Origin of the sequence: Propionibacterium australiense, from assembly GCF_003666605.1 — a bacterium.
In the GTDB taxonomy this organism is placed as follows: Bacteria; Actinomycetota; Actinomycetes; order Propionibacteriales; family Propionibacteriaceae; genus Propionibacterium; species Propionibacterium australiense.
Map to the genome: position 1 here is coordinate 1 of NZ_RCIV01000011.1, position 93,571 is coordinate 93,571.

General features: G+C 70.3%; 80 protein-coding genes, 4 tRNA genes, 3 pseudogenes and 1 riboswitch. Of the genes and pseudogenes, 44 read left to right on the forward strand and 43 right to left on the reverse strand.

The features are described from left to right. Window positions 1-417 precede the first annotated feature (417 nt). From D9T14_RS08770 to D9T14_RS08785, 4 genes are all read right to left on the reverse strand, one after another. Window positions 418-1,197 (reverse strand): ABC transporter ATP-binding protein, encoded by a 780-nt coding sequence (locus D9T14_RS08770; protein ID WP_119161496.1) that lies wholly within the window; start codon window positions 1,195-1,197, stop codon window positions 418-420. After that, on the reverse strand, window positions 1,194-2,234 hold the full coding sequence (locus tag D9T14_RS08775) for a FecCD family ABC transporter permease (RefSeq protein ID WP_119161495.1): 1,041 nt from the start codon (window positions 2,232-2,234) through the stop codon (window positions 1,194-1,196). The genes D9T14_RS08770 and D9T14_RS08775 overlap by 4 nt, the downstream gene beginning before the upstream one ends. Next, the gene (locus D9T14_RS08780) at window positions 2,231-3,265 is read right to left on the reverse strand and encodes an ABC transporter substrate-binding protein (protein ID WP_119161494.1); all 1,035 of its coding nucleotides are present in this window, start codon (window positions 3,263-3,265) and stop codon (window positions 2,231-2,233) included. Before D9T14_RS08780 ends, D9T14_RS08775 begins: the two co-directional genes overlap by 4 nt. Before the next feature lie 110 nt (window positions 3,266-3,375). After that, window positions 3,376-3,663, reverse strand: coding sequence for a hypothetical protein (locus D9T14_RS08785; protein ID WP_119161493.1), 288 nt, complete (start codon window positions 3,661-3,663; stop codon window positions 3,376-3,378). Between the two features lie 56 nt (window positions 3,664-3,719). Further along, a riboswitch (cobalamin riboswitch) is annotated at window positions 3,720-3,895 on the reverse strand. A 633-nt stretch (window positions 3,896-4,528) separates the two neighbouring features. Between D9T14_RS08785 and D9T14_RS08795 the strand changes: the two genes are divergently transcribed. Beyond that, complete coding sequence (locus D9T14_RS08795; RefSeq protein ID WP_126464156.1) at window positions 4,529-5,821, forward strand: coiled-coil domain-containing protein; 1,293 nt, start codon at window positions 4,529-4,531, stop codon at window positions 5,819-5,821. A 159-nt stretch (window positions 5,822-5,980) separates the two neighbouring features. After that, window positions 5,981-6,838 carry a serine hydrolase gene (locus D9T14_RS08800; protein ID WP_119161490.1) on the forward strand — a complete coding sequence of 286 codons (858 nt, stop codon included), beginning with the start codon at window positions 5,981-5,983 and terminating at the stop codon, window positions 6,836-6,838. 46 nt (window positions 6,839-6,884) lie between these two features. Here D9T14_RS08800 and D9T14_RS08805 read toward each other — a convergent pair whose 3' ends face one another. Then, window positions 6,885-7,580 carry a hypothetical protein gene (locus tag D9T14_RS08805; RefSeq protein ID WP_119161489.1) on the reverse strand — a complete coding sequence of 232 codons (696 nt, stop codon included), beginning with the start codon at window positions 7,578-7,580 and terminating at the stop codon, window positions 6,885-6,887. A 385-nt stretch (window positions 7,581-7,965) separates the two neighbouring features. Here D9T14_RS08805 and mmuM point away from each other — a divergent pair, with 385 nt between their 5' ends. Together mmuM and D9T14_RS08815 are read left to right on the forward strand one after the other, a co-directional pair. After that, complete coding sequence (mmuM, locus tag D9T14_RS08810) at window positions 7,966-8,892, forward strand: homocysteine S-methyltransferase (RefSeq protein WP_119161488.1); 927 nt, start codon at window positions 7,966-7,968, stop codon at window positions 8,890-8,892. Between the two features lie 147 nt (window positions 8,893-9,039). Then, window positions 9,040-10,254 carry a mannosyltransferase family protein gene (locus tag D9T14_RS08815; protein ID WP_170175636.1) on the forward strand — a complete coding sequence of 405 codons (1,215 nt, stop codon included), beginning with the start codon at window positions 9,040-9,042 and terminating at the stop codon, window positions 10,252-10,254. A gap of 70 nt (window positions 10,255-10,324) precedes the next feature. Here the strand turns inward: D9T14_RS08815 and D9T14_RS08820 are convergent, their stop codons facing one another. Beyond that, entirely contained in the window at window positions 10,325-10,552 is a 228-nt protein-coding gene (locus D9T14_RS08820) for a hypothetical protein (RefSeq protein ID WP_126464155.1), read from the reverse strand. A 201-nt stretch (window positions 10,553-10,753) separates the two neighbouring features. Between D9T14_RS08820 and D9T14_RS08825 the strand changes: the two genes are divergently transcribed. The 11 genes from D9T14_RS08825 to D9T14_RS08870 all read left to right on the forward strand — a co-directional run bounded on the left by D9T14_RS08825 (window position 10,754) and on the right by D9T14_RS08870 (window position 26,047). Beyond that, window positions 10,754-12,562 (forward strand): glycoside hydrolase family 2 TIM barrel-domain containing protein, encoded by a 1,809-nt coding sequence (locus D9T14_RS08825; RefSeq protein ID WP_119161485.1) that lies wholly within the window; start codon window positions 10,754-10,756, stop codon window positions 12,560-12,562. A gap of 247 nt (window positions 12,563-12,809) precedes the next feature. Beyond that, entirely contained in the window at window positions 12,810-14,564 is a 1,755-nt protein-coding gene (locus D9T14_RS08830) for an Ig-like domain-containing protein (RefSeq protein ID WP_119161484.1), read from the forward strand. Window positions 14,565-14,668: 104 nt separating this feature from the next. Continuing rightward, a complete protein-coding gene (locus tag D9T14_RS13340; RefSeq protein ID WP_126464154.1) occupies window positions 14,669-14,848 on the forward strand; it encodes a hypothetical protein in 180 nt (59 codons plus the stop codon). A gap of 335 nt (window positions 14,849-15,183) precedes the next feature. Next, the gene (locus D9T14_RS08835) at window positions 15,184-16,680 is read left to right on the forward strand and encodes a hypothetical protein (RefSeq protein ID WP_121592112.1); all 1,497 of its coding nucleotides are present in this window, start codon (window positions 15,184-15,186) and stop codon (window positions 16,678-16,680) included. A 286-nt stretch (window positions 16,681-16,966) separates the two neighbouring features. Next, the gene (locus tag D9T14_RS08840; RefSeq protein ID WP_119161482.1) at window positions 16,967-17,683 is read left to right on the forward strand and encodes an FHA domain-containing protein; all 717 of its coding nucleotides are present in this window, start codon (window positions 16,967-16,969) and stop codon (window positions 17,681-17,683) included. Between the two features lies 1 nt (window position 17,684). Next, entirely contained in the window at window positions 17,685-18,158 is a 474-nt protein-coding gene (locus tag D9T14_RS08845; RefSeq protein WP_232012434.1) for an FHA domain-containing protein FhaB/FipA, read from the forward strand. 3 nt (window positions 18,159-18,161) lie between these two features. Beyond that, on the forward strand, window positions 18,162-19,637 hold the full coding sequence (locus D9T14_RS08850) for a PP2C family protein-serine/threonine phosphatase (RefSeq protein WP_232012432.1): 1,476 nt from the start codon (window positions 18,162-18,164) through the stop codon (window positions 19,635-19,637). Next, complete coding sequence (locus tag D9T14_RS08855) at window positions 19,634-21,031, forward strand: FtsW/RodA/SpoVE family cell cycle protein (RefSeq protein WP_119161481.1); 1,398 nt, start codon at window positions 19,634-19,636, stop codon at window positions 21,029-21,031. The genes D9T14_RS08850 and D9T14_RS08855 overlap by 4 nt, the downstream gene beginning before the upstream one ends. Next, entirely contained in the window at window positions 21,028-22,452 is a 1,425-nt protein-coding gene (locus D9T14_RS08860; RefSeq protein ID WP_119161480.1) for a peptidoglycan D,D-transpeptidase FtsI family protein, read from the forward strand. The genes D9T14_RS08855 and D9T14_RS08860 overlap by 4 nt, the downstream gene beginning before the upstream one ends. A gap of 82 nt (window positions 22,453-22,534) precedes the next feature. Continuing rightward, window positions 22,535-24,337 carry a Stk1 family PASTA domain-containing Ser/Thr kinase gene (gene pknB, locus D9T14_RS08865; RefSeq protein WP_119161479.1) on the forward strand — a complete coding sequence of 601 codons (1,803 nt, stop codon included), beginning with the start codon at window positions 22,535-22,537 and terminating at the stop codon, window positions 24,335-24,337. A gap of 42 nt (window positions 24,338-24,379) precedes the next feature. After that, on the forward strand, window positions 24,380-26,047 hold the full coding sequence (locus tag D9T14_RS08870; RefSeq protein WP_170175635.1) for a serine/threonine-protein kinase: 1,668 nt from the start codon (window positions 24,380-24,382) through the stop codon (window positions 26,045-26,047). A 66-nt stretch (window positions 26,048-26,113) separates the two neighbouring features. Here D9T14_RS08870 and D9T14_RS08875 read toward each other — a convergent pair whose 3' ends face one another. From D9T14_RS08875 to D9T14_RS08895, 5 genes are all read right to left on the reverse strand, one after another. Then, window positions 26,114-27,280 carry a galactokinase gene (locus tag D9T14_RS08875; RefSeq protein WP_197720628.1) on the reverse strand — a complete coding sequence of 389 codons (1,167 nt, stop codon included), beginning with the start codon at window positions 27,278-27,280 and terminating at the stop codon, window positions 26,114-26,116. Next, window positions 27,277-28,848, reverse strand: a complete 1,572-nt coding sequence (locus D9T14_RS08880) for a helicase HerA-like domain-containing protein (protein ID WP_119161477.1) — start codon at window positions 28,846-28,848, stop codon at window positions 27,277-27,279. Before D9T14_RS08880 ends, D9T14_RS08875 begins: the two co-directional genes overlap by 4 nt. 71 nt (window positions 28,849-28,919) lie before the next feature. After that, window positions 28,920-29,507: a NifU family protein gene (locus D9T14_RS08885; RefSeq protein ID WP_374955784.1), complete on the reverse strand. Its 588-nt coding sequence runs from the start codon at window positions 29,505-29,507 to the stop codon at window positions 28,920-28,922. 11 nt (window positions 29,508-29,518) lie between these two features. Continuing rightward, entirely contained in the window at window positions 29,519-31,405 is a 1,887-nt protein-coding gene (gene feoB / locus D9T14_RS08890) for a ferrous iron transporter B (RefSeq protein WP_182482057.1), read from the reverse strand. Window positions 31,406-31,525: 120 nt separating this feature from the next. Beyond that, window positions 31,526-31,753, reverse strand: a complete 228-nt coding sequence (locus D9T14_RS08895) for a FeoA family protein (RefSeq protein ID WP_119161534.1) — start codon at window positions 31,751-31,753, stop codon at window positions 31,526-31,528. Between the two features lie 679 nt (window positions 31,754-32,432). On the opposite strand from D9T14_RS08895, the pseudogene D9T14_RS08900 reads away from it, so the two are divergent. Continuing rightward, window positions 32,433-32,777 (forward strand): annotated as a pseudogene (locus D9T14_RS08900) (class I SAM-dependent methyltransferase); the annotation flags it as partial. Between the two features lie 369 nt (window positions 32,778-33,146). Then, the gene (locus D9T14_RS08905) at window positions 33,147-33,656 is read left to right on the forward strand and encodes a LytR C-terminal domain-containing protein (protein ID WP_119161473.1); all 510 of its coding nucleotides are present in this window, start codon (window positions 33,147-33,149) and stop codon (window positions 33,654-33,656) included. Between the two features lie 25 nt (window positions 33,657-33,681). On the opposite strand, the gene D9T14_RS08910 is transcribed toward D9T14_RS08905, so the two are convergent. From D9T14_RS08910 to D9T14_RS08930, 5 genes are all read right to left on the reverse strand, one after another. Further along, window positions 33,682-35,196: a potassium/proton antiporter gene (locus D9T14_RS08910; RefSeq protein WP_119161472.1), complete on the reverse strand. Its 1,515-nt coding sequence runs from the start codon at window positions 35,194-35,196 to the stop codon at window positions 33,682-33,684. Window positions 35,197-35,218: 22 nt separating this feature from the next. Beyond that, window positions 35,219-36,313 carry a hypothetical protein gene (locus D9T14_RS08915; protein ID WP_119161471.1) on the reverse strand — a complete coding sequence of 365 codons (1,095 nt, stop codon included), beginning with the start codon at window positions 36,311-36,313 and terminating at the stop codon, window positions 35,219-35,221. A gap of 579 nt (window positions 36,314-36,892) precedes the next feature. Continuing rightward, window positions 36,893-36,980: transfer RNA gene (locus tag D9T14_RS08920), tRNA-Ser, on the reverse strand. A gap of 73 nt (window positions 36,981-37,053) precedes the next feature. Next, window positions 37,054-37,485, reverse strand: a complete 432-nt coding sequence (locus D9T14_RS08925; RefSeq protein ID WP_182482056.1) for a nucleoside deaminase — start codon at window positions 37,483-37,485, stop codon at window positions 37,054-37,056. A 43-nt stretch (window positions 37,486-37,528) separates the two neighbouring features. Continuing rightward, window positions 37,529-38,182 (reverse strand): tRNA adenosine deaminase-associated protein, encoded by a 654-nt coding sequence (locus D9T14_RS08930; protein ID WP_119161469.1) that lies wholly within the window; start codon window positions 38,180-38,182, stop codon window positions 37,529-37,531. Window positions 38,183-38,288: 106 nt separating this feature from the next. On the opposite strand from D9T14_RS08930, the gene upp reads away from it, so the two are divergent. The 5 genes from upp (at window position 38,289) to D9T14_RS08955 (ending at window position 44,647) form a co-directional block, all read left to right on the forward strand. Then, window positions 38,289-38,927: a uracil phosphoribosyltransferase gene (gene upp, locus D9T14_RS08935; RefSeq protein ID WP_119161468.1), complete on the forward strand. Its 639-nt coding sequence runs from the start codon at window positions 38,289-38,291 to the stop codon at window positions 38,925-38,927. A 90-nt stretch (window positions 38,928-39,017) separates the two neighbouring features. Continuing rightward, the gene (locus D9T14_RS08940; RefSeq protein ID WP_232012515.1) at window positions 39,018-40,355 is read left to right on the forward strand and encodes a sensor histidine kinase; all 1,338 of its coding nucleotides are present in this window, start codon (window positions 39,018-39,020) and stop codon (window positions 40,353-40,355) included. Window positions 40,356-40,368: 13 nt separating this feature from the next. Continuing rightward, window positions 40,369-41,052 carry a response regulator gene (locus tag D9T14_RS08945; protein WP_119161466.1) on the forward strand — a complete coding sequence of 228 codons (684 nt, stop codon included), beginning with the start codon at window positions 40,369-40,371 and terminating at the stop codon, window positions 41,050-41,052. 349 nt (window positions 41,053-41,401) lie between these two features. Then, complete coding sequence (locus D9T14_RS08950; RefSeq protein WP_119161465.1) at window positions 41,402-42,181, forward strand: ABC transporter ATP-binding protein; 780 nt, start codon at window positions 41,402-41,404, stop codon at window positions 42,179-42,181. A 6-nt stretch (window positions 42,182-42,187) separates the two neighbouring features. Continuing rightward, window positions 42,188-44,647, forward strand: a complete 2,460-nt coding sequence (locus tag D9T14_RS08955) for an ABC transporter permease (RefSeq protein WP_119161464.1) — start codon at window positions 42,188-42,190, stop codon at window positions 44,645-44,647. A gap of 225 nt (window positions 44,648-44,872) precedes the next feature. Here D9T14_RS08955 and D9T14_RS08960 read toward each other — a convergent pair whose 3' ends face one another. Then, the gene (locus D9T14_RS08960) at window positions 44,873-45,925 is read right to left on the reverse strand and encodes a lactonase family protein (RefSeq protein ID WP_119161463.1); all 1,053 of its coding nucleotides are present in this window, start codon (window positions 45,923-45,925) and stop codon (window positions 44,873-44,875) included. Between the two features lie 168 nt (window positions 45,926-46,093). Between D9T14_RS08960 and add the strand changes: the two genes are divergently transcribed. Next, window positions 46,094-47,107 (forward strand): adenosine deaminase, encoded by a 1,014-nt coding sequence (gene add / locus D9T14_RS08965; RefSeq protein ID WP_119161462.1) that lies wholly within the window; start codon window positions 46,094-46,096, stop codon window positions 47,105-47,107. Between the two features lie 29 nt (window positions 47,108-47,136). Next, a complete protein-coding gene (locus D9T14_RS08970) occupies window positions 47,137-47,976 on the forward strand; it encodes a shikimate dehydrogenase family protein (RefSeq protein WP_220668344.1) in 840 nt (279 codons plus the stop codon). Between the two features lie 99 nt (window positions 47,977-48,075). On the opposite strand, the gene D9T14_RS08975 is transcribed toward D9T14_RS08970, so the two are convergent. Together D9T14_RS08975 and D9T14_RS08980 are read right to left on the reverse strand one after the other, a co-directional pair. Next, window positions 48,076-48,843 carry a glycerophosphodiester phosphodiesterase gene (locus D9T14_RS08975; protein ID WP_119161460.1) on the reverse strand — a complete coding sequence of 256 codons (768 nt, stop codon included), beginning with the start codon at window positions 48,841-48,843 and terminating at the stop codon, window positions 48,076-48,078. After that, window positions 48,840-49,523 carry an SDR family oxidoreductase gene (locus D9T14_RS08980; protein WP_119161459.1) on the reverse strand — a complete coding sequence of 228 codons (684 nt, stop codon included), beginning with the start codon at window positions 49,521-49,523 and terminating at the stop codon, window positions 48,840-48,842. The genes D9T14_RS08975 and D9T14_RS08980 overlap by 4 nt, the downstream gene beginning before the upstream one ends. 445 nt (window positions 49,524-49,968) lie before the next feature. Between D9T14_RS08980 and D9T14_RS08985 the strand changes: the two genes are divergently transcribed. After that, window positions 49,969-51,477: an amino acid permease gene (locus D9T14_RS08985; RefSeq protein ID WP_119161458.1), complete on the forward strand. Its 1,509-nt coding sequence runs from the start codon at window positions 49,969-49,971 to the stop codon at window positions 51,475-51,477. A 151-nt stretch (window positions 51,478-51,628) separates the two neighbouring features. On the opposite strand, the gene D9T14_RS08990 is transcribed toward D9T14_RS08985, so the two are convergent. Beyond that, a tRNA-Arg gene (locus tag D9T14_RS08990) sits at window positions 51,629-51,701 on the reverse strand. 214 nt (window positions 51,702-51,915) lie between these two features. Here D9T14_RS08990 and D9T14_RS08995 point away from each other — a divergent pair. Next, entirely contained in the window at window positions 51,916-52,308 is a 393-nt protein-coding gene (locus D9T14_RS08995) for a hypothetical protein (RefSeq protein ID WP_119161457.1), read from the forward strand. Window positions 52,309-52,416: 108 nt separating this feature from the next. On the opposite strand, the gene D9T14_RS09000 is transcribed toward D9T14_RS08995, so the two are convergent. After that, a tRNA-Ser gene (locus D9T14_RS09000) sits at window positions 52,417-52,509 on the reverse strand. 273 nt (window positions 52,510-52,782) lie between these two features. Between D9T14_RS09000 and D9T14_RS09005 the strand changes: the two genes are divergently transcribed. Next, on the forward strand, window positions 52,783-54,558 hold the full coding sequence (locus D9T14_RS09005) for an LCP family protein (RefSeq protein ID WP_170175634.1): 1,776 nt from the start codon (window positions 52,783-52,785) through the stop codon (window positions 54,556-54,558). A gap of 33 nt (window positions 54,559-54,591) precedes the next feature. On the opposite strand, the gene D9T14_RS09010 is transcribed toward D9T14_RS09005, so the two are convergent. After that, a tRNA-Ser gene (locus tag D9T14_RS09010) sits at window positions 54,592-54,677 on the reverse strand. A gap of 67 nt (window positions 54,678-54,744) precedes the next feature. Here D9T14_RS09010 and D9T14_RS09015 point away from each other — a divergent pair. The 3 genes from D9T14_RS09015 to D9T14_RS09025 all read left to right on the forward strand — a co-directional run bounded on the left by D9T14_RS09015 (window position 54,745) and on the right by D9T14_RS09025 (window position 58,174). Beyond that, window positions 54,745-55,725, forward strand: coding sequence for an NAD(P)H-quinone oxidoreductase (locus tag D9T14_RS09015; protein WP_119161455.1), 981 nt, complete (start codon window positions 54,745-54,747; stop codon window positions 55,723-55,725). Window positions 55,726-55,913: 188 nt separating this feature from the next. Then, a complete protein-coding gene (gene argG / locus D9T14_RS09020) occupies window positions 55,914-57,347 on the forward strand; it encodes an argininosuccinate synthase (RefSeq protein ID WP_220451973.1) in 1,434 nt (477 codons plus the stop codon). An 89-nt stretch (window positions 57,348-57,436) separates the two neighbouring features. After that, window positions 57,437-58,174, forward strand: a complete 738-nt coding sequence (locus tag D9T14_RS09025; RefSeq protein ID WP_119161454.1) for an NAD-dependent protein deacylase — start codon at window positions 57,437-57,439, stop codon at window positions 58,172-58,174. A gap of 25 nt (window positions 58,175-58,199) precedes the next feature. Here the strand turns inward: D9T14_RS09025 and tpx are convergent, their stop codons facing one another. Further along, window positions 58,200-58,700, reverse strand: a complete 501-nt coding sequence (tpx, locus tag D9T14_RS09030) for a thiol peroxidase (RefSeq protein WP_119161453.1) — start codon at window positions 58,698-58,700, stop codon at window positions 58,200-58,202. A gap of 840 nt (window positions 58,701-59,540) precedes the next feature. Between tpx and D9T14_RS09035 the strand changes: the two genes are divergently transcribed. After that, complete coding sequence (locus D9T14_RS09035; RefSeq protein ID WP_197720627.1) at window positions 59,541-60,254, forward strand: CPBP family glutamic-type intramembrane protease; 714 nt, start codon at window positions 59,541-59,543, stop codon at window positions 60,252-60,254. A 411-nt stretch (window positions 60,255-60,665) separates the two neighbouring features. Further along, entirely contained in the window at window positions 60,666-62,777 is a 2,112-nt protein-coding gene (locus D9T14_RS09040; RefSeq protein ID WP_119161452.1) for a glucose PTS transporter subunit IIA, read from the forward strand. Window positions 62,778-62,850: 73 nt separating this feature from the next. Here D9T14_RS09040 and D9T14_RS09045 read toward each other — a convergent pair whose 3' ends face one another. Together D9T14_RS09045 and serS are read right to left on the reverse strand one after the other, a co-directional pair. Further along, entirely contained in the window at window positions 62,851-63,528 is a 678-nt protein-coding gene (locus tag D9T14_RS09045) for a GOLPH3/VPS74 family protein (RefSeq protein WP_119161451.1), read from the reverse strand. A 121-nt stretch (window positions 63,529-63,649) separates the two neighbouring features. After that, on the reverse strand, window positions 63,650-64,921 hold the full coding sequence (gene serS, locus D9T14_RS09050; protein ID WP_119161450.1) for a serine--tRNA ligase: 1,272 nt from the start codon (window positions 64,919-64,921) through the stop codon (window positions 63,650-63,652). Window positions 64,922-65,047: 126 nt separating this feature from the next. On the opposite strand from serS, the gene D9T14_RS09055 reads away from it, so the two are divergent. Continuing rightward, entirely contained in the window at window positions 65,048-66,649 is a 1,602-nt protein-coding gene (locus D9T14_RS09055; RefSeq protein WP_119161449.1) for a bifunctional phosphatase PAP2/diacylglycerol kinase family protein, read from the forward strand. Here D9T14_RS09055 and pheA read toward each other — a convergent pair. Together pheA and aat are read right to left on the reverse strand one after the other, a co-directional pair. Continuing rightward, on the reverse strand, window positions 66,565-67,515 hold the full coding sequence (gene pheA / locus D9T14_RS09060; protein WP_119161448.1) for a prephenate dehydratase: 951 nt from the start codon (window positions 67,513-67,515) through the stop codon (window positions 66,565-66,567). The genes D9T14_RS09055 and pheA overlap by 85 nt on opposite strands. Before the next feature lie 53 nt (window positions 67,516-67,568). Further along, window positions 67,569-68,294 (reverse strand): leucyl/phenylalanyl-tRNA--protein transferase, encoded by a 726-nt coding sequence (gene aat, locus D9T14_RS09065; RefSeq protein ID WP_232012430.1) that lies wholly within the window; start codon window positions 68,292-68,294, stop codon window positions 67,569-67,571. Window positions 68,295-68,399: 105 nt separating this feature from the next. Here aat and D9T14_RS09070 point away from each other — a divergent pair, with 105 nt between their 5' ends. Further along, window positions 68,400-68,855 carry a hypothetical protein gene (locus tag D9T14_RS09070; protein WP_126464153.1) on the forward strand — a complete coding sequence of 152 codons (456 nt, stop codon included), beginning with the start codon at window positions 68,400-68,402 and terminating at the stop codon, window positions 68,853-68,855. Between the two features lie 154 nt (window positions 68,856-69,009). Here the strand turns inward: D9T14_RS09070 and D9T14_RS14375 are convergent, their stop codons facing one another. Beyond that, window positions 69,010-69,660: a LysM peptidoglycan-binding domain-containing protein gene (locus D9T14_RS14375; protein WP_119161446.1), complete on the reverse strand. Its 651-nt coding sequence runs from the start codon at window positions 69,658-69,660 to the stop codon at window positions 69,010-69,012. Window positions 69,661-69,831: 171 nt separating this feature from the next. Then, the gene (locus tag D9T14_RS09080; RefSeq protein WP_119161445.1) at window positions 69,832-71,124 is read right to left on the reverse strand and encodes a citrate synthase; all 1,293 of its coding nucleotides are present in this window, start codon (window positions 71,122-71,124) and stop codon (window positions 69,832-69,834) included. A gap of 218 nt (window positions 71,125-71,342) precedes the next feature. Between D9T14_RS09080 and D9T14_RS09085 the strand changes: the two genes are divergently transcribed. Continuing rightward, on the forward strand, window positions 71,343-72,050 hold the full coding sequence (locus tag D9T14_RS09085) for an EcsC family protein (protein WP_119161444.1): 708 nt from the start codon (window positions 71,343-71,345) through the stop codon (window positions 72,048-72,050). 9 nt (window positions 72,051-72,059) lie between these two features. Here D9T14_RS09085 and alr read toward each other — a convergent pair whose 3' ends face one another. The 3 genes from alr to argF all read right to left on the reverse strand — a co-directional run bounded on the left by alr (window position 72,060) and on the right by argF (window position 75,021). Continuing rightward, entirely contained in the window at window positions 72,060-73,190 is a 1,131-nt protein-coding gene (alr, locus tag D9T14_RS09090; protein WP_119161530.1) for an alanine racemase, read from the reverse strand. 116 nt (window positions 73,191-73,306) lie between these two features. Further along, complete coding sequence (locus D9T14_RS09095) at window positions 73,307-73,921, reverse strand: mismatch-specific DNA-glycosylase (RefSeq protein ID WP_119161443.1); 615 nt, start codon at window positions 73,919-73,921, stop codon at window positions 73,307-73,309. Window positions 73,922-73,992: 71 nt separating this feature from the next. Further along, window positions 73,993-75,021, reverse strand: a complete 1,029-nt coding sequence (gene argF, locus D9T14_RS09100; RefSeq protein ID WP_119161442.1) for an ornithine carbamoyltransferase — start codon at window positions 75,019-75,021, stop codon at window positions 73,993-73,995. A 268-nt stretch (window positions 75,022-75,289) separates the two neighbouring features. Here argF and D9T14_RS14250 point away from each other — a divergent pair. The 5 genes and pseudogenes from D9T14_RS14250 to D9T14_RS09125 all read left to right on the forward strand — a co-directional run. Next, window positions 75,290-75,559: pseudogene (locus D9T14_RS14250) on the forward strand (WhiB family transcriptional regulator); the annotation flags it as partial. A 224-nt stretch (window positions 75,560-75,783) separates the two neighbouring features. Continuing rightward, window positions 75,784-76,242 (forward strand): low molecular weight protein-tyrosine-phosphatase, encoded by a 459-nt coding sequence (locus tag D9T14_RS09110; RefSeq protein WP_119161440.1) that lies wholly within the window; start codon window positions 75,784-75,786, stop codon window positions 76,240-76,242. A 128-nt stretch (window positions 76,243-76,370) separates the two neighbouring features. Further along, window positions 76,371-77,174, forward strand: coding sequence for a type 1 glutamine amidotransferase family protein (locus tag D9T14_RS09115; RefSeq protein WP_147434119.1), 804 nt, complete (start codon window positions 76,371-76,373; stop codon window positions 77,172-77,174). A 5-nt stretch (window positions 77,175-77,179) separates the two neighbouring features. Continuing rightward, on the forward strand, window positions 77,180-77,866 hold the full coding sequence (locus tag D9T14_RS09120; protein ID WP_269471262.1) for a response regulator transcription factor: 687 nt from the start codon (window positions 77,180-77,182) through the stop codon (window positions 77,864-77,866). Beyond that, window positions 77,863-79,293, forward strand: a complete 1,431-nt coding sequence (locus D9T14_RS09125) for a sensor histidine kinase (protein WP_310648471.1) — start codon at window positions 77,863-77,865, stop codon at window positions 79,291-79,293. The genes D9T14_RS09120 and D9T14_RS09125 overlap by 4 nt, the downstream gene beginning before the upstream one ends. Before the next feature lie 4 nt (window positions 79,294-79,297). Here the strand turns inward: D9T14_RS09125 and D9T14_RS09130 are convergent, their stop codons facing one another. The 4 genes from D9T14_RS09130 to D9T14_RS13670 form a co-directional block, all read right to left on the reverse strand. After that, complete coding sequence (locus tag D9T14_RS09130; protein WP_119161436.1) at window positions 79,298-80,512, reverse strand: MFS transporter; 1,215 nt, start codon at window positions 80,510-80,512, stop codon at window positions 79,298-79,300. A gap of 97 nt (window positions 80,513-80,609) precedes the next feature. After that, window positions 80,610-81,290, reverse strand: a complete 681-nt coding sequence (locus D9T14_RS09135; RefSeq protein ID WP_119161435.1) for a TIGR00266 family protein — start codon at window positions 81,288-81,290, stop codon at window positions 80,610-80,612. A gap of 257 nt (window positions 81,291-81,547) precedes the next feature. Continuing rightward, window positions 81,548-82,579, reverse strand: a complete 1,032-nt coding sequence (locus tag D9T14_RS09140; protein ID WP_126464152.1) for a DNA-3-methyladenine glycosylase family protein — start codon at window positions 82,577-82,579, stop codon at window positions 81,548-81,550. An 86-nt stretch (window positions 82,580-82,665) separates the two neighbouring features. After that, entirely contained in the window at window positions 82,666-82,836 is a 171-nt protein-coding gene (locus D9T14_RS13670; protein WP_170175633.1) for a hypothetical protein, read from the reverse strand. 165 nt (window positions 82,837-83,001) lie between these two features. Here D9T14_RS13670 and D9T14_RS09145 point away from each other — a divergent pair, with 165 nt between their 5' ends. After that, entirely contained in the window at window positions 83,002-83,607 is a 606-nt protein-coding gene (locus D9T14_RS09145; RefSeq protein WP_119161433.1) for an HAD family hydrolase, read from the forward strand. 173 nt (window positions 83,608-83,780) lie between these two features. Continuing rightward, window positions 83,781-84,899 (forward strand): glycerate kinase, encoded by a 1,119-nt coding sequence (locus tag D9T14_RS09150; protein ID WP_119161432.1) that lies wholly within the window; start codon window positions 83,781-83,783, stop codon window positions 84,897-84,899. Window positions 84,900-84,905: 6 nt separating this feature from the next. On the opposite strand, the gene D9T14_RS09155 is transcribed toward D9T14_RS09150, so the two are convergent. From D9T14_RS09155 to rpsF, 6 genes and pseudogenes are all read right to left on the reverse strand, one after another. Beyond that, the gene (locus D9T14_RS09155; protein ID WP_119161431.1) at window positions 84,906-85,733 is read right to left on the reverse strand and encodes an SDR family NAD(P)-dependent oxidoreductase; all 828 of its coding nucleotides are present in this window, start codon (window positions 85,731-85,733) and stop codon (window positions 84,906-84,908) included. Between the two features lie 187 nt (window positions 85,734-85,920). After that, a pseudogene (locus tag D9T14_RS14255) lies at window positions 85,921-86,755 on the reverse strand (methyltransferase domain-containing protein). 370 nt (window positions 86,756-87,125) lie between these two features. Next, entirely contained in the window at window positions 87,126-87,572 is a 447-nt protein-coding gene (gene rplI / locus D9T14_RS09165; protein ID WP_119161430.1) for a 50S ribosomal protein L9, read from the reverse strand. Between the two features lie 17 nt (window positions 87,573-87,589). After that, window positions 87,590-87,829, reverse strand: a complete 240-nt coding sequence (gene rpsR, locus D9T14_RS09170; RefSeq protein WP_119161429.1) for a 30S ribosomal protein S18 — start codon at window positions 87,827-87,829, stop codon at window positions 87,590-87,592. A 131-nt stretch (window positions 87,830-87,960) separates the two neighbouring features. Continuing rightward, entirely contained in the window at window positions 87,961-88,515 is a 555-nt protein-coding gene (locus D9T14_RS09175; RefSeq protein ID WP_119161428.1) for a single-stranded DNA-binding protein, read from the reverse strand. A 175-nt stretch (window positions 88,516-88,690) separates the two neighbouring features. Further along, window positions 88,691-88,978, reverse strand: a complete 288-nt coding sequence (rpsF, locus tag D9T14_RS09180; RefSeq protein WP_119161427.1) for a 30S ribosomal protein S6 — start codon at window positions 88,976-88,978, stop codon at window positions 88,691-88,693. A gap of 495 nt (window positions 88,979-89,473) precedes the next feature. Between rpsF and D9T14_RS09185 the strand changes: the two genes are divergently transcribed. Then, the gene (locus tag D9T14_RS09185) at window positions 89,474-91,198 is read left to right on the forward strand and encodes a glycerol-3-phosphate dehydrogenase/oxidase (protein ID WP_119161426.1); all 1,725 of its coding nucleotides are present in this window, start codon (window positions 89,474-89,476) and stop codon (window positions 91,196-91,198) included. Window positions 91,199-91,358: 160 nt separating this feature from the next. Here D9T14_RS09185 and D9T14_RS09190 read toward each other — a convergent pair whose 3' ends face one another. After that, a complete protein-coding gene (locus tag D9T14_RS09190) occupies window positions 91,359-91,745 on the reverse strand; it encodes a rhodanese-like domain-containing protein (RefSeq protein ID WP_119161425.1) in 387 nt (128 codons plus the stop codon). Between the two features lie 108 nt (window positions 91,746-91,853). On the opposite strand from D9T14_RS09190, the gene D9T14_RS09195 reads away from it, so the two are divergent. Continuing rightward, the gene (locus D9T14_RS09195) at window positions 91,854-93,059 is read left to right on the forward strand and encodes an MFS transporter (RefSeq protein WP_232012428.1); all 1,206 of its coding nucleotides are present in this window, start codon (window positions 91,854-91,856) and stop codon (window positions 93,057-93,059) included. Window positions 93,060-93,571 lie beyond the last annotated feature (512 nt).

Below are 93,571 nucleotides of genomic sequence, written 5' to 3' on the forward strand. Positions count from 1 at the left end.
CTGGCACATCACCTGGACCGCCAACGGGCACACCGGCACCGACACCACCACCCGCCCCGCCGGCACCCACCACATCACCGTCATCGAACTGTCCTCAATCCTCACCAACCCCAACCAATGAGCCAGCAGGTGTGGCGTCCTCTGACCCGGGAAGAAAACCAGTAACACGGACAGTCCCTGCCCAACCACAGCCATGCGACCGCCGGGCTGTCGGTGCCGGCGTGCAGGCAATCGCCCGCCCGTCTCAAGTCATCGGGCGGTGGGGCGCCATGTGAAGACGGCCTCGATCCGAGGTGCCCCGTTCGTCAAAGACCAGAACACGGATGTCTGTGTGCCAGGCACCCCGACACGGAACCTGATCCCCTCCTTCGTCTGAAGAGCCGAGGCCCGAACCTGCCAGTCACCACGGCTACACCACTATGAGGGACCCAACACGGCGCGCAGGTACTGGAACAGGGGCGGGCCGTCCGGGTCGGGGTGCAGCACGCGGACCTCGACCCGGTAGACCTCGCGCACCACCTCGGCGGTGAGCACCTGCGCGGGCGGCCCGTAGTGCACTGCCCGCCCGCCCTTGAGGACGAGCACCTCGTCGCAGTAGGTGGCTGCCAGGTTCAGGTCGTGCAGGGCGACGACGACGGTCAGCCCGGTCGCCCTCACCCGGTCGAGCACGTCGAGCTGGTGGGCGATGTCGAGGTGGTTCGTCGGCTCGTCCAGCAGCATGATGCGGCCCTCCTGCGCGAAGGCCCGGGCGAGCTGCACGCGCTGCTGCTCGCCGCCGGACAGGGTCTGCCAGTGGCGCTGCATCAGGTGCTCGACGCCGGTGAGGCGCGCGGCCCGGGCGGCGACCTCGCGGTCGTGCCTGCTGACCCCGGCCCAGCGGCTGCGGTGCGGGATGCGACCCAGGTCGATGGCGTCGGCGACGAGCACGTCCTGGTCGGTGCTGGCCTGCTGCTGCACGGCCACCAGGGTGCGGGCCATCTCGCGGCGCCCCCACTGCGCGTAGGGCCGCCCGTCCAGGCTCAGCTCGCCGCGGTCGGGCGTGACGAGCCTGGCCAGGGCGTTCATGAGTGTCGACTTGCCGGCGCCGTTGGGGCCCAGCAGACCCAGCACGTGCCCGGGGATGGCGGTCACGTCGATGCCGTCGATGATGACGGTGCCGCCCGCCGACCAGGTGACGTCCTTCGCCTCGAGTCTCATCGTGATCCCCTCCTTCGGGCCAGCAGCGCCGCGAACACGGGCACGCCGACCATGGCGGTGATGACGCCGACCGGCACCTCCAGCGGGGCGAACGCCGACCGGGCGATCGTGTCGGCCCACAGCAGGAAGATCGCGCCGAGCACCGCCGAGACCGGCAGCACGCCGCGGTGCCTGGTGCCGACGAGCATGCGGGCCATGTGCGGTAGCACCAGGCCGACGAAGCCGATGGCGCCGCTGGACGCCACGACGATGGCGGTGAGCAGCGCGGCGAGCACGAGCAGGATCACCCGGGTGCGCACCACCGCCACGCCCAGCGAGGCCGCCTGTCGCTCGCCGAAGGTGAAGGCGTCGAGCGAGCCGGCCAAGCCCAGGGCCAGCACCATGATGACGGCGAAGGCCGCGACGGTCTGCGCCACGTCGGCCCAGGATGCGCTGGCCAGGGAGCCCATGAGCCAGTACAGGACGCCGCGGGTGGTGTTCGCGTCGGCGCCGACCATGATGATGAACGAGGTGAGAGCCGAGAATCCCTGGGTGACGGCCACGCCGGCCAGCACGATCTTGTCCGTCGTGCCGCCGGCGAGCCGGGCCAGGGCGAGCATGATCGCGAAGGCGACGAGGGCGCCGACGAAGGCGCCGCCCGACAGTCCCAGAGTCGTCCCCACGCCCATGACGAGGACGACGACGGCGCCCACCGAGGCCCCCGAGGAGACGCCGAGCAGATAGGGCTCGGCCAGCGGGTTGCGCAGCAGCGACTGCATGATGACGCCGCAGATGCTCAGCGCGGCGCCGCAGGCGGCGGCCAGCAGCACGCGGGGCAGCCGCAGCTGCCAGACCATCGCCTCCTCCAGCGTCGTCAGCCCCGGGTCGCCGGCCAGGTGCAGCTCGTGGGCCAGCACCGACCACACCTGTCCCACGGTGAGGTCGGCCGGGCCGAAGGTGATGGCCGTCACCACCGAGACGGCGAGCAGGACGACACCGACGGCGGTGACGAGCCCGGCGTTGAGCCGGCCGGCGCGAGCTGAGCCCCGCGCGGTCATCGCAGCCCGTACTGCTTCATGCCGGCGCTCAGCTTCTCGGCGAGATCGACGTTGCGGATCGACGGGTTCATGTCACCGCCGGCGACGATGATGAACCGCTCGTTGCGGACCGCGTCCATCTGGGCCGTGACCGGGTTGGACTTGAGGTACTCGATCTTGGCGTCGGCGGTCTCGGCGGTCTGCGACTTGCGGGTCAGGTCGCCGATGACGAGGACGTCGGGGTTCTTGGCGGCCAAGTCCTCCCAGCTCACCTGCGGCCACTCCTTGGTGTCGTCGGCGTAGACGTTCGTCACCTTCAGGTCGTTGGCGATCATCTGCGAGGCGCCGGTGCCGCCGGCGACGTAGGGGGACTCGGAGTTGGCGAACCAGAAGGCCGCGGTGACCTCGTCGCCGTCGGCGGCGCCGGAGTCGGCGATGGCCGTGTCGAGACGGGCCTGCAGCGTGTCGACCAGTTCGTCGCCCTTGTCCGGCACGCCGTGGATGGCGGCCAGGTCACGGATCTCCTGGTAGACGTCCGCCATCTCCAGCAGCTTGGACTTCTCCGAGTCACCGCTGCCCGAGTCGCCCTTCTCGCACTGGTTGGGGGCGAGGTAGGCGGGCACGCCGAGGTCGGCGTAGCTCTGGTAGGAGCCGGAGCCGGTGTCGTCGAGGGTGTTGGGGAACGAGGCCGAGACGAAGTCGGGGCTGACGGACAGCACCGTCTCCAGCGAGGCGTTGTTGTCGGCCAGGCGCTCGATCCTCTCGTTGTCCTCGGCCAGGTTCTCCAGCACCGGATCGGTCCAGGTGGCGGTGCCGACCATCCGGTCCGCGACGCCGAGCGAGAGCTGGATCTCGGTGGACGACTGGTTGAGCGAGACGGTGCGCTCGGGCGCCTTGTCGAAGTGCAACTCCCGGCCGCAGTTGGTGATCGTCAGCGGGAAGCCCGGCGACGCGGAACCGGACGCCTCCGAGGATCCGGACTCGCCGGCCGAGCAGCCGGCAGCCAGCAGCGAGACGGCGGCCAGGACGATGAGCGGGGTGCGGGTACGCATGGTGTTCCTCCTTGTGGCCCGGCCCTTCGGGTGGAGAGGCGCCGTCGCCGGTGGCGGCGCCGCGGCCGAGCGTCGCAGGGCCGGCTGGAACGCTCGGCGCAGGACGCGGCTCAGGCGGACTCGGCGAGAAGGCCGGCCAGGGCCTCGGTGAGGTCGACGGTGCGCATCGACGGGTCGAGCGAAGAGCCGGGCACGATGACGTAGCGCTTGTTGCGGACCGCGTCCATCTGTGCGGTGACCGGGCTGGACTCGAGATGGGCGGTCTTGTCGTCAGAGCCGTGGGCGGCCGACGAGACGTCGCCGGCGCCCTCCGGGCCAGACGTGCAGCCCGCGAGGGTGAGCCCGGGACGGTCGGCGACGACGCCGGCACGGGTGGTACTGGAAATGGTCCGCACCATGGCGGTGCTCCTTCAGGGTCGGGGTGAGTACGCGACACCCATTGCCTGCGCCCCGTCTTCGGGACGCGCCACCGATCGGTCTTCGGACTCGGGATCGCCCGCCGTGGTCGTCCTTCCCGGGCGCCCTGCCCAGTGGATCACCGACCCGGCGTCACCCATACCGCTGCGCGTCAGTTCCGGCCTTGCACCGGATTCCCTGCTCCTGCGAGCACTCGATGACGCCAGCACCATACCCCAGATGTGTCTCCAGACGCTCGTCAACGCCGCCGCCATCGCGGCCCGATGCGATGTGAGTCGCCCCACCGTGTCAGAGTGGACGAGGGACGCGTCCTTCCCCGCGCCCTGCGCCTTCATCACCAGCCCGGCCTGGGAGTGGCACGAGGTGCGCTCCTGGATCCAGAACCGGACGCGCGGGAAGGTCGACCTGACCCAAGAACCAGACGCGTTGTCTCTTCATGACATTCGGCGGATTCTCGACCATCCGTGCCGGGGACGAACGCATGATGCTCGCAGGTTGAGCACTGTCCCGGTGGGCGCTGCTCGACGCCGGCGCCCCGTGCTCGGCCACCCCACGGCTGCACGGTGAGGGCCGAGCGCGCGCCCTGAGCGGACCGGCGGGTCATCCCGCCACGCCGACGAGGGGTTTCCGCTCCGCCGCCTCACCGGTTATCGTGAGCTGAAGGCGCTCATCATGCCGTCATTCGCGTACCCATCGATCGGGATGGAAGGCGTGATCGCCGCGACCACGAGGGCGAGCCGGGCCGCAGCCTGCGCCGCCATGAACAACAGAAAGCAGAGAACCGTGAATCGGGACCTTCCCCTCCACTCGAGAACGGCTTCTCGCACGAGGCGACACCGGCGCCGCGTGCGAGCCGCACTGTCCGCCGCGGTGGCGTCCGTCATGTTCCTGGCCCAGGGCGCCGTCGAGGCCCGGGCCGATGACCTCGACGACCAGTTCGCCGCGCTCCAGGACAAGATCGCCAGTTCCTCCGGCACCGTCTCCGACAGCTACGCCACGCTCGACGCGGCGATGAGTGCCCTCACCGCCTCCCGAGACGAGCTCTCAGCCGCCCAGCAGACCGCCGAGAAGGCGCAGAAGGCGGCGGATGAGGCACAGCGCGACGCCGACGCCGCCGCCGAGGCGCTGTCCACCGCCCAGGACAACCGCAAGGCCGCGCAGGCGCAGGTCGACGAGGCCCAGACGCAGGTCGACGGCGCCAAGCAGGAGCTCGGCATGGTCGCCAGCCAGGCCGCCCAGCAGAACACCGGCCTGACGGGCATCGCGCTGCTGGTCGGCGACGGCTCGACGAGCCAGATCAGCAACCGCGTCCAGTGGGCCAACCAGTCCTTCTCGGCCACCCAGGCCAAGGTGGCCGCCTACCAGAGCGCCCTCGACGAGCTCTCCGCCAAACGTGATGCGCTCGTGGAGGCCGAGAACGACGCCCAGGCCGCCCGCGACAAGGCCGTCGACCGGCTCGCCGCGGCGCAGGAGGCCTCGCAGGCGGCAGCCGACGCGGCCGCCGCCGTCCAGGAGAAGCTCGACGCCAACCAGGCGGCCCTGGCCGCGGCCCAGGACATCGTCAACGAGGCCGTGGCCAGCGATGACGCGCTGAAGAGGCAGGCCAATGATCTGGCCTCCCAGATCCAGGCCCGTGATGCGGCGGCCGCCGCGGCCGCCGCCGAGACCGCGGCCGCCGCCAACCGCGCGAACGCCGCAGCAGGGGCCAGCTGGCTGACGACGAACATCGCCCCCGGGCAGCTCACGCCGTACAGCGTCGACCAGGCCGTCGCGACGGCCCAGGCCATGGAGGGTGACATGCGCTACGGCAACATGTGTCTGGCCCTGGTCGCCGCCTTCTACGGCTACTCCAGCTCCGGCGTGAACTCGGCCACGGATGCCGCGGCCACGATCATGGCCGCCGGGCAGATGCAGTACGACACCTCGAACATCCCGGTGGGTGCCCTCGTCTGGTACGACGGAGCCCCCGCGGGCAACCCGTTCGGTCATGTGGCCATGTACGCGGGCAACGGCATGATCTACTCCAACGGCGCCGCGAACGGCGGCGTCGGGGTGATCTCGCTCGACACCCCGTCGGCGGGCTGGGGAGAACCGCTCATCGGCTGGTCCAGCGTCTGGCTGCCCAACGCGACGGGCTGACCCGAGCCGAGACACCAGACGATCAATGTTCGTGATGGCCGCCCCAGCCACTGCCCGGGGCGGCCATCACGCGTCTCGGCGCGGCGTCCGACCCGGCTCCTGCAGGACACGACCGGTGACGACGAGCCGGGCTGCGGGGGCTGCCCTAGACTGCCGGCCATGGGTGCCCAGGACCGCGTACGACGAGCAGCAGGCCGTCTGCCCGCAGCCGCGCTCGCCCTCGCCTGCCTGTGCGGGTGCGCCGCCGCACCCGGGACGGAGAAACCTGCCCCGGCGACCAGCGGCACGCCCCTGGCCCAGGGCTGCGGCGCCGCCGAGCTCGGCGCCCCGGACGGGGACCCCGGCGCGATCCGGGCGGCCGTCGGGGCCGCGGAGGCCGAGGGCGCAGCGGTGCGGATGAGCTGGTACGTCCCCGACGCCGGGGTCCTCACCGCCGGTTCGCTGGAGGACCTGCCGGCCTGGAGCACCTCGAAGATCCCGCTCGCCCTGGCCGTCATCGCCTCCGGCCAGGGCGAAACCTACTCGGAGACCATCGCCCTGGCGCTCGAGGAGTCCGACAACACCGCCGCCGACACCCTGTGGAACGCCCTGGGCGAGACCGACACCGAACGCGCCGGCGCCGTGACCGGGGTGCTGCGCGAGGCTGGCGATGCCACGACGACCGTCCCGGACGAACAGCTCGTCGCCGGGTTCTCGGTCTTCGGCCAGACGCAGTGGGCGACGGGCGACCAGGTCGCCTTCCTCGCCCAGCTGCCCTGCCTCGACGGCTCGGACGAGGTGATCGCCGACATGGGCCAGGTCGACCCCGCCCAGTCCTGGGGCATCGGGGCCCGGCCCGGCGCCGCCTACAAGGGCGGCTGGGGGCCCTCACCGGACGGCGGCTATCTGGCACGCGAGTTCGGCTGGTATCCGAACGCCGCCGGCCAGCGGGTCCTGGTCGCCATGGCCGTCCAGGACCCGGACGGCTTCGAGGCCGCCACGGCCACGCTCGGTCGGCTGTCCACCGCCCTTGGCTGAGTGGTATCCCCTGGCGGGCCGGCCACACCGCGTCAGGGACCGGGCGTCAGCCCCGGATGTAGACCACCGCGTCATTGCCGCCGGAACAGGTCGTGTAGCCGCTGATCGAGGCGCACGTCATCGTGTAGTCCTGTCCCGTCACCGGGCTGTGGGCCTGGATCGTCTCGGTCTGGCCCTTGGGGCTGCGTTCCCAGGCGCTGGCGACGTTGAGGGCGAACTGGCAGCTGGTCTGCTCGTTGCCGGCCGCCACTGGCGGGGAGCACTCGGTGGCCCCGACCGGCCAGGCGAGCGCCTCGCTGCTCGTCGCGCTGGGCGCGGTCGTCGGGTACGAGGAGACCGAGGTGGCCGGGTTCGGCCCGCCGCCCGGGTTGCTGTTCGCCTCGCGGGCGAGGACACCGAAGCCGGCGAACATGCCGATGACCATGACCGCCACCAGGAGCAGCCAGAGGATCTCGGGGATCCAGAAGGCCAGCCAGTAGGGCATGGTCGACCTGTTGAGCCGCTTGGCGCGGCTGGTGCTGATGAGGCACGGGATGAGGCCGAACAGGCCGAAGAACACGGTGATGATCGCCGTGGCCGCCGGATGCAGGGGCTCCTCGGCCGCCGGCTGCTGCGGATAGCCGTCCCGGGCGGGCCGGGCGAGGTTCTGCGGGGCCCCGCAGCGCGGGCACTGCGCCGTGCCGGGGGCCAGATGGAGCCCGCAGTGGAAGCAGTGGAATCCCTGACCAGTGGAGTTGCTCATCGTTGACCACCTCGCGTGTGCGACCCCCGTCCCCCACGCGGGCCCGCATCCAGGCTACCGGGCCGTCCGCCCGGCAGGGGCACGTGCCGGGCCCCGGACAGGGGCCGTGCGATGTTCCGGCGACGGACGCCGCCGCTCAGGCCCCGTCCCCGGGCAGGCGGAAGGCGCTGGCTCCGTCGCCGCGACCTTGGCGCTGCGCGAGCCGTCCCCGGGAGCAGGCTGAAGGCACAGGACGAGGGCAGTACCAGCGGCAGGGCCCAGGTCCGGCCCCCGGGGGCAGGCGGCTCGCCCACATGCAGGAGGCCGACGCGACGGCCGGCGTCCACCCCGTTTCCGGTGCGGGCGCCTCGGCCCTTCCCGCGGCGGCACGAGGCAGGCTTGGTCCATGAGTTCCTTCACCGATCTGCTCGCCGCCGGCCCGGCCGTCCTGGACGGGGCGATGGCCACCGAGCTGGAGGCCCGTGGCGTACCGATGCACGAGAGCCTGTGGTCGGCTGCGGCGATCGACTCGGCGCCCGAGCAGATCAGCGCGGTGCACGCCTCCTATCTGGACGCGGGGGCGCGGATCGTCGAGACGGACACCTACCAGGCCTCGACACTCGGCCTGACCGACGCGGGGGCCCAGCCGGCGCAGGCGCGTGGGCTCGTCCGCGACGCCGCCGAGCTCGCCCTGCTCGCCGTCGCGGACTGGCAGGAGGAGAACCCGGGGCGGCGGGCTCTGGTGGCGGGCAGCGTCGGGCCGTTCGGCGCCTATCTGTGCGACGGCTCGGAGTACACGGGAGCCTACGAGCTGACCGACACCGAGTACCGCGTCTTCCACGCCGAGCGTCTTCACGCGCTGGACGAGGCCGGGGTCGACGTCCTCGCGGTCGAGACGATGCCGAAGCTGAGCGAGGCACGTGCCGTCGCCGGACTCATCGCCACCGAGACCAGCCGACCGGCCTGGGTCAGTTTCCAGGTGCGCCGCGGCGCGGGCTCGCTCGTCCTGGCCGACGGCACCCCCCTGGCGGAGGCCGCCCGCTGGGCGCAGTCGACGGCCGTTGTCGAGGCGGTCGGGGTGAACTGTGTCGCCCCGGACCTGGTCGCCCCGGCGCTGAAGGAGCTCGCCGCGCACACGGACAAGCCGCTGGTCTGCTACCCGAACGCGGGTGAGACCTGGGACGCCATCGGCCGACGATGGTTGCCGACCGGTGTCGGTGTCGACTGGGCCCGGCTCGTGCCGCAGTGGCTGGCGCTGGGAGCCGGACTGGTCGGCGGCTGCTGCCGTACGGGTCCCGAGGACATCGCCCGCATCATGGCCGCGATGGGCTGACCCGGTATGGTCGGATGCCTGTCGGGGACGCGGTCCCGGCGACGCAGCACTCGCCGATGGCGCCGGGCCGAGCAGGGCAGGAGCCGACCGGGCCTTATCCTTGTGGGGCCCGAGCCGGGCCGATCCGACCGAAGGACTGGACGTGCCATGACCACTGCCCTCACGCCCAACGCCGACGAGAGCGAGCACGCCACGGGAGCGCTCCGCTGGCGGGACGATCTCCGGGTCGCCGCGATCTGGTGGGCGCTCAGCCGTGTCTTCTTCGCGGGCCTGGCGCTCGTCCTGGACGCCGCCGGGCGCGTCGTGCACCCCACGGCGGGCGTCTGGCCGGTGAACGTCTTCGTGCGGTTCGACGCCGGTCACCTGCTGCGCGTCACCGCGTACGGCTACTTCACCCCCGACAACGGCGTCAACGCCTACGACGAGGCCTTCTTCCCCGGTTACCCGTTCGCCTCGAGAACCATCGCGCGACTCATCGGGCTGGGCCGGCTCGACATGGACACGGCCGTGGCGGGCGCAATGGCCGTCACCTGGCTGGCGGCTCTCGGGGCCGGCGTCCTCGTCGTCCGCATCGCCCGCGAGCACCTGCGGATCAGCCCGCACGCCGCGGCGGCCGCCTATCTGCTCGGTCCGTACGCGGTCTTCCTCATGGCCCCCTACACGGAGGCGCTCTTCGGGCTGTGCACGCTGGCGGCCTGGTACCTGGGCGAGCACCGGCGCTGGTGGGCGGCGATCGCGGCGGCGACGCTCGCCTGCTCGGCGCGAGTGAACGGTCTGTTCGTCGTCGTGATGCTGGCAGTCATGATGATCACCCAGTCGGGCCGCTCCGCCGGGCGGCAGCCGCTCTGGCGACCGGCCCGTGACTGGTGGCGGCTGCTCGCCCTGGGCATCCCCGTGTGCGCGCCGCTCGCCTACTTCGTCTATCTGTGGGCCCGCACCGGCGACGTCCTGTACTGGATGACCGCCCAGGAGAAGGGCTGGGGTCGCGGCTCGGCGTGGCTGGGCCGCGTCCTCGTCGACAGCGCCCGGCACATCACCGACGCGCAGACCCCCGCCGCCTCCTGGCAGCAGGGGCTCGAGTTCGTCTTCCTCATCGTCTTCTGCGACGCCTGCTGGTGGTGCCTGCGGCGGGGCCGCGCCGAATGGGCGGCCCTCGTCTGGCTCACCCTCTACAGCCTGAGCAGGGGGCCGGTGCTGCTGTCGCTGCCCCGCAACTGCCTCGACTGCTTCCCCGTCGTCCTGGCGATGGGTGCCGCGCTGTCGGCGGCCAGCAGCTGGCGGCGCTGGCTGCTCGCGGCGGCCGGTGTCGCCGTCGCGGTCATCAATACGACGACGATCCTCGCCGACCAGTGGACGGGCTAGGGTCTCACCGGCAGGAGCGGCGCACGTACGCGCCGCCGGGCGTCACGGCAGCCGGCCAACAGCCCGGGAATCACTGCTCGTCGTCGCGGCCGCCCTCGGCGGCCGGCTCGACGGCTTGGGCCTGAACGCTGGCCGGCTGGATCACCAGCGGCCTGCGGACGCCGGCCGCGTGGGCCTCGGCGGGACTGATGACGGCGATGCCTCCGAGGGCGATCGCGGCCGCTGTGCCCAGGGCCGTGAGGGAACGACGGACGCTGGGACGGCGGCGGCTGGGGGTGCTCTCATCGGTACTGTTCATGACCCCCACGCTGACCGGCCGCCCCATGCGATTCCTGTGAGGAATCTGTTCAGTTCTTGTGCCAAGACCGTTTCTCGCGAAGGCGCCGGCGAGAACCAGGGACACCCCTACTACTAGGGGCTTAAGCTGGGTTCAACGGATGGGCACTGGAAGGCGCCACAATGCCCGCAATGGTCCGTCGTCTACCGGAAGGACCCGCCGATGCACGAGGGAATCGACGAGCTCGCCGCCCGGTGGGGCGCGAGCCGGCAGGACGGCTCGTACCCGCGCCCCACCCTCGTACGCAGGCACTGGGCCTGCCTGGACGGGCCCGCCGGGTTCGCCGTCGACGACGAGGGAGCCGGACTGCGCGAGCGCTGGTGGGACTCGCCCGACCGTTTCGACCGGACGATCGTCCTGCCATTCCCACCGGAGTCGCGGGCCTCCGGCCTCGCGGACGCCGGACCGCATCCGGTCGTCTGGTACCGCATCGAGCTGACGCAGGCGCACCTGGCTGCCGCCGGGCACAGGCCCGGACGGCGGCTGCTGCTGCACCTCGACGGCGTCGACTACCACTCGATCGTCTGGGTGGACGGCACCGAGGCCGGTGCCCACGAGGGCGGGCAGAGCCCCGTCACCCTCGACATCACCGACGAGCTGACCGCCGACGGCCCGCACGCCATCGTGGTGCGAGCCTGGGACGACCCGTACGACCGCAGCCAGCCGCGCGGCAAGCAGACCTGGCAGGACGAGCCGGCCGGCATCTGGTACCAGCGCTCGACCGGCATCTGGCGGACGGTGTGGATCGAGTCGGTGCCGCCGGTGCACGTGCGGCGGGTCATCTGGCGGACTCCGGCGGCCGAGGAGGCGGTGACGGCCGTCGTCGAGCTGAATCGGCGCCCCCGACGGCCGGTGCTGCTGCGCATCGGCCTGGCCCATCGCGGCCTGCCCCTCGGCTCGGCCGCGGCACTCACCCGCGAGCAGACCACCGCCGTACGGATCGAGACGCCCGGCAGCGGCGAGCTGCGCTGGGCCCCCGGGCATCCCGAACTCATCGACGCCGCCGTCACCGCCGATGACGACGCGGTCGCCTCGTACACCGGCCTGCGCGAGATCGGCACGACGCATCGCGCGATCACCCTCGACGACGAACCGGTCTTCCTGCGCCAGGTACTCGAGCAGTGCTACTGGCCCGAATCCCTCTACTCCGCTCCGAGCGCCCGCGCCCTGCGCGAGGAGGCCGAGCTCATCCGGCGCCTCGGTTTCAACGGCATGCGCATCCACCAGCAGAGCGCGGACCAGCGTCTGCTCTACTGGGCGGACCGGCTGGGCCTGCTCGTCTTCGGTGAGATCGGCGCGGCCCACGAGTTCTGTTCCGAGGCGATCCGTCGGCTGCACCGCGAGTGGACGCAGGTGGTCCGGGCGAGCCAGGGGCATCCGTCGATCATCTGCTGGGTGCCGATCAACGAATCCTGGGGTTTCGCCGACATCCCCCGCGAGCCCGAACAGGCCCGCACGGCAGCCGCCATGGCGCGCCTGACGCGCAGCATCGACCCCTCGCGCCCGGCCCTGTCGAACGACGGCTGGCACCATGTCGACTCGGACCTGCTCACCGTTCACGACTACGACGCAAATGTTCCCCGCGTGCGCCTGCGCTACCGCAACCGGCAGGTGGAGCGCTGGCTGGCGCCGGGCGTGCTCGGCCCGGCGCGCAACTTCATCGTCGTCGGCTCGGACCAGCCGACCGACGTCCCGGTCCTGCTGGACGAGTTCGGCGGCATCCGTTTCTGTCCGGGCAGCCGCAGCCGGGGCTGGGGCTACTCGACCGTGCGCACCCGGAAACAGTTCGTGCGCCGCATCGGCGAACTCGTAGGGGCGGTCACGCTGGGCAGCGGCCTGGGCGGCTACTGCTGGACTCAACTGACCGACACGGGGCAGGAGACCAACGGCCTGTGCGACGAGAACAGAAGACCCAAGGCCGCCGTGCAGGAACTCGCCGCCGTGTTCGGCCAGCAACCGCAGTCCCCGTGAAGCCGCCGCGCTCCCTCGGGCCCCGGGCGAGGGATCGGCGGCCGGCATCCGGTCCTCTGCCAGCGCCCGGGCGAGTCGCTCGCGGGACGGCCTCTCGGCGCCATGTCGATTCGCCGGGAAACGGGACGCCACGAGCAGTTTTAACGTAGATTGGCCTTGCAGCACCCCCACGCAACACCCCAAGAGCCCCTCTCTTCCACGCATGTTGCGACTGCTCCAGCACACCCGCCCCTTGCAGGAGAACAGCATGAAGAAACTCAGAACGACGGGTCTTGCCCTGTTAACCCTGGCTCTGGCGCTGCCCACGGCATCGGGTATCGCACTCGCAGAGCCCACGACCGAGGACGATCCTGCTGCCCCGGTCACTGTCGCCGCCGATGACGGCACCGCGACCGAGACCGCCGAGACTGATGGAGATGCGGCCGACGCCGCCCCGTACGTCGGCTCGGCTGATGTGAGTTCCACCGCCTGCAGCAGCGTCGTCGGCGCCGACCGCCTCGCCAGCACGATCACCACCTTCAGCAACACGCAGATCGACGCCCTGACGGCCGGTTCCTCGTACCGGATGAACATCACCGGCTCCCTGGCCAACGGGCACTGTGCCGGTGACACGATCACCGTGGCGATCAGCCATCCGCTCAAAGCCAATGCGAACGCCAGCTACCCGATCTACGCGACTGACGGCACTCTCGCCGGTCAGCTGGTGGTCAACGGGGATGGCACACAGGCCACGCTGACCCTCAATGAGTGGGTCAGCACCCGCAACAACGTTGAACTCGACGCCTACCTCGCGGTCTCGGTGGCGACCACCGCGACCGAGCAGGACACCGCCACCTGGACCGTCGACAACACCACCTACACCAAGCCGATCACCCCCGGCACGGAGCCCTGCACCGACTGCGACACGATGCCCAGCCGAGCCGCCAAGTGGGGCAACTACACCCAGAATGACGGCGACGCCGACGACACGATCCGCATCGTCGTGCAGATCCCCACGTCCACGGCCCCGAAGACGACCTTCACCATCACCGACACCCTCGGCGCCGAGGGCCAGCGGTTCTCCTGTGTCGAGGACGACCTCAACTGGCGCTATTACACGTCGCTGCGCCCGGACGGCAACCTCGGCGACGGGGACTCGACCTACGACACGCTCGCCAAGACCGACACGAGCCAGATCGCGGTTCAGCAGGTCTCCTGCGATGACACCACCTTCACCGCCACCGTCACGATCGCCGAGGCCGGCGTCGCCTCCCGCCTGTACATCCCCGTGCTCGTCACCGACGAGCGCCGCACGGAGTTCCCCGACACCGTGACCGTCACCAGCGACCAGGGCTACAGCGGCGGAACCACGACGACCGTCTACAACGACAAGGGCGGCGGCACCCTCAGCGGCAACGACATGGCCCCCGGGATCGAGATCGTCAAGACCGACGCCGACGGCAACGACGCCGACACCGAGGCCGAAGCCGTCGACCTGACCGAGACCGACGGCTCCACGCAGCTGGTCCTCACGATCACGAACGCCGGCAGCGAGCGGCTGCGGGACGTCACCGTCACCGACGAGATCGCCAGGGGCGCGGGCAGCGTCTCGAACCTGGACTGCGACTTCTCCAAGGCCGATCCCGAGGCGCCGACCAGCGGCACCGCCTGGGAGGGGCCATTCCTCATCGGCGCCAGTTTCACCTGCACCGCGGACCTGTCCGGGGTGACCGGTGAGACCCACGAGGACGTCGCCTCCGTCGACGCCACCGGCTGGTTCACCGGCAAGGCCGTGCACGGCGACAACCCGTACCACGCCACTTCGACCCCACCGGCCGAGCCGAGCACCCCGGCCACACCGGACAGCAGCACGCCCAGCTCCAGCGCGCCGGCACCCAGCCAGAGCTCGCCCACCAAGAAGATGGGACTGCCGCGCACCGGCGTTGACGGTGCCAGTGGCCTGGCCGCCGTACTGGTCCTGGCCGGCCTGGGAACCGCCGTCGCCCGCCGTTCCCGCCGATGACCGGATGGCGACCGACGACTGAACCCTGACGGGTCCGGCCACACCGCATGGGGAGGGTCCCGGAGCAGACGCTCCGGGACCCTCCCCATGTCCGTCGCACGACGATGCGAGCGCACCATGAGGAACTCGTCATCAGTCCGCAGGGCACCGGCTCCGCGACACCGCGCAGCACCAGGCCCAGCGGCCCGCCCCGCACCGGCTTCGGTGCGGTGACCGGTCTGGCCGGTGCCGGAGCGCTGACCGCGGGCGCAGTGGCGATCGCTCGTCACCGTCGCCGTCACTGAGCGACTGAGACGCAGCGAGCCGAGCTGCGCCGAACCACCGCCAGGGGGTGGAGCGGCGCTCCGCCCCCTGGCGCATCCGCCCATCGGGAACGCCGCTCAGGGGCTGGTACGGGACCCCACCGAAAAACTGGGATCGGATTGCGCGAAGAGCACCTTCCCCGGGGCGGATCCGATAAGTTGACCACGTCCATCCCGGCGGACGGGCACCCCGCGTTCAGCGCAGTCACCCTCGGAATGGGACCATCACGCCCCTGCGGGCCGGCCTTCTCACGGAAGCCCTGCGTGGCGGCTCGTGCACGTCCGTCACCCGCATGCCACTGGCACAGGAGTCCGACGTGAAACCACCACGCATCCTGGGCAGGGTGGGCATCGCCATCGCGGCGATCGTCATCGCCCTGCCCTCCGCAGCGGGCACCGCCCAGGCCGATCCAGCCGTCCCCGAACCGACGCCGTGCGCACCTTCCGCCCTCGACGCCAGCGCCCTGAGCCTCGACATGACCACCGGTACCGGTTCGATCGTCACCAGTTATCAGGGCGGCCAGAGTTATCTCGCGCAGCTCACCGGCCAGGTCAGTCCGGCCTGCGACGGCGACTACATCGACGTCACGGTGCCCGCCAGCTTCAAGGTCACCAGCGGCCGCAGCTACCCGATCCACGCCTCCGACGGCCGTACCGAGGTGGCCACGATGTCCGTGACCACGACCGATGGCATCGCGACCGCCCGCATCACCTTCAACCAGACCAGTGCCGACATGGCGGCCACCAGCGAACTCACCCTGAGAGCCTTCCTGCAGGCCAGCCTGGACACCTCCACGGCCCCGGGCCAGGTCGTCGAGGCGGTCTGGGACGTCAACGGCGTCAGAACCCCGATCAGTGTCAACGTCACCCAGTGCGCCACCTGCGCCTCACTGCCGGCATCGCTGGCCATGTGGCAGTATCCCGATGCCGGCAACCAGTCCGGCGCGGAGAGCCTGCGCGTCCACGCCGTCTCGCAGCACCCGACGGTGGGGGAAGCGGCTGCGAGGACCAGCACGACCTCGACCTTCACCATCACGAACACCCTCGAGGCCGGCTCCGGCCAGGAGCACGACTGCACCACCCCGCTGCGCTGGTCGTGGTACACCACCAAGGATCAGCACGGCAATCCGACGGACCTGACGAGCGGCAACGCCGGCGACGACACCAGTGAGATCATCGACCTCACCGAGACCTCCTGCTCGGCCACCGCCCGCAGCTACACCGCCACCGTGACCACCCCAGACGGTCCCGACGGCGGCTACTCGCCCGTGGCGACGCGCGTGCGTTTCCCGATCACCGTCGACAGTCTCACCGGCACCTACACCAGCAGCCTCACCGGCAGCCAGGACGACACGCTCCTGCCCTCCCGGCAGGCATCGACCAGGGGTTCGGGCAGCGGCGGCACGCTCATCGGTGACGCCGTCACGGTCAGCGTGCAGGACTCCGGCGGCAACGACGCCGACACCGCGCAGGACGCCGCCGACCTGACACGGACGAACGGCGGCACGCAACTCACCGTCACCGTCCGGAACACCGGCGACGAGCAGCTGCAGAACGTGCGGATCAGCGGTTCGGTCGACGAGGGCGGGGCCACCGTGTCCGAGCTGGACTGCTCCTTCCCCGACGGCAGCACCGGCGCCGTGTGGTCCGGCCCGTTCAAGCCGGGCGCGGAGTTCACCTGCACCGCCGAGCTGAGCGGCGTGACGGCCGAGTCGGCCCATGCCAGCACGACCACGGTGCGGGCCGTGGGCGTCCTCAGCGGCCACGAGGTGAACGCCGAGGACAGCTACCACGCGAAGGTGACCAGGACCTAGGCGGCCGCGTCGAGCGGACCTCCTCCCGCGGCTGCCGGGGCACTGCCGCCGAGGATGCTCCGCAGGGCCGCTCCCGCGAAGGGGCCGGGCCCGGGCAGTTCTGCTCCGGGCCCGGCCCCTTCGCATCCTCGGCTACGGTTGATCCACCGCATCCGACGCCGCCGTGCCACGGGGACAAGTCTCAACCAGCGCTGGAAAGCAGGATGGCGGAAGTGGGCCATGCACAGGGCTCCGCACTAGGATTCATGCGAGGGTGAGTCGCACCAGCGTCTTGTTTGGAGGACACGTGGGTCTGTTCGACAGAGTCGAGAAGAAGCTTGAGGGCGCCGTCAACGGCGTCTTCGCCCGCGCGTTCAAGGGCGACGTGCAGCCCGTCGAAATCGCCTCCCGGCTTCAGCGAGAGCTCGACGCGGAGGCGCGCCTGCTGACGCGGGACAAGCGTCTGGTCCCCAACGATTTCCAGGTGCACCTGTCCAAGCACGACTACGAACGGCTGGCCCCCTACTCGCGCACGCTGAACGCGGAGATCGTTCCGGATCTGCGCGAGCACGCCGCCGAGCGGCACTACGTCTTCGACGGCCCGGTGAACATCGAGTACCTGCTCGACGAATCACTCAACACGGGCCATTTCGAGATCACCAGCGCGGCCGTCGCAACCGTCGCCGAGAAGAACGGCGCGGCGTCCTCCACGATGATCCGGCACGCGCCACTCGTTCTCGAGGTCAACGGCGTACGCCATCCGCTCATGCCACCGGGCTTCACCATAGGCCGCGGCACGGAGGCGGATCTTCGCATCAACGATCCGGGGGTCTCGCGCACTCATGCACGCGTCCTCATCTCCGAGAACGAGTACGGGGAACTCGACATCGCGATCGAGGACCTGGGCTCCACCAACGGCATCGTCGTCAACGGCCAGCGCGTCCAACGCTGTCGCCTCGACGACGGCTCCCGCATCGAGATCGGTTCGACCCGCATGCTCGTCCACTCTCCCGCAGGATCGTGACGTGAGCACCATCCTCGCCGCCACCTTGAAGGTGGTCTTCCTGGCCCTCATGTGGTTGTTCATCCTGTTCGTGGCGAACACGATCAGGACGGACCTGTTCGGCCGTACCGCAACCGCATCCGAACTCAACGACGCCCCCGGCCCGAACTGGGCCAAGCCCGCCAAGAAACGCAGACGCCGCAAGGACCTGACCCGCCTGGCCGTCATAGCGGGCCGTCGCACCGGCACCGAGGTACCGCTCGACGGCGAGATCACCATCGGCCGCTCGGCGGACTGCGTCCTCGACATCGACGACGACTATGCCAGTGGTCACCACGCTCAGCTGTGGCAGGACTCCGCCGGCCGCTGGGTCGTCACCGACCTGCAGTCCACCAATGGCACCTACGTCAACGGCGCGAAGATCGCCGAACCCACCCTCGTAGGGCCCAATGATGTGATCCGCATCGGGCGCTCTCAACTGAAACTGGAACGCTGACCCGTGACTGACTCCCAGACCAGCAAGACACTCGACGAGGACATGGTGCGCACCAACACGAGCGCACCGGCCGTCGACGCGCCGGCCGACACCGCCGGCCGGCGCTTCAGCCTCGACGTGAGCGCTCACTCCGAGATCGGTCTGGTCCGCAAGAACAACCAGGACTCCGCCTACGCCTCACCGACGATGATCATCGTCGCCGACGGCATGGGCGGCGCCGCCGCCGGGGACCTGGCGAGCGCGGCAACCATCCAGGAACTGGCCCGCGCCGACACCCCCCACGAGGGCGAGCAGATGCTCGAGGTGATGGCCGGCATCCTCACCAAGGCGAACGACCAGCTGGCCGATCTCATCACCGCGGACCCCGAGCTCGACGGCATGGGCACCACCGTGTGCGGCGCGATGTTCAGCGGCACCCAGCTGGGTCTGGCCCACATCGGCGACTCCCGGGGCTATCTGCTGCATAACGGGACCCTCTCGCGACTGACCCACGACCACTCGTGGGTCCAGTCGCTGCTCGACGACGGCAAGATCACCGCCGAGGAGGCGGCCTCGCACCCGCACCGCTCCCTGCTCCTCAAGGTGCTCAACGGCCAGCCCGTTCACGAACCGGATCTGCAGCTGGTCGACGTCCACGTCGGGGACCGGCTGCTGTTCTGCTCCGACGGCCTGTGCGGCCTCGTCGACGACCGCCACATCCGCCGCCTGCTGCGCGAACGCACCCCGGCGGGCGCCGTCGAGGCGCTGACACAGGCCGCCCATGAGGCCGGCGGCTACGACAACATCACCATCATCGTCGCCGACGTCGTGCCCCAGTCCGACGAGCTCGACGCCAGGCCCGGCACCATGATCGGCGCCGCCGCCACCGTCGAGGTGCCCAAGGTCGAGCCACCGGCCGGCTCGGGCGAGACCACCACGGTCCTGGGGGTGTCCGGCACCAGGACCGCCAGTCCCGATCCCGACGGGCCCGAACTCATCGATCCCGACGCCCGCGAGGACGTGCGCTACTCGCCGATGATCGGCAAACGCCGGCGCCACTGGTCGGTCATCATCTCGGTGATCGTCGCCCTCGTCGTCCTCGTCGGCGGCCTGTTCGGCGCGTGGCGTTACGCCATGAACCAGTACTACATCGCGCCCTCGGGCGAGCAGGTGGCCATCTACAAGGGCATCCCGGACACGATCGCCGGCCACAGCTTCGGTGAGCTCGTCGAGCAGCGCGACACCCGGGTGTCCGATCTGCCCGTCTACTACCGTCAGCGGGTGAACGACGCCGAGATCAAGGCCGACACCCTGGAACAGGCCCGCGAGCAGGTCGACTACTTGGACGAGCTCGCGCAGGCCTGCATCGCTAAACGCGCCGAGTCCAGGCCGGACGGGTCCGACGATCCGCAGAGCACCGCTCCCTCGCCGACACCGAGCGCCTCGCCCAGCGGCTCGGTCCCGCCCAGCGCGTCGGTCGACCCGGAGGACTGCGGATGAGCAGCACCGACACCGGCCAGACGGTCGTCTACCGCAAACGCCGCAACATCGAGCTGGCGCTCATCATCGTCGCCGCACTTCTCGGGGTCGGCGGCTTCGCGCTGACCACCATCAACATCAGCGGTGCCCTGCCGGCCAATCTGCCCTGGGTCGCCGGTGGCTGGCTGGTCCTGTGTCTCGTCGCACATCTCGCGGTCCGCATCAAGGCCCCCTGGGCGGACCCGGTGATCCTGCCGTGCGTCCTGGCGCTCAACGGTCTCGGCCTGGCGATGATCTACCGCCTCGACCAGGACGAGCCGGTCTCCACCCTCGTCAACGGCCAGCTGATGTGGACGGCGGTGGGCATCACCCTGTTCGTCGTGGTGCTCTTCGGGGTGCGTGACTACCGCGATCTGCAGCGTTACCCGTACGTGCTCTTCCTCGTCGGCCTGCTGCTCCTGCTGCTGCCGCTGGTGCCGGGGCTGGCGTCGGCTGCCAACGAGGCCAACGGCTCGCGCATCTGGATCTCGGTGGCCGGGTTCAGCTTCCAGCCGGCCGAGATAGCCAAGATCATCCTCACGCTGGCCTTCGCGTCCTATCTGGCGGAGCACCGCGACGTGCTGCAGCTGGCGGGCCGCAGCTGGGGTCGTTTCCGCATGCCGCGGGGGCGTGACCTGCTGCCCATCATGGTGATGTGGCTCGCGGCCGTCGCGGTCATCGTCTTCGAGAACGACCTGGGCACGGCACTGCTGTTCTTCGGCCTGTTCGTCATGATGCTGTACGTGGCCACCAGCCAGGCGCGCTGGGTCGTCATCGGAGCCGTGCTCTTCGGCGGCGCCGGCTTCATCGCCTACAACGTCCTGTACCACGTGCAGGTGCGCTTCTCGTCCTGGCTCGACCCGTTCTCCGATCCCGCCCAGAACGGTCAGATCATCTCCGCCCAGTACGGCATGGCGTGGGGCGGCCTGTTCGGGCGCGGCTGGGGCCAGGGGCGTCCATCACTGGTGCCGCTGGCCCAGTCCGACTTCATCGCGAGTGCGCTGGCCGAGGAACTCGGCCTGGTCGGGCTGATGGCCGTCATCGTCATCTACGGCCTCATCATCGCCCGTGGCCTGCGGGCGGCGCTCACCGCGCACGACGCCTTCGGCAAGCTGCTCGCCGGGGGCCTGTCGTTCACCTTCGCGCTGCAGGTCTTCGCCATCATCGGCGGGGCCACCCGACTGCTGCCGCTGACCGGCCTCACGACGCCGTTCCTGTCCCAGGGCGGTTCCTCACTGGTCGCCAACTGGGTGATCATCGCCGCTCTCATGCAGATCTCGCACGCCGGGCGCGCCCCCGCGGCCGCTTCCGGCAGTCCCGCCGAGACCGACCTGGCGGACGCCCCGACAACCTTCCTCAAGAGGGTGGAAGCATGAACAAGGCACTGCGCAAGGTCTCCGTCTTCGCCGCTCTCATGGTCTTCGCCCTCCTGGCGAACGTCACCTTCAACTACGGCCTGCGGTCCGGCGCGCTACTGTCCGATCCGGGCAACCGGCGCGTCGTCGACGCCCAGTTCGACTCCCCGCGGGGCTCGATCCTCGTCGGCACGACCGCTGTCGCGGAAACGGTACCGGTCGAGGGCGGACGGTTCAGTGTCGAGCGCGTCTACTCGAACGGCCCGCTCTACGCCCCGGTCACCGGCTACTACTCGTACATCTACGGGCGCACCGGCCTGGAGCAGCGCTACAACGACGAGCTGTCCGGTTCGGGCGACTCGCAGCTGTTCCGGCGCATCCTCAGCGAGCTGAGCGGCAACCAGCCGCAGGGCGACACCATCCAGACGACGATCGACGCGAACGCCCAGCAGGCGGCCTCGGACGCTCTCGGCGGGCGCACCGGCGCCGTCATCGCGATGGACTACACGACCGGAGCGATCCTGGCCTGGGCCTCGACGCCCAGCTACGACCCGAATCTGCTGTCGAGCACCAATCTGGCGAGCACCCAGACCGCGTGGGACGAGCTGAACGCCGACGAGAGCCACCCGCTGAAGGACCGGGCCACCCAGGAGATCTACCCGCCCGGTTCGACCTTCAAGCTCGTCGTGGCCTCGGCGGCTCTCGAGGGGGGCATGAGCGCCGACAGCACCGTCGCCTCACCGACCACGCTGCCGCTGGACAACTCGACGACGACCCTGCCGAACTCCACCGACTGCGGCGGCGACACGACCACGATCGATCACGCCCTGCAGGTCTCGTGCAACACGGCCTTCGCGAATCTGGGCATGGACCTGGGGCAGGACAAGGTCCGTGAGCAGGCCGAGAAGTTCGGTTTCAACGCGGCCTTCGGCGGTGACGTGGACTCGGCGACCAGTGTCTTCCCGGCCGATCTCGACAACGCACAGCTGGCCATGAGCTCGATCGGCCAGTTCGACGTCTCGGCCACTCCCCTGCAGATGGCCTCGGTGGCCGCCACCCTGGCCAACGACGGCCAGGTCATGCAGCCCTACGTCGTCTCGCAGGTGCGCGACTCGAACCTGCACGTCATCTCCGAGACCCGCCCGACGACCATTCGCCGGGCAGTGAGCGAGGAGACCGCCGCCTCGATGCGGCAGATGATGGTCCACGTCGTCGAGTCCGGCACCGCCACGGCCACGCAGATCAGCGGTCAGACGATCGGCGGGAAGACCGGCACGGCCGAGAACATGGCCGGCGCCAGCGCCTACTCCTGGTTCGCCGGTTTCGACCAGGAGACGAACGTGGCGCTGGCCGTCTTCCTGGCCGACCCGGACCAGCCCGGCACGGCGACCGGCAATGCCACCGTCGCAGCACGCACCGTCTTCGAGGCATTCGCATCATGAGGACGCCCAGGGGAGGAACGGCGGGCCCGGAGCGGACGCGTGGGGCATGGCCCGACGACACGATGAGGAGAGGAGACCGGCGATGACCGCTGCCAACACCGTCCTCGGCGGCCGTTACGAACTCCAGGAGATCATCGGACGCGGCGGCATGGCCGAGGTGTGGCGTGCGCGCGACCTGCGGCTCGACCGTGACGTCGCCATCAAACGACTGCGCGTCGACCTGGCGACCGACCCGACCTTCCAGGCCCGCTTCGGCCGCGAGGCGCAGTCGGCGGCCGGTCTGAACCACCCGAACATCGTGTCGGTCTACGACACCGGCGGCCAGACGGACGAGGCGTCCGGGGTCGTCGTGCCGTACATCGTCATGGAGCTCGTCAGCGGCCGCACCCTGCGCGAGATGCTGCGCGAGGGCCGCACCATCGGGCCCGTCGCGGCGCTTGCCTACGCGCAGGGCGTCCTCGACGCCCTCGACTACTCGCACCAGCACGGCATCATCCACCGCGACATCAAGCCGGCCAATGTCATGATCACCCCCACCGGGCAGGTGAAGGTGATGGACTTCGGCATCGCCCGCGCCGTGGCCGACACCTCGGCGACGATGACCCAGACCGCCGCCGTGATCGGGACCGCCCAGTACCTCTCGCCCGAGCAGGCCCGCGGCGAGACCGTCGACTCCCGATCCGACATCTACTCGGCGGGCTGCCTGCTCTACGAGCTGCTCACCGGCCGGCCCCCGTTCACCGGTGACTCCCCGGTGGCCGTCGCCTACCAGCACGTCCGCGAGACCGCCGTACTGCCCAGCACGCTCTCGCCGAAGGTCACGCCGGCCATCGACGCCATCACGATGACGGCCCTGTCCAAGAACCCGAACGACCGTTACCAGACGGCCCGAGCGATGCGGGAGGACATCTTCCGAGTCCTCGAGGGCCAGCAGGTGACCGCGCAGATACCGGCCGTCCACGCCGACGCACCCACTGCCGTCATCGGCCGGCCGGCCCGCGCCCTGTCCGATGAGGAGGAGCGGAACGCGGAGGACACGGCCCCGGAGAAGAAACGCCGCATCTCGACGCCGACGGTGATTCTCCTCATCATTCTGGCGCTCATCGCCGCCGGGCTGGTCTATGGCGGCATCCGGCTGCGCGAGATCCGCCAGGAGGCCCAGCAGACGACCGTCCCGGCTGTCATCGGCTTCACCCAGGAGCAGGCCGTCTCGACGCTGAAGAACTACCACCTCGACCCACAAGTGCAGCACACCAACGGCGACTCGGCGACGAAAGGACAGGTCACCGCCACCGATCCGGCCGAGGGCACGACGGTGCCGATCAATTCCACGGTCGTCATCACGGTCAATGACGGCCCGGCCGCCGGCACGGTCCCCGACGTGACGGGCATGGACGAGGATGACGCGCGTGAGGCGCTGCGCGCGGCCGGCTTCACGAACGTCGTGACGAAGGACGCCGGCGAGGACCAGGAGCAGATCACCGACGAGGCCGGCAAGATCATCGCGACGAACCCGGCAGCGAACACCTCGGTCGACCCGGAGCTGACGGTGACGCTCTACCGCGCCACCGGCCGTTCCAGGATGCCCAATGTCTCCAGTTCGAGGATGACCGAGGCCGAGGCGGTCCGGGTGCTGGCCAACGCCGGTTTCACGAACGTCCAGGTCATCGAGCGGGAGACCTCCGACTACCCCGAGGGCACGGTCTTCGACCAGTCAGTGGCGGCCGGCCAGCTGTACTCCCGCACGGATCAGGTGACGATCCAGGTCGCGGTGGCCCCCGCGGTAACGACGACCCCCAGGGCCTCATCGACGCCCCACGGGAACGGCACGAGCTCTCCCAGCCCGACGACGTCGAGCAGCAGCTCCCGCTCAGCGGGCCCGTGATCGCCCGGCCGAGCCGTGACACGGATAGGGAACAATGGGTCTGTGAGCACTGACGAACCGTTCGACGGCAACACCACCCCCGGCCGCGACCAGGACCACGGCGCGCGGCCGACACGCCGGACGCCCATCCCGGGCGAGGCAGGCGCGGATGACTTCATCGCCTCACTGCGCGACGGGCGCTACCGGCTCGTCGAGCGTATCGGCGCCGGCGCCATCGGCCAGGTCTGGCGGGCGCAGGACACCATCCTGCAGCGCGAGGTGGCCATCAAGACCATCAACCTGGCCACGAGCGCCGACCCCAGCGCCGAGGCGCGTTTTCGCCGCGAGGCAGTCGCCACAGCCGGGCTCAACCATCCGAATGTCGTCCAGATCCATGATTCCGGGGTCGATGGGCACAGCGCCTACATCGTCATGGAATTCCTCCACGGCCCCAATCTGCAGACGGTCGTCACGAAGCAGGGTCCGATCGGTTGGCAGGCCGCCTTGCCGATGCTGGCCCAGGTCGCGGCGGGCCTGGGCGCGGCCCACCGTTTCGGTGTCACCCACCGCGACGTGAAACCGGCCAACGTCGTGCTCACCTCCGAGGACCTGCACAGCACGCCGAAGCTCGTCGACTTCGGCATCGCCCGCCTCAACGACCAGCAGACCACGGCGCTGACGAGCACGATGACGGCCATCGGTTCGGCCGCGTACATGTCGCCGGAACAGGCCTCGGGCGAGCGCGTCGGGCCGAGTTCTGACATGTACTCGTTCGGTTGCCTCATGATGACGGTGCTGACCGGCCAGCCGCCCTTCCCCGGCGAGTCCCCGGTGGCGGTCGCCCGCGCCCAGGTCTACGACACGCCGCCGCTGCTGCGCACGCGACTGCCGGACGCCCCGGCCTCGCTCGAAGACCTCGTCGCCGCACTGCTCGCCAAGCGTCCCGAGGACCGTCCCGGCGCCGACGAGGTGGTCGCCGCCCTCAACGCGATCCAGGGCGACCCGCAGGCGCCTGGCCTCGTCGCCCCGCCTCCGGTGGCCGGCCCCGCCGCCGATGCGGCCACCATGGCCATGTCCCCCACGGCGTTCACCGGCGCCGACGCGGACGCCACGGCCGAGGGCCACACCCGGGTCCTCCCGGCCGGCCAGGACACCGCGGGCTCGACCGCGGTCGACGCTCTGCCACCGGTTCCGGCAGCCCCCGGTGCCACCACCGGCACGCCAACGGCCCTGGTCACCGGGGGCGGGGCGCTGGCAGCCGGGACCGGCACGGTGCCGGCCGAGACCGGGAACAGCAAGAAGAACGGCAGGGGCAGGCGCATCGCCCTGGCGATCGTCATCCTGGCCGTCCTCGCCGGGCTCATCGCCCTGGCTTGGACGCAGGGCCGCAAGTCGGCCGACCCGGCCCCCTCCCAGACCGTCACCCAGACCCAGACCGCCACACCCACCACCGCCACACCCACCACCGCGGCGCCCACCACCGCGCAGAGCTACGACACCTCCGGCGGCTACGCGACCGATGACACGCAGCAGAACGGCACCGGGGGCTATGGCCAGGCAACCGGGAACGGGGGCGACTATCCCCAGGGCGGTTCCCAAACCTACGACTCGCAGGGCAACCAGAGTTACTACCCGCAGCAGCCGACTGCCACGGGAGACAGCACCCAGGCCCAGCAGGGTGGCGGCACCGGAGACGGGTTCGGAGACAACGAGACCGACGACGAGGAGTGAGCGCGAACCGGCCCAGACGTCCCATCCCCGGCCCGCGCCCTCACGGCGCCCGGCCCCCGGTGGGATCTACAGGTCGCGCCCGGCCGGTGACCCGGCGGTGGCGAGGAAACCGTCGGGGTCCTCGTAGCCGGCCCCGGCGTAGGCCTTGCGGACAGCACCGGCCACGGCGCGGACGCGGCTGAACGGAACCACGGCCAGGACGCAGCCGCCGAACCCACCGCCGACCAGGCGCGCGCCCCAGGCGCCCGCCGCGATGGTGGTCTCGACCGCCAGGTCGATCTGCGGCACGCTCACTTCGAGGTCGTCACGCATCGAGGCGTGAGCGGCCGTCATGGCCTCGGCGACGGCCCGCCAGTCGCCGGTCTCGAGGTCGTCGGCCATCTGGACGGCGCGGGCGTTCTCGGTGACGACGTGGCGCAGCCGCCTGAACAACGTCTCGTCGCCCAGGCTGGCCTCGGCGGCGGGCAGGTCGCCGACGCCCACCCTGCGCAGCAGATCGACGCCGAGCAGCGCGGCGACCCGGTCGCACTCGGCGTGCCGGTCGCCGAAGTGCCCGGACGACAACGAGTGCCTGGTCTTCGTGTCGACGATGAGAACCCCCACGCCGCCGTGCAACGGGTCGTACGGCACCGGCCGCAGCGTCTGGTTCATGAAGTCGATGAGCAGGGCGTGGCCCTTCACGCCGCGCAGCGCCGAGGTCTGGTCGACGCCGCCGGTGGGTGCCAGCGCGATCTCGTTCTCGGCGCTCTGGCAGTGGCGCGCCAGCTGGGCGCGGCCGGCATCGTCGGCGAGCAGGCCCAGGCCGAACAGGTCGGAGGCAGCGGCCGCCACCGAGCACTCGAGAGCCGCCGAACTGGACAGGCCCGCCCCGATGAGCAGATCGGAGCCGATGAGCAGGTCGGCGCCGCGCACCGGCAGACCGGCCGTGCGCAACGCCCACAGGACACCAGCGGCGTAGGAGCCCCAGCCGCCCGGGGTACCGGCACTCACCTCGTCGAGCTGCACGTCGACCTCGCCGGGGACGTCCAGGGAGACCATGCGGAGGCGGTCGTCGTCGCGGGCCGCCGCCACCACCCAGGTGCGCCGGTCCAGCGGGACCGGCAGGCAGAAACCGCCGTTGTAGTCTGTGTGCTCGCCCATCAGGTTGAACCTGCCCGGCGCCGACCAGACACCGGCCGGGGCGTATCCGAAGTGCTCCCGGAACCGGTCCGCGAATGTTCGTGCGGTACTCACTTGCGCCTCCCGGTGCCGAAGAGCGAACGGACGATCTCACGACCGGCCGAGCGGGCGAACTGCTTGAAGGCCGAGGACTCGACGACCTGTTCGACGACCGACTTGCCCTGCCGGCCGCGGCCGCCGGCGGTCCTGGGCGCCGCCCCGGACCGACTGGGACGCTCCGGCTGGGCGGACGCGGCCTCGGCCTGGGCGGCCCGGGCCCCGGCGGCGAGTTTGGCGGCCAGGATCTCCTGGGCTGACTCCCGGTTGACGGGTTGGGCGTACCTGGGGGTCAGCGCGCTGGCCAGGACCATCTGGTCGATGGTCTCGGCCGGTGCGGCACCCATCTGAGAGGCGGGCGCGAAGACGCGTGTCCAGGCGACCTCGGTCGGGGCGCCGTCGGGGTTCATGACGGTGACGATGGCCTGCCCGATGCCCAGGCCCTGCAATGCCTTGCCGAGGTCGTAGCCGCTCGTCGGATAGGTGTTGACGGTGGCCTTGAGGGCCTTCGCCTCGTTCGGGGTGTGTGCCCGCAGCTGATGCTGCACCCGGCTGCCGAGCTGGGCGAGCACCGGCTCGGGAAGGTCGGTGGGTTGCTGGGTGATGAAGAAAACGCCGACGCCCTTGGACCGCACGAGGCGCACCGTCTGGGTGATCTGGTCGAGGAACGCCTTGGAGGCACCGTCGAAGAGCAGGTGGGCCTCGTCGAAGAAGAAGACGAGCCGGGGCCTGTCGACGTCCCCGACCTCGGGCAGGTCGTGGTAGAGATCGGCGAGCAGCCACATGAGGAAGGTGCTGAACAGCGCCGGCCGGTCCTGGACGTTCGGCAGTTCGAGCACCGAGACGATGCCACGGCCATCGGCGTCGGTGCGCAGCAGGTCGGCGGTGTCGAACTCGGGTTCGCCGAAGAAGACGTCGCCGCCCTGGGCGGCGAGTTCGGTGATCTTGCGCAGGATGACACCGGTGGTGGCCGTGGAGACGCCGCCGATGCCCTTGAGTTCGGGTTTGCCCTCGTCGCTGGTGAGGTACGCCAGCAGTTCGCTCAGGTCCGCCAGGTCGAGCAGCGGCAGAGCGGCCTTGTCGGCGTACGTGAAGAGCAGGGCGAGGGTGGAGGACTGGGTGTCGTTGAGGCCGAGGACCTTGCTGAGCAGCAGGGGTCCGAAGGCGCTGACGGTGGCGCGCAGCGGGATGCCGGCGCCCTGACCGCCGAGCGCGTAGAACTCGGCGGGGCTCGCCCTGGGCTCCCAGTCCTGGCCGTTGGCGGCGGTGCGGGCGGCGAGTTTGTCGCCGGCCACGCCGGGCAGCGCGATCCCCGACAGGTCGCCCTTGACGTCCGCGGCGAGGACCGGGACGCCGGCTGCGCTGAGTGACTCGGCGAGCAGCTGCAGGGTGATGGTCTTGCCGGTGCCGGTGGCGCCGGCGATGAGGCCGTGCCGGGTGAGCATGCTCAGCGGGATGCGGATGCGCGTGTCGGTGACGGGCTCGCCGCCGTTGTCGAGGACGCCCAGGTCGATGGCGGGCTCGGTGAAGGCGTAGCTCTCCCGGATCGCGGCCACCTGCTCGGCGGACAGCTGCTGGTCAACCATGACTCCTAGCTTCTCACACCGGTTCGGGGGAGCCGGGTTCTGTCATCGGCGGCACGGGCGCCGGGGAACCCTCAGGCCTCCTCGACGGCCCGCGCCCCCGGGACCCTGCGTCGCAGCTGGGTCTCGAGGCGCTGCGTCATCGTGAGGGCTGCCGCCGGGCAACCGCGGCAGGCGCCGCGCAGGCGCACCGTGACGACGCCGTCACGGGCGCCGACGAGTTCGATGGCGCCGCCGTGCACGGCGGCGAGCTCACCGACCGGGCCGTCAATGAGTTCGCGGGCGCTCCAGTGCAGTGTCTCGTCGGCATCCAGGGGCCGCGCGTCCGGGCCCGGAACCCAGTCATCGACCGAGCCGAGGGCGGTCGTGAGCGCGGTGCGCACCCGCGGGCCCAGCTCGCGCCACGAGCCGCCGTGGGCGGCCGTGACGAGCAGGGCGCCGGGTACGACGGTGACGGCCTCGAGTTCGGCGCCGAGCAGCCCGTCCAGGCCTGGCGCCGCGACGAGCGACCCGGCGAAGGGCAGCTCGACGCCGTGAACCGCCCAGCGCAGCACGGCGGGGTCGCCGGTGCGCTCGGGGTGGGTGGCTGCCGGGGATGGCCCCCGCCCCGGCCGGGCGTCCTGGCTGCCGCGGCGGCGCAGGCGGCTTCGCATGGCTCTCATGCCGGTGGCCCTCAGGTGATGAGCAGGGTGACGGCACGGCCGAGGAAGGCCATCACCCAGGCGAGGGCGAACATGTAGCCGAAGGCGATGCCGGGCCACTTCCAGCCCCCAGTCTCGCGCCGCATGATCGCCACGGTGGACATGCACTGCAGCGCGAAGGCGAAGAAGAGGAGCAGGGCGACGGTCGTGGCGGGCGTGAACACCTTCTCGCCGGCGTGCGGGCCGTCGGTGTAGGTCCAGTCGTCGAGGGCCTGGGCCACCTCGGCGCCGTCCTCCGGGTCGAGGCTCGCGGCCATCTGGCCGAGCGCGGAGACGGACACCTCGCGGGCGGCCAGCGAGCCGAGCAGTGCCACGTCGACGCGCCAGTCGAAGCCCAGCGGCTCGAAGACGGGCTCGATCGCCTTGCCGACGGCAGCGGCGGCCGAGTGCTCCATCGTGTAGGCGGTGACGGCCACCTCGTCGCCCGGGTCGACGCCGACGGCCGTCAGCTCCGCGTCGCTGCGGATCGGGATCGTCGTGAGGGCCCAGATGGCGATCGTCGTGGCGAGGATGATGGTGCCGGCCTTGCGCAGGAAGGCCTTGGTGGGTTCCCACATGGCGATGCCGACCGAACGTGGGGTGGGGATGCGGTAGGGCGGCATCTCCATGTAGAACGGCAGGATCCCGTCGTGCCGTCCGGTGATGCGTTTGACGATGGCCGATGCGGTGAGGGCCGAGAGCCCGCCGAGCAGGTAGAGCAGGAACATGGCCACGCCCTGGCCGCTGAACGGGCCGACCCGGGTGCCGTCGGGGACGAGGATGCCCACGAGCAGGATGTACACGGGCAGCCTGGCCGAGCAGGTGGCCAGCGGCACGCCGAGCATCGTGGCGATGCGGTCGCGGCTGTTCGGCAGGGTGCGGGTGGCCATGATGCCGGGGATCGCGCAGGCGAAGCTCGACAGCACGGCGACGAAGGCACGGCCCTCCAGCCCGAAGCGGCTCATGAGGCGGTCCATGAGGAAGGCCGCCCGGGACATGTAGCCCACTGCGTCGAGCAGCGCGATGATGAAGTACATCATGACGATCTGCGGCACGAAGACGAGCACGCCGCCGACCCCGCCGAGCAGGCCGTCCGCGACGAATGAGGACAGCAGCGGATTGTCGATGTGCTCGCCGGCAAGGGCAGCGAGCCAGCCGAAGAAGTCCTCGACCCCGTCCTGCAGCGGGGCCGCCCAGGTGAAGATCGCCTGGAAGAAACCGAACATGACGGCGAAGAAGATGACCGTGCCGAGCACCGGGTGCAGCAGCACGCGGTCGATGCGTTCGGTGCGCGCGTCGGCGCGCGGATCCCGGTAGCCGGCGGCGGCGAGCACGGAGTCGACCCAGCCGGCCAGTTCCGCGGTGTCGGTGGGCGGGTCGACGGGCGGCACCGACCAGTCGCGCCAGCCGGTGACGAGTTGGCGCAGCTCACCGATCCCGACGCCCCGGTTGGCCACGACGGAGACGACCGGTACGCCGAGCGCCCGGCTCAGTGCCTCCGTGTCGAGCGAGCCGCCGCGCCGGGTCAGCTCATCGCCCATGGTGAGGACGAGGGCGGTCGGCAGGTGCCGTTGCGCCACCTCCGCGAACAGGAGCAGGGAGCGGCGCAGGGCCGTTGAGTCGGCCACGACGAGCAGGCCGTCGGGCACGCCGATGCCCTTGACCTCACCGTTCAGCAGGTCGGCGACGAGCTTCTCGTCGGGCGAGATGGGGCTGAGCGAGTAGGCGCCGGGCAGGTCCTCGATGTGGTACTCCGCACCGCCGATGCGGGCCACCCCGGCCGTGCGCGAGACGGTGACGCCCGGGTAGTTGCCGGTCTTGGCGTGCAGGCCGGTGAGCCGGTTGAAGACCGTGGTCTTGCCGCCGTTGGGCGAGCCGATGAGAGCGATGCGGGGAGCTCCGCCCGGGGCGTCCGCGCCAGCGGGCGTGCAATGGCTGAGGGCTGAGGGCATGGGCGATCATCCTGCAGGGTCGAGATGGGTGAGGGGAGGGGCCGTCGCTCAGGCGTCGGTCCGCACGTGGATCATGGCCGCCTGCTCCGCGCGGATGCACATCTGCACGTCGCAGACCCGGAAGACGAGGGGCCCGGACCAGAAGGCGCGGCGCACGTAGGTGATCTCACGCCCCTCGCAGAAGCCGAGCAGGCACAGCCGGTGCTGCACGGAATGATCGAGATCGGAGTCGACGTGCGAGATGACACCGGTGTCACCCGGGCGGAGGGACGTCATGGGAACGGTCCCGTCCACGGAGGAACGTCGGCTGATCGTCGTGGCTGCTGACACTGCAGACCTCCTTGCTTGGGTTCCAGCCGGGGGTGGTCACTACATCAGAGGATAACCCCAGGCAAGCCTTCGCTGAACAGGTGGGTCGAGAACTGATCGGGACCAGTGGCCGGCCGGCGTTCCGGGCGATGGTGGCGCCGATCCCCCATCACCCCGCGGTGCCGTGGGCGGCCGGGATGACGGCCGCGGCCATGACGCGGGCGTCTATGATCGAGGCACTGCACCGTGCACTGGCGGCTCCGGCGGCAGGTGACGCGGCTGCTTTCCAGCGAGGCGTGCACGCGTCTTCCCCGATGCCGGGTCCTACCGTCGGCCGGTGTGCAGCTCTCTCGAGTTCGCCCGGATCCGCCCATGACACAGGTACGGCACTGCTACCGTCGGGGCATGAATCCGTCACCCGCAGTGACGACGTCACTGTCCATGCCCGCGGAGCAACGACGGTGGAGGAACCACGTCATTCCCACCCTGCGGGGCACGGTGCTCGACGTCGGCGCGGGGGCGGTTGGTGCAGTACTCGATCCGACCGCCCAGTGGCTGGCTCTCGAACCCAGGCCGGGGCGACGTCTGACAGCCGCCGTTCGTTCCCGCCCCCGATCCAGGATGCTGGGCGCCCCCTGCCGAGCGGCTCCCGTTGGAAGACGCCAGCGTCGACGGCGTCGTCTGCTCCACATCCCTGTGCTCAGTCACCGACCCCGCACGCGCCCTCGCCGAGATCCTCAGGGTGATGCGCCCTCACGGCAGGTTCGTGTTCTTTGAGCACGTCATGGCCGCACCCGGCAGTGCCGCCCACCGCTTGCAGAGCCTCATCAGCCCCCTGTCCCGGTGCCTGGCACACGGGTGCGACCCGAGCCGGGACACGGCCACCCTCATCAACCAGGCCGGCTTCTCCGCAGTGGAGATGGAAACACTGCGCACCGGCGGTCTCGTGGGCGAACTCGCTCCTGTCATCCGAGGGCAGGCGCTGCGCTAGCGGCGCGGGTGGACGCGAACGAGGATGCGCGCAGCCAGCTCCTGCCCCGCGGGAGGCGCGGCCGGCCATGACCCGCGCCGACCAGGCCCGCTACCCTGCCGATGAGATACGGCATCATGACGCACGGCACCGGCCTGGCGCTGCCCGGCCGTCTCGGGTTGTCCGCTCCTGCGGGCAGACCGGACCATGCGCTCCAGGCGGGCCCGGCACGGCTGAGACCGGCGACGCCGCTGCCCGGTGCGTCTATGATTCGGACAGGGCGCTGTACGGCGCGTCGTTGGCCCGCCGGTGAGCACACGACGGGTTTCCGGCGCGGGCACGCATGCGCCGTGTCAACGCGAAACGTGGCGGCGTGAGAGAGGCAGTCCCATGCGCAAGTGGTACACCCCCGTGGTCCTGGTGGTGCTGCTGGGCTTCGTCGTCTTCGCCGGCTGGTGGGGTGTCCGCATGGTAACCCAGCCGCTCGGCCCGACAAGCGTGTGCGAGACCACCTCGCTCATGGTGCTGCGCACCGATCAGGTGCAGGTGCGTGTCTACAACGCCGGCACCGTCAAGGGCCAGGCCACGACGATCGCCTCCCAGATGGAGGACGTCGGTTTCGTCATCAACACCACCGGCAACACCGATGACGACGACTACACGGGCACGACCATCGTCGGTGCCTCCGGAGACGATCCGCAGGTGCAGCTCGTCGCCTCGTTCTTCCCCGGCGCCGTGATCGACACAGACAACCGCAAGAACGGCCTGGTCGACGTCATCCTCACCGATGACCTGGGGCAGGGCTTCAACGCGGACGCCGCCACCACCATCGACGTGCCCTCGGGCAAGGTCTGCCTGCCGGTCGCGCAGACCAGCGCCGGCGCCACGCCCTCATCCTGACTGCCGTCGGCACCGGGAAGCTGCGTCATCGGCGTTCCCGGTGGCGCTGCGGCCGCTTCCTCGTCCACCCGGCCAGCCGGCCCTGCCGGCCGACGGCCAGCAGCCGCGCCTCGACCTTGGCGCGCTGGTCGGCGGGGGTGACGACGAGGATCTGGTCGCCCGTCTCGAGGGCGGTGTCGCCGTCGGGCGAGAAGGACTCGTCGCCGCGCATGACGAGTGCGACGACCGCGTTGCGGGGTAGGCGCAGTTCGAGCACCCGCACGCCGGCCAGGTGCGAGCCCTCCGGGATGTTGACGGTCAGCAGGTCGGCGCGACGCTCGTCGAAGGGGGCCACCTCGATGTCGACGTCGGTGGCCGCCCGCGGGTCGACGAGGCCGAGTCGTCTGGCCGCCCACGGCAGGGTGGGGGCCTGGAGCGCGGTGAAGACGACGACGAAGACGACGATGATGTCGAACAGCACGTCCGAGCCGGGCATGCCGGCCGCTAGCGGGACGGTCGCCAGGATGATCGGTATCGCGCCACGCAGGCCGGCCCAGCTCATGAAGGCCTGCTGCCGCCAGCCGGCCCCGAACCAGACGGTACTGGCGTAGACGGCCAGCGGCCGGGCGAAGAAGGTCAGGACGAGGCCGAGGGTGATGCCGACACCGATGTCGCTCCCGTCAATCGTCGAGGGGTGGACGAGCAGCCCGAGCATGACGAACAGCCCGATCTGGGCGACCCAGCCGATGCCCTCGGCGAAGGACCTGGTGGCGTGCCGGTGGGGCAGCTGGCCGTTGCCGAGGACGACGGCGCAGACGTAGACGGCGGCGAACGCCGAGCCGTGGACGAGTTCGCTCAGGCCGTAGGTGACGAGGGCCCAGCACATGACGGCCAGCGGGTACAGGCCGGAGTTCGACAGCGACAGGCGACGCAGGCACTGCACGCCGATCCACCCCATGAGCAGGCCGGCGATGACGCCGATGGCCAGTTCGCCGGTGACCTTGCCGGCCAGACCGAGCATGCCGCCCGACGGATGATGGCCCATCGCCAGGTCGGTTCCGGCGATGACCAGCAGGACGGTCGGGGCGTCGTTGAAACCGGACTCGGTCTCGAGGGCGGCCCGCACCCTGGGGGGCAGCGAGACGCCGCGCAGCACCGAGAAGACGGCGGCGGCGTCGGTGGGTGCCACGACGGCGCCGAGCAGGAAGGCGACGGCCCGGGGCAGCCCCAGGACGAAGTAGCCGAACAGGCCGATGACGGCGATGGTCACCAGCGAACCAATGATGGCCAGGGCCAGGCCTATGCCGAGCACGGGTTTCATCTGGGTCCAGGAGGTCGTCAAGCCACCCTCGATGAGGATGAGGGCGAGCGCGATGAAGCCCAGATCATAGGCGAGCGCGGCATCGTCGAAGTGGACGCCGCCGGCGTTGCCCAGGGCGACGCCGATGAGCAGGAACAGGAGCAGCGCGGGCAGGCCGGCGCGCGTGCCCAGGCGGGCGGCGGCGATCGCCACGAGCGCCACGGCGGCAGCGACGAGCAGCGTCAGGTCGGCTGCTGCCATGGGGCTCCTCTCGTGCAGGTGGTCAGCTGGACGGGTCCGGGCCGAGACCGAGGGCCTCGGCGTATGTCATGTCGTCGGTGATGGCGCGCATCGGGCGGGTCGGCCGGTCGTCCTCGTCGTCCTCGGGGACGGCCCGGCGGGCACGGCGGGGCAGTTCCCCGCTCGGCTCGTTCCCGCCCCGGAACGCCCGGGAGGCCCGCTGCGGCGCCGTTTCCTCGGTGATGATGACGGTGCTGGCGGCCTTCTCGCCGTAGAGCCAGGCGGCGTCCTCCTCGGCGGTGGCGCGGCGGGCGTTGACCGGCCAGCCGATGGGCTCGGAACGGCGTGGCTCGCCGCCGGAGTCCACCGCCTCGGCCTCACCGGCCCGGGCCAGCCGCGGCCAGCCGATGGGCTCGGTGGCCTCGATGACATGGTCCGCATCGGGGGGCTCGGTGGCCTCCTGTCGCCCTGGATCGGGGGGCTCCTGGCCAACAGCGTCGGCGCGGACCGCCCGATCCGGGGCCTCGGGGCCCACCGGGGCGGCCGGAGCGGGCGTGGCGCCGGGCTCGGCCTCGGGTTCTGCTGCGGCCCGTGCGGCGACGCCGGTCAGCCCCATGGTCGTGGTGCCGAGCCTGAAGGCGCCGATCTTGTTGATCTCGTCGGGGCTGGCCTTTCGTCCGGCCTCGATACCGATCGAGGCGAGCGCGCGGGCGATGTTCTCGGCCTGCGAACGCCTGACCGGCGCCAGATAGCAGCGTTCGGGGACGACGGTGGTCTCGGTGTAGCCCTGAGAACGCTTCAGCGCGGCCTGTTTCACCGGCCGCACCCAGACGGTCGGGTGCTTGGCTGCGATGACGCCGCCGTGGGCGATGCTGGCGCGGTCGATGGACCACGGCGAGTGGCCCTCGCTGCGCACCCCGTCCTCGTCGACGGTGACGTGGAAGGCGATGGGACGCAGCATGAGGATGGCGATGACGACCTCGAGGAGGGCCAGGACGAGCCAGATGATGGACGTCCTCGGCGTGCCGAACCGGTACCAGACCACGGCGATGACGACGAGTACGACGGCGACGACCACGGAGAAGATGCCGACGGGCAGGGAGCGCCGTGTCGTGACGCGGGACTCAGCCAGTGCCATACGGTCCGCCTCCAAACAGTCAATGACTAGTACGGGAACACCCTGATTCGCCCCGGAGACAGTCCATCTCGGCGCGAGCCGAACCCCCCAGCGGCCCGGCAGGACAGAACCCGTGATGGAAGTTTACCGGAAACCCCCAATTCATAAGGAGATTCAACCTCCGGGGCGCCGGAGCCGGCCGGCAATCAACCAGGACGAGGCGGGCAGGAAGCCTTCGTCGGCCATGGCGGTGAGGTGTTGCCCCACGACCGCCCACGGCATGGCGCTGACCGCCCCGCGCCGATCCCGGAGGCTCTGCTGCGGGCTCTCGACGGGACTCCGGGTCGTGGATCATCGCCTGACTCGCCGGCGACGACTCGCGGCAGGCATCGGCGGGCCTGCCTGGCCGTTGTGACCATCGCGCCATCGGGCGGTCCCCCTGCGGCGCCCCGGTACGCAACGACCGGCTGACCTGTCCCCCTGCCCAGAACGGTCCAGCGACGAGCGCGTTCGGCCGGTCGGGACGCGCCCTGGCCGGGCCGGCGAAGAGCCCCTGGCAGGAGCCGCGTCCTGGCCAGGGGCTCTCGCACCGGTTCGGTGTGGCGGTGACGGAGGGATTTGAACCCTCGGTGGCTTGCACCACACTCGCTTTCGAGGCGAGCTCTTTCGGCCGCTCAGACACGTCACCGCCAAGAACTCTACCGATCCGGGAGCCCCCGGCTCAAATCCTGTGGCCATGTGGCGACGCGCCCCCGGCCAGCTCAACGCCGGCCGGTGAAGAACTCGTCCAAGACAGCGGTGCAGTCCTCGGCCATGATGCCGCTAACGACCCTGGGACGGTGGTTCAGCCGCGGATCGCGCACGACGTCGAAGAGCGAGGCCACCGCCCCGGCCTTCGGGTCGAACGCACCGAAGACGAGGGCCCCCACCCTGGCCGCGACGGCGGCCCCGGCGCACATCGTGCAGGGTTCGAGGGTGACGACGAGCGTGCAGTCGTCCAGCCGCCACCGCCCGAGGGCCCGGGCCGCGGCGCGGAGGGCGAGCACCTCGGCGTGACCGACCGGATCGGCGTCGCGTTCCCTGCGGTTTCCAGCGGCGGCGATGACGGAACCGGCCGAGTCGAGGACCACGGCGCCGACCGGGACGTCACCGGCGGCACCGGCGGCACGTGCGGCCTCGAGCGCCGCAGCCATGGCGGCGTCCCAGCGGCTCATCCCCGGCCCCGGAGCGCGGGCCTCACAGGTGGATGACGCGGTCGAACTGCGGCGCGAACTTGATCTTCGAGACGACCCGGTGAGCCAGCTCGCCGGAGTCTTCGTCGAGATCGTCGAGGATGTTCTCCATGTCGAACTCGGAGACGCCCTGGTCGGCCAGGATGTCCAGATCGCCGACGGCCTCGGAGTCCTCGTCCTCGTCGGGGACGTCGAGCCCCAGATAGTCGACGACGTCGCGGGCCAGCGGCCAGTCGTTGCTCGCCAGGGAGTCCGACAGCAGCACCTGCACCTGGCGGCCCCTGCTGCGGCAGATCACGAAGAACTCGCCGTTGACGCTGACGACGCCGGTGGCCCCGGTGTCGCCGGGCATGCGGCGCAGCTGGGCGATCAGCTCGTCGAGGTCGTTGGCGCAGGCGTCGGGCAGGGGCGTGACGACCGGCGCGCCGTCCTCGCGGTAGAGGGCCGCGACGAAGTCGATCTCCTCGGCGGTGGCGTCCTCGTAGTCGTCCTCGTCCTCGTCGTCATCGGGATCGAAGTCCTCGTCCTCATCGTCATCGTCGTCGAGGTCGTCGTAGTCGTCGGAGATCACACCGCGGTCGGCGTCCTCACGGTCGTCGAGGCTGTCGAACTCCTCGGCGTCCTCGTCGTCGAAATCCTTCGTCGTGTCGTCAGCCATGTCGACCTCCTCTATGACCGTCCACCGCTTCGTTCTCACCGGTTTCTCCACCCGGCACTCGTGCCCCATTCACCGAGTAACCCAAGTGTATGGGACACTCGGGGCCGTGGAACTGCGTGTTGTTGATCATCCCCTCGTGGCTCACAAGCTCACTCACCTGCGTGAGGAGAGCACGCCGAGCCCGACCTTCCGTCTGCTCGTCGCAGAACTCGTGACCCTGTTGGCCTACGAGGCCACCCGTCAGGTGCGCGTCGCCCCGGTCGCGATCACCACCCCAGTGTCCTCCACGACAGGCACCAAGCTGAGCGAGAAGCCGCTGGCCGTGCCGATCCTGCGCGCCGGCCTGGGCATGCTCGAAGGCTTCACCCGCCTGCTGCCGATGGCCGAGGTGGGTTTCGTCGGTATGGCCCGCGACGAGCGGACCCTCAAACCCACCACCTACGCCGAGCGCCTGCCGCACGACCTGTCCGGCCGCCAGTGCTACGTCCTCGACCCGATGCTCGCCACGGGCGGTTCACTGGCCGGCTGCGTGAACTTCCTGGCCGAGCGCGGCGCGGACGACATCACCTGCATCTGCATCCTGGCCGCCCCTGAGGGCATCGAACGGGTCCGCGCGCTCGTGGACGAGAAGGGCATCGCCTGCACGCTCGTCGTCGCCTCGATCGACGAGGGCCTCAACGAGCGCGGCTACATCGTGCCCGGCCTGGGCGATGCCGGCGACCGGCTCTACGGCCTGGCCGAGTAGTCCCGTGCGCCGCGAGCCGCCGGACCGAATATCTCCTTCGGCGAGTGGATTCGGTCTGGCCGGGTCCGCCCGTAGTCTTGCCGCGTGAAGATGATCAAGCGGCTGACCGACTGGTTCGGGCTGCACCCCATGGCGGGTGACACGATCTGGGCCCTCCTCCTGGCTCAGCCCGCCGTGCTCACCACACGCGGATTCCTCATCGCCCTCCCCGACAATACGGACTACTACAACGTCACGCTCCCCGACACGGAACTCAACCAGTTCCTCATGATCGTCTGGGGCCTGGCCTACGCGGCGCCGCTCATCTGGCGGCGCACCCGGCCGGCCCTGGCCTGCACCCTGCTCGTCATCCCGCACCTGGCGCAGCTCGCCGTCATGCCAGAGCCCGTGGTCTCCAACGTTCATGTGCTCATCATGATGTTCGCCATCGCCGCCTACGGCAGTGACCGGGCCCGCAGGCTGTGGCTGCTGCTGGGCATCGCCGCGGCACTGGCCGCGGCCATCAGCTGGACATTCGGCTTCCCCAGCCCACCGGACGCGCAGCGGAACCGGACGACGGAGATGGCATTCGTCTTCGTCACCCTGTCGGTCCTGGTCTTCGCCAGCTGGCTGCTGGGCGCCTTCACCCGCGAGCGGCTCACCACGATACGCACCCTCAGGGACCGCGCCGACGCCATCGCCGCCGAACGGGACCGGTTCGCCCAGCTGGCCGCCGAGCAGGAACGTTCCCGCATCGCCCGCGAGATGCACGACGTGGTCGCCCACTCCCTGAGCGTCATCGTCGTGCAGACCGACGGCGCCGTCTACGCCCTCGACCAGTCCGGGGACGACGCGGCGAAAATCGCCCTGGCCCGCTCCGCCCTGGCCCGCATCGGCGCCACCTCGCGCGAGGCCCTGCGCGAGACCCGGGAACTCGTCGGCGTGCTGCGCGAGGGCGAGGGCCCGGAGATGGCCCCCCAGCCCGGCCTGGACGAGATCGGCGCGCTCATCGCGTCGACCCGGGCCTCCGGGCTGGACATCACCTACGCCGTCGACGACTCCCCCGCCCCGCATCCGCCGCTCGGCCCGGGACGCGAGGCCGCCGCGTACCGCATCATTCAGGAGTCCCTGACGAACATCATCAAGCACGCCGGGCCGGGCGCGCACGCCTGGGTGCACCTCAGCCACACCGGGTCAGGACTGATGATCAGCGTCCGCGACGACGGCCGCGGCATCACCGAGGACGATGGACACGGCCACGGACTCATCGGGATGCGCGAGCGCGTCGCCCCCTATGGGGGTACGATCACGGCACGGCCGCGCCTGGACGGCGGTTTCGAGGTGCTCGCGACCATCCCGGTCGGCGAGACCGAAGAACCTGCTAGGAAGCCCCTGACCGGGGCCGACCCGGCGGACGTCCCGGCCCTGCGACCCGCACCACCGATCTGACGAGGAAGAACGCATGAACGCCATCATCAAGCTGCTGCTGGCCGACGACCAGGAGATGGTCCGTGTCGGTTTCCGCATGGTGCTCGACGCGCAGCCGGACATGAGGGTGGTCGGCGAGGTCGGCGACGGCCGGCAGGCGGTCGACGCCGTCGTCGGCGCGGCCCCGCAGGACCGTCCCGATCTGGTTCTCATGGACATCCGCATGCCGCACCTTAACGGGGTGGCGGCGACCGAGGCGATCACCGCCGCCACCGACACGAAGGTGCTCGTCCTGACCACCTTCGACCTGGACGAGTACGTCTACTCGGCCCTACAGGCCGGAGCCTCGGGCTTCCTGCTCAAGGATGCCGGGCCCGCCGAGCTGCTGGCCGCCATCCGCGCCGTCGCCTCGGGCGAGGCCGTCGTCGCGCCGAGTGCGACCCGCCGCCTGCTGGAGCGTTTCGTCCCCACGCTGCCGAAGGCGGGCCAGACCAGTACGGCCCGGGAACGACTCGAGGCGCTCACCGAACGCGAACGCGAGGTGCTCACGCTCGTCGGCCAGGGCCTCAACAACTCCGAGATCGCCGCCAAGCTCTTCCTGGGCGAGGCCACCGTCAAGACCCACGTCAGCCACATCCTCGCCAAGCTGGGGCTGCGGGACCGCGTGCACATGGTCGTCTTCGCCTACGACGCCGGGATGGTGCAGCCGCGGGGCTGAGCGCACCGGCCGCAGCCACTTCCTCGCCCCTGCCCGCAGCAGCGCTCGGACCGGCAGGAGACCCGTCCTTCGGCGGCCCTGACCAGGCAGAAGGAACACTGCCGACGGCCGCCGGGCAGAGCTCGGACCGGGCAAGAAACCGGTTCTGCTCGGCCCCGCTCTGGGCCCGAGCAGCGGAGACCGCCGGGCTCCTCCGATCAGACGATGGTGCCATGCCTACTCATCCCACAGGATGAGCCGCGAACCCGCCTAGCGCCCGATGCACGAGCAGGATCCCCGGCGCCACGATGGAAGCACTGCGACGAATGCTTCCCCTCGTCGCGCTCCGATGTGATACCGAGGACAGAAGATGACGACAACGACTGCGCAACCGCTGACGACGGCGGTCCGCACCGAGCAACTCACCAAGATCTACGGGCAGGGCGATACCCGCGTCGTGGCCCTCGACCACGTCAGCGTTGACTTCTGGCGTGGCGAGTTCACCGCGATCATGGGGCCGTCAGGGTCGGGCAAGTCGACGCTCATGCACTGCGCGGCCGGGCTGGACACCCCCACCGAGGGCCGGGTGCTCATCGGCCAGGTCGACGCCACGGCCCTCAACGACAAGTCCCTCACGCTGCTGCGCCGGCGCCGTGTCGGTTTCATCTTCCAGTCGTTCAATCTGCTGCCCACGATGACGGCCCGCGAGAACATCCTGCTGCCGCTCAAGCTGGCCCGCACCAAGCCCGACCAGTCATGGTTCGACACGGTCATCGGGGTGCTCGGCCTGACCGAACGCCTCCACCATCGCCCGGGGGAACTGTCCGGCGGCCAGTCCCAGCGGGTCGCCGCCGCCAGGGCGCTCATCACCCGCCCCGACGTGATCTTCGCCGATGAGCCGACCGGCGCCCTCGACTCGGCCTCCAGCGACGAGCTGCTCGACTTCCTGGCGCGCTGCGTCCACGAGCTCGGGCAGACGATCGTCATGGTCACCCATGACGCGCACGTCGCCGGCTACGCCGACCGGCTGCTGCAGCTGGCCGACGGGCGGATCATCGCGGACAAGCGCCTGCACGAGACCACCGGACGGAGCCCGCTGTCCCCCGAGCCGGGCCGACGGCTTCCGGGGCAACCAATCCGAGAGCGGTGATCTCTGATGATCCGCCAGCCCCGTCGGCTGCTCAGCGCCGGCATCGCCATCGCCCTGGGCGTGACCTTCATGACCGCGACCCTGCTGTTCGCGAGCTCACTCAATGCGTCCATCCGCGAGCTCGCAGCCGGACAGGTCCGGGATGCGGCCGTCGTCATCAGCCCCGGTGACCACGAGGACGCCAAGCCGATCGAGCAGCAGACCGTCGACGCCGTGGCCGCCACTCCTGGAGTGGAGCAGGCCCGCGCCGCCTACGGGAGCTGGGCTCAGCTGTTCCGCATGGGAGCCAAGGCCCAGGTCGGGGTCAACAACCTGCCCGAACTCACCGACAAGACCACCCTCGTCGAGGGCCGTCTGCCGCAGACCGACGGCGAGGTCGCCGTCAACATACATCTGCGCGACAGCTACGGCATCGAACTCGGTGAGGAGATCACCACGCAGTCCTACGCCGACCAGAGCCAGACCCAGTCGAAGGTCGTCGGTTTCATCGACGCCAGCAGTGACGCGGTCTCCTCCCCCGGCAGCGACTATCTCTTCGCCACCGACAGCGGCGCCGTCGCAATCACCGGAATCCCCGGCTACAGCTCCATCATGGTCTCCGGCGACGACCCCGAGGCCCTCAAGACGGCGATCAGCGAGGCGGCGGCCATCAAGGACGGCGGCTTCGCCGTCCGTACCGGCAGCGAACAGGCCCAATACCAGATCGACCAGATGGCCGGCGCGTCCCGCTCGATCACCGGCTTCCTGCTGATCTTCGCCGGCATCGCCCTGTTCGTCTCGGTCATCGTCATCGCCAACACCTTCTCGATCCTGGTCGCCCAGCGCGCCCGCCAGCTCGCCATGATGCGCTGCGTCGGCGCCACCAAGGGGCAGGTGTTCTCCACCGTGATCGGCGAGGCCCTCATGCTCGGCGCGATCGGCTCGGCGGCCGGCCTGGCCGCCGGTGTCGGCCTGACATGGGTCTTCCTGCATTTCGGCCAGGGCCTGTTCACCACGGAGGTGACGTTCAGCGCCGGCGCGAGCGCCTTCATCGCCCCCTTCGTCGTCGGCGTCCTCATCACCTTCGTCTCGAGTCTCGGCGCGGCCCGCCGGGCCACCTCCGTCGCCCCCCTGGCGGCCCTGCACCCCGAGCTGGCTGCCGCCGAGACCAAGCAGCTCGGCCTCGTCCGCGGCATCCTGGGCGCCCTGCTGGCCGTGGCCGGCGTGGCCCTGCTCGTCGCCGGCTGGCGCATGGCCGGTACGCTCGACGACGAGGCCCACCGGACGGCGACCATCCTCACCGCGATGGCCGGCGCGGCCCTTGCCTGGCTGGGCGTCATCGTCCTGGGCCGCGGCCTCATCCCGGCCCTGGCCAGGGTCATCGGCTCTCCGCTCAGCCGCACCAGCGTCCCCGGTGAACTGGCCGTGTCCAACTCGCGCCGCAACCCGGCCCGGGCGGCCGCCACCGCGAACGCGCTGCTCGTCGGCGTCACACTCATCGGCACCCTCACGGTGGGCGCAGCCTGTTCCCAGGCGACGGTCGACCGCGAGCTCGGCAACCACTACCCGCAGGACGCGATCGTGGCCCCCGCCGGCGAGGTCAGCGACGGGGTGCTGCACCAGATCCGCGACACCCAGGACGTGACTGGCGCCGAGCGCGTCACCGCGACTCAGGCGCAGGCCGAGAGCGGGGGCATGTCGAAGGAGGTGGAGATCGTGGGCGTCTCACATGCGGCGGCCCAGATCACCCGCGCCCCGCAGCGCTACGAGGGAGTACGCGACAGCGAGCTCTTCACCAGCGACACCGACTTCATCGACGGGCAGCAGGTCATGGTGAGCCAGGGCGACCGCAGCGTCGAACTGACCGCCAGGGTCTCGCCCGCCTACCCGGATGCCCTGGTCGTCACGCCGGCGACGATGTTCCAGCTGGCACCCGACGCCTCGACCCACGTCTGGGTGCGGTACGCCGACAAGGCCGACGCCCAGCGTGTGACGAGCCAGCTCGGCCAGATCGACGCCCTGAAGAACGCCCCGATCAGCAGCAACGCGGTCGAACGCGCCGTGTACCAGCGGCTGATCGATGTCGTGCTCCTGGTGGCCACGGCCCTGCTCGCGATCGCCGTGCTCATCGCCGTGGTCGGCGTGGGCAATACGCTGAGCCTGTCCGTGCTGGAACGCACCCAGGAGCTGGGAATGCTGCGCGCCACGGGCATGACCCGGGGGCAGGTACGGAAGATGGTCGCCCTGGAGTCGATGACCCTGGCATCCGTGGCGACCGTCATCGGCCTGGGGCTCAGCGTCGTCTTCGGCATCGTCGGGGCGAGAGCGCTGCTGCAGTCCCCCGACATCAGCATGGTCGTCGACCTGCCGTGGCTGAGGCTGGCGCTCATCGCGGTGGTCGCCCTGCTCTCCGGCTGGCTGGCCTCGCTCGCCCCGGCCTCGCGGGCCGTGAAGGTGAGCCCGGCGGCCGCCCTGGCCGCCGAATGACCCGCCGGCCGCCGCGGGCCAGGGGACAGGACACCGCGGCGGCCGGCAGCGGCCGCGCCGACACACCCGCCCTTCCCGGTGTGTCCGGCGCGGCGCGGGTCCCCGGGCAGCGGTTCACCGCCGCACCCGGGGACCCGCCTTTCTCCGGGCGCCCCACGGGATGGGCCCGGACCGGCAACCGATCATCACCGTCCGGCGGGGCCAGCGCCCAGCATGGAGGACCGCTCAGCCCAGTGGCACGGACTCCATCCAGATGGGGCCGCCCAGACCGTCCACGACGGCCAGTTCGCTCAGCCCAGTGGTGTCGGCCCGGTAGATGCTGGCCGACTGGCCGAGTTCGCCGCCAGCGATCACCAGGTGCGCCCCGATGAGGCCGATGCCGCGAGGCTGGGGCTGGGTGCCCAGCTGGGCGAGCCGGGCGCCGAAACTGCCGTCGGGGTTGAGCGCGGCCATGGTGAGCGCCGAGGCGCGCCGCTCGGCGGCCACCGCCCAGCCGCCGTCCGGGTCGATGACCAGGTCGGAGGCCCAGATGCGGCGGTCGGACTCGTCTGCCGAGGGCTCGCGCCCGGGCGGCACGTAGACGCCGTGGCGCAGCCCGGCTCCGGGCGCGACGCAGCTCATGGTGCTTCCGCTCGGGGTGAGGGCACCGGTGGAACCCTCCCGGCGGACATGGACGACGTTGCCGCCGAACTCCTCGGTGACGTAGAGCGAGGAGCCGTCGGGCGAGAAGCGGATGTGCCGCGGCCCGGACTCGTGCCCGAGCCGGACGCCGAGGGTCTCGTCGGGCACGAGCCCGCCGCCGGTGACACGGAAACCGGTGAGGCGGTCCTCGCCGAGCAGGCTCAGGTAGACGTGGCGGCCGTCGGGGCTGGGAACGACGCAGTGCGGCTGGCGGCCGCTGCCGGTCACCTGCCAGCTGGCGGCGTCGACGAGTCCGTCGGCGCCCAGCCGCGCGCAGGCCAGTTCGCATCCGGTGTAGCTGACGGCCATGAGCAGGTCACCGACGACGCTCATGTAGGTCTGGACGATCGGGCACTCCACCGTGGCGACCGGGTTCGTCGTCCCGTCGGCGGCCCAGGACATGGTGGTGATGCTGTGCGGCTCCCCTCCGTTGCCGACGTGGACGAGGGATCGGGCGGCGTCGACGACGAGGGGCATGGGCCGCGGGCCGGTGCCGGTGCGCCCGGCGACCCGTACGACACCGGACTCGTCGTCGACGAGGATCGAGGTCAGCACGCCGTCGAGACGCCCGGCGACAAGACACAGGTACATGGCCATTCACCCACGCTAACAGGGCAACGGATGCCGAGCCTGGAGCGAATGGTTCGATTCCACCACCATTCCAAAAGGAGACCGATGGGAACGACTCGGGGGCCGAATGCGTAGAGTCGGTGCCACCACCGATCCGGGGCGCTCGCCCGCTCCCGCCACAGTGAGGTCTGACCCATGCACATCAGCCCCTTCGTCGCCGGCCTGCCGAAGGTCGAGCTCCATCTGCACATCGAGGGCACCCTCGAACCGGAACTGAAGTTCGCCCTCGCCGAGCGCAACGGGATCGCGCTCGCCCACGACACCGTCGACCAGGTGCGCGCCTCGTACGACTTCGACGACCTGGCGTCCTTCCTGGACAGCTACTACGACGGCATGAACGTGCTGCGCACCGCCGAGGACTTCCACGACCTGGTCATGGCCTATCTCACGAAGGCCGCCGCGCAGAACGTGCGGTACGTGGAGATGTTCTTCGACCCGCAGGCGCACACCTGCCGGGGTGTGCCGTTCGACACCGTGATCCAGGGTCTGCGCCGCGCCCAGCTCGAGGCCGAGCAGAAGCTCGGTGTCCGCTCGGGGCTCATCATGTGCTTCCTGCGCGACTTCCAGCCCGAGTACGCCATGGCCACCCTGCTGGAGTCGCTGCCCTACCGGGCCTGGATCCTGGGCGTGGGTCTCGACTCGGACGAGACGGGCAATCCCCCCGGCAGATTCGCCGAGGTGTTCGCCCGCGCCCGCCAGGAGGGCTATCTGCTGACCATGCACTGCGACGTCGACATCGCCGGCTCGATCGAGCACATCCGCCAGGTCGTCGAGGACATCGGGGCCGCCCGCATCGACCACGGCACCAATGTGGTCGAGGACCCCGCCCTGGTGCAGGCACTGGCCGACAAGGGCATCGGCCTGACCTCGTGTCCCATCTCGAACACCCGGATCTCGGAGGGCTCCAAGATCGACGTGGTCAAGGACCTGGTCGCCAGGGGTGTCAAGGTCTGCATCAACTCCGACGACCCGGCCTACTTCGGCGGTTACATCGCCGAGAACCTCCAGCTGGTAGCCGACGAGGGCGGGGTGGACGAGGCATTCCTCGCCCTGCTGTGCCGCAATGCGGTCGACATCTCGTGGGCGCCGCTGGACCTCAAGGCGCGGCTGCGCAGTGAGATCGACGCGTACCTGGGTGGGGCACGATGACCGGGCGAGGGCCGGAGAAGGCCGTTCCCGTGTCGCACCGCTGCGCCGTCATCGGCCACCCCGCCGCGCACTCGCTGTCACCCGCCCTGCACATGGCCGCCTACGATGCGCTCGGCCTGAGCGGCTGGAGTTACGAGGCGATCGACGTGGAGCCGGGGCACCTGGACGAGTTCCTGGCCGCCCTGGACTCCAGCTGGGTGGGGCTGTCGGTGACGATGCCGTTCAAGTCCGAGATCATAGCCCACGGCTCACCGGAGCCGCTCGTCACCGCGCTGAACGCGGCGAACACGCTCATCTTCGCCGCGCCCGGGTTCCGGCAGCCCAACCGCTGCTACAACACGGACGTGCCCGGCATGGTCGACGCCCTCGCCCACCGCGGCCTGACGAGCGCCGACAGCGCGATCCTGGTGGGCGCGGGCGCCACCGCCCGCAGTGGCCTGGCCGCCCTGGCCCGCATCGGGGTCCGGCACGCCGAGGTCGTCGCCCGCAGCGCCGACCGCGCCCACGCCAGCCTGGACGAGGTCGCCGCCCGGTACGGCATCGACCTTGACGTGATCGGCTGGGACCGGCTGCCCGATCTGGGCACCGACCGCGCCGATCTGCTGCTGTCCACCGCACCGACCGGCTTCGGAGACGACGAGGCCGCGCAGATCGTCCGGGCAGCCCCGGCCATCTTCGACGTCTTCTACGAGCGGTACCCCTCGGCGCTCTCGCTGGCCGCCGCCTCGGCTGGCCGGGTGAGCGTGGACGGCATCGACCTGCTCGTCTTCCAGGGCATCGGACAGGTACGTCTCATGACCGGCCTGACGCCCGAACCAGAACCCCTGCTGGATGCCTGCGCCGCCGAGCTGGCCCGCCGCCAGCAGTGAAACGGCTCGCCGGGCATGCCGTGGCGAACCAGCCGGCTGTGCCGCGAGCACGCCGTCCACGGCGTTGCCCGGCCGGCACGGCAGCGCCCCACGGCGCGCCTAGTTCGTCTCGGCGCAGATCCCCTGGTCGGGCCAGGAACTCCTGCCCGCGGCGTCACGCACGCTGAGCGCCACGTCGGGGGTGTTCGTGATGATCGCGTCGACACCCAGGGCAAGCGCGGCGCGCACCTGCTCGGGCCGGTCGAGCGTCCACACGTTGACGGCGAGGCCCTTCTTGCGCGCCTTGCGCACCATGCGAGGATCGGTCGCCACCGTCTTCCAGGAGGGGTGCAGCGCCGAGGCCCCCAGGCCGAGGGCGTACCTGGCAGGCTTCCACAGCACCGCGTCGTAGAGCAGGCCGACGTGTTTGCCCATCTGGGCCATGACCCGCATCGAGGCGTGGTTGAACGACGAGTAGATGACCCGGTCGCCCCAGCCGGCCTGCTCGACGAGTTCGACCACCTCGTCCTCCATGCCCGGGTAGGGCACGGTCGAGTTCTTCAACTCGATGTTGAGGCTCAGCCCGGTGCCGTCCAGCGCGGTGAGCACCTCGACGAGCGTGGGGATGCGGGCGCCGGCGAAATCGGTGCGCCCGTACGAGAAGTCGTAACGGTGCAGTTCGACCAGGGTCATGTCCCGGATCCAGCCGTGCCCGCTGCTCGTCCGGTCGATCCGCTCGTCGCTGCAGACGACGAGCTGCCCGTCGCGCGTGCGCTGCACGTCGAGCTCGACGCCGTCGGCGCCGAACGCGACCGCGGCGGTGAACGCGGCGATCGTGTTCTCGGGCGCGGCCCTGCCGGCGCCCCGGTGCGCCCAGATCTGCGTCACCTGGTGGGCCTGACGGAGAGCATGTCGATGTTGGCACCGGGATCCATCGTCAGGGCGAGTCGTACGGTACGGGCGACGTCGTGCGGGGTCAGATAGCGCTCGGGCTCGTAGGGATTGCCGAGCTCGGCCTGCATCGCCACCTGCATGTCGGTGTCGACCTTGCCGGGGTGGATCGAGGTGACCCTGACCCGGCCGGCCTCCTCGGCGCGCAGCCCGTTCGCGACGGCGACGAGCGCGTGCTTGGACGCCGAGTAGCAGGCGTCGTTGCCCCGGGTGTGCAGGCCGCCGCCGGAGTTGATGAAGACGACGTGGCCGCTCCGGGCGCGCAGGGCTGGCAGGAGCAGGCGGGTCAGCTGGGCCGGGGCGACGACGTTGAGCTCGAACTCGGCGCGCCACTGCTCAGGGGTGAGGTCGGCGATGCGGCCGAGCGTGGTCTGCCCGGCGCACGGGATGAGGGCATCGAGTTCGGTGACGTGCGAGGCGGCCTCGATGAGGGCGTCGCCGTCGAGCACGTCGGCGATGAAGGGCTCGGCGCTGGGCAGGGACGCGACGAGGGCGTGCACCGCGTCGGGGCGGCGACCGCCGACGACGACATGCCAGTCGGGGGCCAGCTCCCCGGCGATAGCGCGTCCGATGCCGCGGGTCGCGCCGGTGATGAGAACACTCTTCCGCTCGGTCATGGAGCACAGCCTACGGCTCCGGCGCGGACCTGGACAGGTCATGTCGACCGTGCGTCGCAAACATGGGGCAGCCGCCGCGCTGAACCTCGCCGGCATCCCCTGGGCGAGCCGGCGCCGCCGTCGCCCGTCCCCTTGCCACCCGGAGGGAGTGATCGGCCCCCTGACCACCGCCGACCCGCCCCCCTGGCGAGCCCGCGTCGCTCCCGGTGAATCCCTGAGTGACGGCGGCAGGTACGGCTGGTGAGCGCCCCGGCGAGCGGCGGGGCCGCGGCTCGCCACGTGCACTCTCGGCCCCGTTGTCCTGCTCTCAGCGAACACACCTGGACGCCTGCGAGGCGGCACGAGCCACAGCCGGACATCCCCGGCGCCACCAGGACGAGGTTTTCGCGCTCAGCGTTCGTGGGCCCGGTCAGATGTCTTCACGTCAAGGTATTACCGTTCCCTCGTGAGCAGACACGGAGCGCTTCGCCTGAAGCCGATCGAGGACATCATCGCCCAGCAGTCCGAGGACGCGGCCGCGGACGCCGACTCCCCCGGCGTCCTCAAGCGCCAGCTGACCGTCCGGGACCTGCTCGGCCTGGGCATCGGCATGGTGATCGGGACCGGGATCTTCACCCTGACCGGCATCGAGGCCCGTAACCACGCCGGCCCGGCCGTCACCATCTCGTACGCCCTGGCCGGGCTCATCGCCCTGCTGGCCGCCCTGTGCTACTGCGAGATGGCCTCGGCCGTCCCCACGGCCGGCTCGGCCTACACCTACGCCTATGCGACGCTCGGTGAGATCTTCGCCTGGATCATCGGCTGGGATCTCGTCCTCGAGTTCGCGCTCGGCGCCGGTGTCGTCTCACGGGGCTGGTCGGGCTATCTCAAGTCGTTGTTCAACCTGCCGGACGCCTTCTTCGGCGAGACATCGGTGGTCAACGTGGGCGGCATCGCCATCGCCGTGGTACTCGGTCTCGTCGCGATGATCGGCGCCAAGGAGTCCGCCCGGGTCACGAACCTGCTCGTCGTGGTCAAGGTGAGCATCTGCGTCTTCATCATCGCGGTGGGCGCCTTCTTCATCAAGGCCGCCAACTACAGCCCGTTCATCCCCAGTTCCGTGCCCACCTCCGAGAGCGGTGAGACCGACTGGGAGACGAGCCTGGTGCAGGCGGTCACCGGCGTCTCGTCGTCCACCTTCGGCGTGGCCGGCATCCTCACCGCGGCCGCCGTGGTCTTCTTCGCCTACTCGGGCTTCGAGGTCGTCGCGAACATGGGCGAGGAGACGAAGAACCCGCAGCGCGATCTGGTGCGCGGCGTGCTCGGCACGCTCGGCATCTGCACCGCCTTGTACGTGGTGGTCTGCCTCGTCGTCACCGGCATGGTCAAGTACACCGAGATCGACGAGGGCGCGCCGGTGGCCGAGGCGTTCAAGTCCGTCGGCCTGAGCTGGGCCGGCGCCCTCATCGCCATCGCCGCCATCTGCGGCCTGACCTCGGTGATCCTCGTCGACATCATCGGCATGGGACGCATCGCCTTCGCCATGGGCCGGGACGGCCTGCTGCCGATGCAGGTGGCCCGGGTGCACCCGCGGTGGGGCACGCCCTACCGTGTCATCGCCCTCACGACGGTCCTCGTCGCCGCCCTGGCCGGGTTCGTCCCGCTGCGGGCCCTGGCCGACATGGTCTCGATCGGGACGCTGTTCGCCTTCGTCGTGGTCAGCGCAGCCGTCCCGATCCTGCGCCGCACCCGGCCCGACCTGGAGCGCCCGTTCAAGGTGCCGCTCTCCCCGGTGCTGCCGATCCTGTCGGTGCTGGCCTGCCTGTACATGATGATGAACCTGTCGTTGGCCACCTGGCTACGCTTCCTGGTGTGGATGGCCGCCGGCCTTGCGATCTACCTCGGCTACGGTCGGCGCCACGCCCTGACCCGCAAGCACGAGTCCGACCAGACGACGATGACGGCCGAGGCCTGAGCCGGGGAAGACGGCAGCCGACTCCGCCGAGGCCGGGCCGGCCACCGGCAACCATGACACGCCGAACCCCTGTTCACACATTCATGCCGCCAACCCGCTGACCCCGGGCGGGACGAGGAAGGGGGGCCGGAAACGGGCCCCCCTTCGTGCGCGCACCCAGAGGGAGTCGAACCCCCAACCTTCTGATCCGTAGTCAGATGCTCTATCCATTAAGCTATGGGTGCTTGCCTGACGGCGAGAACCGACAATACCCCTTCCCGACCGGAATCTCCAAACGAGGCCTCGAATAGGCCCACCCCGCCGGCCCCACCGCGTGACCCCGGCGCCCGCCCAGCGCGGAGAACACGTCAGGTCAGCGGGTACCCGGCGATGACCGGAATCCCCTCACCGCACGATTCGCCCGCCCCCGCGCGGCATGAGCATCACGGAGGAACTCGGATGAATGACGACCGCACCGGCTCCCCACACGAAGGACGTCCCCGGCAGCAGACGGCATCACCCGGCGTGCGCCCTCGCCCGTTCCCGTTCAAACCAGTCGCCATGGCCCTGGCCCTGCTCGACATCAGCACCACCGTCTTCTACGTCCTGTGGCGCATCGCCGACACCTGGGCGGTCGACCGCGCCGAGGAGCGCGGTTTCGACCAGCAGCAGCTCCTGCCCCACCACATCCTCTTCTGGTTCGCCGCACAGGCGACGATGGCCGCCCTCATCGTCCTGAACTCCCTGGTCATCGCATGGTGGCGGCACGACAGGCTGGAGCGACGCCAGCAGAATCCGCCGCGGCTCGCAGGCCGGGCGACAACCCCGCGGGTACCAGGCGACGAGCACTGAGCACCATCCCGCTCAGGCCCTGGCCTGTTCCCATGACCGGTCCGGCACATCTCGCAACCGAACCCGAACGTCGAACGAGCAGCCCACCCCGTGGTGGACTGCTCGTGCTGGCGGAGGTGGCGGGATTCGAACCCGCGATGGGATTTGTGTCCCAAACCCGCTTAGCAGGCGGGCGCCATAGGCCGACTAGGCGACACCTCCAGCGCCCACCAACCATATCCGCTGTGCGGCGACTGAGCAAAGCGTCCACCGACGAGCACCACCGCGAGGACTGATATCGGGGACCCCTAGGGGTACGATCGGCTCATCGACGGAGACGACTTGACGGAATTCTCCGCGGTGAGGCACACGCCCTCCACAGCTGAGCAAGGCATCATGGGGAGGAACGGTCTCGGGCCGATTCCAGCCCGGTCGATCCCCCAAGGTGCGGCCGAACCGGTTCATCCCACCGGTCAACACGACCAAGAAGGTGCCATGGCAAACCGCGACAACGACGACATCGCGCGCAGCGGTCGTCCCCGCCGCGCGGCGGAGGACGACGAGTCCTACGTCCCCCGGCGCGTCTCCAGGGAACCTGCGGAGGAGACACGCCGAGGTGAGGAGTTCTTCGATGTCGAGGAGGTCGGCCTGAGGGACGGCGAACGCGCCGCGCACGCCGCCGGCAGCCCGCTGTACGACCGTTCCGCCGGCTTCGGCAGGACACTGGTCCGCACCACGCTGGGCTCGATCATCCCGGGCCTCGGTCTCATCGGGACGCGCCGCACCTTCCTCGGCCTGCTGCTGTTCTCGCTGAGCATCATCGCCGGCGGCACGGTGGCCATCCTCGCCTTCATCCACCGCAGCACGCTGGTGACGATCCTGGCCAATGCGAACCGGCTGCTCATCATCGCCTTCGCCCTGCTCATCGGCGGGCTGCTGTGGGTCATCGTCATCGTCGGCACCTATCTGGTCTCGCGCCCGCGCCGCATGACCAGGGTCCAGCGTCTGGTCGGCGCAGGCGTCGTCTTCCTCATGTCCTTCCTGGTGGCCACGCCCACCGCCGTGGCCTCGGCCTATGCGCTGCAGACGAGCATCGTCCTGAACAACATCTTCGACTCGGGTTCACGCTCGCAGACCCGACCGGAGCTCAGCGGCGACAACCCGTGGGCCGCCATGGACCGGCTCAACATCCTGCTCGTCGGCGCCGACTCCGGCGAGAACCGCGACGCCGAACTGGGGATTCGCGCCGACACGCTCATGCTCGCCTCCATCGACACGAGAACCGGCGACACGGTGATCATCCAGCTGCCCCGCAACCTCGAGAACGTGCCCTTCCCGGAGGGCACCGCCCTCGCCGAGGCCTACCCCGAGGGCCGCATCTGGGACGGCTACTCGGGCAGCGAGGACGAGTACCTGCTCAACGCCGTCTGGAGCGAGGTGCCGAAGGAGCACCCCGAGCTGTTCGCCGACACCGACTTCCCCGGCGCCGACGCGACGAAGATGGCCGTCCAGGGCATCACCGGTCTGGAGGTCAACTACTTCATGATGGTCAACATCGACGGCATCCAGGCGCTCATCGACGCCATGGGCGGCGTCACGGTGAACATCAACTTCCCGATCGCCAAGGGCGGCCACGTGGACGGCTACGGCGACGAGGAGTGCGGCGTCGACGGCCACCTCACCGTCGGCCCGGACCAGACGTTGAACGGCAACGACGCCATGTGGTACGCCCGCAGCCGCTGCAACGACCCCGACTACGACTACGGCCGGATGCGCCGCCAGAGCTGCCTGGTGAACGCCATCATCAAGCAGGTCAACCCGCAGACGCTCATCACCCGCTACGAGGCCATCGCCGCCGCCAGCGAGAACATGGTGAGCACCGACATCCCGCAGGAACTGCTCGACGACCTGGCCAATCTGGCCCTGGTGGTCAAGGACGGCGCAGTGAGCCGCCTGCTCATCTCACAGGACCTGTCGGGCGCCGGTGGTTCGGGCGCGCTCGAAGTCAACCCGGCCCATCCCGACTACGACGAGATCCGGGCGGCCGTGGCCGACGCCATCGCGCTGAGCAAGAACGGCGGCGTAGCTCCCGAGACCAGCACCCCCGCCCCGACCCAGGCCACCAGCGAGGCCGCCGAGCCCGGCGAGGAGGGCACCTGGGGCGATGAGGGGCCTGGCTACGGCGAGGACACGACGTCGGCCTCCAGCGCCACGACGAGCGCCACCGCGGAGAACGTCGCGGACGCCTGCGCATACAACCCGGTGGGCTGAGCAGCAGGGCTCCGCCGGAGCCCGGGCGTCCGATGGCGGCGAGGGTGGGATTCGAACCCACGGAGCTTTCGCTCGGCCGCTTTCAAGGCGGCTGCACTAGTCCACTATGCGACCTCGCCCGACCGCCGATCAGTTCGGCAGTGCGCACTCATGGTAGCCGATGAGCTTGTCTGGCATGCTGGGGACATGTACGCGATCACTGTCGCCGAACCCGGCGGAATCGAGCAGATCGAGTGGGCACCGGTGCCCACACCCGAGCCCGGACCGGGCGAGGTCCTGGTCCGCACGCAGGCGGTCGGCGTCAACCGCGGTGACGTCCTGCAACGACAGGGCCACTACCCGCCCCCCAAGGGCGTCACCGATGTCATGGGCCTGGAGGGGCTCGGCGTCATCGCCGAGCTCGGCGAGGGCGTCACCGGCCATGAGGTCGGCGAGCAGGTCCTGGCCCTGCTGACCGGAGGCGCGTACGCCGAGTACTTCGTCGTGTCGGCCGAGCACCTGCTTCCGGTCCCCGCCGGCATCGACCCGATCGAGGCCGCAGGGCTCGTCGAGGTGTCCGCCACCGTCGTCTCGAACTTCGACCGCGTCGGGCTGAAGGCCGGGGAGACCGTGCTCATCCACGGCGGCGCGGGAGGCGTCGGCAGCTTCGCCATCCAGTACGCCAAGGCGATCGGCGCCCGCGTCATCACCACCGCCTCGCGGAAGAAGGCGGACTACTGCATCGAACTCGGCGCCGACAAGGTCATCGACTACGCCTCCGACTGGGAGCCGGCGGTCATGGTCGCCACGGCCGACCGTGGCGTCGACGTCATCCTCGACATCATCGGCGCCAAGTACCTCGAGGCGAACGTGCGCTGCCTGGCCACCGAGGGCCGCATGGTGACGATCGGCCTGCAGAAGGGCGTCAAGGGCACCCTGAACCTGGGGGTGCTGTTGAGGAAGCGCGGCACGATCACCGCAACGAGCCTGCGCGGGCGCCCCGCCGAGCAGCGGGCGGCGATCTGCCGCCGCGTCGAGGAGGTCGTCTGGCCGATGCTGGCCGGTGGCACGATCAAGCCCGGCAATCAGACGCGCGTGCCGCTCGAGGAGGCGGCCAGGGCCCACGAGCTGCTCGAGTCGGGGGAGAACACCGGGAAGATCATCCTGGTCGCCAAGTACAACGGATGACCCGGCCGGCGACGCGATCCGATCCAGAGGCATCTGGCCCCTGGACCCGGCCATCGTGCTCTGGCGCCAGGCACTGCGACGAACTAACAACCCACACGACTTTGGCATAGTTATTCCTTCAAAGGAATGAGTCTCGCATCTTTCTCGCTCAGCCGCTGGTTCGACATCGCATACTTTTCAGATTATGCTTGCTCTTCGTGAGCAAGGTATTGACGTCTCTTCCCGTGGGCGAGCGGGTCGGCATCGCCTTCAGCGGCGGCCTCGACACCAGCTGCGCCGTCGCCTGGATGCGCGAAAAGGGCGCTGTCCCATGCACCTACACCGCCGACATCGGCCAGTACGACGAGCCCGACATCGCGTCGGTGCCCGGGCGCGCCGGTCAGTACGGCGCCGAGATCAGCCGACTCGTCGACTGCCGGGACGCGCTCGTCGAGGAGGGGCTGTCGGCCCTGGCCTGCGGCGCGTTCCACATCTGCAGTGCCGGCAAGTTCTACTTCAACACCACGCCGATCGGCAGGGCCGTCACCGGCACGCTGCTCGTGCGCGCCATGGCCGAGGACGACGTCTCCATCTGGGGCGACGGCTCGACCTACAAGGGCAACGACATCGAGCGCTTCTACCGCTACGGCCTCATGGCCAACCCGGCGCTGCGCATCTACAAGCCCTGGCTCGACGAGGCCTTCGTCAACGAGCTCGGCGGCCGTGACGAGATGAGCACCTGGCTCACCGCGCACGATCTTCCGTACCGTGATTCCAAGGAGAAGGCCTACTCCACCGACGCCAACATCTGGGGCGCCACGCACGAGGCCAAGACGCTGGAACGTCTCGACGTCTCGATCGAGACCGTCGAGCCCATCATGGGCGTCAAGTTCTGGGACCCCTCGGTCACCATCGAACCCGAGGTCGTCACCATCGAGTTCGAGCAGGGCCGCCCGGTCAGGATCAACGACGAGAGCTTCGGTTCGCCCGTCGACCTCGTCCTCAAGGCCAACGAGATCGGCGGCCGCCACGGCCTCGGCATGAGCGACCAGATCGAGAACCGCATCATCGAGGCCAAGAGCCGCGGCATCTACGAGGCCCCCGGCATGGCGCTGCTGTTCATCGCCTACGAGCGGCTAGCCAACGCCATCCACAACGAGGACACCATCAGCAACTACCGCACCGAGGGCCAGCGCCTGGGCAGGCTCATGTACGAGGGCCGCTGGCTCGACCCGCAGTCCCTCATGATCCGCGAGTCGATCCAGCGCTGGGTGGCCTCCGTCGTCACCGGCAAGGTCACGCTGCGCCTGCGCCGCGGTGACGACTACTCGATCCTCAACACCGAGGGACCGGCCTTCAGCTACCACCCGGAGCGCCTGTCGATGGAGCGCGTCGAGGACGCCGCCTTCGGTCCGCTCGACCGGATCGGCCAGCTGACCATGCGCAACCTCGACATCTCCGACTCGCGGGCCCGCCTCGAGCAGTACGCCGCCCAGGGCCAGCTCACCGGCGGCGAGGCCGCCAAGCTCGTCGGCCAGCTCGAGGCCGGCAAGTCGTCCGAGATCGCCGACAACCCGCTGCACGCCGGCGAGGCCGAGGCGACCCCGCTCGACAACGCGGCCATGGAGTCCGGCACCGACTGACCAGACCGCTGGCTCGGGTACGAGCACGTCCACGGTTGGCGCCCGCCCTGCGGCGATTCGTCCGCGGGGCGGGCGCCTACTGTGGAGGCATGAGTGTTGACGAGCTGAGCCACATCCTGGCCGGGGCCTCGCGGGCCGTCTTCTTCGGCGGGGCCGGCGTCTCGACCGAGAGCGGCATCCCCGATTTCCGTTCCGCCACGGGCCTGTACACGACGCACTCGGGCGGGCAGTACCCGCCGGAGTACATGCTCTCCCACGGCTGCTGGCGCGACCAGCCGGAGGCCTTCTACGAGTTCTACCGAGCAGCCATGATCCACCCCGATGCGAAGCCGAACGCCGCCCACTGGGCGCTGGCCCGGCTCGAGGAGGCGGGCAAGCTCGCGGCAGTCGTCACCCAGAACATCGACGGGCTGCACCAGCTGGCCGGTTCGCGGACCGTCCACGAGGTGCACGGCTCGGTGCTGCGGAACCGCTGCACCGGCTGCGGACGCCGGTACCCGTTGGAGGCGATCACCTCGTCGACGGGGATCCCGCGGTGCGAGGACTGCCAGGGCATCATCAAGCCCGAGGTCGTCCTGTACGAGGAGAACCTCGACACGGGTGTCATGGCTGCGGCCATGGACGCGATCAGTCGCGCCGACGTGCTCATCGTCGGCGGCACCTCGCTCAACGTCTACCCGGCGGCCGGCCTGCTCAACTACTTCCTCGGCAGACCGCTCGTCCTCATCAACAAGTCGGCGACGCCCGCCGATTCGAGCGCCGACCTGGTGATCCACGACTCGATCGGTGCCGTACTGGGCGCAGCGACCGACGCGGCCCTGGCCTGACCGGCCGGGGCCGTGCCCCGGGTGATCAGTTCAGCGCTGCGATCGCGGCGTCGTAGTCGGGCTCGTTCGAGGTCTCCTCGACGAGCTGGGTGTGGACGATCCGGCCGTTCTCGTCGATGACGACGACGGCGCGGGCCAGCAGGCCCCGCAGCGGGCCGTCGACCATGCGCAGACCATAGGCCTTGCTCATCGCGTGCGAGCGGAACGCCGACCCGGTGACGACGTTCTCGATGCCCTCGGTGGTGCAGAAGCGCTTGGCGGCGAAGGGCAGGTCCTTCGAGACGCATACGACGGTGGTGTTCTCCAGACCGGCCGCGAGCTCGTTGAACCTGCGGACGCTCATCGCGCACACGCCGGTGTCGAGGCTCGGGAAGATGTTGAGGATCACCCGGCGGCCCCGCAGGCCCTCCAGGGTGACGGGCTCCAGGTCTGCGCCGACGAGATCGATCTCGGGGGCCTGCGAGCCGACGGCGGGCAGCTCGCTGCGGGTGTGGACGGGTTCGCCTCGGAAAGTGATGTCAGCCATGACTCATGTCTACGCCATGCGGCGCCGCCATGGGGACGCTTCCACGTGTTTCACCCACGAGCTGAGCCGCAAACGATGGTCGCGCATCCGCGCACGACGGTATCCCGCCCTCTGGGCCGCTGCGAAGAAGAAGCAGGGACGCCCCGAGCAGGAACCGCTCGATGCGCGAGCTCCCGGAGGCGAGCCCGCGGGGCCGCAGCCGAATGCGACGAGGGGCGGCAGCTCGCCGCGGGCAGGCTCCCCGATGCGTGCCGCGAGGACCCCGTGCAACGCAGCCCTGCCGCCGACTATCCACCCCGGATCCTGGGCGGGGAACAGCCGGGCCTCACGGACCGGGACTCCGGTGCCGCGAGCCCCACTGGGTCGGGAAGGGTTCACCTCGGCGGCACGCACAATCCTCGAGGTAATTTCCAAGAGACTCAGCAGGAGATGACATCCCAAGCCATGCTCTGATTCATTGAGGCTGTGACAATCCTGCGCCATAGGCCGGATCCGCCGTGATGCCGCTTCCTCGGCGCTCCGTGCCCCATGACAGGCGACTCTGGGACCGGCGCTGAGCCATCTGGCCAGGTCGACATTCTTGCTCTTGGGCGGACATGTGGTATTCTCCACCTCGCATTTTGCTCTTGTGTTTTCCTGATCGTTCTCGAATCGCCTGCGATGAGACCTGTCCCCCAGTCAGTGACGCACAGACGAAAACATCACGAATCACCAAGCCCTCCCGATGAGCTTCACCACACACCCCGGGTGATCCATCAGCGATCCGATCCGCGAGGAAGACAGAAGAAACGGAAGGAGTCTTCATAGCGGCGGGCGAGAACACCGAGGAGAATCCCCGTCTTGTCATCGACCCAACCGACACGAGAGAAAATCGACCATCTCACCTGGCCCGACATCCTCGTGCTCACCGTCATCATGTGGGGGCACAGCATCGTCACCTCCACGACCGCCTATCTGTCCCAGCTGGAGGGCACCGAAACCGCCGACGAGAGCCTTGAGTTCGCCGCCTCGGACAACTACGGGGCGCTGGCCATGCAGGCGGTCCTCCTGCTCCTGGCCCTGGCATATCTGTGGATGCGACGCTTCGACTTCAGAACATGGCACGTGCGTCTCAGCCCGAAGGCCCTCGTCCAGGGCATCCTGGTCTTCCTCGGCGGGGCGCTTCTCATGGACGCCTATTTACTGATCACCAGCCCGCTCACGGAGATCCTTCCCATCCCGGGACCCATCGGCGCCTTCTTCGGGAACGAGACGGTGTCGAAGGTGATCTACTCCCTGCTCAACGGCTTCTACGAGGAGATCTACTTCCTCGGCATCTGCCTCGCAGTCAAGCCCCACCAGCTGAAATGGGCGGTCCCGTTCTCCTTGCTGGTCCGCGCAAGTTTCCACACCTACCAAGGAATGATCAACGCGCTCGGGATCGGAGTACTGTTCGGCGGACTCATCTACCTGCTCTACAAGCGGTCCAAGGACAAGAACCTGCTTCCCTTCTTCATCGCCCATGCGATGGGGGACATCTTCGGCGTGGGCCTTGTCTCCTATTTCTGGACATGATGGGGAGCGAGCCGGGGCACGGCCAGCCCCCTGGGCACGGGGCCACAAGCATCCATGACCGGGGCGGCGTAGAACAGATCCCCCCAGCCACAGCGACGCCAGGCCCATCGGAAGTCGTGGCGGCCGGCCCCTGCTCACCGAAACAGCCCTCACACCACCACGACCCCGGGCAATACCGTCATGCGCGAGTCCCCTGGCCATCGATCCGCCCATCCGTTCACTCCTGGGTGAAGAAGCCCCTCTCATTCATCAGCGCTGAGCGAACAACTGCGCGGTGGGGATCGTCGCGCAATGCGGACATCCCTGCCGCGCAACGATCTGCGTCTAGTCTGTGATCGACCCTGAGAACACCCCGATCCTCAGTGGACACCCGATAGCCGGTGGCAGGACCACCGGAAGCAAGGAGCATCCATGGCCCAGGAAAGCACTGCCCCGACGACGAGCGACGCCTCGGCGATCGTCGACGCCCTCGGCGGCCCCGACAACATCACGAGCCTCACCCACTGCGCGACGCGGCTGCGGTTCCAGCTGCGCGACGGTTCCGGCGTCGACAAGGACACGGTCGAGAAGATCCCCGTCGTCATGGGCGCCGTGCCGCAGACCGGCAACCGCTACCAGGTCGTCATCGGCGGGGCCGTGGCAACCGTCTACAACGAGATCATGGCCCTGCCGCAGATGGCGACGATGGGCTCCGGCAGCAAGAAGCCCTCCGACGCCGAGGTCAAGGCCGCCGCCAGGCAGGGCGGCGTCCGCGGCCGGTTCAGCTGGGTGGACACCTTCTTCGAGTTCCTGTCCGACTCCTTCCGCCCGATCATCGGCGTGCTGCTGGGCGCCTCGCTGTTCATCACCTTCATGGCCCTCATGAGCACGCTCGGTGTCATCGGCAACTGGTCGAGCGGCGAGGCCGAACTGCCGCCGAGCTGGGCGTTCATCAACCTGTGCTGGCGATGCGTCTTCTACTTCCTGCCGCTCTCGGTGGCCTACAACGCCACCAAGAAGGTGGGCGCCGACCCGTGGATCGGCTTCTCGGTCATGGCGGTCCTGCTGCTGCCCGGCTTCATGACCGCCGACAACTCCCTGCTGTCGGACAGCCACGTCACGCACGTGCTGGGCCAGGACATCAACATCGTCCAGGCCTTCGGGCTTCCCCTGACGATCTTCGACTACGGCCAGCAGGTGTTCCCGCCGCTGCTCATGGCCGGGCTGCTCGGCCCGCTGTACAAATTGACCAAGCGGATCATCCCCGACAACCTGCAGCTGATCTTCGTGCCCTTCCTGTGCATGCTCATCATGATCCCGCTCACCGCGTTCGTCCTCGGCCCGATCGGCGTCTACGCCGGCGCCGGCCTGTCGACCGCGCTGAAGGCCGTCAACGACCTGTCACCGTTCATCTTCTGCCTGCTCATCCCGCTGCTGTACCCGTTCATGGTGCCGCTGGGCCTGCACTGGCCGATCAACGCCGTCATGCTGCTCAACATCCAGGCGATCGGCTACGACTACATCCAGGGGCCGATGGGCGCCTGGAACTTCGCCTGCTTCGGCGCCTCCGCCGCGGTGCTGGCCATCTCGATCCGTGAGAAGGACGTCGAGATGCGCCAGACCGCCACCGGCGCCGTCGTCGCCGGCCTGGTCGGTGGCATCTCGGAACCGAGCCTGTACGGCATCCACCTGCGTTTCCGGCGCATCTACCCGCGCATGCTCATCGGCTGCGTCGTCGGCGGCCTCATCCAGGGCATCGGCGGTGGCGTGACGACGAACGCCTTCGTCTTCACCTCGCTGCTGACGATCCCCGCCTTCAGCAACATCCCGCTGTACGCCCTCTCGGTACTCGCCGCGTTCGCCGTCGCATTCGTCGCCATCTACTTCTCCGACTACCGCACCCCCGAGCAGCGCGCCGAGTCCAGGGAGCGCATCGCGCAGCAGCGCGCCGAGCACGAGACCCGGGAGATCGCGCGCGAGGCGAGGAAGACAGAGCACAAGGCGGAGAAGAGCGCCACCGCTCCCGCCCCGGCGAAGACCGCCCTCGCCCCGAACGCCGTGACCAAGGTCGCCTCGCCGCTGGCCGGCCGGGTCATCCCCCTCGAAGAGGTGCCCGACCCCGTGTTCAGCGCCGGGACCGTCGGCAAGGGTGTCGGCATCGAGCCGGTCGGCACCACCGTCGTGGCCCCAGGCGACGGCACGATCGTCGTCGCACAGGCCACCGGCCACGCCTTCGGCGTCAAGCTCGACAACGGCATCGAACTGCTCATCCACGTGGGCATCGACACCGTGAACCTCGAGGGCAGGGGCTTCGACGTGAAGGTCGCCAAGGGCGACCGTGTGGCGGCCGGTGACCCGCTCGTCACCTTCGACCCCGAGGTCATCACCGAGGCCGGCTACTCGCTCGTCACGCCGGTGCTCGTGACGAACGTCCGCAGGTTCGCCGAGATCACCAGGATCGCCGAGGGCGAGGTGAACCCGGGCGACGCCATCATCGAGACGACGGCCAAGCCGCCCAAGGAGCCCAAGCCCGCAGCCGAGTGAGCCCCCAGGTCTGGGTGGACAGAGGCCCCCGCGCATCGGCGCGGGGGCCTCGTCGTCGGTGCAGCCGACCGGCTCAGACCATCGTTGCGGCCGACAACTGCGTCATGTACGAGAAGTACTCGGCCAGCGCCATGGCCAGGCCGTCGTCCTCCCAGCTGCGTTCGGCGATCTCGCGGGCGCGGCGCTTCATCGGCTTGGCCTCCAGCCGCGGGAAGACGGCGGTCAGCGAACGCGAGGCGTAGAGCAGGGCGATGAGGGCGCGGGTGCGGTCGTCGGGTTCGGCGCCGCCGAGCGCGGCACGCACCCGGGCCCGCAGGTCGATCTCGGTGCTCGCGTCGCCCTCGGGGTAGCGGGTGAGCGGGATGAGGCCCAGCAGCTTGATGTGGCGCTCCCGCAGGATGCCCGCCTCGACCAGGTGCTGCAGCTCGTAGCTGCGCAGCGAGCGGACCGGGCCCGAGCGGGACGAGAAGGGCCCCACGAGAGCGGAGATGGCCTGGTCGTAGGTCTTGCCCTCGACGGTCTCGACGATCTGGGCGAAGAACTCGTCGCTCGGCTCCTCCTCGCCGCGGGCGAGCAGCTTCGTGTTCTTCGGTCCCTCGACGAAGACGAGCTGGCGCTTGGCGATGAGTTCGACGATCTCGGCCGCGGCGACGGTGAAGTTCACCGTGGTGAGGTCACGGACGAAACCGCCCTTCTTGTCGTCGAGGACGAGTAGGAGATACTCGGCGGCTAGGTTCACTGTGGTCGTCATGGCTCAGACCCCCTGTGGTGCGGAGCACCCGCCCTTGGGTGCCTGTGCCCATTATGGCCCCGCGGGCACGAACCCACCACGGCCTTCCCCGCACGAGTGCCCGGGCCGGGCACGGGTGCGCTCAGCGCGTCTCGAAGAGCTCCTGGCCGCCCAGGTAGGGGCGCAGCACCTCGGGGACGACCACCGAGCCGTCGGCCTGCTGGTAGTTCTCGAGGATCATGAGGATCATGCGGCTCATGGCGCACAGGGTGCCGTTGAGGGTCGCCACGTGCTCGATGTTCTTGCCGTCGCGCATGCGGATGCCCAGCCGGCGGGCCTGGAACTGGGTGCAGTTCGAGGTCGAGGTGATCTCGCGGTACCTGCCCTGCGAGGGCACCCAGCCGTAGCAGTCGTACTTGCGGGCGGCCGAGGCGCCGAGGTCGCCGGAGGCCACGTCGAGCACCTGGAAGGGGATGCCGAGGTCGGTGATGAACTCCCTCTCGTTCTCCAGCAGCCGCTGGTGCTCGGCGACGGCGTCCTCGGGCCGGCAGTAGGTGAACATCTCGAACTTGTCGAACCAGTGGACGCGGAAGATGCCGCGGGTGTCCTTGCCGTACGAGCCGGCCTCGCGGCGGAAGGCGGGGCTGAAGCCGGCGAGCCGGATCGGCAGTTCGCCGGCGTCGAGGATCTCACCCGAGTGGTAGGCGGCCAGGGGGACCTCGGCGGTGCCGACCAGGTACTGGTTGTCGCGTTCCAGGTAGTAGACGTCGTCGGCGGCCTGGCCGAGGAAGCCGGTGCCGTCCATGGCCTCGGGGTTGACCAGGGCCGGCGGGATCACCGGGGTCAGGCCCCAGGCGAGGGCCTTCGTCAGGGCGAACTGGATGAGGGCGAACTCGAGCAGGGCGCCGGGGCCGGTGAGGAAGTAGAACCGGGAGCCGGAGACCTTGGCGCCGCGCTCCATGTCGATGGCGCCGATGCCCTCGCCGAGCTCGAGGTGGTCCTTGACCTCGATGCCCTCTGCGGCGAAGTCGCGGGGGCTGCCCACCTCGTCGATGACGTACAGGTCGTCCTCGCCGCCGGCCGGCACGTCCTCGAAGACGATGTTGCCGAACTGCTTGACGATCTCGGTGTACGCGGCGTCGGCCTCGTCGGCAGCGGCCTGCAGCGCCTTCACCTGGGCCGACAGCTCCTTGGTGCGGGCCAGCAGGGCCTTCTTCTCGTCGCCGGAGGCCTTGGCGATCCGGGCGCCGAACGACTTCTGCTCGGCGCGCGCGGTCTCGAAGGCGCTGATCGACGAGCGGCGCGCCTCGTCCGCGGCGAGTGCCTCGTCGACCAGGTCCACGGACTCGCCGCGGGCCTTCTGGGAGCGACGGACACGGTCGGGATCGGTGCGCAGCAGTTTCGGGTCGATCATGGGCCAAGCCTACCGTCGGGGTGCACCGGCGGTTGTCGCGCCGGACGGCGGTGGACCCGGTTGCCGGCCCGCAGATCCGGGGCGCGCCGCCGCCCCGGCCGGAGCAGCCCCTGAGACAATCGGTGCGTGACCACCCGGACGTTCAGCCGCTTCAACCTGTGGGTCGTGTGCCTCTTCGCGCTCGCGTTCCTCGCCTGGACGCATCTGACGCTGCGCACCGGCCTGCTCGCCCGTCTCGATGCCCTCAGCCAGGCCCCGCACCTGATGCCCGGATCGGCCGGTGAGCAGATCGCCGCCGCCTTCGCCCTCGTCACGCATCCGATCATCGTCTGCCTCGTCCTCGCCGGCCTGGGTGTGTGGGCCTGGCGTCGGCGGCTGCGTCATCTCGCCGTGGCGGTCCTCGCCTCGGGCCTGGGCAGCTGGCTGGCCTGCGTCCTGCTCAAGAAGCTCATCGGGCGGCCACGCCCGCCCTCCCCGCTGGACTGGCTGCTCACCTACCGGGGCGCGGCCTACCCGAGCAGCCACATGGCGGTCATCGTGGCCGGCGCCATCACCGCGATCGCCGTCAGCACGACCACCCGGCAGTCCCGTGCCACGATCCTCAGCTGGCGCGTCGTCGGCGTCCTCGCGATCCTGCTCGAGGCCGCCGACCGTTTCGCCATGAACGCCCACCGCCTCACCGACATCGTCGGCGGCGCCCTGCTCGGCGGCCTCGTCACCTCACTCGTCCTCTTCCTGGCCCGGGTACGCATGCTGCCGCTCATCGCCACCCGGCGGCGCAGCACGCCGCGCCCCGTCGGCGGCCTGTGCGTCGTGATCTACAACCCGGCCAAGGTGGCCGACGAGATGGTCTTCCGCCGTCAGATCGCCGACGAGCTGAGCGGGAGACACTGGCAGTCCCCGCTGTGGCTGCAGACCACGCCGGAGGACCCCGGCGCCGAGCAGGCGAGGGAGGCCGTCGCCCGCGGCGCCGACCTGGTCATCGTCGCCGGGGGCGACGGCACCGTGCGCGCCGTGACCCAGGCGCTGGCCGGTTCGGGCATCCCGATCGGCCTGATCCCGGCGGGCACCGGCAATCTGCTCGCCAAGAACCTGGGGCTGCCCCTGGACCAGGAGGACGCCATCTTCGTGGCGATCAACGGCCAGCCGCAGGACATCGACCTCATCAGGCTGGTCGTCGACGGCCACGAGGACGAGCCGCTCCGCTTCGCCGTCATGGCGGGCATCGGTTTCGACGCCCGCCTCATGGCCCGAACGAACGACGCGCTTAAGAAGATGATGGGCGCCGCCGCCTATGTCGTCTCGGCGATGCCCGAGCTGCTCTCCAAACCGCACCGCGTGCAGATCAGCGTCGACGGCGCGAAGCAGGTGCGCGGCAACGCCGTGCTGACGGTCATGGGCAATGTGCCGTCCATCGGCAGCAACGTCACCCTCATCCCGGACTCCGACCCGACCGACGGGCGCATGGAGATGATCGTCGGATCGCCCTCGGGCATCTCGAGCTGGGCGCGGATGGCCACCCGCGTCCTCACCCGCATCGGCGCGGACCGCTCACTGGAACGCTACGCGGGCCGCTCGATGAGCGTGCGGGTCGACGAGCCGATGCCCTTCGAGCTGGACGGCGACACCGTCGGCGAGGGCTCCTACTTCGAGGCCGAGGTCGACCCGGCAGCGGTGTCGATCATGGTCGCCTCGAGCCCGGCGAACCACTCCGCGGCCGCCGCGTAGTCGGCGTTGGCGGTGCCGGCGCGCAGGACCGGTGGCACCCTGTCGGCGCGGGGGTAGCTGCCGAGGAAGACGATCCGCTTGCAGACCCGCTTGAGACCCATGAGCGCCTCGGCCATGCGGGCGTCCGCCATGTGCCCCTCGGCGTCCATGCTGAAGCAGTAGTTGCCCAGCACGGTCTTGGTGGGGCGTGACTCGATGCGACACAGGTTGACGCCGCGCACCGCCAGCTGCTGCAGGATGGCCAGCAGCGCACCGGGCTCGTCGTGCTGGATGTAGGCCACGAACGTCGTCTTGTCCGCCCCGGTCGGCGCCGGCGCCTGCCCCGGGCGGGCCACCAGGATGAACCGGGTGACGGCGGCGCCGTTGTCGGCGATGTCGCTCGCCACCGCCTCGAGACCGTACATCTGGCCGGCGACCGGGGCGCAGACGGCGGCATCGAAACCCGAACCCGGCTGGGAGACGGCCTTGGCGGCACCGGCGGTGGAACCGCGCTCGATCACCTCGGCGTCGGGCAGGTTCTCGGCGAGCCAGTCCCGCACCTGGGCCGCCGCGTGCGGGTGGGTGATGATGCGGCGGACCTGGTCGATGCGCGTGCCGGGCCGCACGCAGAGGTTGAAGCGCACGTTGACGAGCACTTCGTGGATGATCTGCAGGGGCGCGGCATCGGGATCGGCCAGGTTGTCGAGGGTGGCCGAGACACCGCCCTCGACCGAGTTCTCGATCGGCACCATGGCGGCCTCGACCTCACCGGCACGCACCGCGTCGAGCGCCTGGGCGACGGTGCGGAAGGGGACCGCATCGTCCTCGCTGTAGGACAGCAGGGCCTGATGGGTGAAGGTGCCCTGGGGGCCGAAGTATCCGAGCATGGCCCCGAGCCTAGGCGATGGCGTGCGGGCACAGGCCCCGCGTCCGAGCACCGTCACCGGGACGCCGTTGCGGCGCCGGGCGGGCCGGCTCGGCCGCGGCGGATGCTCGCGGCGGGCTCGGGCCAGGACGGGCCGGGCTCGCCGAGGGCATCGGCGAGCAGTGCGAGATAGCGGCTGCGAGGGACCTCGATCCCGCCGAGGCTCGCCAGGTGCGGGGTGAGCCACTGCACGTCGAGCAGCCCCGCCCGGCCACCGGCGCTCAGCTCGTCGACGAGGCGGACGAGCGCCACCTTCGACGCGTCCCGGCCGTGCTGCGGGTCGTGGAACATGGACTCCCCGGCGAAGAGCCCGTGGACGCTGACGCCGTAGAGCCCGCCGACCAGGCGCCCCTCCTCGTCCCAGCTCTCGACCGAGTGCACCCAGCCGCACTCGTGCAGCTCGGTGTAGACGGCCCGGATGTCCTCGTCGATCCACCCGTAGGGGCGGGAGGGATCGGCGCAGCCGGAGAGCACCTGCTCGAAGGCCCGGTCGATGCTCGTCGTGTACCGGTTGAGGGAGCGTTTGAGGCTGTGGCTGACGCGCAGGGCTCGCAGGGGCAGGACGCCCCTGCGCACCGGGGACCACCAGCCGATGCCCTCGTAGCCCGACTCGTGCAGCGGCATCGGGAACAGGCCGGCCGCGTAGGCGGCCAGCGTGAAGTCGGCGTCGAGCGTCTCGGTGAAACCGACGAGGTCCTGCTCGGGCCACTCGTTCACGTCGCCGAAGAGTTCGATGAGCACGGCCCCAATGTATGCGCCGGCACCGGCGGCCGCAGGGGTGACAACGCTGTTTCTCATCCTGGCGTCGGATGACAACGCCCGGGCGACCGGGGTTCAATGGTCGTCATGAGTCAGATGTCCACAGGATGGCCCTACGGGAACACGCCATACACCCCTTCGGGCGCCACCGATCGGCCCGCCACGGGTTCGGGCCCCAGGCAGAGCGCCCCCTTCGTCACGCGCACCGACGCGCTCGCGGCGATCGACGCGAGCGCCGAACTGGGCCCGACTCTTCGTGGCGATGTCGTGGACGCCTTCGTCGCCGACGTGAACGCGAAGCTGGCGGCCGACTGGCAGCAGCGCCAGTACCAGCAGCAGCTCGACGAACAGCACGGCTCGGCCGAGCGCCGGGCGCGCACGCGCGACCTGGTCATCACCCTGGCGATGGCCATCCCGCTGACCGCGATCGGCGGCGAGGCGGCAGGGCTCATCGGCCTGCTCGTCTCGTGGGCCGGTACCGCGGCCGTGGCCGTCGGGCTCAGCCTGCGCCGCGGCACGCCGAAGCAGAACCCCGGCCGTTGAACGGCCCGGCCCCGACCGGCCGGAGGGCCCACGGCCCGGAGCACGGATCGGGCGGGCATCCAGGCGGGCGAGGCCGTCGCCCACGGCTGCGACGGCGACAGAAAAGGTCCCGTCCCCCCGGCGGGGACGGGACCCTCCCTGAAAGGCTCTGGGATCAGACGTTGATGGTCTCGCCGGCGTAGATCAGGTTCGCGTCGACGATGGAGCTGTTGAGGGCCGCGAGCTCCTGCCAGGTGGTGCCATGGGCCTCAGCGATGGCGTTGAGGGTGTCGCCCGGCTGGATCTCGTAGGTGCCAGTGGCCTCACGAGTGGCCTGGTAGCCGCCGGAGTAGGCGGAGGACGAGTCGTACCCGGCGCTGTTGTCGTACGAGTACGAGTTGTCATACGAGTACGAGCCGTCGTAGGAGGCGTCCTGGGCCGACGTGTCGTACGAAGAGCCGTAGGAACCCTCGGTGTTGGTGCCGGTGTAGCTTTCACCGGAGTAGGCGTACGCGCCGCAGACCGGCCACGCACCGATGCCCTGGCCCGCGAGCACGCGCTCGGCCACGGCGATCTGCTCCTCACGGGAGGCATTGGAGGCGCTACCGGAGCCACCGTAGGCGGCCCAAGTGCTCTGGGAGAACTGAAGGCCACCGTAGTAGCCATTGCCGGTGTTTGTGCTCCAGTTACCGCCGGACTCGCAGTTTGCGATGGCGTCCCAGTTGACATCGTCTGCCGACGCGCTCTGCGCCGCAGTCACGGAGACGCCACCGGCGAGGGCAGCCGCAGCCGCAACGGAAGCAATTCGAGAGAGTGTCTTTGCCATGGCTCCATCATGCGACGTTTCCTGAGAAAATCCAACTCCGACTCTCAGATTTTCTCAGGAAAGACGTCTTTCTGTCAGTCAAACTCCCTAGTCAGAGGATTTTCCTGTGAAAACTGAAGCTCTTCCCTCAGATGGTTTCTCAGGAACGCCTCAGTTGGGTGTCGGCTGGGCTCACTGCGGACGGTCCTCGAGGTCGACCCACTCGGTCTCGGCCGGTCCCGTGTAGATCTGGCGGGGACGGTAGATGCGGGTGCTCTCGTTGAAGTAGATCTCGCGCCAGTTGGCGATCCAGCCGGGCACCCGGCCGATCGCGAACATCACCGTGTACATGCTCAGCGGGATGCCGAGGGCACGCAGGATGACACCGGAGAAGAAGTCGACGTTCGGGTAGAGGTTGCGTTCGACGAAGTAGTCATCGGCCCGGGCCACCTCGGCGAGCTCACGCGCCAGGTCGAGCAGCGGATCCTCGACGTGCATCGACTCGAGCAGTTGATCAGCCGTCTCCCCGAGCAGCCTGGCACGCGGGTCCATCGTCTTGTAGACCCGGTGTCCGAAGCCCATGAGCCGCACCGAGTTCCGGCGGTCCTTGACGTCGGCCAGGAAGCGTGCGGGGCTGATGCCCTCGCGACGCAGACGCTGGAGCATCTGGACGACCGCGACGTTGGCACCGCCGTGACGCGAGCCCCACAGGGCGTCGACACCGGCCGAGCAGGAGGCGTACAGGTTCGCGCTGCCGGAGGCCACCATGCGCACGGTCGAGGTGGAGCAGTTCTGCTCGTGGTCGGCGTGCAGCAGGAAGAACAGGTCGAGCGCGCGCGCCTGGGCATCGCTCGGGTAGAACTCCCGGTACGGCAGCGAGAACATCATGTGCAGGAAGTTCTGCGCGTAGCGGTGGTCCTGGCGGGGGTAGACGATCGGCTCGCCCACCGAGGTCTTGTAGGAACCGGCGGCGATGGTGCGCACCTTCGACATGAGATTGGCGGCGTAGCGCTCGAGCATCGCATCGTCGCCCGGATCGATCCTGGGGCGATCGTGGGAGGACAGCGCATTGATCATGGCCGACAGGATGGCCATCGGGTTCGCCTGCTCGGGGAAGGCGTCGTAGTGCTTGCTCATCGAGGTGTGCAGCGCGGCGTTCTCGGTGAGCAGGTCGCTGAAGCTCTGGGTCTGCGCCTTGGTGGGCAGGTGACCGAAGATGAGCAGCTGGGCGACCTCGAGGAAATCTGACTTCTCGGCGAGGGTCTCGATCGGGATGCCGCGGTACCGCAGGATCCCCTTCTCACCGTCGATGAACGTGATGGCCGAGCTGCACGAGCCGGTGTTGCGGTATCCCTCGTCAAGGGTGATGTAACCGGACTCGGCGCGCAGCGAGCCGATGTCGATGGCCCTCTCCCCGCAGCTGCCCACCGCGATGGGCAGCTGGTAGGTCTTGCCGTCGATCTCGAGTTTGGCGAATTCCGTCACAACTCGTCCTTCCTAGGTCAATGGCCGCCTCTTTCCCGGGGACCAGGACGGGCGCCGGACAGTGGCGCCGTGACTGCGGCCGGAGGCCTGATGACGCCGTCCACGGCGTTCAGTAACCGGTCCATACTACGATCCCCGGGACGGCTGCCGGTCCGGCGCCCGCGGGGGTGGACACCCGGCCCTCGGCTACGGTTGAGACACCCGGCCCAGGAGGTTCCATGGCTCTCATCAAGAAACCGTCCGCGTCAGACATCGGTGGCGCCCTCGTGTCGATCGTCCCGGTGGTGGCCTCCGGGCCGACCGCGAACGTCCTGCGTCACCTGGCCGACTACGCCATCAACGGGGTCGCGAGGCTGCCCGGCGCCCGAGAGGCCGCGGCCACCGCGCTCGGCCGCCAGCGGGGCGGCACCGAGGCGGCCATCGACGCCGTCGCACGCGCCCACACCTCCATGGCCGGCGCCCAGGGCTTCGTGGTGAACCTCGGCGGGGCCGTCACGGCCGTTGCCGGCATCCCCGCCAATCTCGCCGCCATCACGGTGATCCAGACGCGCATGGTCGCGGCGATCGCCCACCTGCGCGGCTATGACCTCGACGACCCCCGGGTGCGCCAGGCCATCTGGATCACGCTGTTGGGGCACCGCACGGTCGACGGCCTCATCGCCGACGGCAAGCTGCCGAGCACGCCGCTGGGGATCGCGACGGCGCCCGTCCCCGACGAGGCCCTCGAACAGCAGATCGCCGAGCAGGTGCTGTCGTCGCTGCTCGGGCGGGCGGGTACGAAACAGACGGTCGCCTTCGTCAGCAAGCGGGTGCCGGTGATCGGCGGCGGGGTCGGCCTGGCCACCGACAGCTACGTCACATGGGCCGTCGCGCGATACGCGCGCCAGCAGTTCGTCGTTCGCCGGTCGATCACGCAGTCCGGTTAGGGCCGCACGTCAGTACGGCATCTTGAGGACACGTGCACTGAGCGCGGTCGTCACCTCGTAGTTGATGGTGCGGGCCCGCTCGGCGAGTTCATCGGCGGTGATCCGCTGGTCACCATCGACCCCCAGCAGGGTGACCTTGTTGCCAGGCCGCACGCTGTGGTCGTCCCGCTCACCGAGGTCGAGCATCGTCTGGTCCATGCAGACGCGCCCGGCGATCGGGAAGCTGCGCCCGTTGACGAGCATGCGCCCGGTGTTGGAGTTCAGCCGGCTGAACCCGTCGCCGTAACCGATCGGCACGGTGGCTATCCAGCGGTCGGTGGGGGCCCGCCAGGTACGGCCATAGCCGATCGTCGTGCCGGCCGGGACGTGCTTGATCATGCTGACGCGGCTGTAGAGCGACATGACCGGTTCCAGTTCGACGGTCTTCGGCGTGGCGGGATCGGGGTACATGCCGTACAGGGACACCCCCGGCCGCACCATCGTCATGCCGGTGAGCTCGTGCCCGAGCAGCGCCGCCGAGGCGGCGCCATGGACGAGAGGGACGGGCGGCAGTCCACGAGCAGCACGATCGGCCTGGATCGCGGTGACCGCGTCATTGAACCGGCGAAGCTGGCCGACGGTGAAGTCGTGGCCCTCGGGCGTGTCGCTGATCGGCAGGTGCGTGAAGACGCCCTCCAGGACGAGCCCCAGCTCCTCGATGCGGCGGGCGACGATGAGGGAATCCTCGGGCGTGCAGCCGATGCGCCCCATTCCGGTGTCGATGGCCAGGTGAACCTTGACCTGGCCCAGGTCGCCGGCGATACGGGCGACGAGGGCCGCGCTCGCGCTGTCGACGACGGTGGGCGTGACGCCGGAGGCGAGCTGTTCCTCGAGCTCCTCGGGGAAGGAGTGCGAGAACTTCAGGATCGGCAGCGAGATACCGGCGTCGCGCAGTTCGATGCCCTCCGGCACGGTGGCGACACCGAACCAGTCGACGAGGCCGCTCCGTTCCAGGGCGTGCGCGACGGTGACGGCACCATGGCCGTAGGCATTCGCCTTGACCGCCGCCAGGACCTTGCGACCGCTTGCCCGTTCACGGAGGGCACGGGCGTTCGCCGCGAGTGCTCGCAGACTGATCTCGGCGTGGGTCGCATAGAGCATGTGCACATCTTGTCATTGCCGCGGACGGGCTTCTAGCGGGACCGGCAGCTCTCGTACCCCTCATGAATCGACCGACAGGAACTTCCCAGGGTTTCCCCTGAGGAAGTCCAAGGGTGCTACCGGGGTGACCTCGAGATCCCATCGGGAGCCGGCAGGATCCCTGCTGCCCGGGCCGCCCCGGCATAGGCGTCGGCGAGGGAGGCGACCGTCTCGTGGGCGTTGAGTCCGCTGGGATTGGGCAGGACGAAAAGCCTGCTCGCCCCGGTACCGTCGTCCCATCCGATGACCTCGGGCTGCTCGCCGGTCACGGCCCCGGGCCTGGCGAAGGCCACCCGGTAGGCTGTGATGCCGAGGACCGCGACGACTCTCGGGTGCAGCCCGGCGATCCTGGTGACCAGTTCGGCCGCCCCGGCGCGCAGCTGCTCCGGGCTCAGCTCGGCTGCCCTGGCGCTGGCCTCGTGGACGATGTTCGTCACCCCGATACCGGCCTCCCGCAGCTGGGCCAGGCCCTCGGGAGGGTAGCCGCCGGACACGTCGAAGGCCTCACCGATGATGCCCGCCGCGGCGAGCGCCGGGTAGAACCGGTTGCCCCGGGTGGCGAAGTGCGCCCCGGCTGCCGCGCTCGTCAGGCTGGGGTTGATACCGACGAGGAGCAGGCGCAGCGGGCTGGGCAGCAGATCAGGCACCCGCGCACTGCGGTAGGCCTGCAACTGCTCCCTGCTGAATCTCACGGGCCCATCCTCGGCCGAACCGCCCGGCGGTTCAACCGTGGGCGCCGGCAGCTCCCGCCGCGCGCGGTGACTCACCAGTTGATGGCGCGGGGCGCGATCATGCCGTCGGCGAGGCTCGCGACCATGACGGCCTTGATCGTGTGCATCCGGTTCTCGGCCTCGTCGAAGATGACGTCGGCATTGGCCTCGAAGACCTCGTCGCTGACCTCGAGGGCACTCATGCCGGTGGCCTCGTGGATCTGCCGGCCGATGGTGGTGCCCAGATCGTGGAAGGCCGGCAGGCAGTGCAGAACCTTGACGTCGGGGTTGCCGGTGGCCTCGAGCAGGGTCCGGTTGACCTGGTAGGCGCGCAGCAGCTCGATGCGCTCGTTCCAGACCTCCACCGGTTCGCCCATCGACACCCACACATCGGTCGAGACGAAGTCGACGCCCTCGACGGCGCCGAGGTCGTCGGTGACGGTCAGGCGGGCACCAGTGGCCTGGGCGATACGAGCCGCCACGGCCTGCACCTCGGTCTCGTTCTGCAACTGTCTCGGCGCGATGATGCGCATGTCCATGCCCGCCAGGGCGCCGGAGACCAGATGGGAGTTCCCCTCGTTGAAGCGGGCGTCGCCGATGTAGGCGACGGTGGTCTCGGCAAGGGGACGGCCGGTGTGCTCGGTCATCGTGAGCTGGTCGGCGAGCATCTGGGTGGGGTGCCACTCGTCGGTCAGGCCGTTCCAGACCGGGACGCCGGCCTTGGCGGCCAGCTCCTCGACGCGCTCCTGACCGAAACCCCGGTACTCGATCCCGTCGAACATGCGGCCCAGCACGCGGGCAGTGTCCGCGATGGACTCCTTGTGACCCAGCTGCGAGCCGGAGGGGTCCAGGAAGGTGACGTGGGCGCCCTGGTCGTGGGCGCTCACCTCGAAGGCGCACCGGGTGCGTGTGGAGGTCTTCTCGAACAGCAACGCGATGTTCTTGCCGACGAGGTGCTGGCGCTCCGCACCGGCCTTCTTCGCCGCCTTGAGTTCACCGGCGAGGCGAAGCAGCCAGGCCCACTCCTCGGGCGTGAAGTCGGCCTCCTTCAGGAAGCTGCGGCCGTGCAGATCGACTGACATGTGTTCCCCCTCACCTCACGTGGAGGGAATACTCTACCGGCCGTGCACCCAGCCGCCCGCCGGAGGACTCCGTTGCCCCCTCCGACTTGCACTTTCCCATGAAAACGAGTAGCACTGGACCAACGCAAGAATAATTAATGGATCAATGAGGGTGACTTCAATCGAAGTGCGCGCTGCACGGTGAGCGATGAGTTCGCAGCGCTCCCTTCGCCTCGGTCGTGGCCCGGCAGGGCCGTGCACCTCTGCGCTGAGGAAGGAGAATCTCGACATGGCCGCGCGCAACGAAGGGCGCCCGAGGACCGGCGAGGAGTACGAGTGGATGATGCAGGCCGCATGCCGTGGCATGGGCGATGACCTCTTCCCCGAGGCCTCGGAGCAGCAGAGCGCGAGGAGCATCTGCACGAAGTGCCCGGTCCGGCGGGAGTGCCTGGCCGTCGCACTCGACGATCGGATCGAGTGGGGCATCTGGGGCGGCATGACCGAGCGCGAGAGGCGGGCGCTCCTGCGCGAGCGGCCCTGTGTCAAGAGCTGGTGGGACGCCTTCGGCCTCAACGCCATCAAGACCACCGTGCCCGGGCGGCCGGACACGATGGCGGGCGGCACCCTCCGCCCGACCCCACTGGGCACGATGAGGAGAACCGACGTCGTCGAGACGCGCGGCCCCCTCACCGTGGCGCAGGCCGGCCCCCAGGGGAGACTGGCCGGCTACGGTGGCGCAGCAGCGCCGGGAACGGTGCATCGCGGCACTGGTCAGGAGCGGCCATGAGCCGGGCCGAACTCGTCTTCGTCTGCCTGGGCAACATCTGCCGGTCCGCGATGGCCGAGCAGGTCGCCAGGGCGAAGGCTTTCGAGGCCGGCGCCGTCCTGGACATCGGTTCGGCGGGGATCAGCGGCGAGGAGCACGGCAATCCGATCGACCCGAGAGCGGCACGCTGCCTGCGCGCCCACGGCTACGAGCCGGGCAGTCACCTGGCCCACCGCATCACCCGGGACGAGCTGCGGGCCCGTCTGCTCGTCGCCATGGAGGCCTACCAGGTCGACCGTCTCGTCAAGATGGGGGCCGATGCCGGTGCCGTGCGGCTGCTCACGGACTTCGTCCCGGGCCGCGAGGGCACCGACGTGCCCGACCCCTGGTACGGCGGTCCGGCCGGCTTCGAGTCGACCCTGGAGGTCATCGAGGCGGCCATGCCGGCGCTGCTTGCCGAGACGAGCACCTGGTGAGTCACGGCAGCGCACCACCGTACGCATGCGTGTCCCGAAGTGGCACGCGTTTTCGGGAAACCAGGGCGGCTGGGGCTCGCTCGCATCCCGTCCCCCGCCCCCTCGCCCGGGCTCGGTAGGCTTGACGCATGAGCATTCTGCTGTCCGGCGCCGGGGCGCACCAGCTGCCCGAACCCGTCGTGGCGCGGTTCGCCGGGGCGGCGGCCACGCGCAGCGGGCACGTGGGGGTCGTCGTCGACGGCGCGCAGGGCCAGGAGCTGCTCGATGAACTCACCGCCCGGCTCGGCGTCGCCGGCCAGGTCGAGGTCGAGGCGTTCCGTCTGGTGCCCGGCGAGCCCCTGGCCCTGCCGGACGATCCCGGTCGGCTGAGCGGGATCGTCATCACCGACGTCGACGGCGCCGCCCTGCTCTCCTCGCTCGGGGAGCAGCGCAGACCGCTGGCCCGCGCGATCCGCGGCGGGCTCGTCTACCTGGGCCTGGGCGCCGGCGCCCGCCTCGTCGCCAAGCACGCCATCGTCTCCGGTTCGCTGGCCGGTGGCCGCCGGGTCGCCGACGAGGCCTCCGGGGACGGCGAACTCGTCGTGGCCGACGGCCTGGCGGTCATCGGCACGACGGTCGAAACGAGCACCGACACCCGGCACCGGCTGGAGCGGGCGATCACCGCCGTCATCACGAGCCCCGCCTCGTACGCGGTGGCCCTCGACGAGGGGGTGACGCTCCTCGTCGACCCGGTCAGCGGCGCCTTCGACGCGCTCGGCGACGGCATCGTCCAGTGGGTGCACAGTGACGGCGGTGACGTACGCATCCGCCGTACTCGCGCCGTCGCCTTCCCCGCCACGAACCAGGACACCCCCGCCGCGGGCGAGACCACCCCCTCCCCGAACCCGGCCGGGGTCAATCCGTCATCATCCGCCATTGGGGAGGCCACCTGATGCCCATGCACATCCTCGTCGTCGACGACGACCAGGCCGTCCGCGACTCGCTCGCCCGGTCGCTGCACTACAGCGGCTACGAGGTCGAGACCGCCGAGGACGGCGTCGACGCGCTCGCCAAGCTCTCGGCCCAGCGCCCGGACGCCATCGTCATGGACGTGATGATGCCCCGCCTGGATGGCCTGGAGACGACACGCATGCTGCGCGCCAGCGGCAACGACGTGCCGATCCTCGTCCTGACCGCCCGGGACGCCGTGGGCGACCGCGTGGATGGCCTCGACGCCGGCGCCGACGACTACATGGTCAAGCCCTTCGCGCTCGACGAGCTGCTCGCCCGGCTGCGCGCGCTGACCCGGCGCAACCACCCCGACCAGTCCCAGCCCGACGAGACGCTGACCTTCTCGAACCTGCGTCTGTCGCCGACCACCCGCGAGGTCACCCGGGGCGGCCGGCACATCACGCTGACGCGCACCGAGTTCGCGCTGCTGCAGACCTTCATGAAGAACCCGACGAAGGTGCTCGAACGCAGCTGGCTGCTCAACGAGGTCTGGGGCTTCGAGTTCCCCACGACGGCCAACTCGCTCGAGGTCTACATCGGCTATCTGCGCCGCAAGACCGAGCAGGGCGGTGAGCCGCGCCTCATCCACACGGTGCGCGGGGTCGGCTACGTTCTGCGCGAAGCAGAGTCGTGAGAGGACTCGTCGCCCGGCTGCGCCGGATCTCCCGGCGCAGCGGACGTGACCTGCAGCAGAAGTTCAGCGTGCTCATGGCGCTCGCCGTGGCGGTCGCGGTGGCCGCCGTCGGTCTCACGACCTACGTCGTCACCCAGCGCGCCCTCTACGACGAGATCGACGAGGAACTGGTCACGGCCGCCGGCTACATGGTCACGCCGATCCAGTCCGACGTGACGAGCCTGGGCGGGCTGAACAGCACCTCGCTGGCGGCGGCGAACGTGAACGTCGTCCTCGTGAAGTCCGATCGGACGATCGTCCGCGTGCAGGACGAGCAGGTCTCGATCGAGCCCGGTGACCCGGAGATCCGGGTGGCCCGCATCCAGTACGGGAAGTCCGCGCGCACCGTCGAACTGGGCTCCACCCACACCAAGTACCGTCTCGTCGCGGTGCCGATGGCCTCCGAGGACAACGCCGGCTACGCCCTCGTCCTGGCCCGACCGCTCGGGCCGGTGCTGAGCACCATCGAGACCCTGGGCACCATCACCCTGTGGATCGGTCTGGCGTTCGTCGTGCTGGCCGCCTTCCTGGGTTTCCGCGCCGGGGCCAGGGTCATGCGGCCGCTGCGCCAGCTCTCCGACGCGGTGCGGCACGTCATCGTCACCGACCGGTTCACCCCCATCGGCTCCACGAGGGACGACGAGCTGGGTGACCTGTCACGCAGCTTCGACCAGATGATGACCTCGCTGGAGTCCAGCCGCGAACGGCAGAAGCGGCTCATCGCCGACGCGGGCCACGAGCTGCGCACCCCGCTCACCTCGATGCGCACGAACATCGAGCTGCTGGTGGCCGACGAGAACACGGGCATGCTGCCGCCGGGGGCGCGCGCCGAGATCCTCGATGACGTGGCCGCCCAGCTGGGCGAGTTCACCTCGCTGGTCGGCGACCTGGTGCAGCTCAGCCGCGACGAGGTGGTATTGCCCAGCCCCGAGCCGCTCGACTTCGCGAGCGTCGTCGACGCCGCCGTGACGAGGGCGAAGCGGCGCGGCAAGGGCCTCACCTTCGACGTGCGCACCGAGCCGTACTTCGTCGTCGGCGAGCCGGACAACCTCGAGCGGGCGGTGACGAACCTGCTCGACAACGCCGTGAAGTTCAGCCCCGAGGGCGGCACCGTCCACGTGCACCTCACCGACGGCACCCTCACCGTCTCGGACGAGGGCCCCGGCATCGCACCCGACGACCTGCCGCACATCTTCGACCGCTTCTACCGGTCCAACAAGGCGCGCAACACCCCTGGCACCGGGCTGGGGCTGTCGATCGTGGCGCACACGATCGGCGCGCACGGCGGCATGGTCGGGGCGGGCAACGCGCCGGGCGGGGGCGCCATGTTCACGCTGCGCCTGCCGCCGGCCCCGCCGGACGCCCTCGGAGCCGGGTCCGGCGAGTGACCGCTCACCGCCGCCCGGCCCGGCCGTCGCCGAGCAGCGGTGACAGCGCCAGCACGCCCGCTGCCGTGGCGGGCAGCAGGACCATGGCCATGCGCAGGCTCACCGCGTCGCCGATGGCGCCGATGACCACGGGGAAGAGCACCAGCCCCACCCGCATCACCCACATGGTGACGACCAGCCCCACTCCGGGTGCGACGCCGGCCACCCGGTCGCCGGCGTGCATGGCGGCGGGCACCATCGTCGCGATCCCCCAGCCCGAGCAGGCGAAGCCGATGAGGGCGGTGACGGGCGCGGGCACCGCGATGGCCAGGGTCATTGCGGCGATGCACAGCAGCGCCCCCAGTTGCACGGTACGCCGCTGCCCGAGCCGGTCGACGAGTCGGTCGCCGAGCAGCCGCCCTGCCGTCTGAGCAACCATGAGCGAGACGAAGCCGAGGCCCGCGACGAAGGCCGACACGGTGAACTGCTCGTTCATGTACAGCGGCGCGAAGGAGCTGCCGCCCTGCTCGATGCCCGCACCGAAGGCGCCCAGCGCGCCGAGGCCGACGAGCACCGCCAGGGTGCGCGGGTTCAGGCCGGCGGCCCGCGGCCGGCCGGCCCTGTGCTGCTCGGAGCCCGCGCCGTCGCGGGGCAGCATGAGCAGCCGGCTGAGCGCCACCAGCCCCGAGCACACGAGGATCGTCCCGGCACCCTGCGCGACGAGCGGTACCCGCAGCTGGGCCATGGCCGAGCCGGCGAGGCCTCCGGCGACGGCGCCGATGCTCCACCAGCCGTGGAAGGCGTTGAGGATCGACCGTCCGTAGGCCCGCTGCAGGACGAGCGCGTGGTAATTCATCGCCGTGTCGGTCAGCGCGTCGAAGACGCTCATGACGAGCATCGCCGCGCCGACCCAGAGCAGGGACGGGGCGACGACGAATCCCAGCAGGGCGAGGGTCGAGAGGACCTGGCAGACCGCGGCGGTGTTGCGCGAGCCGAATCTGCTCATGAGCCCGGCGGCGGCCCAGCCCAGGACGATGCCGCCGGCGGGGGCCAGGCCCAGCACGACTCCCCAGGCCGCCGTGCTGGCGTGCAGCTGCTCGATGATCTGCGGGTAGCGGGGCACGAGCGAGGAGAAGGTGGCGCCATTGACGAAGAAGATGGTCAAGACGCCGAACCGCGCCCTGACGAGCCGTTTCGGGGCTCTCGGGGGCGTCTGCCGGCTCCGCTGGTCACTGCTCATCAGCACCTGGGGAGTTTACGGCGGGATGCTCGTCCGGCCCAGCACCGTCCGCGGGACGGAGGACACGTCAACGGGCGCGGAAGCCGGTCGGCGGGGTTCAGCCCGAGCCGGCGGAGTGCGTCGCGATGTAGGCGTTGAGATCGCGAGGGTTGCGCGACTGCACGAGCACCCGGCCGGGACCGGTGAAGAGGAAGACGAAGCCCTCACCGCTCTTCACCGTGCGCCACAGGCTTCTGTTGGACTGGCGCAGCTCGACGTTCATGCCCAGGTCGTATGTGACGACGTGGCCCGTGTCGATGATGACCTGCTCGCCCGGGCCGAGGTCCATGACATCGAGGGCGCCGTAGACACTCACGATGGCCTGCCCCTCGCCGAAGGCGCGCAGGCCGAAACCGCCCTCACCGCCGAGGAGATTGCGGGCCCCGGCCCATTTCGTCTCGGTCGAGACGCCGAAGGAACTGGCCACCCAGCTGCCGCGGGTGATGAACTGTTCGCGGTCGGGAGTGATGGGCAGGGCGATGACGTCGCCGGGCAGATTGCCCACGACATCGGCCCAGCCGCCCTGCGGGGGCGCGGTGACGGTCGAGACGAAGAAGCTCTCACCGCTCAGCATCGAACGCTTCAGACCCTTCATGACGCCGCCCCCGGTCGTCGCGTCGACGGTCATGGCGGCGCTGTAGGCCATGAGGGCGCCGCTCTGCACGGTGACGGGTTCGTTGCCGGCGAGCAGGAGGCGGGCCACACCGAACGAGGGAGTGTGTCGCAGTTGGATTTCCATGCGCCCAGTCTCTCAGAGAGCCCCGCCCGGGGAACACGCGCCGGGTGAACCCGGAAACACGGCCGGGAGCACGGACTGGCGAACCACCCCCTGGGAACCAGGCAGACCACGAACGGCCGGCAGACCGCGGTCGGCGGCGCAGGTGGTCGGCGTGCACGTCCCCCTGCCGGCACGGGACGGCGGTCGCGACGTCTTCCCGCCCCCGGAGCCGGTCGTCCCCTCCCGGCGGGCGCAGGATGGCCGGTTTCGCGCCCAGGTCATCTGACGCCCGTGCCGTGCCGGCCACGGCTGCCCGATCGCGTCCGTGGCCGGATGCCCGGCACGTGCTCCGGCAGGCTCATTCGCGCGCCGCGCCGGTCGGCGCGGGCGACGGCCGGGGCGAGCAGCAACTCGACCCGGTAGCGGTGCGGCCGGTAGGGCGCGAGGGCCTGCTCGGCCGCCTCGCCGCCGCCTCGACGGCCGGTGAGCGCCACGGTCATGAGCCGCGGTGCGTGGAAGTCTCCGACGCTCCACGCATCGGGATCCCCCCAGGCCCACTGGAGCACCTTGGCCGCCGTCCACGGGCCGACGCCCGGGATCGTCTGCAGCAGGCGGGCGCGCTCTGCCCCGCTCCCGGCGCCGGCGAGGGCGCGGTCGAGTGAGGGGCAGCGGCGCATGACGGCGACCAGCGCCGCCGCGCGGCGGCCATCGACGCCGGCCCGGGTGAACTCGAAGCTCGGCACGGCGCACCAGTCCCGGGCGCTGGGCGGCAGCCGCATCCGGCTGGCCCGCTCCCCCAGCGACCCGGCCGGCAGGGGCGGGACCCGGCCGTGCCGGACGATGAGCCGGCGCAGGCCGCCGAATGCCTCAGGGCCGGTGACCTTCTGCTCGATGACGGCGGGGGCGAGCGCCTCGGCGAGGTTGTCGGTGGCGCCGATGCGCAACCCCCTGTTGGCGGCGTGCGCGGCGGCGAGCACCGGGTTGAGCGCGGTCAGGGCCCCGAAGCCGGACGGATCGTCGTGACAGCCGAGCAGGCGGGGCGCCTGGTCGAGGGACCAGGCGGCGCCCGGGCCCCAGGCGCGCACGCGCACATCGGGCCCGTCCCCGGCCAGCTCGACCAGGGCCGGGCCCTGCGGCGTGCCGGTGGCACGCAGCCAGTGACGCGGCCCGAGTCTGTGGTGCGTCGGATCGGCCGGCCCCTTGGTGATGCGCATGATCGTCTCGTCGAGCCGGCTCGCAGCGCCCCCGATGGTGCGCTGCCCGCCGGCCGGGACCCCGGTCCGCCCTGTGCTCACCCGTGTGGTCGTCATGATGGCGACGCTAGCCGTGGGCACCGACAGTCCCGGGACCGTCCGGGACCGCGTTGTCCACAGGAGTTGTCCACAATGTGTACAACTCACATGGCTGTAATTACGTCGCTGTGCTCGCCGACGGCGCGGACGAAACCCCAGCCCAGCGGCCGGGTCCGGTTCGCGCCGGCCGCCGCACGAACACCCAGGAGCCCCGGCGGCAGGTTCTCCACAATGCCCTGACCAGGGGTTTCACCAGATCTGACGAGGTTGTCCACAGCAGTTGTCCACACTGTGCACAACTACATCGGTGTAACTCAAGCCGTTGAGTGGCCCGGCCTTCCGCAGCTCATCGGGGTCGAGCCGCTCGCGGGTAGGCAGGCGGGACGCCGGTATCTGGCACACTTGGATGCGCCGACTTCGAATTCCAATGGAGGAATATCGTGACCCCGCCCATCGCCACGCTCCTGCTGGACGCTGACGGTGTGACTCAGCACAACCCGAACTTCGCGCCCGGCATGGCACGGTTGTTCGGGGACCGGGCAACCCTGTCCGAGATCCTGCGCCTGGAACCACCGTCCCTCGACGGCACGACTGACCTGCGCGCCGAGATCACCTCGTTCATCGCCGACAAGGACGTCGACGTCGATCCCGACGAGGTGCTCAATGTCTGGCACGAGACCCACACCGTGCCCGGTGTCTTCGACCTGCTCGACGAGGTACGCAGGCACGGCGTGCGCATCTATCTGGCCACGAACCAGCAGCCCCGACGCGGCAGGCGGATGATCGCAGAGAAGGGCTACGAGCTGCACACCGATGGCGCCTTCTACTCCTACCAGATGGGCGTCGCCAAGCCCGACCCGCGTTTCTTCCAGATCATCCTCGACGAACTCGGCTGCGATCCGCGTACCACCTTGTTCATCGACGACGTCGACGAGAACGTCGAGGCGGCCCGCGCCCTCGGCATCCAGGCAGTGCTCTTCGAACGCGACTCGGGAACGACCGGCCTGCGCGCCGTGCTGCTCGAGCACGGCCTCATCGTCCCCTGACCGGCCATGACGGACCCCGGACCCGGGACGGCCGGGCCTGCCGGGGCTCCCCGGCGCCGTTACCATGGGGGCGTCGGCGGGTCCCGACCGCCGACGGCACCCGGGCGCCGCGACGTGGCGGCGCCGAGGCGGGCCCGGCCCGCCAGGTGCGGCAACGATCCATGAGGTCCCTGATGAGCCGATACGTGCTGGCCCCCGATTCCTTCAAGGAGTCGCTGACATCGGTGGAAGCCGCCGAGGCGATGGCAGCCGGTGTCCGCGACGCCGACCCCTGCGCCGAGACCGTCCTGTGCCCCCTGGCCGTCGACGACGAGGGATTCGCGCAGACGCTGGCAGCCGCGCTCGGGGCCGAGCCGATCGACGTGCCCGTGCACGACGCCATGGGCGAACCAGTGGCTGGGGTCATCCACCGGATCGGCGACACCGTCATCCTGGACGCCGCCTGCGCCTGCGGCCTGGAACGGGTCGAGCCGGCCCGCCGCGACGTCCTGGCCGCCGACTCCTTCGGTGTCGGCGAGCTCATCCTCGCGGCTCTCGACGCCGGGGCGCGCAGACTCGTCGTCGCCCTGGGGGGCTCGGCGTCGAACGACGGCGGCGCCGGGATGATGGCGGCACTCGGCGTGCGATTCCTCGACACCCGGGGCGAGCCCGTCGAGACGAGCCCGACGGGTCTGGCGCGCCTGGCCAGCCTCGACGTCAGCGGTCTCGACCCGCGTCTGGCCGATCTCGAGGTCGAGGCGGCCAGCGAGATCTCCGCGCCCCTCCTCGGCGCCCACGGGGCGAGCGCGGTCTTCGGCCCGCAGCGGGGGGCGGCACCGCAGCACGTCGCCCTGCTCGACACCCTGCTGACCCGCCTGTCGGCCCTCAGCGGGACACGCGGCGTCTCGATCTCCTCCGCCCCGGGCGCCGGGGCCGCCGGAGGCCTGGGCTGGGCGGTTCTCACCTTCCTCAACGGCCGGATGCGTTCCGGTGCCGAACTCGTCATCGAGGCCGGCGGCCTGCACTCGGTCCTGCCGGGCGCCACGGCGGTGCTCACCGGGGAGGGCACCGTTGACGCACGGAGCCTCACGAGCGCGACGACTGCCGGGATCACGGCGGCCGCCGACGGGCCCGGGGTCCCGGTCGTCGTCTTCGCCGGGCGCATCCTGGACGGCGCCCGCGTCCTGCTCGACCGGGGCGTGACCGAGCTCGTCACCATCACGCCGGAGGACGCCCCGTTGGACGAGGCGCTGGCCTCGGGCGGCCAGAATCTGCGCACCGCGGTCGCGGCCTGGGTGCGGTCACGGTCCTGAGCAGGCTCAGGCCTCGATGTCGAGCATCTCGGCGGTCATCGCCCAGACGCGTTCGGCGAGCTTCCGGTTGCGGGCCTGGGAGCTGGTGCCGGCGCGTTTGCGGCCGACATAGTATTCGCCGGGCACCCAGTCCTCGCCGGGGGTGCCCTCTGCGAGGAAGACCATGTCCTCGGCCGCCGCGGCGGGCTTGGTCATGAGCATCCTGCCCAGCCGCGAGCGGTACCACCAGCCGAGCCAGCCGCCGACGTCGTGGGCGAAACCGCTGGCGACGATTCCGGGGTGGAAGCTGATGGCGCTGACCCCCAGATCCCCGAAGCGCCGCTGCAGCTGGCGGGTGAAGAGGATGTCGAGCAGTTTCGAGTTGGCGTAGGCGCGCATGACGCCCCAGCCCTTCTCGAGTTGCAGATCGTCCAGGTCGAGCCGGGCGAAGCGGTGTCCGACGGACGCCGTGGTGATGACCGTGGCCTGGGACCGGGCGAGCCTGGGCATGAGCAGATTCGTCAGCAGGAAGGGCGCCAGGTAGTTGACCTGGAGGTCCTGCTCGTAGCCGTCGGCGGTGACGCGGCGGCGTGGGGCGCTGGCCCCGGCGTTGTTGATGAGCACGTCGATCCGCTCGTAGCGCTCGTCCAGCTGGCGGGCGAGCTCGCGCACCTGGTCGAGGTGGTTGAAGTCGGCAAGGAAGTAGTCGGCGCCGATAGGGCGGGCGGTGTCGGCGGTGCGCTGCGGGTTGCGTCCGACGAGCACCACCTTCTCGTTCCGCTCGGTGAGCTGCCTGGCTGCTTCGGCGCCGATGCCGCTGCTCGCTCCGGTGATGACGATCGTGCGTCCGCTCATGGCCACCAAGTCTAGGGGCGGACGACCCGGCCGCGCATGGTGTGAGAAGGGATCGGGTGGCTGGTGGTGGCACGCGCCGGCCGGCCCGGCCCCGCGCAGCCGTGGGCCCGCCGGTGTTCACGCTGGGCCGGCTCATCAATTGACCGGTCGTGGGGTCACCGCGGCTCCGCGCACGGAGCCCGGGCCGCTACGTCCACTCGGGGCTGGCGATGATCTCGCCGTGCGGCATGCAGAACCAGCCGTCGGGGTTGGCGCCCCAGCGCTCCCAGCCCTGCGCGATCTGCTCGATCTGCTCCGGCGTGCAGCCCTGCTCGGCGGCCTGGGCCGCGAAATTCGAGCAGCGGACCCGCCGGGCCTGGCTGCTGGCCCACCACGAACGCGAGTCGTCGTCGGCGTAGGTCCAGGTGGACGAGCCGGCGCTGATCACGCGCAGCCCGGCCGTGTTGGCCCAGGACAGCAGGCGGCGCCCGGCATTGGGCTCGCTGCCGTGGGCGCGCGCCCCCGCGCTGTAGATCTCACGCCAGCGGCTCAGCGCCACGCTGGCGGGGAACCAGTGCATGCCCGCGTAGTCGGCGTCCCGCGCCACGACGATGCCGCCGGGCGCGCACATCTGTCCCATGGTCTGCAGCGCGGCGACGGGGTCGGCCAGGTGCTGGAGCATCTGGTGGGCGTGGACGACGTCGAAGCCGCCGGCCTCGACCGGCGGGTCGAAGACGTCGCCGACGAGGAATCGCGTCCGCTCGTCCCCCCAGGGCCTCCGCCGCCCGGCTCGCCGCCTCGATGGCGGCGGGCGCGGCGTCGACGCCGACCACCTGCCCCTCCGGGCCGACGATCCGGGCCAGGTCGAGGGTGATCGAACCCGGACCGCAGCCCAGGTCGAGGACCCTGGCGCCGGGCTTGAGCCGGTCGAGGAAGTAGCCGCAGCTGTCGGCGGCCGTCCTGGTGGCGTGGGAGACGAGCACGCTCTGGTCGTGGCCGTGGCTGTAGTCGGCCAGGGTTGAGTCGTCGGTCACTGTGGTCATCCTGAACTCCACGAGTCTGGTCCTGCGGTGGACGGCCGGCCAGTCGGCGAACCGGCAACGCCAGCCGGGCCCGGAGGGCACGCCCCGGTCCCAGCTAGGAGTCTGTCACTGACCGAACGGTCCCGGTGCCCGTTTCGGGGAACAACACCGGCCCGGATGGCCGGATCAGCCGGGCGGAGGCCCTGACCGGCTGTCCTGGCCCCGATTGCCCGAGGCCGTGACGGAGCCGTCATGCCTGGCGCGACGCCCCGGACGCGGCTGGGCCGCACGTTACCGTCGTTGCGGCAGACCGGGACTCGATCCGACGCTCTGGACGCGGTTGGGCCGCACCCCGCAGGGTGCGGCCCAACCTGTCCTGTTCCGGGACGCCTCAGGCGGGAACGACCTCGATGGTGAGGCGCAGCTTCACGGCATCGGTGAGCTTGATCTGGACGGCATGGGGGCCGAGCTGCTTGATCGGCTTGACCGGCGTGATCGCGCGTTTGTCGAGAGCCGGGCCGCCGGCCTTCTTGACGGCGACGGCGATGTCCGAGCCGGAGACGGCGCCGAACAGCTTGCCCGACGGCGAGACATTGGCCGGCACCTGGACGGTGAGGGCCTCGAGCTGCTCGCGCAGCTGCAGGGCGTGCTCGTTGTCGCGGATCGTGCGTGCGTTGCGGGCCCGCTGGATGCCCTCGATCTGCTTCGCGGTGCCCCGGGTGTAGGCGATCGCGTAGCCCTGGGGCAGCAGGTAGTTACGGCCGTAGCCGTCCTTGACCTCGACGACATCACCGGCGACGCCAAGATGCTGGACAGCGGACGTGAGAATGAGCTTCATGTCGGTGATCCCCCTTCTCAGCGGTTGTTCGAGGTGTAGGGCAGCAGAGCCATCTCACGCGCGTTCTTGATCGCGATGGCGACCTTGCGCTGGTCCTGCACGGACAGGCCGGTCACGCGGCGGGCGCGGATCTTGCCGCGTTCGGAGATGAACTTGCGCAGCGTGGCGGTGTCCTTGTAATCGATGTTGTCGACGTGGGTCGTCTTGATGGGGGCGACCTTCTTCTTGTTCACAGACTTGCGCTGTGGACCGGCCATTGTGGTGCTCCTTCGGTCGTGCGGGACCGCCGGGCGGTCCCCTGAGCCCGGTGTTCTGTCACCGGAATGTGCCTTGGTTTGTCTGGTGGATGATGACGGGACCCGCTGCCCTGACGGGGCGGGCCTGCCGCTCAGAACGGCGGTTCGTCGCTCTGGGCGTTGGCCCACGGGTCGTTGACCTGCTGGGCCTGGCCGCCACCTTGGGGCGCCTGGTTCCAGTCCTGCTGGCCGCCTTGGGCCGGCTGCTGGTAACCGGACTGCGTGGTGTTGCCGTACGAGGACTGCGCTCCGCCGCCGGACCAGTTGCCGCCGCCACCGCCGGGCGGAGTGCGGGTCACCCGGGCCGTGGCGTAGCGCAGCGAGGGGCCGATCTCGTCGACCTGCACCTCGAACACCGTGCGACGGTTGCCCTCACGGTCGTCGTAGCTGCGGGCCCGCAGCCGGCCCTGCACGATGACGCGCATGCCCTTGGTCAGCGACTCGGCCACGTTCTCGGCGGCCTGCCGCCAGACGGAGCAGTTGAGGAACATCGCCTCACCGTCGCGCCACTCATTGGTCTGGCGGTCGAAGGTGCGTGGCGTGGACGCCACCGTGAAGTTGGCGACCGCCGCCCCCGAAGGGGTGAAACGCAGCTCGGGATCGGCGGTGAGATTGCCGACGAGTGTGATCTGGGTCTCGCCTGCCATGGTGTGTGCCTTCTCTCTGTCCTTGCTCTTGTCCTGGGCTTGTCTCGTCCTCGGTTCCCGACGTCCTGGGCCTCCTGCTCCCGTGCCGGGCGTGCGCGGCTACTCGGCGTGCCCTGACGTGAGTCAGTGTGTCCCGCGAACAGCCCTTTTGACGCTCCGGCCCCGAGGAGCCGGGTCAGACGTCGATGCGCAGAACCTTCGTCCGGAGAATCTGCTCGTCGATCGACATGAGACGGTCGATCTCGGCGACGGCCGCGGGCTCAGCGGTCACGGTGCAGACCACGTAGTGCCCCTCGGTCTTCTTGTCGATCGGGTAGGCCAGGTGACGACGACCCCAGATGTCGACCTCGTCGACGGTGGCGCCTTCGGCGACCAGACGCTGGCCGTACTTGTCAACGATGGGCTGCAACTGCCGGTCGTCGACGTCAGGGCTGATGATGGCCATGATCTCGTACTTGCGCATTGCGAACTCCACCTCCTTCGGTCTCGACGGCCATGGGCGGGTCCCATGGCAGGAGGGCAAATGCTCGGCTGCGCACGGGTGCGCGCAGCCGGGAACCGATTCTACGCGACGACGCCCCGATTGGCTAAGCGCTGCCCGCCGGCCGGGAACCAGTTGCCGTGAACCCCACGACGACCACCGGACCGGCCCTCACCAGGCCCGCGGCGCCGGACATGCTCTGATGCTGCACGGCGGTGGGGACGGCGAAGCCCGCACCGGGGCGCGGCGCAGGGTGGCGGGCGGGTCGATGCGGCGGCGAGCGGCGAGACCGGCTCGGCCGCCGCGGCGGGGAGGCCCGCAACCGCGCCCGCCGGCGAGTGCGGCCGGCCAGGACGCTCGTTTGACCATGAGCTAAGGCTAGCCTTGCACCTCCGTGCGGATTCGTTGTCCGCCGACCGGCGCTCACCAACACTTCAAGGGGAGCACATCAATGTTGTTTCCACCGAAGGAGTCTCCATGAGCACGTCCCGCCACGACTCGGCACTCAACAACGACCAGCGCGCCCGGGCGCTCGACGAGCTGACCGGACCGGAGGGTCTCGACGTCCTCGTCGTCGGGGGCGGTGTGACGGGCGCGGGCATCGCGCTCGACGCCGCGGCCCGGGGCCTGCGCACCGGCATCGTCGAGATGGGCGACTGGGCGTCCGGCACCTCGAGCTGGTCCTCCAAGCTCGTCCACGGCGGCCTGCGCTATCTCTACCAGCTCAACTTCGCCCTCGTGCACGAGGCGCTGACCGAGCGGGGCCGGCTGCTCACCCGCAACGCACCGCACCTGGTGAAGGCCCAGCCCTTCCTGTGGCCCCTCAAGCACGAGTACGAGCGCGTCTACTCGGCGGTCGGCGTCGGCATGTACGACGCCCTGGCCGTCGCCGGCGCCCGCGGCCACCGCACCGTCCCGCTCCAGCGGCACCTGACCCGCAAGGGCACCGCCGCCCTGGCCCCGGCCCTCGACACGAGCAGGCTCGCCGGCGCCATCCGCTTCTACGACGCCCGCGTCGACGACGCGCGCCTGGTCATCGACCTGGTCCGCACGGCCGTCGGCCTCGGAGCCGCGGCGGCGAACCGCACCAAGGTCACCGGCTATCTCACCGACGACCACGGCCGGGTCGTCGGCGCCCACGTCCTCGATCTGGCCACCGGCGCCGAGCACGACATCCGCGCCGCCCAGACGATCAACGCCACCGGCGTGTGGACCGAGCAGACGCAGGACCTGGCCACCCCGGACGGCGGCCTGAAGGTGCTCGCCTCGAAGGGCATCCACATCGTGCTGCCCAAGCAGGCCATCGACGCCGAGACCGGCATCTTCCTGCGCACCGAGAAGTCGGTGCTGTTCATCATCCCGTGGCCCGATTACTGGGTCGTCGGCACCACCGACACCCCGTGGGAGGGCGACGTCGCCAGGCCGATCGCCACGGCCGCCGACATCGACTACGTCCTCGACCACGCCAACGAGGTGCTCGCCACGAAGATCAGCCGCGACAACATCATCGGCGTCTTCGCCGGCCTGCGCCCGCTGCTGCAGCCCCGGCTCAAGCCCGGCTCGGAGGCCTCCTCGGCGAAGGTGTCCCGCGAGCACACGGTCAGTCGCGTCGCCCCGGGGCTGACCTCGATCGCCGGCGGCAAGCTGACGACCTACCGGGTCATGGCGGCCGACGCCGTCGACTTCGCGCTCGGCGAGGCCCGGGCCCATGCGCACCCGTGCGTGACGCAGGACCTGCAGCTCGTCGGCGCCCCCGGCTACCACGAGCTGGTGGCCCGCGCCGGTGACATCGCCCGCGAGCGCGGCTGGACGCTGGCCCGCGTCATGCACCTGCTCGACCGGTACGGCGACGAGACGACGGACCTGCTGGCCACGATCGACGCGGACCCAGCCCTGGGGGCGCCGCTGGCCGCGGCTCCCGGCTATCTGCGCGCCGAGGTCGCCTGGGCCGTCACCCGCGAGGGCGCCGCACACCTGGACGACATCCTGCTGCGCCGGGTCCGTCTCGACATGGAGCAGCGCGACCGCGGGCTGGGGGCGGCCGACGAGATCCTCGAGATCGCCGCCCCGCTGCTCGGCTGGGACGAGGCGCGCGCGGAGGCCGAGAAGTCGGCCTACGCCGAGCGGGTGGCCCAGCTCGCCGCCGCCGAGACCGAGCAGACCGACGAGGCCGCCGTCGCCCACCTGACGAAGCCGGTCTGACCGGCCTCCCCGCGCCGGGTCCCGTGCGACGGCGCCTGCGGCGACGAACGGCCCGCAGGAGGTCGTCTCTTGTCGCCGCCGCCCCGTGCCCGGCCCTGTCCACGGGGGCCTGTCCAGGGGGCGGGGTCTCTGGCCCGCCGCATGGGCGGACCGGCGCGGCTCAGCGCGGCGGGCCGGGGATGAGCACCTGGCCGTCCTGGGCCCAGGCGACGAGGCCCCCGGCGAGGACCAGGGCGTCGAAACCGCTCTCGCGCAGGGCACGGGCAGCGGCCCCGGCCCGGGAACCGGTCGAGCTCACAACGATGATCGGTTTGCCGGTCTCGGCCAGCGGGTCGTCGCCCCAGATGGCGTCGACGGGTGAGGCGGCGAGTTCGCGCGGGTCGACCAGGCGTGCGCCGGGTATGTGGCCGCGCTCGTACTCGGGTCGGGAACGCACGTCGACGAGTACCGCGCCCGAGGCCATCGCGTGCAGGGCCGAGGTGACGTCGACCTGCCCCTCGGCGGGTGTCCCGGCGCCGTCGTCCTTCTTCCTGCGCAGCCAGCCCATGCCGCGATTGTAGAGGAGCCCGCACCGGGCGCGGGCCGTGCCGGCCGCCCGGTGCGGGCGGCCCCGCAGCCGCCCCTCGGGCCATGCCGGCGGACGTAGATTGGTGCGGTGGACCAGCAGCGCGCACGGATGCCCCGCGGCGTCATCATCCTCGGCGTCATCGCACTGTTCGTCGGGCTGGGTTTCGGTGTCATCGTGCCGGTGCTGCCCCTGTTCGCCGGCTCCTTCCAGGCGAACGACTTCATGGTCGGCGTCGTCGTCTCCGCGTTCGCCGCGGTGCGCCTGGCCACGAGCCCGTTCAGCAGCCAGGTGATGACACGGATCGGGGCGCGCACCACCCTCGGTGTCGGCCTGCTGCTCGTGGCGGTCTCGAGCGCCCTCATGGGCATCGCCCGCAGCTACTGGTGGCTGCTCGGCTGGCGCGCGGTCGGCGGGGTCGGCTCGGCCCTGTTCACCGTCTCGTCGATGACCGTGCTCCTTGCCGTCGTGCCCGAGACGATGCGCGGGCGCGCCACCGGGTTCTACCAGAGCGGGTTCCTCATCGGGAGCATGGCGGGCCCGGCGGTCGGCGGGCTGCTGGCCGGTATCAGCCTGCAGGCCCCCTTCGAGTTCTACGCGCTCACCCTGCTCGTCGCCAGTGTCCTCGGCCTGGTCCTGCTGCCGAGGACGCTGACCGGCCCGGACGCCGCGGGCGACCAGGCCCCGCAGGGGGCCCCGATGCGCCGGGTGCTGCGCGACAGCCGCTACCAGGCAGCCCTCGTCGCCAATTTCGCGCAGGGCTGGAACTCCACCGGGGTGCGCAACGCGCTCATCCCGCTCGTCATCACGGTCGGGCTGGGCCTGAGCGCCACGTGGACGGGCACCGTCTTCGCGATCGCCGCCGTCATCCAGACCGTCGCGGTCATCCCGGTGGGCCGTTTCGTCGACACCGTCGGCCGCCGCCCGGCCATGCTCGCCGGCTCGCTCGTCATGGCGGCCTCCCTCATGGCCGTCCCGCTCAGCGGCTCGATCGGGATGGTCATCGCCGCCATGTGCGTCTACGCGGTCGGCGCGGCGGCGATGAGCACCGCCCCGGCCGCCAGCGTCGGCGACGCCACCGGCGGCGTGCAGGGCGGTACTGCGGTGGCGGTCTTCTCGATGTGTAACGACGGCGGCGCGATCGTCGGGCCGCTCGTCGCCGGGGCCGTCTCCGACGCCTTCGGGCGCGCCCCGGCCTTCGCCGTGGGCGTGGCCTTCCTCCTCGTCAGCGCGCTGGTCGCGGTGCGCATGAGCCCCATGTCAGCGACCAGGACGCCGCGCAACCGGACTGTTTAGACCTTGGGTGACCCCGACCGGCTGTGCCGCTGATGAGCCGGACCTCAGTCGTGCGGGACGGGCTCTACGGAGTGAATGGCGGACGACGGGCAGTTCATTACAGATGGTTCCCCGTATGTGGTGAGCAGTAGACCCTGGCCGATGAGCCCGGTGGACGCAGGCTCGGGGAGGCTGTCGAGCGTGCGCATTGAGGGCCGTTCCGTCGGCGGAACAGCCCGATGGCGCAGGCGCCACAGGCCGAGGACTGCGAGCAGCTCGAGGAGTGTCGTAGTGAAATGCCTAGTGGGAGGGTGTTGGCTGGTCACCTAGGGGTGTTTCTGGGGGTTTTCTGGGGGTGTGGTGGTACTGCCGGAAGGGCCGGCCGGTCGATAGCTTGCTGCTGGTTTGTGGATGGGCTGTTTCGTGTTCACCCCCGTCTGGGGCCGTGTGGGTCCTGGGCTGGCATGGAGGAGGTCTTGACCGGTCATGGGTATGAAGTTCGCGATGGAGGGTACGGCGCTGGCTGATCACGC

Coding starts and splice junctions, on each gene's coding strand:
- D9T14_RS08770 (WP_119161496.1), bottom strand. CDS start 1,197: ATGAGACTCGAGGCGAAGGACGTCACCTGGTCGGCGGGCGGCACCGTC.
- D9T14_RS08775 (WP_119161495.1), bottom strand. CDS start 2,234: ATGACCGCGCGGGGCTCAGCTCGCGCCGGCCGGCTCAACGCCGGGCTC.
- D9T14_RS08780 (WP_119161494.1), bottom strand. CDS start 3,265: ATGCGTACCCGCACCCCGCTCATCGTCCTGGCCGCCGTCTCGCTGCTG.
- D9T14_RS08785 (WP_119161493.1), bottom strand. CDS start 3,663: ATGGTGCGGACCATTTCCAGTACCACCCGTGCCGGCGTCGTCGCCGAC.
- D9T14_RS08800 (WP_119161490.1), top strand. CDS start 5,981: ATGGGTGCCCAGGACCGCGTACGACGAGCAGCAGGCCGTCTGCCCGCA.
- D9T14_RS08805 (WP_119161489.1), bottom strand. CDS start 7,580: ATGAGCAACTCCACTGGTCAGGGATTCCACTGCTTCCACTGCGGGCTC.
- mmuM (WP_119161488.1), top strand. CDS start 7,966: ATGAGTTCCTTCACCGATCTGCTCGCCGCCGGCCCGGCCGTCCTGGAC.
- D9T14_RS08815 (WP_170175636.1), top strand. CDS start 9,040: ATGACCACTGCCCTCACGCCCAACGCCGACGAGAGCGAGCACGCCACG.
- D9T14_RS08820 (WP_126464155.1), bottom strand. CDS start 10,552: ATGAACAGTACCGATGAGAGCACCCCCAGCCGCCGCCGTCCCAGCGTC.
- D9T14_RS08825 (WP_119161485.1), top strand. CDS start 10,754: ATGCACGAGGGAATCGACGAGCTCGCCGCCCGGTGGGGCGCGAGCCGG.
- D9T14_RS08830 (WP_119161484.1), top strand. CDS start 12,810: ATGAAGAAACTCAGAACGACGGGTCTTGCCCTGTTAACCCTGGCTCTG.
- D9T14_RS13340 (WP_126464154.1), top strand. CDS start 14,669: ATGCGAGCGCACCATGAGGAACTCGTCATCAGTCCGCAGGGCACCGGC.
- D9T14_RS08855 (WP_119161481.1), top strand. CDS start 19,634: ATGAGCAGCACCGACACCGGCCAGACGGTCGTCTACCGCAAACGCCGC.
- D9T14_RS08860 (WP_119161480.1), top strand. CDS start 21,028: ATGAACAAGGCACTGCGCAAGGTCTCCGTCTTCGCCGCTCTCATGGTC.
- pknB (WP_119161479.1), top strand. CDS start 22,535: ATGACCGCTGCCAACACCGTCCTCGGCGGCCGTTACGAACTCCAGGAG.
- D9T14_RS08880 (WP_119161477.1), bottom strand. CDS start 28,848: ATGGTTGACCAGCAGCTGTCCGCCGAGCAGGTGGCCGCGATCCGGGAG.
- D9T14_RS08885 (WP_374955784.1), bottom strand. CDS start 29,507: ATGAGAGCCATGCGAAGCCGCCTGCGCCGCCGCGGCAGCCAGGACGCC.
- D9T14_RS08895 (WP_119161534.1), bottom strand. CDS start 31,753: ATGACGTCCCTCCGCCCGGGTGACACCGGTGTCATCTCGCACGTCGAC.
- D9T14_RS08905 (WP_119161473.1), top strand. CDS start 33,147: ATGCGCAAGTGGTACACCCCCGTGGTCCTGGTGGTGCTGCTGGGCTTC.
- D9T14_RS08910 (WP_119161472.1), bottom strand. CDS start 35,196: ATGGCAGCAGCCGACCTGACGCTGCTCGTCGCTGCCGCCGTGGCGCTC.
- D9T14_RS08915 (WP_119161471.1), bottom strand. CDS start 36,313: ATGGCACTGGCTGAGTCCCGCGTCACGACACGGCGCTCCCTGCCCGTC.
- D9T14_RS08925 (WP_182482056.1), bottom strand. CDS start 37,485: ATGGCTGCGGCGCTCGAGGCCGCACGTGCCGCCGGTGCCGCCGGTGAC.
- D9T14_RS08930 (WP_119161469.1), bottom strand. CDS start 38,182: ATGGCTGACGACACGACGAAGGATTTCGACGACGAGGACGCCGAGGAG.
- D9T14_RS08940 (WP_232012515.1), top strand. CDS start 39,018: ATGATCAAGCGGCTGACCGACTGGTTCGGGCTGCACCCCATGGCGGGT.
- D9T14_RS08945 (WP_119161466.1), top strand. CDS start 40,369: ATGAACGCCATCATCAAGCTGCTGCTGGCCGACGACCAGGAGATGGTC.
- D9T14_RS08950 (WP_119161465.1), top strand. CDS start 41,402: ATGACGACAACGACTGCGCAACCGCTGACGACGGCGGTCCGCACCGAG.
- D9T14_RS08955 (WP_119161464.1), top strand. CDS start 42,188: ATGATCCGCCAGCCCCGTCGGCTGCTCAGCGCCGGCATCGCCATCGCC.
- D9T14_RS08960 (WP_119161463.1), bottom strand. CDS start 45,925: ATGGCCATGTACCTGTGTCTTGTCGCCGGGCGTCTCGACGGCGTGCTG.
- add (WP_119161462.1), top strand. CDS start 46,094: ATGCACATCAGCCCCTTCGTCGCCGGCCTGCCGAAGGTCGAGCTCCAT.
- D9T14_RS08980 (WP_119161459.1), bottom strand. CDS start 49,523: ATGACCGAGCGGAAGAGTGTTCTCATCACCGGCGCGACCCGCGGCATC.
- D9T14_RS08995 (WP_119161457.1), top strand. CDS start 51,916: ATGAATGACGACCGCACCGGCTCCCCACACGAAGGACGTCCCCGGCAG.
- D9T14_RS09005 (WP_170175634.1), top strand. CDS start 52,783: ATGGCAAACCGCGACAACGACGACATCGCGCGCAGCGGTCGTCCCCGC.
- D9T14_RS09015 (WP_119161455.1), top strand. CDS start 54,745: ATGTACGCGATCACTGTCGCCGAACCCGGCGGAATCGAGCAGATCGAG.
- D9T14_RS09025 (WP_119161454.1), top strand. CDS start 57,437: ATGAGTGTTGACGAGCTGAGCCACATCCTGGCCGGGGCCTCGCGGGCC.
- tpx (WP_119161453.1), bottom strand. CDS start 58,700: ATGGCTGACATCACTTTCCGAGGCGAACCCGTCCACACCCGCAGCGAG.
- D9T14_RS09040 (WP_119161452.1), top strand. CDS start 60,666: ATGGCCCAGGAAAGCACTGCCCCGACGACGAGCGACGCCTCGGCGATC.
- D9T14_RS09045 (WP_119161451.1), bottom strand. CDS start 63,528: ATGACGACCACAGTGAACCTAGCCGCCGAGTATCTCCTACTCGTCCTC.
- serS (WP_119161450.1), bottom strand. CDS start 64,921: ATGATCGACCCGAAACTGCTGCGCACCGATCCCGACCGTGTCCGTCGC.
- pheA (WP_119161448.1), bottom strand. CDS start 67,515: ATGCTCGGATACTTCGGCCCCCAGGGCACCTTCACCCATCAGGCCCTG.
- D9T14_RS09070 (WP_126464153.1), top strand. CDS start 68,400: ATGAGTCAGATGTCCACAGGATGGCCCTACGGGAACACGCCATACACC.
- D9T14_RS14375 (WP_119161446.1), bottom strand. CDS start 69,660: ATGGCAAAGACACTCTCTCGAATTGCTTCCGTTGCGGCTGCGGCTGCC.
- D9T14_RS09085 (WP_119161444.1), top strand. CDS start 71,343: ATGGCTCTCATCAAGAAACCGTCCGCGTCAGACATCGGTGGCGCCCTC.
- alr (WP_119161530.1), bottom strand. CDS start 73,190: ATGCTCTATGCGACCCACGCCGAGATCAGTCTGCGAGCACTCGCGGCG.
- argF (WP_119161442.1), bottom strand. CDS start 75,021: ATGTCAGTCGATCTGCACGGCCGCAGCTTCCTGAAGGAGGCCGACTTC.
- D9T14_RS09110 (WP_119161440.1), top strand. CDS start 75,784: ATGAGCCGGGCCGAACTCGTCTTCGTCTGCCTGGGCAACATCTGCCGG.
- D9T14_RS09115 (WP_147434119.1), top strand. CDS start 76,371: ATGAGCATTCTGCTGTCCGGCGCCGGGGCGCACCAGCTGCCCGAACCC.
- D9T14_RS09120 (WP_269471262.1), top strand. CDS start 77,180: ATGCACATCCTCGTCGTCGACGACGACCAGGCCGTCCGCGACTCGCTC.
- D9T14_RS09130 (WP_119161436.1), bottom strand. CDS start 80,512: ATGAGCAGTGACCAGCGGAGCCGGCAGACGCCCCCGAGAGCCCCGAAA.
- D9T14_RS09135 (WP_119161435.1), bottom strand. CDS start 81,290: ATGGAAATCCAACTGCGACACACTCCCTCGTTCGGTGTGGCCCGCCTC.
- D9T14_RS09140 (WP_126464152.1), bottom strand. CDS start 82,579: ATGACGACCACACGGGTGAGCACAGGGCGGACCGGGGTCCCGGCCGGC.
- D9T14_RS09150 (WP_119161432.1), top strand. CDS start 83,781: ATGAGCCGATACGTGCTGGCCCCCGATTCCTTCAAGGAGTCGCTGACA.
- D9T14_RS09155 (WP_119161431.1), bottom strand. CDS start 85,733: ATGAGCGGACGCACGATCGTCATCACCGGAGCGAGCAGCGGCATCGGC.
- rplI (WP_119161430.1), bottom strand. CDS start 87,572: ATGAAGCTCATTCTCACGTCCGCTGTCCAGCATCTTGGCGTCGCCGGT.
- rpsR (WP_119161429.1), bottom strand. CDS start 87,829: ATGGCCGGTCCACAGCGCAAGTCTGTGAACAAGAAGAAGGTCGCCCCC.
- D9T14_RS09175 (WP_119161428.1), bottom strand. CDS start 88,515: ATGGCAGGCGAGACCCAGATCACACTCGTCGGCAATCTCACCGCCGAT.
- rpsF (WP_119161427.1), bottom strand. CDS start 88,978: ATGCGCAAGTACGAGATCATGGCCATCATCAGCCCTGACGTCGACGAC.
- D9T14_RS09185 (WP_119161426.1), top strand. CDS start 89,474: ATGAGCACGTCCCGCCACGACTCGGCACTCAACAACGACCAGCGCGCC.
- D9T14_RS09190 (WP_119161425.1), bottom strand. CDS start 91,745: ATGGGCTGGCTGCGCAGGAAGAAGGACGACGGCGCCGGGACACCCGCC.